This is a genomic window from Microbacterium sp. C23T (assembly GCF_053345975.1).
Window position 1 is genome coordinate 1 of sequence record NZ_JBKFBD010000011.1, and the last position, 115,343, is coordinate 115,343.

Genomic DNA, 115,343 nt, shown 5'->3' on the forward strand with positions numbered 1-115,343 from the left:
CCCCCCCGCCCCCCGCCCCCCCCCCCCCCCGCCCCCCCCCCCCCCCGGCGCGGGGCCCCGGCTCGACCACGTCCGGCGGCGCGGGCGCCCTCGGCGGCGAGACCTTCCTGCTCCCGTCCCTGTTGCGTGCCGCAACGGTGCGCGTGAACAGCCACATCCTGTCGGGCGGCGACGTGGTGCTCCACGCCGGGCGCGGCCCCCCGGCGTCCGACGGACCCGTCTCCCTCCGCGTCGACGTCGACGCCGCCATCACCCTCCTCGACCCCACCGCCTCCCTCGAGATCTCGCCCTCCGCGCAGACGCCGGCGATCACGCCGCCTGCCGGGGCCATCCTCGTCTCCGCCGCCGCAGGCGGCACCGTCACCCTCGGTCGCGCCACCCTCTCGTTCGCCGCAGGCGCACTGCCCGCCGACGCCTGGGTCACGATCACCGCGCGGGATGCTGCGGTCCCCGGCATCCTCACCCGCTCCGCCGTCTTCGACCTCCGGGCATACGACGCCCGGACCGGCACCCTGATCTCGACCTTCCTGATCGATCCGGTGCTGACCATCGCCGTCGCGAGCACGATCGGCCAGCCGCGCATCTGGTACGTCGCACCGGACGGCTCGGTCCAGGCGATCGCGACCACCGCGGATGCCGCAGCCGGCACTCTGACCGCCGCGCTCCCCCACTTCTCGGACTACGTCGCAGGCTCCCCGCTGGCCGGCATCGTCGGCATCATCGTGCAGCAGCTCGAGGCGTACGTCGCGAGCCACCCGTACGACCAGGACCTCGACGACATCGTGCTCGGCGACGCACTTTCGCTGACCGGCATCCACCTGTCCATCTCGCTGAGCGGGCTCACCTCGCCGTACACGGGGACCGCGAGCTTCACCGCGACGCTCCGGCTCGACCTCGCCGTCGGCGCTCTGCGCATCCAGGCGAGCGCCGCGGTCAGCGCGACGTACACGCTCGCGGCCGCGACGACGCTCGACGCCGGAAGCCTGCTGATCACCCTGGGCCCGGCCACACCGGACACGTCGTTCGGCATCTCGGTGTCGGCGGGCGGCACCGACATCGCGGCGCTGGCCGTGACGTCGGCCACGCTCAGCCAGGACGGCTCCGACCTTACGATCACGGCAACCGGGGTCTCCGCCGCCTTCGGCGACGCGGTCAAGATCACCGGCGGGACGCTGCGCCTGGTCTCCCGCGACGACACCGGCGACGTCGACTTCACGCTCACCGGCGGCACCGTGAGCTTCAGCGCCGGCGGCTCGGGTCTGACCGTGTCGAACGCGACGTTGAGCTACAGCGGCGCCGACGGCCTCGCGCTGGCTGGCGACGTCGAGCTCGACATCGCCGACACCACGCTCAGCGGCAGGGTGCGCATCACGCATGCGGCGGGCGTCACGACGCTCATCGTCAGTGAGCTCCGTGCGACGCTCGCCTCGGGCAGCGCGCAGACCCTCGACCTCGCCGACGGCGGCGGCACCCTCGTGCTCGCTCCCGCCGGCGTCAGCGGCGTGCTCACCGCGACGGTCGTCGCGACGGGCTTCGTGACCGCCACACTCGCGGGCCGCGTCGAGATCGACACGGCCGCCGGCACCACGGCGGTCGCGATCGCGGCCCGGAACCTCGGCATCGACCTCGGCGGCGGGCTCGCGCTGTCGGGCGCGGTCGTCGGGCTGTACGTCGAGTCATCGGCCACCGGAACCACGATGGCGCTCGACGCGAGCGGCACGGTGTCCCTCACCGGCTGGACGGACGTCGCGGTCAGCGGCCTCTTCCGCGCGCGGGTGAACGGGTTCACCGGCGCGGTCGACGAGGTCGTCGCGCTCGGCGACGGCACCGGTGAGGTCGCGATCGTGTTCGCCGTGGCCGAAGGCGACTCCTACAGCGGGACCGGCCTCACGATCACGGTGCTGGGCCAGGCGATGACGGGCGACCTGCAGTTCGCCACCACGGCCGATGGATTCACCGTGACTGTCGCGAATCTGTCGCTCGCCTTCGGCGCCGGCGCGGCCTCCGCCCGCTTCGAGAACGGCGCCGGCACCCTCACCCTCGACGGAGGCGAGGCCACCGCCACGCTGACCGGCGACCTGCGGATCGCGGTGCCCGGTCTCGCCCTCGACACGTCGCTCGACCTCGACCTCAGCACGGCCGCCGCGGATCGCCACGTGCGCGTGAGCGGAACGGGCGTCATCCTGACGCTGGCCGGACAGCAGATCACCTTCGACGAGTTCACGGTGGAGCGCGCTGTCGTCGGCGGCGCGACCCAGACGCGGATCACCGTCGCGGGCGGCGCCTTCGCGATCACGTCGGGCACGACCGACCTCCTCGCCCTCTCGGACATCACCGGATCCCTGACGATCGCGCCGACGGGCGTCGCCGGGCGGCTGAGCGCGGGCATCACGTCCGAGGTCACCGGCTTCTCGTTCGCATCGCTGGTGGGCGTCGCGGTGAACACCGGATCCGCCGCCGTCGGCGATCTGCCCGCCGGACCGTATCTGCGCATCGAGGCCACGGGCACGGTGGTCACGGTCGCGGGTCAGGAGCTCACCGCCGACCTCACGTTCGAACGCGGCGTCGACGCCGCCGGCACGGTGATCATGCGCGCCGGGGTGGCGAACGGCCGACTGGTGTTCTCCGCGGGCGGCACGCCCGTCGTCACGCTGACGAAGGGCGCAGGGGCGCTCGTGATCTCGGCTGCCGGCGTCGCCGCCTCGTTCACCGGAGTCGTCGCGGTCGCCCTGCCGGGCGTCTCGTTCACGGGCGCCCTGGCCGTGCGGCTGAACACGACCGGTGCGGACGTCGACACCACCGTCACCGTGGGCGCGACGGACGTCGCGCTGGTCCTCCCGGCCGGAGGCGCGAGCTACCTCCAGCTGGCGGGCACCGACGTCGTGCTCACCATCGCCGGGCAGCGCCTCACCGGCTCCGTCTCGGTGGAGCGCACCGGTGGCGTGACGACGATCGGCATCACCGACGGCAGCCTCGCCTTCGGCGACGGGATCCTGACGGTCACCGGTGTGACGGCGACGCTCGGCGTCGGCGCCGGCGGCGTCTGGGGCTCTTTCACCGGTACACCGGCCCTCGTCCTTCCCGGCGTGGGCATCAGCGCCGGCTCGCTCACCGTGGAGTTCAACACGGACACCGCGGCACACAGCGCGATCGCGCCCGGTGCGTTCCGAGTCGGAGCCTCCTCCCTCGTGGTCACCGTCGCGGGGGTGTCGATCACCGGCACCGTCTGGTTCGAGCGGACCGTCACGTCGGGGTCGGCCTCTTACCGGGTCGCGGTGACCGGCGGCACGGCGAGCCTCGGTTCGTTCGTCTCGGTCTCGGCCATCACGGGGGCGTTCGTGATCACCCCCGCCGGCGTCGCCGGCAGCATCTCGGCGACCGCGAACCTGAGCGTGCCCGAGTTCCTCTCCGTGACGGGAACGACGGTGAGCGTCGCGGTGAACACGACGCCGGGGCCGCTCGACGCGGGAAGCGGCGTCCTGCCGGCAGGACCGTATCTTCGCGTCGAGGTGTCGGGGCTCACCGCGGAGATCCTGGGGGCGGGCACGATCGAGGGCTCGTTCGCCTTCACCCGATCGACCGCGCCGGGTGGGGTGCCGGAGACGATCGTCGCGATGACGGGAGTCGCCGTGACGCTCGACGGCGACTCCGACCCTTCGCTCTTCGACGGGTCGGGTGCGCTGATCCTCCGCGCCGACGGTGTCGCGGGCTTCCTGTCGGGGTCGGCGTCGCTCGGCGGCGGCGGGGTGTCGGTGGACGGCACCGTGCTGCTGCAGATCAACACCACGGCGGTCGCCATCGACACGGTTCTGCGCGTCGGCGGCTCGGACCTGGTCTTCAAGCTCCCGGCGCCGGCGAGCGGCGACATCATCTTCAGCCTGACCGCGTCGGACCTCACCCTGACGATCGGCGATTTCGTCACCATCGAGGGCAACCTCACCTTCAGCGACACGGTCATCGGCGGCGTGCCGGTGCGCGTGGTCGCAGCATCCGGTCTCACGATCTTCCTCGGGCGAGGCCCGGCGTTCCTCGAATCCGGGGCGCTCAACCCTCTCGCAATGGGAGTGCTCCTCACCGACGCCACGATCGGCCTCGTCGAAATGGGCGGAGGCCACGCGTTCGTCGCGACGGGCACGGTCAGCATCATCGGCGTGCCCGGCGTCACCATCACGGGCACGACCAGCGTGCGCGTCAACGACACCGGCCTGGCGGTCACCCAGACCATCGAGATCCCCGGCAGCACCGCGCCGGGAGTGCTGGTCGATTTCGCCACGGATGCTGCGATCACCGAGTTCGTCGTCAGCGGAGCGACGCTCGCCTTCGGCGGGCAATCGCTGAGCGGCACGTTCTCGTTCGGCCGTGACGGCACCGATCTCACCCTCTCGGTCAGCGACGGGGCGATCGCCCTCGGGGATGCCGTCGCCGTCACCGGTATCCAGGGCGACCTCGTCGTGCGCTCCGGCGGCGTGGCGGGCACCCTGAGCGCCACGATCACGATCGCCGCGCTCGGCGTGAACGCCGTGCTCGCCGAGCTCGCGATCAACACGTCGGCGGCCGCCGTGACCGTGGGCGCCGCGGCGCTCCCCGCCGGTCCGTACCTGAGGGTCGCGCTCACCGGCCTCGACCTCGCCGTGCTCGGTCAGACGATCCGCGCCGACATCGCCGTCGAAAGGGTGACGGCCGGCGGCGTCGCCACCACGGTCGTCGGGCTCACGAACGTCGCGCTCTTCCTCGGCGACGACGGCGGTACCCCTGGTGACACCGGCACCGCTCTCGACGACGACCTGGGCGTGCGGCTGAGCGCGGGATCCGGCATCCTCGTGCTCACGGCGGCAGGCTTCGCCGGACGCATCGACGGCACGATCTCGGTGCGCCTCGGCGCCGACGCGAGCCTCGAGGGCGAGCTCTCCCTCGTGCTCAACACCACCGGAGCGCGCGTGCAGGCGGCGGTGGTCGTCGGAACCACGGCCCACGCGCTCGACGTCGCCGCCGGTCCGTACCTCCGCTTCGAGGGAGCAGGCCTCACGCTCGAGGTGCTCGGCCAGTCGCTCACCGCGAACATCGCGATCGAGCGGGTCACGCCGCTCGGCGTGGGGGGTGCGCCGGACACCACGAAGACCCTCTTGCGGGTCGCCGCCACGGACGTCGAGCTGCGGCTCGCCGGCGGCGCCCTCGTGCTGTCGCGCGGAGCCGCGCTGATCCTGCTGTCGTCCGCCGGCGCCTCCTCGACCTTCGCCGGCCGCATCACCGGCGACCTGGCCCTCGACGTCCCCGGCGTCGCCTTCTCGGCCGGACTGGCCGTCGAGTTCAACACCGGAACGGATGCCGTCGACCAGACGTTCCTCGTCCGCGGTCAGACCCTGACGCTCGCCCTCCCGGCGGGCGGCGCGACCGGTTACGTGCGGGTCGCCGGCACGGCGGTCGCGGTCACGATCGCCGGGCAGACGCTGACCACCGACATCGAGGTCGTCGACGACGGCGGCACACTGACCCTCACCCTTCGCAACACGCGGATCGTGCTCGGCGGAGCGGCCCCGCTGCTCACGGTGAGCCAGCCGGCATCCGGCACCGGCTCCACGGCGACGATCGTGCTGGCACCCGAGGGGGCATACGGCGCGATCACCGTCGCCGTCGCGTTCGGGGTCTCCGACATCGCGGTGACGGGCACCATCACCGTCGCCTTCAACACGACCGGCACGGCGCAGACCGTCGCCGGGTGGTCGGAAGCCCTCCCCGGCGGCCTGATTCGCGTCGGCGGCGAGAACCTCACCATCATCGTTCTCGGCCAGTCGCTCAGCGCCGACGTGACCTTCGAGCAGGTGGCCGGCGCGACCGGCACGGTGGTGCGGGTCGGCGTCGCGAACGTCGCCCTCGCCCTCGGCCCGCTCACGGTGAGCGACGGCTCGGGGCTCTTCGTCGTCACCCCGAACGGTGTGGCCGGCTCGCTCTCGCTCACGGTCGGCGTGTCGGGCTCGGCCTTCTCCCTCGATGGCTCCTTCGAGCTGCAGGTGAACACGACCTCGCTCGCGGTGAACGACACGCTCCAGGTCGGCGCCGGCACCGTGACCATCGACGTCCCCGCGGGGCCGTACCTGCGCATCGCCGGTACGGGGGTCGTCCTGACGGTGCTGGATCAGCGGATCCGCGCGGATGCCGCGTTCGAACGCGCGACCTCCTACGGCGCCGACGGCGTCGCGGGCGGCACCGACGACTCTGTGGTCACCCGCATCGCGCTCACGAACGTCTCGGTCTCGATCGGGGCGGGTTCCGCGGCGCTGTCGCTCACGGGTGGCGAGGCGCTCTTCGTGCTGCCGTCGACCGGCGGACTCGCGGGCCGCGTCACGGGCACGGCCGCGCTGACCGGTGTGCCCGGCGTCAGCATCGCCGCGACGCTGACGATCGAGATCAACACCACCTCCGGGGAGGTCGACGAGACCGTCCGGGTGGGTACGGGCACCGTGTCGGTGAACCTCCCCGCGGGCGGATCGGGCGGGTATCTGCGGGTCGTGGGCGACGACGTCGCGATCGTCATCGCGGGCCAGTCCCTCGCCGGGGACATCGAGGTCGTCACACAGGGCACCGCGCTCACGCTGACGGTGTCGAGCGGCGTCATCGTGTTCGGCACCCCGACATCGCCCCTCGTGCGCGTCACGGGCATCCAGGGGTCCTTCCGGATCACGGCCGCCGGCATGGCGGGCTCGCTGGCGGCCACGCTGGAAGTCACGGTGCCCGGGCTGGCGGTGAGCGGCGACGTCGCGGTGCAGGTCAACTCCGGCCTCGCCGCGGTGACGCTCGACCCGGGTGGACCCGCGGAGGTCGTCGTGCAGCCGGGCCTCAAGATCGAGGTGACCGGCGCGAGCATCACGGTCGCGGGCCAGTCGCTCGGCGCCGCCCGCGTGCTCATCAGCCGCACCCCGACCGGCGAGGTCGCCTTCGCGGTGACCGACCTCACGCTGCAGCTCGGGACGTTCGTGAACGTCACCGCGGCGCACCACTGGTCGGGGGCCCTGATCGTGACGCCCGGCGGTGTCGCTGCCGGCTTCTCCGGCAGCGTGACCGGGATCTTCTCGCTCCCCGCGGGTCTCACACTCGGCGGCGACATCGCGTTCGCGATCAACACGTCGACCGCGGCGGTGCGCCGCACCGACCTGGGCATCGACGTCCCCGCCGGCCCCTTCCTGCACTTCTCCGTCACCGGCGGCGTGCTGGGCGTCGCGGGCGGCCCGTCGTTCTCGGGGAACTTCCTCCTCAGCCGTACCGCGACCGGTATCACGACGATCGCGTTCAGCGACGTCTCGGTCGCCCTGACGCCCGAAGGCGGCGACGGGCTCGAGATCGTCGACGGTCGCGGCGCGTTCCTGTTGACCACCGGCGGCATCGTCGGCACGTTCTCCGGCGCCATTGCAGCCGCAGCGGGCGGGCTCGAAGCCGAGGCCACCGTCGCTGTCCGGTACAACGGCACCACGCAGCCGCTCAACCAGACGATCACGGTCGGTGGAGTGGACGTGCCGCTGGTCTTCGCGGCCGACGAGATCGCCGACGCCGGAGGCGCCTTCATCGCCCTGGCGGTGTCGGGCTCGATCAAGCTCGGCGACTTCGTCGAGATCATCGGCAGCGTCGACTTCAGCGGCGCCGAGCTCGCGGTGTCCGACCTCACGGTCTTCGTCGGGCAAGGTCCCGGATTCGTCGAGGACGACGCACGCAACCCCTTCGCCGTCGGCCTCTACCTGACCGGCGTCAACGGCTTCGTCAAGGGCACCACCGGCAGCCGCGTCGTCGCGATCTCGGGAACGGTCGAGCTCGTGGGCATCCCGGGCGTCACGCTCGCGGGCACGGCGTGGATCTCCTACAACGAGACCACCACCGAGCAGGTGCTCGGCACGGGAGACGATGCCGTCACCGTGGCGGAGGGCGCAGCCGGAGCACCGCATCTGCTCGTGGTCGGCGACCTCACCCTCGCGGTCGCCGGGCAGGAGCTCACCGGCACGTTCGCCTTCGAGACGCTCGCCGGGGGCGGGCTGCGCGTGCGTTTCGGGGCCGACGCCCGCGACGGCGGGTCGCCCCTCACCCTCAGTCTCGGAGACGGCGTCGCTATCGCCACCGTCGCCGCCGGGACGCTCGAACTCACACCGCAGGGCCTCGCGACGGTCCTGGTCGCGAATCTGACGCTCAACGCGGGCGACGAGGTCGAACTGACGGGCGACATCGGCCTGCAGCTCAACACCTCGACGGCGGCCCGCACCGTCGGCGGAGTGGTGCTGCCCGCGAGTTCGCTGCGGGTTCAGGTGGGCACCCTCGCCGCGCCGGCGGCCCTCACCATCGCCGGACAGACCCTGTCCGGAGTCTTCGTCTTCTCGCAGGTGCGCGGGCCGGTGCTGCCGAGCGCTCCCCCGGGCACTCCGGCACCCAGCACGACCGTGATCATCGCGTCGGCGCTGACGCTGTCGCTCGGCACCACGACTGCGGGCGTTCGGCTCACCGACGGCTCCGCCGTATTCCTCATGCGGGACTCGGGGCTCGCCGGACGCATCACCGGCACGGTCCGATTCCTGGTCCCCGGCGACGCCGTGCGGTTCAGCGGCACGTTCACCGTCGCGGTCAACTCCGGCCCTGCGGTGGACGAGAGCTTCCAGGTCGACGGAACCACCGTCGCGCTCGACCTGCTCGCAGGCCCCTTCCTCCGCGTCGAGGGCACCGATGTGGCGATCGTCGTCGCGGGGCAGCGGCTCTCCGGCGACTTCACGTTCACCCAGTCCGGAAGCGGCCCGTCGGCCACCACGGTGATCAGCATCGCGGATGCGAGCGCCGGCTTCGGCGACGGCACCACGGACTTCGTGTCGCTCACCGGAGGCGAGGGTGAGTTCGTCCTCAGCGCCACCGGCGTCGCCGGCACCGTGAGCGGAACCCTCGCGGTGACGCTGCCGGGGATCCTCGTGAGCGGCGACTTCGCGGTGGTGCTCGACACGACCGATCCGGCGGCGAGTTCGATCTCCGTGGCCGGCGAGAACATCACCATCGACATCGGCGGATTCCTGCTCACCGAGGGTGAGGTCGGCTTCTCGCAGCGCACCGTCGGCGGCGTCAGGATCGTCGACATCTCGATCGCCGCGGTCGCCGACTTCGGAGCGCCGATCGGAGAGCTCTCGCTGACGGGAGCGCTGCAGATCGGCGCGACCGGGCTCGCCGGCATCCTGACCATCGAAGGTGCGAGCATCTCTCTCGGCGGCGGCGTCACGGTCGCGGCGTCCGCGCTGCGGTTCGAGATCAACCGGTCGACCCAGGCGATCGTGCTCGCCGATCCCTCGCACACGCGACTGGAGGCCGGGCCGTACCTGCGGATCGCCGGCGAAGGCATCGCGGTCGTGATCGGCGACGTGACCCTCACCGCGAACCTGCTGTTCCAGCAGGCGACGTCGAGCGGCGGGTCGGCGCGCACCGTCATCGCCGTGGCCGGAGGCGAAGTGCGGCTGGGATCCGATGCGCCGATCCTCACCGGCGTCGAGGGGATCATCGTCCTGACGCCCGCCGGCATGGCGATGCGTCTGGGCGGGACGCTCGACCTCGGCGCACTGCTGCCGTCCGGGGTGACGATCGCCGGCTCGTTCGCGCTGGCGATGAATCAGTCGGCCACCCCGGTCACCGAGTCCGTGACCGTCGGCGGACGCACGGTCGCGCTCGATCTGCCCGGCAACCTCGCCGTCCGCGTGAGCGGCACGGGCGTCGTCCTCGCGATCGCCGGCCAGTCGCTCACCGGCGACTTCGCGTTCGAGCGCTCCGGGACCACGACCACGATCGTGCTCGCGAACGTCGGCCTGCGGATCGGCGACGGCGGGACGGACATCCTGACGCTTGCGGCTGGCGCGGGCACGCTCGAGCTCGGCGCGACAGGGATGTTCGGCTCCGTGTCGGGCACCGTCGCGCTCACCGTGCCCGGCGTGACCGCCTCCTCCGCGATGACCCTCTCGATCGACACGCGACCGGCAACCAAGGCCTTCGCCCTCTCGGTGAACGACCTCGCCCTCGATCTCGCCGGCCAGACGCTCACGGGCGACTTCACCTTCGAGCAGGCGGGCGTCGGCGCCTCCCGCGTCGTCAAGGTCACCGCATCCGACGTCCGGCTCTTCCTGGGCGACCCGAAGGGCGCCGGTGACGCCGATGACGTCGGGCTGCGCCTGACCGGCGGGACCGGCGCGTTCCTGCTGACCTCCGCCGGCATGGCGGTCGACGTCTCGGCGAACATCGCCCTCGTCGGCCTCGACGCCATCCCGTTCTCGCTCGGCACCGGACTCGCGATCCGGCTGCAGATCAACACCGCGCCCACCGCCGTCAAGACGACGCTCGGCGCACTGAGCCTCGACCTTCCGGCCGGCCGATTCGTACGCGTCGAGGTGACCGGCGGGGTCACGGTGTTCGGCCAGTCACTGTCGGGCACCTTCCTGTTCGAGCAGGTGCGCGGCGGCGGAGCCGACGGGCGCGCGGGCACGTCCGACGACGTGAACATCCTGCGCATCGCGGCGACGAATGTGGCGTTGTTCGTGGGCGACGACGGCGGAACCCCCGGCGACTCCCCTGCCGACGTCGCAGACGACATCGGCATGCGGCTCACGGGCGGCACGGCTCTCGTGCTCGTGACGAGCGCCGGCATCGGCGCGTCGATCTCCGCGACGGCGTCGATCCGCCTCGGCCCCGGCATCCAGGCCACCGCGAAGGTGGGCGTGCAGATCAGCGACATGCGCCGGACCGTCGGCACCAAGATCGTCCCCGTCGCGGTCGACGAGGAGTTCGTCGTGGGCGGTCAGACGCTCACGCTCGAGCTTCCGGCCGGTCCGTACTTCAGGGTCGGGGTGACCGCGCTCACGCTGACGATCGCCGGTCAGCAGCTCACGGCCGACATCTCGTTCGAGAAGTCCACGGCGATCGGTCCGGACGGCAGCGTGGGCACGCCCGACGACGTGACCACTCAGAAGATCCGCTTCGCCCACGTGTCGCTGCGCCTCGGGACGCCCGATCGCGACGTCGTCGTCGTGCGCGACGGCTCCGGCGCCTTCGACATCGTCGGCAAGAGCGGGACGGTCGCCGGCGGCATCGCGGGGCGCATCCAGGCGACGGTGGAGCTGTTCATCCCCGGCGTGTCGTTCTCCGGAGCGCTCGAGGTCCAGATCAACACGCTCCTCAACCCGTACCCGGTCGACGGCGCGACGATCGCCTCGGGGCTCAAGGTCGCGGGGCTCGACATCTCCCTCGAGGTGATGGGGCAGCGCCTCACGGGCGACTTCGCGTTCGCGAAGGAGACCCCGAGCGGCCGGATCACTCTGGCGCTTTCCGACGTGGTGCTGGAGCTCGGCGACGGCACCCGCACCTACGTGACAGCCACCATCTCGTCGGGGATCATCGAGGTGACTCGCAGCGGCATCGCCGGAGCGCTGATCGCCGGGTTCACGCTGAACTCCGCCGTGCTGCCCGGCGTCACCGTGGACGCCGACGTCATCGTCCAGGTCAACAACACGACCGTCGACGCGAACCCGTCGCTCGAAGTCGGCGGATCGACGGTCGCGTTCTCCATCCCCAAGAACACGCTCCGCGTACAGGTGGGCCTCGTCGGCGACCCGGCCGCGATCGGGATCCTCGGCCAGACGCTCAAGGGTGTCGCCGTCTTCGAGCAGACCAAGACCGCCGCCGGCGCCAAGATCGTGCGGATGGCCTTCACCGACGTCGAGCTCTTCCTCGGCGACCCGGGGGCCGACCTCGCGTCGACCGCCGACGACGTCGGGGTTCGGCTGACGAACGGGCGCGGCGCGTTCATCATCACGCCCACCGGCATGGCGGGCGAGATCGCCGGCAGTGTCACCACCCCGGGACTGCCCCTCACGATCACCGCCGACCTCACGCTGCAGCTGAACACGCTCGTCACGAACGGCCAGGGCGTCGTCGTGAACGAGGTGTTCCGGTTCGCCGGAGTCTCGGTGACGACGGTGGCCGACGGCAAGGCGGGCTCGGCCGAGGTCCAGCGCATCACCGTCTCGGCGCCGAGCGGCAACTTCACGCTCGCGATCGACGCCGACAAGGACGGCGTGCTCGAGGCGAGCGAGATCAGCGGTCCGATCGACGTCGGGGCCGCAGCATCCGTCGTCGATGCCGCGATCGAGGCGCTCCTCGACTCGGATGCCGCCACCGACCGCGTGACGGTCGCTCTCGCCGGCAGCCAGTACACCGTCACCTGGAACGCGAACGGCAACCAGGCCGCCCTGCAGGCCAATGTCCGCGTGCTGCGGCTCCCCAAGGGTCCGTTCCTGCGCGTCGCGGCCGAGAACATCGAGATCGGCATCCAGAACGGCACCGAGACCCTCACGATCACCGCGGACTTCGCCTTCGAGCGGATCGGCTCGGGCGTCAACCAGGTCAGCAAGATCGCGCTCGCGAACGTGACGCTCGACGCCGGCGAGGACACCGGCGGCGACAACCCCGGCATCGTGGAGGGCTCCGGCTTCTTCGTCGTCTTCTCCCCCGGCGCCACGACGTCGACCAGCCCGGTCAGGACGACGGCCACCGGAGGCATCGCGGGCATCATCACGGGCAAGGCCGAAGTCACGGTGCCGGGCTTCTCGGCGTCGGCCTCGCTGGGCTTCACCGTGAACACCACGGGCGCGGAGGTGACGCAGTCGATCGTCGTGGGCGGCGAGACCCTCACGCTCGACGTGCCCGCGGCGCCCGTCTTCCAGTTCATCGTGCAGGACCTCGACTTCAGCTTTGGGGACGTGCTCGAGATCCGCGCGGGTCAGTTCGCGATCAGCGGCGATGCGTTCTCGGGGTCTGGACTCGAGATCTTCATCGGATCGGGGCCGTCGAAGCTCGCGGGCGGCGGGCTCAATCCCGCCGCCGTCGGCGTGCTGATCCGCAACGCCTCCGTCGACTTCAAGCGCGACGTCACCGGATGGGCGCTGCGCGCGACCGGCGAGCTCGCGCTGCTCGGGCTCGACGGGCTCAACATCGTCGGCACGGTGCAGTTCCAGGTGAACACCTCCGACGCCACGACCTTCACCTTCTCGAGCGCCACCGGATCGGGTGCGAACGCCATCGCCGCCGGCTCCGTCGCGGCGGGCGCCTTCAGCTTCGCCGCGACCGGCATGGAGATCCGGGCGGGCGACACGGTGAGCCTGCGCGGTTCGCTCCGCATCAACCGTCAGATCGACGGAACGCTGGCGCTCGCACTGTCCAACGCCTCGATCTTCGTGGGCTTCAGCGCCACGAGCGTCGCGAGCATGAGCGGCTTGGCGAGCTTCACGATCTCGCCGGTCAACGGCTTCCAGCTGGTGAACTTCAAGCTCGCCGCGTTCTCCATGCTCTCGGCGATGCCGGTCGCGCAGACCGCCTGCGTCGCGGCGGATCCGCGGCCCATCTGCTCCCAGCCCGCCCCGGTGGTGACGGCGGATCTCGTCAACCCGGTCCGCGGCTCGGTGTTCAACGGATCGAGCATCACGACGCTGCGGGTGCGCTTCACGCCCTCGAGCGGCACGATCCTCGCGACCTCGGTGACCGACGTCGACCCCGAGTTCTCCATCAGCGTCGCCGGCGCGTCCGGCACCTGGACGCCCGGCACGGCGGTGGCGGTCGCCGGGATGCCGAATACCTGGGACTACGCGATCACCGGCCCCGCCCTGCCCGGCGCCGCGATCGTCACGATCACCTTCATCGACGGCAGCGTGACCGCGGGAAGCGCGTCGCTGGTCGGCGAACAGGAGCAGTTCTTCCGGCTGGCACCCGTCGCGCCGGGCGGAGTATCCGCCCCGGTCGCGTCGATCGCCACGCCGGCGATCAGCCTCGCCCAGCTGAACGCGCAGGGCTACATCGACATCACGTTCACGAACCTGCCGAAACCCGATGGGGCGGGCGGCACGCTCCCCGCCGACCCGATCGACAAGGGACCGATCGAGAACGCGACGGTCGCGCCGTTCACGATCAGCGGCCTCGTCGGGGACCTCGAGATGACGGGGTCGCGCCCCACGATCGTCGGAGCGCCGCTCCTGATCGCCGGCGCCGCCGCGAGCTCGACCAGCGTCACCTACCGGTACTTCCTCAAGGACAAGAACCCGAACAACACGCTGGGCCTGTTCACCGGCACCGGCACGATCTCGATCGTGCTCGACCGCGATGCGATCGTGCAGTCCGGCGGGCCGACGCAGGGGACGCAGAGCCTGTCGGTCACCGTGTCGCCAGCGGCGGCCGGAGAGATCACGACCGGCGGTCCCCTTGCACTCGGTCCGCTGACGCTGCAGGGCCCGACGATCGGCCTCGGCGGCTTCGGGTTCGCCGACGGAAAGGTGCTCGTCTCGGTGATCGTCGGCGTCCAGCGGGCTTCGCTCGCCTTCGGCGGCAACCCGACCACGGGGCAGCAGTCGGCGGCGCAGACGAACTCGGGTGTGACGGTCGACCTCATCGGCATCCAGGGCTCGTTCGAGCTCGCCGTCGACGTGTTCGGGCTCCTCGGCGGCAACGTCGACATCCGCCTCACCGGAAAGTGGGGGCTGCAGGTCGCCGCGCTCGACGCGCAGATCCCCGGGGTCGCCCGCCTCCAGGCGACAGGCATCAAGATCGCGTACGACCCGAAGGGGGCGATCGACCAGGAGATCGTCAAGATCAACACCGCCACGATCACGCTCCCGTCCTTCGGGATCACCGGGTCGCTGCGGCCCTACAACCCAGCCGCGTCCTCCAACATCACCGCCAACAACGACGTGGCACTCGGGGCGGGACTCATCCCCGGACTGACCGTCTACGGCAATGGCTTCCGGCTCGGCACGGCCGAGCTGGCCTACGGCATCGCCCCGGCGGCCGGCGGCACGCCGGATCCGGGCAACGCGCTGGCGCCGACGGCGGCGGACCGGAAGATCACACTCGGCGGGATCCTCGAGCTCGACGACATCCGTGTCGGCGTCTCCGGCCTCGAGGTCCGCTTCCCGCCGGCCGGCGCGCCGAGCTCCGAGACCGCCGGGTTCACGGGCCAGATCTACATCGCGACCGGCGGCGCCAAACTCTTCCCCGGTCGCGCCTACGGCGCCACCCTGACCGACCGTCTGACGGCAGACGACCGTCGGCCGGACGGCTCGCCCGACGACGAGGCGTTCCGCATCGCGCTCACCTTCAGCGGGGGCAAGGTCGACGCGTTCCAGCTCACCGTCGACACCCTCGAGATCCGCCTCGGCACGTACGTGACCCTCACGGCCCGCGACTTCCGCCTCGACACCGGTGCCGAGGGCGCCGAATACATGGTCCAGCTGCAGGCCGTCGGCGCGAAGGTCACGATCGGCTCGCTCGTGATCGCGGGCGAGGGCCGCAACTTCGCGATCACCGGCGACGGCTCCTTCAAGGCGCTCCCGGGCTTCGGAGTGTTCCTCTCGGTCGGCTCCGCCACCGGGGACAGCTTCAAGTGGCCGGCGTTCCTCCCGGTACGCATCGACGCGATCGGCATCCAATGGGACGACATCGAGAACCGCCCTGGCGACTTCGTCTTGATCCTGTCGGCCAGCGTGACCGGCATCCAGGGGCTGCAGGGCCTGCAGATCACGGGCGCCATCCAGGGCATCCGCATCCAGCCGTCGCTGCTGCTCGAAGGCAAGTTCCCGATCATCGGCATCGACTCGATCGGCGTCACCGTCAAGGGCAAGATGCTCGGCGGCGAGGTGTCCGCCGGGCTGGTCGGCGGCATCCTGAAACTCGATTCGAACTACTCGATCATCGGCGTCTTCGACACGACGACGGCGGTGCATCAGCGTGTGTTCTACCTCGGCCTCGAGGGGACGATCTCGATCGCCGGCCTCGCCGGGTTCGGCCTGCGACTGGGCCTTTCCGAGCTCGGTCCGCTGCAGGTCTACATCACGGCGAACATCCCGGGCGGCATCATGCTGGTGCCGCAGATCGGCCTGGTGCTCAACGACTTCGCCGCCGGCGTCGAGTTCTTCAAGACGCTGCCGTCGATCGAGGATCCGTTCGCCCTGCGCTCGTCGGCCTTCCAGCTGCCGACCGTGCTCTCGGCCGCCGAGTGGCTGCTGTCGCTGCAGAACCAGGTCGCCCTGCAGGCCCGGACGATCTCGACGAACCCGGGCCAGAGCGGCTTCGCCGCCGCGTTCACGTCGCCCATGGTGATCACCGGGTCCGCCCGCATCTATTCGATCTTCACGTCGCAAGCGGTGTTCAACGGTCAGGTGATCGTCAAGATTTCGACCGACGGCAAGATCCTGATCATCGGCAAGCTGAACTTCGCACAGGACAACATCTCCATCAGCGGCCGCCTGTACGCGGATCTGTCGAAGGTCGCCAACGGCGACGCCACGGTGCTCTTCCTCGCGGACTTCCCCGACCAGGTGCGACTGCTGACCATCTACGGGAAGCTCAGGATGGGCTTCCGCGACTCGTCCGGCAACGAGGTGGCCTTCGACGTGGTCGAGGGTGCGGACCCGATCGCCACCGGCACCCCGCCCGTGATCGACCTCGGAGGTCCGACGACCAACGGCGGCACGATCGACGTCGGCGTCGTCAACGGGGCAGCCGGTTCGACGAAGTACCTCGACATCTCCTACACGCCGGCGGCCGGTGCGAGCCTCGACCTCGCGAGCGTCCTGACCGACCAGGTGAAGTTCACCCTCACCCGCGGGTCCGACCCGCCGCGGGTGTTCACCTTCACACGCCCGGTGCCGATCCTGGCGGTGACCACCGCGGGTGGGATGACGCTCGCCGAGCTGCAGGTCGACAGCACGGGTGCCTTCTACATGGCCGACGGCGCACGCGTCGACGTCCTGACGCGCGCCTCGCTCGCCGAGACCCAGGGAGTCGAGGCCGACGCCATCACCGACTCCGAGCTGCTCACCGCGGCAGTGCGGATCAGCGGCACGACCCGTTTCCGCTACGCGATCGGCACGGACGACCTCGGCATGGGGCGCTGGGTGATCGACTTCGCGCAGGGCGCGGTCAAGAATGCCGACCTCACGACGGCCGCGGGCACGACGGCCGGCGCCCCGAGTGCCGCCACCCAGCTGTCCTTCACCGTGACCGGTGCGACCGCGGTCATCACGAACCCGACCCCGGGCGCCTCCGTCGACATCAACGTCGTGAACGGCCGGGCGTGGATCACGGTCACGTTCACCAAGCCGACGCTCTTCACCATCGACCAGGCGTCGATCACCGATCTCGCCGCCGAGTTCCAGCTGTCGGGCCCGGGCCTCGGCACGATCCAGCTCGACGGCACGCAGGCGCCGCAGCTCGTCGACACGACCGCGACCACCCTGACGTACCGCTACTGGCTCACCGGCCGCTTCGCGACCACCGGCGCGGTCAACCTCACGTTCCTGTCGGGCAGCTGGTCGTACCTGTTCACGCTCAGCGGTGCGCTCACCGTCACGGATGAACCCACCGAGACGGGCGCGGGCAGCGTCGGCATCCGCTTCCCGACCGGTGGACAGCTCGGGCTTCCCGTCGGCTTCACCGTCGACCCCGATTCCGTCATCAGCCGCCTCGCCGGCCTGACGCTCGGCGGCACCGGCTGGGCGCTGACGCGCGACGCCTCCGCGCCGATCACGGCGACGGGAACGCCCGGCGAGTTCCGCATCCCGGTCATCGTCACCACCGTCGGCAGCGGCGCGCTGACCGCCACGCTGGCCGCGAGCCCGCTCGGTTACCGGGGCACCGTCTCGGCGGGCGCCCAGCCGGGGCAGACCCTCACCGTCACGCCCACGGCGTACGTCGACGTCGACTTCGATGCCGCGGTGAACGGCCGGAACCTCGACATCGCCTCGATCCTCGACCTCGCGCCCGAGTTCGAGCTCTTCGGCGAGGGCCTGGGCACGATCGTGCTCGACGGCGCTCGAGCGCCGGCGCAGATCAACGGCGCGCCGGCCGGCAAGCTCCGCTTCCGCTTCTGGGTCACGGGACAGTACGAAGCAGGCCTCTCGGTGCAGCTGACCCGGCTCGCGGGCGGCTGGTCGTACCTCGCGGCGGTCGCCCCGACGGCTTCCTCCCTCACGGCACCCGCACCGGCACCGCAGCCGCCCCTCGCGTGGAGTGCGGAGATCACCGTGACGTTCCCGGATGCCGCGGGCGCGGGGCTTCCGTCCGGCTACGCGGTCGATGCAGCATCCGTGATCGGCCGTCTCAGCGCGCTCGTGTTCACCGCATCGGCCGCCGGGTGGACCGTGGTGCGCGACACGTCGCGCGCCATCCGTGCGGGCGCAGGCGCCTTCGAGTTCATCGTGCCGGTCGTGGTCGAGCGCGAGACGGCGGCCACCGCGACGTCCTCCGTCACGATCGCCGCGGTGCAGGTCGGGTACTCCGACACCACGACGCCGGTTCCGGATGCCGCGTACACGGCGCCCGCGCGCGACTACATTGACGTGCCGTTCGCGGTTCCGACGGGACTGCTCATCGACACCGCCACGCTGATCGCGGGCCTCCCCGAGATCACGCTGCAGGTGAACGGGGCGACCGTGACCCTCGGAGCGCGCACCCTGCTGTCCGTCGAGGACGGGGTCGTCTGGGTGCGCTACCAACTGGCCGTGGCGCTGGCGGCAGGCGACGACGTGGAGGTCACCTTCCTGGCCGGCGGCTGGTCGTACACGCTCCCTGACGGCACCACCGCCTACACGGGCGCGCAGCCGTCCGCGGGCACGCAGGCGGGGGTCCCCCAGGCGGTCACGGTCAACGCGGCGGACCGTCAGGTCACCTACCTCGACGTGACGTTCATCCCGCCCGTGTCGGTCGGCGGCATCACGTACGCGATCGTCCCGGGCTCGGTCGACGGCGACGAGTTCGTGCTCAGCGGCCCCGGGGCGAACGGCGTGCAGATCACGGGCGTGGTCCCCCTCGGCGGCAACACCTGGCGGTTCCTCCTGCGCGGCACCTTCCTCCCGGGCCGCGTGGACGTGGTGTTCGACCTCACGGCGTTCACCGTGAACCCGGACCGTGGGCCTCCAGCCGGCACGACCCTCACCCAGTCCTTCCAGGTCGTGGGCGCTACCGGCGACGTCGTGCAGACGGTGCCCGACAACCCGTCCACGCCGAACACGAACGAGGCGACGGTCCGCCAGATCGCCGGTGCCACCATCGGCCGAGACCTCGTCAACGGCCTCAAGTACTTCGAGATCCGCTTCCGCGGCGCCTCCGGCTCCGGCATCGACCACTCGACCATCAACGGCGATGAGCTCGAGTTCCGTGACGCCGCCGGCAACCTCATCACCCTCTCCGCGCCGGTCCGCGTGGGAACGAGCGACACCTACCGCTACTCCTTCACGGCGAACCTCGCCGTCGGCTCCTACACGATGACGTTCCGCGCCGGCAGCTTCGCCGACATCGGCGGGGTGCTCAACTCGGCCGAGACCGAGACCTTCACGGTCACCGCCCCGACCGCAGCGCTCATCGACCCGACCCCGGGGTCCGTGCTCGACGTCAGTGAGCTCGCGCAGCGCGGCTGGGTCGACATCACGTTCCACGCCCTGGGCGGCCTCCAGGTCGACCGGACGACCATCACCGACGCCGACTCCGAGATCGTCGTCAAGGTCGGCACGACCGAGCTGGACGTCATCGGGGCCGCGCTCCTCGTGACCGGCACGACGTACCGCTACTTCTTCTCGGGTCACGTCTCCGGTGACATCACCGTGTCGTTCGTCGACGGGTCGTGGAAGAACACGCAGGGCGTCATCTACTCGGCCGCGAGCCACCCGGCGGCAGCGTCCGCCGAGGCGGACCTCACCGACGCCGTGATCCGCCCGCGCACGTGGATCGGGGTGCGTCTCACCCCCGTCGCGGGCGCGGCCGTCGACACCACGAGCCTGGGCGCCGACGATCTGACGCTCACCGGCGGCGGGACGCAGGCGATGACGTATGCCGGGGTGCAGTTCGGCGACGGCATCGCCCGCTACTCGTACACGCTGGCGTCCGACCTGACCGCGGGCACCGTCACCGTGACCTTCGCGCCGGGGGCATGGCGCGACACGGCCGGAAACCTCGCCGACGGCGGCGCGCAGAGCTTCAGGCTGATCGTGCAGGGCACCTCGTTCTTCATCGAGCTGTCCGGCGGGATCATGCTGCAGGCGGGCGACTTCCTCGATGAACCGCTCCTGCACATCCACGCCGAGGTCGTCCTCGAGATCGACACGACGCGCAACCTGTTCATGTTGACGTTCGTCGGTCAGATCGAGGTCTACAAGCTCGGCACCCTCGGTGCGACCGCCGGGCGCTTCGTGCTGCTCGTCGGCGACGAGTCGACCAACCCGATGCACCCGATCCCGCAGTTCTGGGGCGTCGCGTCGGTCGAGATGAACTTCGAGTTCCTCGAGCAGTTCGGCATCCACCTCGACGGCTCCGCGCAGCTGCGCATCAACCTCACGAACGAGGTCAAGACCGAGGTCATCACACTCCCCGGCGTCGGTCCCGGCGGCTCCGACCTGACCGAGACGTTCGTCCTGCAGCCGTTCAGCTTCGGGTTCCAGATCCTCGGCCAGCTCATCGTCGCCCCCGGCGGAACGGAGCTCATGCGGGTGCAGGGCGGGGTGTACCTGAACATCTCGCTGGATCCCCCGACGCCGAAGATGGACATGTTCCTGACCGGGCACCTCTCGTTCGGCTACGGCTCGGCCAGGCTCGAGTACGGCTCCGTCACGGGTCTGCTGATGATCCGCACGGACGGCCCGCTGCCCGGCGTCGCCGGCAGCATCCGCGTCGCCACCGGAGTCGGCATCGGACTGCCTGACGTCGGCTCGCTCTTCTCGGCCACCGGTTCGGTGAACGTCATCTTCAACACGACGCTCGCCGATCAGACCTTCGTCGTGCCCAACGCCTTCCTGCCGCTGCTGCTGCCGGGGCAGGCGCCGGTGTTCTACATCCCTGCCGCTCCCCCGGGCATCGACGGCCAGCCCGATCCGTCGGCGACCGGGCCGAGCATCTACGTCGTGGCCGCGATCCAGGCCGAACTGACCATCGGCGGCGCGTTCACCCTCACCGGATTCATCGGCATCACGGCAGCGATCGACCCGACGGGCACCGCCTATCTCAAGGTCGACGGGATGGTCGGCACGACGATCCCCTACCTCGGATCCCTCACCGGCGCGCTGAACCTCGCTGTCTACGTCGGCGCGCAGACCGGCGTGGTGGGCCGCGTGCAGCTCACCCTCGGGGTCAACGCGATCCCCGGTCTGTCGCTCAACGGCCAGTTCCTCCTCGAGATCAACACCTTCTCGAACGCGCGTCAGATCCGCACCTTCGTGGTCGAGACCGAGACCGTCAACGGCAGCCCGGTCTTCGGCGGGTTCGCCCGCGACGCGCAGGACCGGCTCATCGTCGAGAACCAGACGATCAACGTGATCGCCGGCTTCCGCCTGGAGATGTACGGGTCGCTCAAGGTGCTGAACGTGCTCGAGATCACGGGGCACGTCGTGCTCACGATCAGCGCGTCCGAGCTCTCCCTCCTGGTCAACGGCCGCGCTGCGCTGGATCCGTTCGGGGAGCTCACGATCGTCGACTCCGGCTTCTCCATCACGAGCCAGGGGGTCGTCGCCCGGTTCGCGATCGCCCTCGACGTGGGCTTCGGCGAGGACATCGGCATCGGCTTCTCGGCGAGCGCGGTCATCCAGCTCAACACGACCGGGTCCGCGAAGATGATCGGCTCGACGAGCGTCGCGCCCGGATTCCTCCTCCGGCTCGACGGGGCGATCGACTTCCTCGGCTTCGCCAGGGGCTCCGGCTTCGCCGAGATCCGCATCGCGGCCGGCGCCTTCGAGATGTCGTTCGGCGTCGACTTCAACCTCGCCGGGCTCACGTTCCGGGCCACCGGCCGGGCGGGGGTGTACGACGACGGCTTCGTGATGGCCGTGGCCGTCAGCGCCTCGGCCGATGCGTTCATCTTCAGCCTGAGCGCGAGCGGCGAGCTGCGCATCAACACCGTCGGCGAGCGCCGCAACGGTGTCGATCCTGGATTCAAGCTCCAGCTCACCGGCTCGGTCACGCTCCTGCGGCTGTTCAGCTTCGACGCCGGCTTCACGATCGAGGTCGGCAAGACGAGTGCGACCGACACGACGTACTCCTCCGGCGACTGGTACCTCGATGCCTACGCGACGCTCAACTTCTTCATCGCCGACCTGTCCGGATCGATCTTCCTGAACTCGGACGGCAACTTCAGCCTCAAGCTGTCGGGGCGCATGCAGCTCGGGGGCTCGTTCATGGGCATCCGTGGCGAGTTCCACCTCGAGGTGTCGTTCCTGAAGCACGAAGACGACGGCATCGTCTGGTACACGCTGTTCATCGGCGGCGGCGCCAGCGTCGAGGTGTACTTCGATTTCAAGATCTTCGAGATCAGCCTCGGCGTCGGGCTCGACCTCTCCGTCTCCGCAGATTCCCGCGACGGCGTCGACAGCGACGGGGACGGCTTCGGCGAAGTGCCCTTGCGCTTCAAGATCACGGTGCGGTTCAAGATCCTGGGCACCTGGTATTCGCGCAGCGACACCTTCACCATCGGGACCGTGTCGTTCCCGGTCGTGCCCTACCTCGCCAGCAACGGCACCACGGGCAACCCGGACCCGTACCACGACCTGCGCGCGTGGCGTTCGACCGATCGCGACCTCTACGTCAACGTGGGCGGCAGTCCGCAGCGCACCGCGAGGAACGTCGCCACGTCGGTGACGAACGAGACCGTCTTCATCGAGCAGATCGGCAGCCTGAACAACGGGCTCGCGACCATCCGGATCACGGCGTTCGGGTACTCCCGCACGTACGCGAACGTGCAGCGCATCCACGCGAACTTCGGCGACGGCGTCGACAACCTCGTCATCGACCCCAGCGTGGAGATCCCGGTGACCATCGACGGCGGGTCCGGCGACGACACGATCCTGCTGCAGGGCTCGAGCTCCGGCAGCGTGCTCAGCGGCGGTTCCGAGAACGACACGATCACGGTCACCGGCACGGCGAGCGCGACCGTCAACGGCGGCACGGGCAACGACATCCTGCGTCACACCGGATCCGGCACGGTCACGCTCAACGGCGACGACGGCAACGACCAGCTGTTCGGCAGCAGCATCACCGACATCCTCAACGGCGGCGGCGACAACGACACGCTCTCGGGTCTGGCCCGCCGCTACGACGGCGGGTCCGGCGACGACTCCATCGCGGCGACCGTCGCGGTGTTCACCTCCGGCGACGCGCAGGTCGTGATCGGCGGGTCCGGCACCGACACGCTCACGCTCTCGCTGAGCGGCGGAGCGGACCTGCTGACGGTCGCCAACCCGGCCTCGAGCACGCTGAGCCTCGACCTCGGAGGCGTCGTCAAGACGACCTCGGCGATCGAGCGCCTCATCGTCGACGCCGGCGCGGGAGCCGACCAGATCACCCTCGACGACATCACCGGCAACTCGTCAGGGCTGACGCGGGTCGACGTCGCGCTCGGCACCGGCAGCACCGATCTCGTGACGGTGCGTGGCTCGAACACGGCGGGTGACACCTTCGCCGTCACGACCGACAGCGGCCAGACCAGGGTGACGCGCACCTCGGGCGCCGCGTACGCGGTCTGGATCTCGGGCGGCGTGCGCGGCCAGGGCGACGCGCTCGTCGTGGAGGGTCGCGGCGGCGCCGACTCGATCTCCGCCGCCGGAGTCATCGCGAACCAGCTCGCGCTGACCCTCCGGGGCGGCACCGAGAACGACACACTCGTCGGCTCCATGTTCGATGACGTGCTGGACTCCGGACTCGGCGACGACACCGTGACCGGTGGGCCGGGCCAGGATCAGTTCTTCGACGACGGCGGCACCGACACGCTCGTCGAATCCTTCACCACCGGCGACTTCGGTCTCTACGGCAACCTGTTCGTCGTGGGGCTGGCCGTCGGCACCGACTTCGGCGTGGGCTCGATCGCCGAGGACCTCAAGGGCATCTTCGAGACCGCGCGCCTGACGTCCACGGGGGCCGGGGCGACGACGATCCTCGTGGGCGACGCCGACGGCACCGTGACGGTCGCCGGGGTGACGCGCACGGCCACCCCGTGGACCGGGACCGCATACCTCGACGCCGGGCCGGGGGCCGACCTGGTGCGCGTCGAGCTCACCCGCTCGACCGGCCTGGCGGTGCACGTGGTCGACACGTCCGGGACCGACCGGCTCGAGGTCTGGGGTTCCACCGCTCCCGACGACCTCATCGTCGACGTGGTGGCCGCGCCGCCGGCGGGAACGCAGGCGAACCGCATCCGCCGCGTCGCGTTCGACGACGCCGGCGTGATGACGACGCTCGGAACGATCACGCACTCCGGCGTGGAGCTCGTCGAGATCCGCACGCTCGCCGGCGGCGACCGCGTGGCCGTGCAGGCCATCCAGGTCGAGCACCGCATCTTCACGGGTGAGCACACCGACCGCGTCGCGGTCGGCTCGCGTGCCGCCGGAGCCGGCACCACGAACACCACCTGGACGAACACCGGCGGAGACGTCAACGCGATCGCCGCGCTCCTGGTCGTCTCGGGCGGCTCCGGCCCGGGCGCGATCCTCGGTGCGGATCTCCTCGCCGTGGATGACAGCGGCGACACTGCGCCCAACACCGGCGAGCTGACCTCCGATCGCATCACCGGTCTCGGCATGACCGCCGGCATCACCTACTCGGGCTTCGAGGCGCTGACGATCGACCTCGGCTCCGGCGGCGACACGTTCACGATCCACTCCACCCACACCGGGACGACGGCCCTCACCACATGGAACGGCGCCGACACCGTCATCGTGCGCAGCGTCGCGGGATCCACCGCCGTCAGCACCGGGGAAGGCAGCGACACCGTACGCGTCAGCTCGACCCTCACCGGCATCGGAGGCGTCCTGACCGGCATCACCGCGCCCCTCACCATCTCGGGCGGCTCGGGCACCGACACGCTGTTCCTCGACGACGCCGCGACGGTGCTCGATCGCATCGGGGTCGTCACCACCACGTCGGTGGCCGGACTGGGGATGACCGGAGGGATGCCGCGGCCCAGCCTCGTGCAGGTGGTCACCGTCGCGGGTGCCGTCGACGGCCGTTTCGCCCTGACCGTCGCGGGCCTCGGCACGACCGGGCAGCTCGCCTTCGACGCGACCGCAGCGCAGGTGCAGGCGGCGATCGCCGCTCTGGTCGGCGCGGGCAACGTCGTCGTCACGAAGGCCGGCACCCGCTGGACCGTTGCCTGGACCGGAGCGCTCGCAGGCACCGCGGGATGGGCGCGTCTGCTCACGATCGCGGCGGTCGCCGGGCACGCCCTCGTGCCGGCGGGCGCCTCCGTCACCACGGGCACCCTCGCCATGACCGACGGCCGCGTCGACTATGCCGCGTTCGAGACGCTCGATCTCACGCTCGGTTCGGGCTCGGACGTGCTCAACGTCGACTCGACCCACGCGGCCGCGACGACGGTCCGGGCGGCGGACGGCGACGACCGGGTGTTCGTGGAGGGGCTCTCGGGTCCGACAACGGTCCTCGGCCAGAACGGGGCCGACTGGCTGGTGGTCAATGCTGCGCCCGGGCCCGTCGGCATGAACCCGATGGACGGACAGGCCCTCGACCTCGACGGCGGCGCGCACTCCGACTACTTCGTCATCGACCTGTTCGGCATCGGCAACAGCCGGATCAACACCCTCGACGTGGCCGACGGCGGCACCAACGTCCTCATCGTCAACGGCTCGTCGCTTGACGACACGTTCCTGTTCCGCCGGAACGCGACCCGCGCCCTCGTCGCGGCGCTCTCGCAGCCCGGTGCGACCTCCGGGCAGTTCGGCTCAGCCGAGAAGGTGACCTACGGCACCGAGATGACGGGCGGCGTCCTCGTCAACGGGCTGACGGGCGACGACACGTTCGCGTTCGACGACACCGCTTCGGTGCTCACGGTCAACGGCGGGTCCGGCAACGACAGCTTCCGCTTCGGCCAGCTCTACGCCGCGTACGTGCCCGACACCGACTTCCCGGCATCCGCCTTCTTCTCCTCCACGCGCGGCCAGCTCACGCGCGGTGTGTCGTTCACCGCGAACGTCTACGGCGGCACCGGCGACGACACCTTCGAGGTGTTCCGCAATGTCGCGACGCTCAATCTGTATGGCGACGCCGGTGATGACACGTTCGTGATCCGCTCGTTCGTGGGCGAGTCGGAACTGACGTCCCTCAACGCCGGCGAGGGGCGCAACTTCATCCAGTACGCGTCGAACGCGCCCGTCAACATCGACGGCGGCGCAGGCTACGACCTCGTGGTGATCATCGGCACCGAGTTCGGCGACACCTTCGTGATCACGTCGGGCGGCGTCTACGGCGCGGGTCGCGTCATCCGGTTCGTCAACGTCGAGCGGGTCTCGATCTACGGCATGGAGGGCGATGACGTCTTCCATGTGCTGTCGACCAACCCGGCCGTCGAGCTGTCGATCTTCGGCGGGCTGGGCTCCGACCGCATCGAGGTCGGCAGCGCCGCTCCGGCCGTGCAGGCGAACGACCTGCTGGGCCACACCGGCCTCATCCGCCATGAGGTCGAGAGCACGGTGGCCAACAGCGCCTGGGCGCTGCTGCCCGTGGACGGCATCTCCACCGAGATCATGGACAACGATGAGCCGACCGTCGTGGTGGCGCCCGTCGGCGGGTCGCTGGTCCTCGCCGAGGGGGCGGCGGCAGGCGTGGTGACCGTGCGTCTCACGCGCACTCCGAGCGTCGCGGTCTCGGTGACCCTCTCCGGCCCGGCCGTCGACCCGAGCTCGATGAGCCGTTCGCGGGCCATCGAGCTGTCGCTCGACGGCGTGTCGTGGAGCACGTCGGTCACCCTCACGATCGGCGACACTGCTCAGCGCACCGTGTTCGTGCGGGCGACGGGCGACCTGGCCGCCGAGGGTGAGAGGTTCGCTCCCATCGACGCGATCGTGGTGGGCGGCGAGTACAGCGGAGCGCTCGTCGCGACGACCTTCGTCCGCGTCATCGACGACGACGCACCCGAGGTTCCCGTCGTACTGCCCGACGGCGGCATCCGTGTCGTCGAGCCGGTCGATGCCGCGGGCACGGGGGGCACGACGGCCACGTACGAGGTCCGTCTCACCTCTGCGCCTCAGGGCTCGGTGACCGTGCGCGTCTCGGCACCCGTCGGCCTCCTGCTCTCGACGAACGGCACCACCTGGTTCTCGACGCTCGACCTCGTGTTCGTCGCCGCGGGCGCGCGCACCCTGTACGTGCGGGCGATCGACGACACGGCCGTGGAGGGCCAGCACGTGCAGGCCCTCACCGCCGCGATCCTGTCGAGCGACCGCCGCACCGGCACCGTGGCGGGAGCTGGCGGGCTGGCGAACGAGTTCGCCTTCTCGGGTCTCGTCGTGGCCGCCGGCTCGCTGAAGGGCCACTTCATCACGATCACGAGCGGTCCCGCCGCGGGCCAGGTGCGCCGCATCTGGAACAACACCGCGACCACCATCGAGATCGAAGGCGAATGGGATGCCGCTCCCGGCGCGGGAGTTGCGTTCACGATCGTCGGGTACGCGGCACCGCTCACCGACAGCGAGCTCGTCGGAACGGTCGTCGCGATCTCGGCCGATCGCCGCACCGTCACCCTCTCGGGCGTCACGCTGCCCACCGCCGCAGGCGGACTGAGCGGCTCGCTGCTGCGTCTCGTCGACGCCAACGGAACGGCGGCCTACCGCACGATCGCGGGCAACACCGCGACGACGATCACCGTTCTCGACCCGTGGGGCACGAGCCTGGTGGTGGGCGGACGGGTCTACGTGGCGGAGCTCGCGGGCACCGTCGTCGATCGCGTGAGCGTGCTCGTGCACGACGGCGACTCGGCGGGCGTGGTGGTCACGCCTACGGGCGGCGACCTCCGCCTCGTCGAGGGCGCGACGGCCGGGCAGTTCGGCGCGACCGCGTCATACACCGTACGACTCACGAGGGCCCCCGCGGCCGGCGAGACCGTGCGGGTGACGCTCAACGCGATCGCCTCGTTCACGCTCGACATCGGCGGCGCCGACTGCGGGCTGCCGACCGGCTGCCGCGAGCGCCAGCTCGAGATCTGGAACGGCAGCGCCTGGGTCTCCTCGCTCACCCTCGCCTTCACGGCCGCGAACTGGGCATCGGCCGTCATCGTCACGGTGCGCGCGCTCGACGATGCGCGGGTCGACGGCGACGATGTGCAGGAGTTCGCCGACGCCGCCCGCCGCGTGCACCTCATCCAGGGTCCGCTGTACGTGTCCGGCGGCGACGACCCGAACCCGCCGGTGTCGCTCGAACTCGACGACTACCTGCCGATCGTGCTGCCCGGCGAGAGCTCGGGCCACCCGACTCCGATCACCGCGAGCACCGGGGAAGCGATCGAGTCGGCGCAGGTGGACGTCCTGGTCGTCCACAACGAGGACAGCCCGGCGAGCGACACCGGCACTCTCACCCGCGACCGCATCACCGGCCTGGGCATGGCGGGCGACTACTCCCTCGCCGGCCGCCCCGTGCTCGGCGGCATCCGCTACGCCGATTTCGAGGACCTCACCATCCGCCTCGGATACGGTGACGACCGGTTCACCGTCGAGTCGACGCATGCCGGCACCACGACGATCGACGCCGGTCCCGGCGACGACCTCCTCACGATTCGCACGATCGACGGCCACACCCGCGTGATCGGAGGTCCGTCGAGTGCGGCCGCGCCGCTGTACGGCAACACCGACGACGACACGTTCGCGGTGGGCACAGCATCCGGTGTCCTGGATCTTCTGGCGGCTCTGCTGGTGCTCGACGGCGGCGTGGGGACGGACGTCGCGAACCTGAGTGACGCCGGCGACACGAACGCCAACCTCGGCTGGCTCACGCAGGACACCCTCACCGGGCTCGACATGGCGCCGCGCACCGCCGTCGACGCGCTCGGTCGTCGGCTCGACCGCCTCTACTCGGTCACGCCGCGCGGCGGCGCGTTCACCGTCATGCTGTCGCAGGTGCAGGCCGGCGTGGCCACCGGCATCGGCGCGATCACCTTCGCGGCCGGCACGTCGGCCGAAGCCATCCGCTCGGCTCTGCAGTCCCTCCTGTACCCGCACACGGTCGGCGCCGATCCGGGCGTCTCGATGAGCTGCGGCCAGCAGGATCGCACCCGCTGCGCCGGGAGCGTGTACGTGTGGCTCGTGGGCGGCACGTACCTCATCGGCTTCCGCGGCGAGGTCAACGAGGACCCGGCCGACCCGATCGCGATCGAGCTGGCGGCCCTCGGTGCAGCCGTGGCTGCGCCGGCGACGAATGCCTCGGCGCAGGCGGGCATCCGCTACGTCGGGCTCGAGACGCTCAACCTCGCACTCGGCTCGGGCAGCGACGTGCTCAACATCCGCGGCACGCTGCCGATCACCAACGTCTCGTTCGGCCTCGGCGATGACCGCGTGTACATCTCCTCGCGGGCCGACGTGGGCCTCGCCCAGAAGCCGCAGTTCCTCGCCGGCGACCTCGACCTCATCCAGGGCACGCTCAACCTCGACCTCGGCGCCGGCCGCCACACCCTGCTCCTCAGCGACGAGGGCGCGGGCACCGGTGACGCCAACGTGCTCATCACGGATGCCGCAGCCGCCGCGATCGCGCGGGACGCGGCGCTCGCCCCGAACGGCGAGATCTTCGTCACCGGGCTGGCGCCGGCCGGGATGTCGTGGCGCGCTGCGGCCGACGGCACGTTCGCCGACGGCATCCGCATCTGGTCGGGCGGCTTCGCCGACACGATCCTGATCGACGGCACCCACGTGCGCGCCGGCGTGCGGACGACGACGTGGCTGAACACCGGGCTCGGCAACGACACCGTCACCGTGAACCTGTCCGCGGCAGAGGACGACTTCTTCGTCCTGAACACGCAGGGCCCGAACGACAACGTGATCGGGCTCGGCACCGACCTCGACGACGGCGACGAGCCGGTGCGCGCCGACATCGTCGCCGGCATCACCGTCACCCGCGCGGGCGTCACGACGACGATCGACCCGACGCAGTATGTGGTGTCGTCCCGCCTCGACACCGCCGGACTGTTCGACTCCTTGCTGCCGGGTGACGTGGTGACCGTGCTGCTGCACCTGACGACGTGGGCGGTCCAGTCGACCGGCACCTACGCGCTCGGCGCCGCGGGCGACCTCGTCGGGTACCGCGTGTGGGTGAACGGCCGCCTGCTCACGGCATCCGAGCTCTCCGTGAGCGGCGGGATCCTGTCGTTCGCCACGACGCCGCAGCGCGACGGATCGGCGGCGCATGTGGTGGTCGAGGTCACCCGGACCGCGTCCGTCACCGCGGCGATGCCCGCGTCCGGCGCGATCCTTCCCGCCGGCACGACCGACGACGACGTCGTCAACGGACACACGTCGACGCTGCCGCTCGTCATCTTCGGCGGCATCGGCGCCGACACGCTCCACGGCGGAACGGGCGGCGACATCGTGTTCGGCGACCGCGGAGTGGTGCGGTGGGTCGACGCGGCCGGCAACGTGGTGGCGGAGTCCGGCCACGGCGGGGTCGGCGACGTCACCGACGGCGCCGTGCGCCCGCTCGGCTCGCTCGCCACGGTCGACCCGACGATCGGCGGTGCCGATGTCATCACGACCGGCCTCGGCGCCGACATCGTCCTCGGCGGCGCGGGCGGCGACACGATCACCACGAACCGCGGCGAGACTCCCACCGCCTCCGACGGCACCGGCATCGTCATCGGCGATCACGCGTCGATCGACTGGGCGATCGACGGCGCGCCCGCCGACATCGACCGCGTGTGGTCGATCGCCCCCACCCTCGGCGGCAACGACACGATCACCACCGGTCGAGGCGACGACCTCGTCATCGGCGGCACCGGCGGCGACACGATCGCGGTATCGGACGGGCGCAACATCGTCATCGGCGACAACGGACGCTTCACCGCCGACAGCGGACCTGCCACCTCCCTCTGGAGCGGTGTGCCGCTCCCGGCGGGCCGCATCGAGACCACCGACCCGGCGGTCGGCGGGGCCGACACCGTCACCTCGGGCTCCGGCATCGACCTGGTGCTCGGCGGCGCCGCCGGCGACGTCATCGCCGCCGGAGCGAGCGCCGACATCGTGCTCGGCGACCACGGCTTCCTGCAGTTGGCCGTCCGCGCGAGCGCGCTCCAGGTGATCACCCTCGGCATCACCGACAACGCGATCGGCGGGAACGACACGATCCGCGGCGAGGCGGGCGACGACATCCTCATCGGCGGCACCGGAGCCGATCGCATCGACGGCGGCACCGACCGCGACCTGATCTTCGGCGACAACGTGTCGCTCGACCGCTCGCTGACGTTCGGCAACCACACGAGCCCGCGCTTCCGGGTGCTGAGCAACGGCCAGATCTACAGCACGGATGCCTCCACCGCCGGCACCGCGAACGTGACGACGAGCTGGCAGAACGACCCGGCAGGTCCGACGGCCTGGAGCGACTTCCGCATCACCCTGCTCGATCACGACCTCGCCACCGCGGCGGACCGGTTCGGTGCGGACGACATCGCCGGCGGCGCGCACGACGACACCATCTTCGGACAGCTCGGCAACGACACCATCCAGGGCGACGGATCCATCGACGAGGCCGTGGGCGCCTCGCGCAATGCCTCCGGTGATCTCGTCCTCGACCCCTCGGTCGAGGCGGCGAGCGACGGCGACGACTACATCGAGGGCGGCGGCGGCTCCGACGTGATCTTCGGGAACCTGGGCCGCGATGACATCATCGGCGGCAGCTCCGATCTGTTCTCGCTCGCCACGCCCGACCGGCGGCCGGATGCGGGCGACCTGATCTTCGGCGGCGCGGGCACCGACGTCGGTCGCAACGACGACACGGCTCTGCACGGCCGCGACTCCGACAACATCGTGGGCGACAACGGCCGCATCCTCCGCCTCGTCGCGGCCGGCGCCGGCGGCGCGACCCAGTACCGCACCTTCACCTACGACAACTACACCGGCGTCGGTGAGATGCGTCTGCTTCCCCGTGCCGTCGTGATGCTCGACTACACGCCGGGCGGACCGGACTTCGCCGCCGGGGCGCTCGCGAACGACATCGGCGGCGCCGACGAGATCCACGGCGAGTCGGGCGACGACACCGTCTACGGCGGCCGCGACGGCGACGTCATCTTCGGCGATGCGGGCGACGACGACCTCATCGGCGGATGGGGACACGACTGGATCTCGGGCGGCACCGGCATCGACGGCATCCTCGGCGACGACGGGCGCATCTTCACGAGCCGCAACGGCACCACCGAGCCCCTCAACGGCGTGACCACCGCGAGCGTCCAGGTGGAGATCACCACACCCGGCCGTGTCCAGGTGGCGACCCTGTTCCCGACGGGACAGCTCACCAAGCGCGTGGACCTCACCCCCTTCGCGGCCAACGGCGACGTGTTCGACGTGGACTTCACGCCGCTGTACGCCAACGACGTCATCTTCGGCGGCTGGGACGCCGACTTCATCCACGGCGGCTCGGGCGACGACGCGATCTCCGGCGCGGAGGCGCTCACGCTCGGCTACGGCGTGGGCGGCAAGCGCAGCGACTTCGCCCGGCCGTTCAACGACGGCACGCTCCTCGCCTTCGACCCCGTCACGGGCGAGTTCGACCGGTACGACGAGTACTTCCCGATGCGGAAGGTCCTCATCAACGGCGGAGAGTGGTTCCTCAACTTCGTCCACACCGAGGGTCGCCTGGTCACCGGCTGCTCCGCGTCGAACAACCAGGGGACGTGCACCGCGACCAGCACGGTGGCCTCCGACGGCGACGACATGCTGTTCGGCGACAACGGCAACGACTGGATGGTCGGCGGCACCGGCCGCGACACGCTGTGGGGCGGCTGGGGCAACGACCTGCTCAACGTCGATGACGTCCTGACGACCGCCGCCGGCGAGAACACCCAGCCCGACACGCACAGCACCTACGAGGATCGCGCCGTCGGCGGCGCGGGCCTGGACGTGCTCATCGCCAACACGGGCGGCGACCGGCTGATCGACTGGGTCGGCGAGTTCAACAGCTACCTCGTGCCGTTCGCGCCCTTCGGCCTCGGAACCGTGAGCCGCCAGGTGCCGCCCGCCTTGTTCGAGTTCCTGTACGCGCTGTCCGCCGCGCAGGGCGCGGACTTCACGGTCGCGCAGCTCTCCGGCGCGACCTACGTCCCGCGCAACGGCGAGCCGTACGGCGAGATCGGCCTCGTCACGCAGAAGGACCCGCAGTGGCAGGACCAGACCGGCGGTCCGCGCGACCCGCAGCCCGGAAATGTGCCGGGGGGCAAGCGCGACGTGCTGCGGTCGGCCGGGTTCACCGATGGCGCCGAGGACTTCTTCGCCGACTCGGGTGTCTTCCAGGCACAGGGCGGTGCCCTCACCGTCACCGCGGCCTCGACCACCGGCGACGCTGTGGCGGTGTACTACATCGACCAGTACCTGCCGATCTACTTCGAGATCCACGCGCAGGTCTACCTCACCAAGCCGACGGGCGGGTGGAAGGCGAACGCCTACGTCATCTTCGATTACTTCTCCCCCACCGACTTCAAGTTCGCCGGCGTCGACCAGTCCACGAACAAGCTGGTCATGGGCCGTCGCACGTCGGCGGGATGGATCGTGGACGTCCAATCGGTCGTCACCGGCGGGGTCAAGTCGAACAAGTGGTACACGATGATGGTGGCGGTAAACGGCACCACGGTGAGCGTCGTGCTGGACGGCACCACGGCGTTCACGTACACGTTCGCCCCGCGGATCATCGACGGGGAGGCGGTCGGCCTCAACAAGGGCTTCGTCGGCGTCGGCTCCAACCAGGCGCGCGGGCAGTTCGACAGCATCTCGGTCCAGGTGCTGCCGCCCACCATCACCTACGACGTGACCGAGGACTTCACGACAGGCCCCGGAATCGTCGGCCAGGTGCCGAGCGGCGCGCTCACGCCCGGGACCGGAACCGTGAACGGCAGCGTGGCAGGCGGCAGGCCCGTGATCGGACTCGCCGGCATCGGCGGCACGGTGTCGCCCAACGCCTACCTCGAGATCACCCAGGCGGTCACCCTGACGGCGGGATCGCGCGCAGGACTCGTCTACGACTACTACAGCACCTCGGACTACAAGTTCATCGTGCTGGACCTCGCGGCGCAGGCGGTCGTCTTCGGACACGTCGCCGGCGGACGCGTCGTCGTCGATCAGACGGTCAGCCGGGCCCTCGTCGCCGGCACGAAGTACACCCTGTTCGTCACGATCAAGGGCGCCTCGGTGTCGCTGACGCTCAACGGGGTCTTCATCGCGTCGCGCGCGTACAACGCCGCCCTCGCCGACGGGCGCTTCGGCCTGCTCGTCACCGTGGGCTCTGCGCAGTTCGATTCGCTGCGAATACGCTCCGACGGCTATGCGCCCGGCGCTGCCGTCACCGCGGCCGCGGCGCCGGTCACCGCCACAGCCCCGATCCCGGAGTCATCGTCGCCGCCCGCGCAGCAGACGGTCGTCCCCACTCCGGCACCGGCACCGGAGCCCGCCCCCGCACCCGAGCCCACCCCCACCTCACCGGGCAAGGGCAAGAAGAAGTAGAGCTCGCGCTCGCCGCGCAAGACGGTCGTGGCAGCTGATCGTGTACCATGTTCACTATGTCCGGCACTCAGATTCTCGACACGCTGCTCGCGCTGTCCGGCGTTCTGGGCGCCGACCAGGAGCGCGAGCTCGATCGCCGGGGCCTCACGCCCGCGCGCACCCACATCCTCTGGCTCGTCTTCCACGAAGGCCCGCGCACCCAGGCGGAGCTGGCCACGGCGCTCGGCGTGACGCCCCGCAACATCACGACCCTCGTCGACGGGCTCGAGGCGACCGGTTTCGCACGCCGCGAGCCGCACCCCCACGACCGCCGGGCCGTGCTCGTCACCTTGACGCCGCGTGGCGAAGAGGCGATGCGCGCCATGGACGCCGAGCACACCGAGCTCGGGGCACAGCTCATCGACGGCCTCGATGACGCGACGGCCGAAGCGACGCTGCGGGGGCTGACGCATGTCCTCGACCGCCTGAACCGGCTGATCGCGGAGCACGAGGCACGGACCACCGAGGACGGCCCGTCGTGAGCGCCGTCGACACTCCGCGCGACAGCCCGGCTCGATCGGAGCGATCGTCCGCCACCCCGGCTCCGCCCGGATGGCGGACGAAGCTGGGAGCCTTCGCGCGGCGCGCATGGATCATGGAGCTCGGGGTCTATCAGAGCATCTTCCGGTTCGTGTTCCGCAGGCCCCGCGTTCCCGTGGGCGCCAGCGCGTTCCGCTACCACTCCCCCGTGCTGACGCTCCTCGTCGTCTTCATCGTGCTGTCGGCCGTCGAGATCCCGATCGTCGATCTCATCGTCCACCGCTGGGCCTGGGTGCGCATCCCGCTGCTCGTGCTCGGCATCTGGGGCGTGACGTGGATGCTCGGCCTCCTGTTCGGCTACCTCACCCGACCGCACGCGGTCGGTCCTGCCGGGATCCGCGTGCGACAGGGTGCCGAGCTCGATCTCGACCTGCCGTGGGAGGTCGTGCGGTCCGTCGAGCGCTCAGCGCATCGGGTCGACAAGGCGCCTGCCGTCGTGGACGAGCCGGAGGGCCGCACGTTCGCCGCGCGCATCGCCAACGAGACCAACGTGCTGATCCTTCTCGAGCACCCGCTCGACGTGCGACTTCCGCAGGGCCGCGACCGCGTCGAGGCGGTGCGGCTGTGGACGGACGATCTCGACGGATTCCTGTCGGCGGTGCGCACCCATATCCCCTGATCCCCGTCGACAATGGAGGGGTGGACGAGCCGGTCTTCGTGATCCCCCTGTGGGCCGACCTCATCGCCGTGGGCCTCGGCGGCATCCAGGGCGCGCTGTTCGCCTCAGGCTTCCGCGGTGAACGCCGGCTCGACATGCTCGGCGTCGCGATCATCGGGATCGTGATGGGCATGGGCGGCGGTCTCATCCGCGACCTGCTGCTCAACGTCACGCCCACCACGCTGCAGAGCAACTGGTACCTGCTCACCGCGGTCGGCGCGGCACTGTTCGGGATGCTGCTCGCCGGCCTCTTCCAGCGACTCAACGCCGTCATCGTCGGCCTCGACGCCCTGGTCATCGGCCTGTTCGGCGCGTTCGGCACCAGCAAGGCCCTCGTCCTCGGACTGCCGCTCGTGCCCGCCGTCTTCGTCGGCGTCTGCGCGGCGGTCGGCGGCGGCATCCTCCGCGACGTCATCATGGGCCTGCCGGTCGCGATCATGCACGTCGGCTCGCTCTACGCGGTCGCCGCGGGAGTGGGATGCCTCGTCCTCGCGACTGCGGAAGAACTCGGCGTGAGCGTGGTCATCGCCGCCGTGATCGGCATCGTCGTGACGACGGTGATCCGTCTGCTCGCGGTGATCTTCGACATCTCGCTTCCCGAGCAGCGCGCGCTCTACCGCCGCAAAGTGGCCGTGGAGACCTCGACGATCCCGATCGTCAAGCCCTGAGGCATCCGCGTTTCGACTCGCAAGCTCGCTCAACGACCGAGGGCGGCGAACACCGACGGGCGCGCGCGGGGATCACCCGCGCACACCCGTCGACGGTTCGCGCTCAGACGCCCGCGAGGGCCCCGGAGCGCTGCCGCGTACGGATGGCGCGGTTCACGCCCGACACGATCGCCTTGAGCGATGCGGTCGAGATGTCCGAGTCGATGCCGACGCCCCAGAGGCGCTCACCATCGACCTGGAGTTCGATGTAGGCGGCCGCCTGCGCGTCGCCGCCTGCGCTCAGGGCGTGCTCGACGTAGTCGTAGAGCGTCACGTCGAATCCCTGTGCGCGGATGATCTCGAGGAATGCGGCGACCGGGCCGTTGCCGCGACCGGATGCCTCGAACCGGTCGTCACCGTCGCGCAGCGTGATGTCGAGCGCGACGTCGCCCGACAGATCGCTGCGGGTGCTGGTCGCCAGGAGCTCGAAGCGTCCCCAGCGCTCGTCGGCGACCTCCGACGGCAGGTACTCGTCGGTGAAGATCTTCCAGATCTGGTCGCTCGTGACCTCGCCGCCCTCGGCGTCGGTCTTGGCCTGCACCACACCCGAGAAGTCGATCTGCAGCTTGCGGGGAAGATCCAGCGAGTGGTCGGTCTTCAGCAGATACGCGACGCCGCCCTTGCCCGACTGCGAGTTGACGCGGATGACCGCCTCGTACGAGCGGCCGAGGTCCTTCGGGTCGATGGGCAGGTACGGCACGGCCCACTCGATCTCGTCGACGGTGACGCCGGACGCCGCGGCGCGGGCGTCCATCGCCTCGAAGCCCTTCTTGATCGCGTCCTGGTGCGAGCCGCTGAAGGCCGTGAACACCAGGTCGCCGGCCCACGGGCTGCGCTCGTGCACGGGCAGCTGGTTGCAGTACTCGACCGTGCGCTTGACCTGGTCGATGTCGCTGAAGTCGATCTGCGGGTCGATGCCCTGCGTGAACAGGTTGATGCCGAGCGCCACCAGGTCGACGTTGCCCGTCCGCTCGCCGTTGCCGAACAGGCAGCCTTCGATGCGGTCGGCGCCGGCCATGTAGCCGAGCTCGGCGGCGGCGATCGCGGTGCCGCGGTCGTTGTGCGGGTGCAGCGACAGGATGACGTTCTCGCGGTGCGCGAGGCGCCGGCTCATCCACTCGATCGAGTCGGCGTAGATGTTCGGCGTCGCCATCTCGACGGTCGCGGGCAGGTTGATGATGACCTTGCGCTCGGGCGTCGGCTCGAAGATCTCGATGACCTGGTTGCACACGCTCAGCGCGAACTCGAGCTCGGTGCCGGTGTAGCTCTCGGGCGAGTACTCGTAGAAGACCTTGGTCTCGGGGATGCGCTTCTCGAACTCGCGGCACAGGCGTGCGCCCTCGAGGGCGATGTCGATGATGCCCTGCTCGTCGGTGCGGAACACCACCTCGCGCTGCAGGACGCTGGTCGAGTTGTACAGGTGCACGATCGCCTGCTTGGCACCGGCGATGGACTCGTAGGTGCGCTCGATCAGGTGCTCGCGCGCCTGCGTCAGGACCTGGATCGTGACGTCGTCCGGGATGAGGTCCTCTTCGATGAGCTGGCGCACGAAGTCGAAATCGGTCTGGCTCGCCGAGGGGAAGCCGACCTCGATCTCCTTGTAGCCCATCTGCACGAGCAGGTCGAACATGATCCGCTTGCGCTCGGGGCTCATCGGGTCGATGAGCGCCTGGTTGCCGTCGCGAAGATCGACGGCGCACCAGCGGGGTGCGGTCGTGATGCGCTGGTCGGGCCAGGTGCGGTCGGGCAGATTCACGGTGATCTGCTCGTGGAACGGCCGATACTTGTGGGTCGGCAGGCCCGAGGGCTTCTGGGTGTTCTCCATGATGTCGTCGCTTCTCTCGTCTGTTCCGAGCTGCAGCCCGATCGGGGCGGCTCGATGCCTGATGATGCGGGCCAACGAAAAGCTCCGCGACGAGGAAGGCCCTAGAACGAGGTCTCGTCGCGGCGGCTAAGAAGGAGAAGCCGGCCGAAGCGCATGGATTCAGGCTACACCCCGTTGCGAGCGGAGAGCGAACAGATGACGGACGGATGCCGCGGCATCCCGTTTCTGAGACGATCGGCGTCGATGCGACACCATCGAGACATGAGAGGTCTGAGTCGCTCCCTCGGCATCGCCGCCACTGCCGCCGTCGTCATGCTCGCCGTCGCCGCGTGCGCGAGCGCAGGTCCCGGCGGGACGCCCGCACCGGCATCGCTCGGGGCCGTGACCCCGATCCCTCCCGAGGGCGAGGTCGCCGCCACCGGCACCGTGCTCGACACCGGCGGGTCCTCGCAGCTCTGCGTGGGTGCGGTCGCGGAGTCGTATCCTCCGCAGTGCACCGGGATCCCGCTGGAGGGCTGGACGTGGCAGGGCGTCGACGGCGCGGAGTCGTCGGGTGACGTCACGTGGGGCGCCTACGCGGTGCGCGGCACCTACGACGGCGAGACGTTCACCTCGACGCAGCCGCCGATCCTGCTCGCCCTGTACGACCCGATCCGGCCGGAGGACCCGACGGGCGGGAAGCCCGGCGCAGGCGACGAGGCGACCCTCGCCGCCATCCAGGACGAGCTCCCCGGCAAGCTCGGCGACGGGTATCTCGCCTCTTATCCGCAGGACGGCTGGCTCTGGGTCGACGTGGTGTGGGACGACGGGAGCTGGCAGGAGGCGGCGGACGCGGAGTACGGTGCGGACACCGTCATCATCCGCTCGGCGATCACCGAGACCGGAGGGTGAGCCGGGCGGGAATCAGAAGCCGAGACGCCCCAGCTGCTTCGGGTCGCGCTGCCACTCCTTGGCGATCCGCACGTGCAGCTTGAGGAACACCTTGGTGCCCACGAGAGGCTCGATCTGCGCGCGGGCGCGGGCGCCGACGTCGCGCAGGCGCGAGCCCTTGTGCCCGATGATGATGCCCTTCTGGCTGTCGCGCTCCACGACGATGTCGGCGTAGATGTCCGTGAGGTCGGAGTCTTCGCGGGGCTCCACCTCCTGCACGACCACCGCGATCGAGTGCGGCAGTTCGTCGCGCACGCCGTCGAGCGCGGCTTCGCGGATGATCTCGGCGATGCGGTCCTCGGTGGACTCGTCGGTGACGACGCCCTCGGGATACAGCGCGGGCCCCTCGGGCATGAGGGAGAGCAGCTCGTCGCTCAGCACGTCGAGCTGGTCGCGGGTGAGAGCCGACAGCGGGATGACGGCCGCCCAGTCCTCGCGGAGGCTGTCGACCTCCATGAGCCGCTCGGTGATCTGGTCGCGGGAGGCGGCGTCCGTCTTGGTCACGATGGCGACCTTCTTCGCGCGGCCGTACCCGCTGAGCGACTCCGCGATGCGGCGGTCGCCCGGGCCCACCTTCTCGGTCGCGGGAACGCAGAAGCCGATGACGTCGACGTCGCCGAGCACCTGTTCGACGAGGTCGTTGAGGCGCTGACCGAGGAGTGTCCGGGGCTTGTGGAGTCCCGGGGTGTCGACGATGACGAGCTGTCCGGCGGGCCGGTTCAGGATGCCGCGGATCGCGCGGCGCGTCGTCTGGGGCTTGTCGCTCGTGATGGCGACCTTCTCTCCCACGAGGGCGTTCGTGAGGGTCGACTTGCCGACGTTGGGGCGCCCGACGAACGTGACGAAGCCGGAGCGGCCCTCAACGGATTCGGCGGTGGTGCCGGGCTCGGCGTCCGGGGTGGACTCGCTCGCGGTCATGACGTCTCTTCCTTCCGAGGCAGCCGGATCTCGCCGGTGCGGGGGCTCACGATGCGGATCTCGCCCGTGCGCGGTGAGCGGCCGATGTCGAGTGCGGGATCGCCGCGCTCGACGAACACCGTCGAGATGCCGCGCCCGCGTCCGCGCGACGCGCCCCCGGTGAGCACGAGGCCGGCGTACTCGGCGGTGGCGCCCGGCTGCGGCACGCGGCCCAGGGCCTTGCCCAGGAGTCCGCCGATGGAGTCGACGTCCTCGTCCTCGAGCTCGAGGCCGAACAGGTCGCCGACCTCGTCGAGCCCGAGGCGGGCGCTCACGCGGTAGTGACCGGGCTCCAGCTCGGTCACCTCCTCGGCGCGTGGGTCGTACTCGTCCGAGATGTCGCCGACGAGCTCCTCGATGAGGTCTTCGAGCGTGACGAGTCCGGACACGCCGCCGTACTCGTCGACGACGAGACACACGTGCACGGCGTCGCGCTTCATCTGCTGCAGCAGCGTCTCGGCCTTCATCGACTCGGGGACGAACACCGCCGGCCGCGCGATCCGGCTGATCGGTGCGTCCCGCCACCCGGCCTCGTCGCGGAACCCGAACTGCACCAGGTCCTTGAGGTACAGCACGCCGACGACGTCGTCCGCGTCGTCGTCGACGATCGGCATGCGCGAGACGCCCTTCTCGAGGAACAGCGTCATGGCTTCGCGCGTCGAGGTCGAGGCATCCACCGTCACCATGTCGGTGCGCGGCACCATCACGGCCCGCACGAACGTGTCGGTGAAGTCGAACACCGAGTGGATCAGCTCGCGGTCGTCCTGTTCGATGAGCTCGTTCTCGGCCGCTTCGTCGATGATGCTGAGCAGCTGCTCCTCCGACGCGAAGGACGAGCCGCGCGACGCGCCCGGCGTGATGCGCGTGCCGAGCGCGACGAGTCCGTGCGCGAGCGGCCCCAGGATGATGCGCACCCCGCGGACCACCGGAGCCGCCCCGCGCAGCAGTCCGCGGGCGTGCAGCCGGCCCACCGACCGCGGACTGGCGCCGACGACGACGTACGAGACGCCGGTCATGAGCAGGGCCGCCGCCAGCATCGCCCACCAGATGTTGTCGAAGAGGTCGACGAAGGCGACCGTGACGAGCACCGCGGCCGTCGTCTCGGCCAGCACGCGGATGAAGATCACGGCATTGGCGTGCGCATCGGGGTCGTCCCCGATCTTCCGCAGCGACGCCGCGTTGCGGCCGCCTGCTCCGAGCTCGGCGAGGTCCGCGCGGGATGTGACGCTGAGCGCCGCGTCGATCGCGACCATGAGGGCGCCGAACGCGAGCAGGAGCGCTGCAGCGACGAGAAGGAGGGCGGCGGTCATGCGCGAGGTCGTCGGCGTTCGGATGCCTGGAACGAGGTGATGAGCTCGCGCTGCAGTCCGAACATCTCCCGCTCCTCCTCGGGCTCGGCATGGTCGAAGCCGAGGAGGTGGAGCAGGCCATGCGTGGTCAGGAGGATGAGCTCGTCGAGCGTGGAGTGCTTCGCGGCCACCGCCTGGGTCTCGGCGACCTGCGGGCACAGCACGATGTCGCCCAGCAGGCCCGGAGGCGTCGGGGCGTCTTCGGTGCCGGGACGCAGCTCGTCCATCGGGAAGCTCAGCACGTCGGTCGGGCCCGGCTCGTCCATCCACTGGACGTGCAGCGCCTCCATCGCGCCCTCGTCGACGAGGAGGATCGCGACGTCGGCGTCGGGGCTGACGTGCAGTTCGGCGAGGTTGTGCTCCATGAGGCGCAGCAGGACCGTCTCATCGACGGCGATCCCCGATTCGTTGCCGATCTCGATGGTCATGGGCGTCCTCGCTTCGGAAGGTGGTCACGGGGTCCGCCGCCGCGGACGGTGCCGGCGCGGCGCTCGGCTCTGTTGGCGAACTCGGATGCCTCGTCCCGCTCGCGACGCGCGGCGATGCGGCGCTCGTCGTACTCGCTGTAGGCGTCGACGATGCGGCCCACCAGCGTGTGGCGCACGACGTCGTCGCTGGTCAGGTACGAGAAGTGGATGTCGTCGATGTCGCCGAGAACACGGGTCACCAGCCGCAGACCCGACGCGCCCTGCGGGAGGTCGATCTGCGTGATGTCGCCGGTCACCACCATGCGCGTGCCGAAGCCGAGGCGCGTGAGGAACATCTTCATCTGCTCGGGGGTGGTGTTCTGCGCCTCGTCGAGCACAACGAACGAGTCGTTGAGCGTGCGGCCGCGCATGTAGGCCAGCGGCGCGACCTCGATCGTGCCGGTCGCCATGAGCTTGGGCACCAGCTCCGGGTCCATCATCTCGTTGAGCGCGTCGTACAGCGGGCGCAGGTACGGGTCGATCTTGTCGGTGAGCGTACCGGGGAGGAAGCCGAGCCGCTCCCCCGCCTCGACGGCCGGCCGCGTCAGGATGATGCGGCTGACCTCCTTGCGCTGCAGCGCCTGGACGGCCTTCGCCATCGCGAGGTACGTCTTGCCGGTACCGGCGGGGCCGATGCCGAAGACGATGGTGTTCTCCTCGATCGCGTCGACATAGGCCTTCTGACCGAGGGTCTTCGGCCGGATGACCTTGCCCCGCGATGACAGGATCGCCTCACCGAGAACCTCCGAGGGGCGCGGCCCGCCTTCGCTGCGGAGGATGCGGTTCGACGACGCGACGTCGTCCTCGCCGAGCGACTGACCGGCTCGGGTCATCGCGACGAGCTCGTCGACCAGCGTCCGTGCCGCCGCGACGGCCGGCGCCTCGCCCGTGAGCGTGATCTCGTTGCCGCGCACATGCACGTCGACGCCCGGGTGCTCCTTCTCGACGACCCGCAGCAGCCGGTCCTGCGGACCGAGAAGCTGCACCATCGCGACGCCGTCGACCTCGACGTGGTCGCTCACCGTCTCATGACCCGGTTGATCAGGCACCGATACTCTTCTCTTCGAGGCCTCCCGCGAGCACATGGGCGTGCACGTGGAAGATGGTCTGGCCCGCGTTCGGGCCGGTGTTGAAGACCAGGCGGAAGTCCCCGTCCGAATGCTCGGCGGCGACCGTGTTCGCGAGTCCCACGAGCTCCGCCATGAGGTCCGGGTCGCCGGCGGCGAGCTCGACGACGTTGTGGTACTCCTCGGTCTTGGGGATCACCAGCAGGTGCACAGGCGCCTTCGGGGCGATGTCACGGATGGCGAATGCGTTCTCGGTCTCTGCGATGATCTCGGACGGGATCTCCCCGTCCAGGATGCGCGTGAAGATCGAAGGCTCACTCATGTCGCAAGTCTACCGACGGGGCCTTGCGACCGGCTCCGGGAGCGGTCGGTGAGCCTCCCCGGTCGGTGAGCCTCCCCGGTCGGTGAGCCTCCCCGGTCGGTGAGCCTCCCCGGTCGGTGAGCCTCCCCGGTCGGTGAGCCTCCCCGGTCGGTGAGCCTGTCGAACCGTCACCACCGCCCGAGCGCGGTGCTGACGACGGCCAGCGCCGCGGGACCCGCGGTCGAGGTGCGCAGCACCGTGTCGCCGAGGCGCACGAGTCGCGCGCCCGCGGCAGCGAGTGCGTCGAGCTCTTCGGGGGCGATGCCGCCTTCGGGTCCGACGACGAGCACGATGTCCCGCGCCTCACCCGGGTCCACCGCGAGTGCGCCGAGCCGCTCGGTCGCCGTCGGCTCGAGGATCAGGACGAGGGATGCTGCCGCCCGGCGCGCGACCGCCGCGGTCGTGGTCATCTCCGCCACCTCCGGCACCCACGCGCGGTGGGCCTGCTTCGCGGCCTCCCGCACGATGGTCGCCCAGCGGGCGCGGCCCTTCGAGGCCTTCGCCGCGTCCCAGCGGGACACGCTGCGGGCGGCCTGCCACGGCACGATCTCGTCGACGCCGAGCTCGGTCGCCGCCTGCACGGCGAGCTCGTCCCGGTCTCCCTTGGCCAGGGCCTGCACGAGTACGATGCGCGGGCTCGGGGGCGCAGCATCCGTCCGTCCGCCGATGCGCACGACCACCTCGCGGGGCGCCACCGACTCGACCGTGCCGGTGAGCCACGCACCGCGGCCGTCGCCGACCGTGACCTCTTCGCCGACGCGCACCCTGCGCACCGTCGAGGCGTGGTGAGCCTCCGCGCCGGTGAGCGTCACGGCGTCGCCGGGAGCGGCGCCGACGGGCTCGTCGAGGAGGAAGTGCAGTGCCACGGGTCAGCTGTTCCGGAAGCGGTCGCGGAGCTTCGCGAACAGGCCCTGGTGGAACTCGGCGAGCTTGGGGGCCGGTGCCTTGGTGCGCTTCGCGAAGTCCTCGATGAGGGCGCGCTCCTTGTGGTCGAGGCGCGTGGGAGTGACGACGTGCACGCCGACCTTGAGGTCGCCGCGCTGCGAGCCGCGCAGCGGCGTGATGCCGCGGCCCTTGATCGTGAGGATGTCTCCGGCCTGCACGCCCGCCCGCACCTCGAGGTCGACCGGGCCGTCGAGCGACTGGATGGTCGTCGTCGTGCCGAGGATCGCGTCGGGCATCGACACCTCGAGCGTCGCCAGCAGGTCGTCGCCGTCACGGCTGAACACCTCGTGCGGCTGCACCGTGACCTCGATGTACAGGTCGCCGTTGGGGCCGCCGGCCGGGCCGACCTCGCCCGAACCCGGAAGCTGCAGGCGGAGTCCGGTCTCGACGCCGGCCGGGATGTCGAGCGACACGGTGCGGCGGGCGCGCACGCGGCCCTGCCCCTGGCAGGTCGCGCACGGGTACGGGATCGTCGTGCCGTAGCCCTGGCAGACGTTGCACGGCTGCGTCGTGACGACGTTGCCGAGGAGGCTCCGCACCTGGCGCTGCACGTTGCCGGTGCCGTGGCAGATGTCGCACGTCACCGGGCTCGTCCCGGGCTGGCAGCACGAGCCCTGACAGGTCTCGCACACGACGGCCGTGTCGACCTCGATGTCGCGGTGCGTGCCGAACACGACATCGCCGAGCTCGAGGGTGACGCGGACCAGCGCGTCCTGGCCGCGCTCGCGGCGCGATCGTGGCCGCCCGCCGCGCGATCCGCCCGCCGCCCCGAAGAAGGTCTCGAAGATGTCGTTGAACCCGCCGAAGCCACCGGCCCCACCGCCGAACGGCGAGTCGCCGCCGCCCATGTCGTAGCGGGCGCGCTGATCGGGGTCGCTGAGGACGTCGTACGCGTGCGTCACGAGCTTGAAGCGCTCGGATGCCTCCTCGCCCGGGTTCACGTCCGGGTGCAGCTGTCGGGCCAGCCGCCGGTACGCCTTCTTGATCTCGTCGGTGGAGGCGTCGCGTGAGACGCCGAGGACCTCGTAGTGGTCAGCCACTTTCGCCTTCCTGCCGCGGCCGCGCCGCGGGATCGTGTGTGCGCGCGTGCGTCAGCGGGAGCTGTCGTCCTGCTCGAGCATGCGCGTGAGATAGCGCGCGACGGCGCGGACCGTCGCGAGGTTCGTGGGGTAATCCATGCGCGTCGGGCCGAGCACGCCGACGCGGGCGAGAGAGCCCGTCGCGTCGTAGTCGCTGGCGACGACGGATGCCTCGGCCAGGCCGAAAGCCTCGTTCTCGCGGCCGATGCTCGCGGCGAGGCCGTGCTCGTCGGCGACCATCTCGCCCATGAGCCGCAGCAGGGTCACCTGCTCCTCGATCGCCTCGAGGAGCGGATAGATGCTGCCGCGGAAGTCGGATTCCCGGCGTGCGAGGTTGGCGCTGCCGGCCATCACGAGCTTGTCCTGGCGGAACTCCTCGAGCTCCTCGGCGACGGCGCGGACGATCTCGTCCGTCGCGCGCTCGTGCGCCGGAGCCTGCGCATCCGGTCCCTCGAGGCGCTCGGCGATGCGCTGCAGTCCTTCGCGCACGGGCCGGCCGACCAGGAGGGTGCCGAGCCCCGCGCGGATGTGCGCGAGGTCGACGTCGTCGAAGTCCTCGCCGACGAACGTCAGGCGCTGCGACACGCGTCCCGTGTCGGTGACCACGATCACCAGCATCCGTCCGCCGCCGAGCTGGACCAGCTCGACGTGGGTGACGGTCGCGCGCGCGAACGACGGGTACTGCACGATCGCGACCTGGCCGGTCAGCTGCGTGAGGGCGCGCACGGTGCGCACGAGGACGTCGTCGAGGTCGCCGGAGCCGTCGAGGAACGAGGCGATGGCCGCCCGCTGGGCCGGCGAGAGCGGCCGGAGCTCTGCGAGATGGTCGACGAAGACGCGGTAGCCCTTGTCAGTGGGCACGCGGCCCGACGAGGTGTGCGGCGCGACGATGAGCTCTTCGTCTTCGAGCAGCGCCATGTCGTTGCGGATCGTCGCGGCGGACACGCCGAAGGCGTGCCGTTCGACGATCGCCTTGCTGCCGACCGGCTCGCGCGTGTCGACGTAGTCCTGGACGATCGCCCGCAGCACCTGCAGACCTCGTTCGCTGACCATCCCGCCTCCTCACGCCGCAGCTGGCACTCGCACGACTGGAGTGCCAATTCTATCCGATGCCCCTGCCCGGATCGTCGAGCGACGCCGGGATGGATCGTGATCGTCGTCCGACCCGCGATCGTGCCGGGGCTAATCGGTGAGCGCCCGCACCACCGCGTCGGCGAGCAGGCGACCGCGCCGCGTGAGCACGACCCTCCCGCGTAGCGCGGCGGGACCCTCGATGAGCCCGTCCGCGATCAGCGCGGCGACTGCGTGACGGCCTTCGCCGAGGAGCTCCTCGACGGGGAGGCCCTCGCGGATGCGGGTGCGCAGCAGCACGCTCTCGAGGTTCCTGGCCGCGGCATCCGGGATCTCGCGCCCCGCGGCCGGCGACTCCCCCGCGGCCAGTCGCTGCGCGTAGGCGGCGGGGTGCTTGACGTTCCAGAACCGCACGCCGGCGACGTGGCTGTGCGCGCCGGGACCGAAGCCCCACCAGTCCGCGCCGACCCAGTACGCGAGGTTGTGGCGGGAGCGGTGCGCGTCACCGCGCGCCCAGTTCGACACCTCGTACCACTCGAACCCCGCGTCCGCGAGCAGGTCGTCTGCGAGCTCGTACATGTCGGCCTGCAGGTCGTCGTCGGGTGCGACGACCTCGCCACGGCGGATCTGGCGAGCGAGCTTCGTGCCGTCCTCGATGATGAGCGCGTACGCCGAGATGTGGTCGGGCTCGAGGGAGACCGCCGCCTCAAGCGACGCGCGCCAGTCGTCGAGCGATTCACCCGGTGCGCCGTAGATGAGGTCGACGCTGACGTCGAGCCCGGCCCCGCGCGCAGCGGCCACCGCCGTGCGGACGTTGTCGGGATCGTGCGTGCGATCGAGGGCCGCGAGAACGTGCGGGACGGCCGACTGCATGCCGATGGAGAGGCGCGTGACCCCGGATGCCGCGAGCTCGGCCGCGACCGCGGGCGTGACCGTGTCGGGGTTGGCCTCGACAGTGATCTCGGCCCCGTCGGCGACACCGAACGTGTCGCGGACGCCGGCCAGCATGCGTGCGAGGTCGCCGGGCGGGAGCAGCGTCGGGGTGCCGCCGCCGAAGAACACCGTCGACGCGGGACGGTTCCCTCCGGCGCGCTCGAGCACGGGCGCCGCCAGCTCGATCTCACGAAGCAGCGTGTCGGCGTACTCGTCCTGGCGGGCGCCCCGCAGCTCGGACGACGTGTACGTGTTGAAGTCGCAGTACCCGCAGCGGACGCGGCAGAAGGGGACGTGCAGATACACGCTGAACTCTGCGGCCGGATCGATGCGCGTGCCGGCCGGCAGCGAGCCGTCCGAGGGAACGGGCTCGCCGAGGGGAAGAGCGGAGCCCATCAGCGCCTCACGCGGGAGTCGTGTACAGCGGCGAGATCGCGCGCAGGTACCGCGTGAACAGCTCGCGACGACGGCGCTTCGTGAGCCCCGGAAGCATCCGGTACAGCACGGCACGGGGCGCGTCGAAGGCTCGGACGGTGAACCAGACCTCGTCGTTGTCGTACCAGTCGAGCATGAACGACTCCTCGCCGCTCACGACGGAGTCGCTCACGGTCCCGAGCGCGAAGCCCACCCGCCGAGGCTCCTCGACGGCGAAGATGACGCGCAGCTCCGCGTCGGCGCGGAGCCCCTTGACGCGGCCGTCGACGCGGATCGTCGTGCCCGCGCCCACGAACGGGGTCCCGTCCGCGTCGAAGCGCTGCTCGGCCTCGGAGCGACTGGGCTTGACGGGGTTGCCCTCGGCGTCGAAGCTCACCCCCGAGTACATGGGACCGGAGGCGGGGCGCACGTCGGTGACGTCGAGCCCGGCACCGCGCTGGGCGGTCCACGACATCAGCGCCTCGCTCGCGGCGCGGAAGCGCGCTTCGCCGCTGCCGATCCGCCACGACTGCTCTGCAGGGATGCTGCGCTCCGGCGGATACTGCATCAGATCCGGCGCTTGGGTCGCCCCGACAGCGGCGTAGTCGACGGTGTCGTCACGGAAGGTTCCTCGACGCATGGATTCCAGCCTACTTCGCGAGTCGCATCACTTCTTGGCAGGACCCTCGACGTCGCCTGAGAGCGCGGCGATGAACGCCTCTTGGGGGACCTCGACGCGACCGACCATCTTCATGCGCTTCTTGCCCTCCTTCTGCTTCTCGAGGAGCTTGCGCTTGCGGGAGATGTCACCGCCGTAGCACTTGGCGAGGACGTCCTTGCGCATCGCGCGGATGTTCTCGCGAGCGATGATGCGGGCGCCGATGGCGGCCTGGATCGGCACCTCGAACTGCTGACGAGGGATGAGCTTGCGCAGGCGCTCGGTCATCATCGTGCCGTAGGCGTACGCCTTGTCGCGGTGCACGATCGAGCTGAACGCGTCGACCTTGTCGCCCTGCAGCAGGATGTCGACCTTCACGAGGTCGGCCGTCTGCGAACCGGCGGGCTCGTAGTCGAGGCTCGCGTAACCCTGCGTCTTGGATTTGAGGTGGTCGAAGAAGTCGAACACGATCTCGCCGAGGGGCATGTGGTAGCGGAGCTCCACGCGGTCCTCGCTGAGGTACTCCATGCCCAGGAGCGACCCGCGGCGGGACTGGCACAGCTCCATGACGGTGCCGACGTAGTCCTTGGGGAGCAGGATGCCGACCTTGACGACCGGCTCGGACACCTCGGCGACGCGCCCGTCCGGGTACTCGCTCGGGTTGGTGACGACGACGGTCTCGCCGGTGTCGGTCGTGACCTCGTACGTCACCGAGGGTGCGGTCGTGATGAGGTCGAGGTCGAACTCGCGCGAGAGGCGCTCGGTGATGATCTCGAGGTGCAGCAGGCCCAGGAAGCCGCAGCGGAAGCCGAAGCCGAGCGCCACCGACGTCTCCGGCTCGTACTGGAGGGACGCGTCCGACAGCTTGAGCTTGTCGAGCGCCTCACGCAGGTCGGCGTAGTCGCTCTGATCGATCGGGTAGATCCCCGAGAAGACCATGGGCTTCGGGTCGGTGTAGCCGGACAGCGGCTCGGTCGCGGGCTTGCGCTGGTTGGTGATCGTGTCGCCCACCTTGGACTGGCGGACGTCCTTCACACCGGTGATCAGGTAGCCGACCTCGCCGACGCCGAGCCCCTTGGTGGGGACCGGCTCGGGGCTCGAGACGCCGATCTCGAGGAGGTCGTGCGTCGCCTTGGTCGACATCATCTGGATGCGCTCGCGCGGCTCCAGCTTGCCGTCGACCATGCGGACGTAGGTCACCACACCGCGGTACGAGTCGTACACCGAATCGAAGATCATGGCGCGGGCGGGGGCATCCGGATTCCCCTTCGGCGCGGGGATCTGCTCGACGATGCGGTCGAGCAGTGTCTCGACGCCCATGCCGGTCTTACCGCTCACGCGCAGCACGTCATCGGGCGAGCCGCCGATGAGGCCGGCCAGCTCTGCGGCGTACTTCTCGGGGTCGGCGGCCGGCAGGTCGATCTTGTTGAGCACCGGGATGATGTGGAGGTCGTTCTCGAGCGCGAGGTAGAGGTTCGCGAGGGTCTGCGCCTCGATGCCCTGCGCGGCGTCGACGAGCAGGATCGCACCCTCGCAGGCGGCGAGTGAACGTGAGACCTCGTACGTGAAGTCCACGTGACCGGGGGTGTCGATCATGTTGAGCGCGAAGGTCTGGTCAGCCGTGGCCCACGGCATGCGCACGGCCTGCGACTTGATCGTGATGCCGCGCTCGCGCTCGATGTCCATGCGGTCGAGGTACTGCGCGCGCATATCGCGGTCGGAGACGACGCCGGTGATCTGCAGCATGCGGTCGGCCAACGTCGACTTGCCGTGGTCGATGTGGGCGATGATGCAGAAGTTGCGGATCAGCTCGGGCGGCGTGGCAGAGGGCTCGAGGGGCTTCAGGGCGCGCGGTGACATGTCCAGACGATTGTACGGGTGCGCGCCGCCCGGCGAACCCCGGCGACGGCGTGCGGGTCAGGCCGGGGCGGGGATGCGGCTCAGCCCCTCGAGCAGCTCGTCGCGGTCGCTGGCCACGCACACGCGGATCCAGCCCTCGCCCGAGGCACCGAACGCGCTTCCGGGAGCGACAGCGACACCCTGCTCGTCGAGGAACCGCTCGCACCAGGCGACGACGTCGCCGCCGGAGACGTGCGTGACGTCGATCCAGAGATAGAAGGCCCCTGTGGGGTCGAGGTAGCGGAGCCCCCGGGCGTCGAGGAGCGCCGTGGCAGCGGCGAGGTTGTCGCGGTAGTGCGCCGCGCTGTGGCCGACCGGCGCCTGGTCGCCGATGAGCGCCTCTGCGGCCGCCCGCTGCGACGGCTCGTCGACGCAGCTGACCACGGACTCCTGCACCCGCAGCATGGTCTGCCGCCATCCCGGAGGCGTGACCAGCCACCCGACCCGCGCTCCGGTCATCGCGTACGTCTTCGACATCGAGAACACCGACAGCACGCGGCCGCCGTCGTCCAGCGTCGCGGGGCTCACGTGCGGCTCACCCCACGTGAAGCGCTCGTACACCTCGTCGCTGATGAGCCACAGGTCGCGGCGGCGCGCCAGGCCGATCAGCGCCTCCAGCGTCGGGCGGTCGAAGGTCGACCCGAGCGGGTTGGAGGGGGTGTTCACGATGATCGCGCGCGTCCGCGGGGTGACCAGCGACTCGAGCTCGGCGAGATCGGGCTGGAACGCGCGCTCGGGACGCAGCGGATACGGCACCGGCGTGGCCTGCCTGAGATGGGCGTTCATCGTGAAGGTCGTGTACCCGGGATCGGGCACCAGCACCTCGTCGTCCTGCGACAGAGTGAGCGCCATCGCCAGATGCAGCGCCTGGGTGGCGCCGACCGTGACCCAGATCTGCTCGATGTCGACGTCGAGGGCGTTCTCACGAGCGAGCTTGTCGCGGATCGCTTCGCGAAGCGCCGCGATGCCGCCGTTGGGGGTGTATCGGATCGCACCCTCGCGCCACGCCTGGGACGCGGCATCCCTGACACGCTCGCCCGCGACCTCGCCCGGCTCCCCCACCGCGAGGATGATCGTGCCGGGGCGGCGCAGGGCGCGCTCGAGGATGTGACGCACACCGGAACCCGGCATGCGCGCGATGTGCGGGGCGATCTCGGGCATGCCGCCATGCTAAGCGGGCACGCACGGCTACCCTGGCGTCATGGTCGTCCAGGTCGTCCTCGTGCACGGCATCCGGACGTCCGCGACGATGTGGCGCGCGCAGGTGGAGTACCTGACCCAGCGGGGCAACCCGGTGACGGCGGTCGACCTCCCCGGGCACGGTTCCCGCATGGGTGAGGAGTTCACCCTCGAGTCCGCGTTCGCCACGATCGATTCCGCGGTGCGCGCCGCGGCGGAGCGCGGCCCGGTGCTGCTGTCGGGTCACTCGATGGGCGGCCTGCTGTGCATCGAGTACGTCGGGGCGGAGGATCCCCCGCCGGTCGCGGGCTTCATCGCGGCGTCGTGCACCGCGATCCCGCGCGGCGTGGGGCTCGCGACGTACCGCGTGCTGGCCCGCGGCTTCGATTCCCTTCCCGACCGAGGGATGTGGCTGACCGACCGGATGCTCGACCGCATCCTTCCCGACGAGACCCGCGCCGACTTCGGCGCCGGCGGCTACGCACTCGATGCGCAGGACATCGCGCTGCGCAGCCTCTCGGTGCTCGATCTGCTCGCGGCCCTCCATCGCATCGACGTGCCGCTGTGGTTCGTCAACGGACAGTGGGACCAACTCCGCCTGAACGAGAAGCTGTTCATGAGGGTCGCGCAGCACGCAGAGCTGATCGTCGTGCCGCGGACGACCCATCACGTGACGGTGATGCGCCCGCGCGTGTTCAACGCCCTGCTCGAAGTCGCCCTCCGCACGCTGGAGGCGTCACACGCCTGACGGCTGGCGCTCGCGGCTGCGGATTGCGTACGTCATGAAGCCGCCCGCGATCGACAGGATTCCTCCCACGAGGAACAGCAGCCAGAAGCCGCCCACGAGGGCGACGAGACCGGCGCCGAGGAGCGGGCCGATGAGCTGGCCGAGGCTCGCCGAGACGTTCACGAAGCCGAGGTCGCGGGCGTGGTCCTCGGGATACGGGAGCAGGTCCGTGCCGAGGGCGAGTCCCACGGACATGTACGCGCCGTAGCCGACGCCGAGGAGGGCCGCCGCGATCATCGCGGTGGTGAGCGACGGCGCCACCACCAGGATGATCGACGCGAGCCCCTGCACGACGGCCGACCACACGACGAACGGGATCCGCCGGCCGGTGCGGTCCGAGATCCACCCCGACGCGATCGAGGAGGCCACCACGAACAGGGTGTAGACGAGGATCAGGAGCAGCAGCTCGTCCTCGGCCGTCGCGGGGTCGCGGTGCAGGCCGTAGAGCAGGAAGAAGAGCAGCAGGCCGGTTCCGAGCGCGTTGCCGATGTTCACGGTGAGGCGCCCGGCGAGCAGCCACGCGAAGTCGCGATCGCGCAGCGCCGCGAGCCGTTCGCCGAGCGTGCGCACCTGGCGGGCGACGGCGACGTCCGAGCGCGCGGGCGGATCGGGCAGCAGGAGCGCCGCCGCGGTGCCCACCACCGCGAGGAAGCCGGCGAGGACGAGGTAGCCGACCACGACGCCGAGCTCGAGCAGCACGATGACGCCGACGCCCACCACGATGCCGAGGGCCTGAGACGACGATACGGCGGCGGATGCTGCGCCCCGCTGCGTCGTGAGCTGATCGGCGATGAGGGCGGTGAAGGCCGCGGAGGCGACGGCGACGCCGACCGAGACGCCGACCCAGGCGAGTCCCACGCCCCACGGACCCGATGCGAAGGCGATCGCGGTGAGCGACGCGGTGCCGAGCCACACTCCGCCGAGCGCCCAGGGGCGCCGGCGACCCATCCTGCCGCGGGTGCGATCGGACAGGCCGCCGGCGACCGGGGCGGCGATCACGCCGGCGATACCGCCCATCGCCAGCACGAGGCCGGAGGACACCACGCCCGACACCCACCCGTCGGCATCGTCGGGCGTGTTGAGCTGCAGCGGGATGAGCAGCTGCAGCGGCGTGAGCTGCACCGTCCAGAGCGCGAGCCACGCCAGCGTGAAGAGCGTGAACCAGCCGACGCCGACCTTGGCGCCCTGCCGGGCGCTCACGCGTGTGCCTCCGCGATGAGGGCGCGGTACCAGTCGAACGACGCCTTCGGCGTGCGTGCCGAGGTGTCGAAGTCGACGTGGACGAGACCGAACCGCTGGGACCAGCCGTCCGCCCACTCGAAGTTGTCCAGGAGCGACCACACCGTGTACTCCCGCACGTCGACGCCCGCAGCGGCGGCCGCGCCGACGGCGTCGATGTGTCCCGCGAGGTAGGAGATGCGGTCGGCGTCGGGGACTGGTCCGTCGACGTGGTCAGGTTCGGGGAAGGACGCCCCGTTCTCGCCGATCACGAGCGGCGGCAGGCGGTCGCCGTAGCGTTCGCGGAAATCGAGCAGGAGGCCGGTGAGGGCCGCGGGCACGATCGGCCACTCGGATCCGAAGCCTGTGACGGCCGCGCCGGGTGTGGGCACGATCTCGAACGGGACCGGGCTGCCCTCGGGAGCGGCGGCGATCGTCGTCGGGTTGTAGAAGTTGATCCCGTAGAAGTCCCCCGGCGCGGAGATCAGCTCCAGATCGCCGTCCTCGACGGGCATGGGCGGGATGCCGAACGCGTCGAGGTCGGGGTACGCGCCGGTCAGGACGGGGTCGGCGAAGACGCGGTTGTGGAGCAGGTCGTACACGGCCGCGGCTGCGAGGTCGGCATCCGTGTCTCCGGTCGGGAGCACCAGGGTGTGATTGTTGACGATCCCGACCTCCTCGGCACCCGCCGCGCGCAGCGTGCGGAGGGCGAGGCCGTGCGCGAGCAGCTGGTGGTGCACTGTCGGCAGCGCGCCGAACAGCAGCTGCTTGCCCGGCGCGAGCGTGCCGACGGCATAGCCCTGCAGCGACGTCGAGACCGGCTCATTGAGCGTGTACCAGTGGCGGATGCTGCCGCCCAGCGCCTCCGCGACGATCTCGGCGTACTCGCCGAAGCGCAGCGCCGTGTCGCGGTCGAGCCATCCGCCGCGCTCTTCCAGGACGCTCGGCAGATCCCAGTGGTACAGCGTCGCGAAGGGCGTCACCCCCGCCTCGAGCAGGTCGTCGGCGAGGCGTCGGTAGTAGTCGAGGCCCGCCTGCAGGACGGGACCGCCGGGCTCGGGCTGCACGCGCACCCACGAGATCGAGAAGCGGTAGCGGTCGACGCCGAGCCCGGCGAGCAGCGCCACGTCTTCGTGATGACGTCGGTAGCTGTCAGGACCGGGATCGGCGGTCGCGCCGTCGCGCACCGCGCCGGGCGTGCCGACGAAGTCGTCCCAGATCGACCGGCCCCGCCCGTCGGCGGCGCGCGAGCCCTCGACCTGGAACGCGGCGGTCGCCGCGGACCACCGGAAGCCCGGCGGGAACGGCGAGAGATCGACAGACGGATGCTGCGGCACGGCGGACTCCTTCGTCACGGAGCGCGCATCCCCAGCGGCGCGCGCACCCACGCGTAGATCATGCATCATCGAAGGGCTCTGCCGTGCACGCCTGTGGACGTCAATGAGTCACCGGTTCACCTGGTAGAATCCTTGTTTGGCTTGCGTGTGGGTTCGCCCTCACGACCGCCGCGAAGCGCCCCTCTCTCGCTGACCGGCACACAAATCCGATTCACCTTCGAACGAAAGACGTCGACACGTGGCGAACATCAAGTCGCAGATCAAGCGCAACAAGACCAACGAGAAGGCGCGCGAGCGCAACAAGGCCGTCAAGAGCGAGCTGAAGACGCACGTCCGTCGCACCCGCGAGGCGATCGCGGCCGGCGACAAGGCCGCGGCCGAGAAGGCGCTGGGCACGGCGACCAAGAAGCTCGACAAGGCCGTCAGCAAGGGCGTCATCCACCAGAACCAGGCGGCGAACCGCAAGTCGGCCATCGCCAAGCAGGTCGCCGCTCTCTGAGCCTCTGACACGCTCCGCGACCCCGAGTCGCGTGAAGGCCCGTCCCCCAAGGGGCGGGCCTTTCGCTTGCCTTCGCGGTCGCCGAGTCAGGCGCCGTACGGCGCCCGCGTGGCGATCACCGTGATCATGCGCTCGAGGGCGAACACCGCGTCGCGCGAGCCGCCCTTGACCTCGGCATCCGCCCGTGCCGTCGCCTGGATCGCGCGGCCGAGACTCTCTTCGTTCCAGCCGACCAGGTCGCGGCGCGCGCGATCGATCTGCCAGTCCTTCATGCCGAGCCGCGAAGCGAGGGCCTTCGCCGGCTCGCGGTTGCCCGCGACCCGCGCCATCGTGCGCAGCTTCATGGCGACGGCCGCGACGAGCGGCACCGGGTCGGCGCCCGAGGCCAGGGCGTGCCGGAGCGCGATGAGCGCCTCACCGTAGCGCCCCGCGATCGCCGTGTCGGCGACCGTGAAGGCCGACGTCTCGACGCGGCCCCCGTAGTAGCGCTCGACGATCTGGTCGGTGATGTCGCCGGGAACGTCCGCGATGAGCTGCTGGCACGCCGCAGCGAGCTCGGTGAGGTCGTCGGCGAACGCGGAGACGAGCGCGCGCAGCGCGGTCGGCGCGATGCGCTTCTTCGCGGCCTGGAACTCGCCCGCGGCGAAGTCGAAGCGGTCCGAGTCACGTTTGACGGCCGGGCACGCGATCTCGACGCCCGAGCCCTCACCCGCACGGATCGCGTCGAGCAGCTTCTTGCCGCGCACGCTCGCACCCGTGTGCCTGAGCACGACCGTCGCGCCGTCCTGCGGCGCGGCGAGGTAGGCGACGGCCTCGGCGAGGAACGTGTCGGAGCACTTCTCGACGCCGCTCACCCGGACCAGCCGCGGCTCGCCGAACAGCGACGGCGAGGTGACGCCGAGGAGTGTGCCGGCGGCATAGTCGTCGGCACGGATGTCGGACACCTCGAGCGTCGGGTCTTCGGCGCGCAGATAGTCGCGCACGCCGGCGATCGCCCGTTCGGCGCAGACCTCCTCAGGCCCGGAGACGAGCACGATCGGCGCCGGCTGCGGGGCCCGCCATGACAACTGGGGAATGGCGCTGCGCGCGGCCTTCGCGGGTGCTCGGCGTGCGGGGGAAGCCATTCCCCCAGCCTACCGACGCCCACCGACGCAGGCCGCCTTCCTTCACCCGCCGCGGTCGCGCCACAGGGACATCGCACCGGTCTCGGCGCTCCACAGCGCGATAGCGCCGTCGCGGTCGGTGCGCAGGATCCTCGCGTCGACGTCGGCGAGGATCTTCAGCGCCTCGTCGCGCGGATGCCCGTAGTCGTTGTCGGCGCCCACCGTGACGAGCGCGATCGACGGCCGTGCGGCGGCGTAGAGTCCTGCGTCCTGATCGGCGCTGCCGTGATGAGCGGTCTTGACGATCGTGTAGGGCGGATCCAGCGCCCCCGATGCCGTCAGCAGCCGCTGCGGCGAGGCAGAGAGGTCGCCGAGCAGGAGGGTCGACGGGATGCCGCCGCCTCGGACGTCGAGCACGACACTCGCATCGTTTCCGGACGGGAAGGCCCGGCTGCCAGCCTTCGGCCAGAGCACCCGCCACCGTGCACCCCCCAGCGACCCGCTGAGCCCGGCGGACGCCTCGGTCGCGCGGGCTCCCCGCGCCGTCAGCGAGGCGATCGCGGCCTGCCCCGTCGCGTCGCCCGGTCCGTGGAGCACTGTGCCGACGCGACCGCGCACCGCATCGAGCCCGCCGATGTGGTCGAGGTCGTAGTGGGTGAGGACGAGCAGGTCGATGCGGTCGATCCCGGCACGCGAGAGGCAGACGGCGAGCGGTTCGGGATCGGGCCCGGTGTCGATCAGCGCGACGGCGCCCTCCGAACGGAGCAGGACGGCATCTCCTTGGCCGACGTCGCAGGCGAGCACCGCCCAGGCGCCGGGCAGGGTCCATCGGCCGGCGATCGTGGTCAGCGCGCCGGCTCCGAGGCCGCCACCGGTCAGCACGGCGACGACCACGATCGCGGTCCCGCGTGTGGCCCGTCGAGCCCGCGAGCCGCCGCGGTCGAGCGCGATCGCGAGCCCGATCGACAGGCCCACCCCCGCGAGGGCCACCGCGCCGGGGATGCCCTCCAGCCAGGGCAGCGCGTCGGCGGGGAGCGCCGATGCGGTCGTCGCCGTCGCGGCGATCCATGACGCCGGCAGCCAGGCGAGTGCCGCGAGACCCCACTGCAGCCACGGCAGCGGGGCGCTGAGACACGCCGCGAGCCCGAGCACGGTCGCCGCCGGTGCTGCAGGGCCGGCGAGGAGGTTGGCGAGCACGCCGTAGACGGGCACCGTCGGCTCGATGAGGATCAGCAGCGGGCCGCACGCGAGCTGGGCGGCGAGCGGCACCGCGAGGGCGAGCGCCAGCGGCCGCGGGACTGCTCTGGCCAGGCCGGTGGCGAGCGGACGCGCCCAGAGCAGCAGAGACCCCGTCGCGACGACCGAGAGAGCGAATCCGAGCGAGGCGGCGAGCCACGGATCCAGCACGAGGAGCAGGGCGACGGCGACTGACAGCAGGGCCATACCCGCACCGGCGCGGCCGAGCAGCACGGCGAGCATCGCGATCGCGGCCATCGCAGCCGCGCGCACGACGCTCGGCTCCGGCGTGACCAGGAGCACGAAGCCGGCGAGGACCGCGATTCCGCAGGCGACGCGAAGCTCTCTCGAGGCACCGAGTGCGGCGGCGAGGGCGAACGCGATGCCGACGACGAGCGCGCAGTTGGCGCCCGACACGGCGGTGAGGTGCGACAGCGAGGACTCCTTCATCGCGGCGTCCAGGGACGGCGACACGATCGACGTGTCGCCCACCGCGAGTCCCGGTACGAGCCCCGCGCCCTCCCCGGGCAGACCGTGCACGGCCGCGACGAGCCCTCGGCGCAAGCCACCGGCGACGGCTGCGGCGCCGCTCGGCGGCTTCACCACCTCCACCCCGCGCGACGCCCACACCTCGAGCACCGCCCGCTCCCCCGGACGTCCGGGTTTCGCGGTGCCGTGGGCGTCGACGGTGGAGCCGACGTCGAGCTGCCAGAGGCGGTCGACGTCGTCCGGCGAGACCCGCACGGCGATCTCGACCCCTGCGCCGTAGATCTCATCGCCGATCGTCACGCGGGACGCCCGGGCATCGAAGGCGAGCGAGCCGTCGGCGCGTCGCTCGATCTTGCCGATGACGTCCGCGCGGATGGCGACGGCCCGGCCGCCCGTGAGGGCGAGATCCTCGACGGCGGTCCGGGCCGGCTGTGCGAGGGCGACGTGCGACGCGGCGGCCGCGGAAGCCGCCCCCGCGAGCACGACGATCACGAGCGCACGGCGCACGGCGGCCCGAGGCATCCGGAATCGCGCCCGTGCGCCGCCCTGGCGAGACGGATGGCCGTCGCGTGTGCTCAGGCTCAGGACAGCCGTCGTCAGGCCGAGGACGAGCGCCCAGAGGGTGAGAGCGATCCAGGGCGATGCCGCAGGAGCGAGGATCGCGGCGGCGGCGACGGCCCAGCATGCTGCCGCGACCGGGACCAGCCGCAGTCCGAGTCGGCGACGCACGTCACACCGTCACGAGGTCGCGCAGCGACTCGAGCATCTTGTCGCCGATGCCGGGGACGGCGAGCAGATCCTCGATGCTCGTGAATCCGCCGTTGTCGTCGCGCCACGCGATGATGCGCTCGGCGAGCGCCGGACCGATGCGTGGCAGCGTCTCGAGGAGAGTCGCGTCGGCCGTGTTGAGATCGACGCGCGTCTCGGCCGGCGGCGCGGGTCCGGGTGCTCCCGCGGTCGGCGGCGCCTCCCCTTCGCGGGGCACGGGCAGCTGTTCGCCGTCGTCGAGCGTGCGCGCCAGGTTGACCGCGTCGCGGTCCGCATCATCGGCGAACCCGCCGGCGGCCGCGATCGCATCGACGACGCGGGAGCCCGTCGGGAGCACGTACAGGCCAGGGGTGCGCACCGCACCCGAGACGTGCACGTAGAGCCTTGAGGCGGGTGTCGCCGCGGCCGCGGGCGTCTGGTCGATGACCACCTCGTCGACAGGTGCCATCGCGCCGCGAAGGATGCCGATCCCGACAGTGATCGCCAGCGCGGCGATCACGAGCGCGACGACGGCGCCGATCCCGAGACGGGGACGCGCGGTGAGGGGCGGGGGCGACGCGCCCTCGGAGCGGTCGCCGGCGGTCACGGCCCCACGCTAGGAGGCGGGAGGGGCCGGAGACGCAGCGGGTCCCGGGGATGTGCATACCCCCGGGACCCGGTCCTCCTGTGGAGGAGGCTCAGTGCGTGCTGAAGCTGACGACCTTCGGCGGACGGACGACCACCCGCGTGATCTCGCGTCCTGCGAGCGAGCGCACCACCTTCTCATCGGCGCGGGCGAGTCGCTCGAGCTCGGCGGCGTCGATGCGGGCGGGCACCCGGAGGGTGCCGCGCACCTTGCCGTCGACCTGCACGACCGCGGTGACGCTCTCCTCGACGAGGAGGGTGGGGTCGGCGGTGCGCCACGGCACGAGGCCGACGAACCGGTCGTACCCGAGGATCTCCCACATCTCCTCCGCCAGGTGCGGAGCGAACAGGTCGAGGATCATCGCCGTGGCCTCGGCGGCCTCGCGGACGGCGGGGTCGGCGGGTCCGGCGCCGGTGTCGATGACCTTGCGCGTCGTGTTGACCAGCTCCATCAGGCGCGCCACGACGACGTTGAACTTGGTCTGCTCGACGAGGCCCGGAGCGTCCGCGAGGAGGCGGTGGGTCACGCGACGCAGCGCGACGTCGCCCTCGGCCCACACCACGTCGGGATCGCTCGTGACGTCCGAGGCGACACGCCAGGCGCGGGCCAGGAACTTCTGGGCGCCCGTGGTCGACACGTCCTCCCAGTTGATGTCGTCCTCGACCGGGCCGGCGAACGCGATCGCCGTGCGCACCGCATCGGCGCCGGGGTCGACCATGCTCGACGCGAACTCGACGAGGTTGCCCTTGGACTTCGACATCTTCGAGCCGTCGAGGAGCACCATGCCCTGGTTGATGAGGCTCGAGAAGGGCTCCGTGAAGTCGATGAGGCCCATGTCGAAGAGGACCTTGGTGATGAACCGCGCGTAGAGCAGGTGCAGGATCGCGTGCTCGACGCCGCCGATGTACGAGTCGACGGGGGCCCAGCGGTCCGCCTCGCGCGACGGGAACGCCTCATTCGGATCGTTCGGCGCCAGGAAGCGGAGGAAGTACCACGAGCTGTCCACGAACGTGTCCATCGTGTCGGGGTCGCGGAGCGCCGGCTCGCCCGTCTCGGGGTCCGTGGCCTTCATCCACTCCGTCGCGCCGCCGAGCGGCGACGTGCCCTTGGGTGCGAGGTCGAGTCCGTGCGCGTCGGGCAGGCGCAGCGGCAGCTGGTCCTCGGGAACGGGCACGATGCGGCCGTCCTCGGTGTGGATCATCGGGATCGGCGTGCCCCAGAACCGCTGGCGCGAGATGAGCCAGTCGCGGAGGCGATACGACTTCGCGGCGCGCCCGGTACCGGCAGCCTCGAGCTGCTCGATGATGCGCGCGATGGCGTTGCGCTTGGAGAGTCCGTCCAGCGAACCCGAGTTGACGAGGCGTCCCTCGCCGGTCAGCGCGATGCCGGTCGTCGCGGGGTCGAGGTCGGACAGCGTCTCGAGAGGGCCCGGATCGATCGGCACACCCTCCTCGTCGAGCTCGATGACCGGGATCGCGCCCGTGATCGGCGCCGTGGTGTCGACGACGACCTTGACGGGCAGGTCGAACGCCCGCGCGAAGTCGAGGTCGCGCTGGTCGTGTGCGGGCACCGCCATGACGGCGCCGTGGCCGTAGTCGGCCAGCACGTAGTCCGCGGCCCAGATGGGCAGGCGCTCCCCGTTGACGGGGTTGACGGCGAAGCGGTCCAGGAACACGCCGGTCTTCGGACGATCGGTGCTCTGGCGCTCGATCTCGGTCTCGCGCTGCACGCTCTCGAGGTAGTCCTGGAACCGCATGCGCACGTCGGCCGACGAACCGGCGGCGAGCTCGGCCGCCAGGTCGCTGTCGGGGGCCACGACCATGAAGGTCGCGCCGTGCAGTGTGTCGGGTCGGGTCGAGAAGACGGTGACCTTCTCGGCGCGGCCCTCGATCTCGAAGTCGATGTCGGCGCCCACCGAGCGGCCGATCCAGTTCCGCTGCATGCGGATGACCTTCTGCGGCCAGAAGCCCTCGAGCTGGTTGAGGTCGTCGAGCAGGCGGTCGGCGTACTCGGTGATCTTGAAGTACCACTGCGTGAGCTTCTTCTTGATCACCTCGGCGCCGCAGCGCTCGCAGTGGCCGTCGACGACCTGCTCGTTGGCGAGCACGGTCTGGTCGTTGGGGCACCAGTTGACCGGGCTCTCCTTGCGGTACGCCAGGCCGCGCTCGTAGAGGCGCTGGAACAGCCACTGGTTCCAGTGGTAGTACTCGGGGTCGCTCGTGTGGAGGATGCGGCTCCAGTCGTACGAGGAGCCGTACTCGCGGAAGCTCTTCTTGTGCTGCTCGATGTTCGCGTAGGTCCACTCGCGCGGGTCGGCCCCGCGCTGGATCGCCGCGTTCTCGGCGGGGAGGCCGAACGAGTCCCACCCGATCGGGTTCAGGACGTTGTAGCCGCGGTGACGCCAGAATCGCGCGACGATGTCGACGTAGGCGTAGCTCTCGGCGTGGCCCATGTGGAGGTCGCCGGAGGGGTACGGGAACATGCCGAGCACGTACTTGCGGGGGCGCGTGTCGTCGGCGCCGCCGGCGCGGAACGGGTCGGCCTCGGCCCAGCGCGCCTGCCACTTCTGCTGGATCGAGTAGGCGTCGTAGCCCTCTGTGGGCGCAGAGGTGTCGGGGGTTTCGGTCTGACTCACGTGGAAAGTGCCAATCATGGAAGCCGGAAAGCGCGCGCAGCGCACGAAGCGCGTCTTCCAGGTTAGCGGAACGGGCGGTTCACCAGCCCGGCGGCAATGCGGCGCCCAGCGCGGCGAGGGGCCCGCGCGCCTTGATCCCGACCTCGGCGACCTCGGCCGCGGCATCCGATCGCCACGTGATGCCGCCGCCGGCACCCACGTACGCGCGCTCGGGCCTGACGACGATCGAGCGGATCACCATCGCGAGATCGAGCGCGCCGTCGTCGCCGATCCAGCCGAAGCAACCCGAGAACACACCGCGCGGGGCGCCCTCCAAGCCGTGCAGGATGGTCATCGCGGACAGCTTCGGCGCCCCCGTCATCGAGCCCGCCGGGAAGGTCGCCCCGAGCAGGTCGTCGAGGGTCGTGCCGGTCGCGAGCTCGCCTGACACGGTGCTCACGAGCTGGTGCACCGCGGGGTACGACTCGACCTCGAGGAGAGCGTCGACGCCCACGGTGCCCGCCATGCACACGCGCGAGAGGTCGTTGCGCATGAGGTCGACGATCATGACGTTCTCGGCGCGCTCCTTCTCGCTCGCGCGGAGTTCGGCCGCCAGCGCGGCGTCTTCCCCGGCGTCCGCGCCGCGCGGGCGGGTGCCCTTGATCGGGCGTGTGCGCACCACCGCTCTGCCGTCGGGTGCTCCCTCGACGTGGAGGAACTGCTCCGGGCTCGCGCTGAGCAGAGCGGTGTCGCCCGAGCGGATGAATCCCCCGTGGTGCGCGGGCGTGGCCGCCCGGAGGCGGGCATAGACCGCGACGGGATCGACGGATGCCTCGACCTCGAACCGCGTCGTCAGGCACAGCTGGTAGGCGTCGCCCTCACGGATCGCGTCGCGACAGCGTTCGATGAGGCCGGCGTACTCCTCGGGGCGGTGACGGGCGTGCGCGACCGCGTCGCGTCGGGCAGGTGAGGGCGGGCCCGGCGTGCCGGTCGCCGCGATGACCGAGGCGGCGAGCTCATCGACGTCCGTCGCGGAGCCGTACACGCGGACGCTCTGACGCGCGTGGTCGAATGCGACGAGGCGCTCCACCCGCAGCCACAGATCCTGCGGGACTCCGTCGGCCTCGCGGGACGCCGGCGCTCCCGCGCGCGCCGCAGCGTCGTCGTAGCCGGTCCAGCCCACCCATCCCCCGCGCAACGGGCTCTCGCCATCGGCAGCCGTGACGCCCGTGCAGGTCATCGCCTTCACCTGCGCCGGGTCGTCCGGAGACCCCGCGCCCATCCAGCTCCATCCCTCGCGGGCGTCGGGTCCGGCATCCAGCCAGAAGGAGTGCGGCTCGTCTGCGAAGACGGCGCTGAAGACGGATGCCGGATCCACCCAGTGCGCGACGTCCGCGGCGGCGAGGGGCTCCGTCATGTTCCCAGGTTAGAGGGGTGCGCAGAGCTCTAGGCTCATGGCGTGAACGAGTTCCTGACGTGGCTGCTCGACGCCGTCCAGAGCGTCGACCCGATCGTCAGGACGCTCCTCGCCGGAATCGCGATCATGCTCGAGACCAGCGTGCTGATCGGGCTCGTCGTTCCCGGCGACACGATCGTGATCGTCGCCGGCACCGCGGTCTCGTCGGTGCTCGAGGGCGTGATCCTCGGCATCGCGGTGGTCGTCGGCGCCCTCATCGGCGAGAGCATCGGGTTCTGGCTCGGACGCTACCTCGGCCCGCGCATCCAGCACTCGAAGCTCGGGCGCCGTATCGGCGAGGAGAACTGGGCGCGCTCGGAGAGATACCTGAGACGTCGCGGCGGCCCCGCGATCTTCATCTCACGGTTCCTGCCGGTGCTGCACTCGCTCGTGCCGCTCACCGTCGGGATGAGCGGCTACCCCTACCGGCGGTTCCTCGCGTGGACGGTCCCGGCGTGCGTGATCTGGACGACGCTGTACATCTCGGTCGCCGCCCTGGCAGCGGGCACGTACCGCGAGCTCGCGGATCAGATCCACTACGCCGGCTACATCTTCGTGGGCGTGATCGTGCTGTTCCTCGTGCTCGTCTACGTGAGCAAGAAGGTCATCGAGCGGGCCGAGCGCAAGCACCTCGAGCACGACGGGCCCGACGAGTCCCCCATGGCGGACATGAAAGACTGAAGGGGTGCCCCACACCGATCCCCAGAATGTGCGCGCCAAGGTCCTGTGGCTCGCGCGCCTGGAGTACCGGTTCCACGCGTGGCGCGAACGGCGTGCGCGCCGGCGCGGCCAGACACCCACCGTCACGCCCTTCCCGGGCTACGGGGGCACCGACTGGGTGCGGGTCCTCGGCCGCGTGATGATCGTCCCGCCCGTGAAGGAACGCACGTCCGGCGAGTACGCCGGCGTCCGCGGCTGGCGAAGCTTCGCCGCGGTCCCGATCGGGTACGCGCAGGTCACGGTGACGATCGCGGGCGTCGACCACGACGTGGTCGCCGACCGCGGCGGGGTCATCGACACGAGGCTCCCCGCGGACCTCGAGCCCGGCTGGCAGACCTTCACGATGTCGGTGGAGGGCGGCACGCCGGTCGAGACACGGGCGTACATCGTCGCGCCGGATGTCACGTTCGGCATCGTGTCGGACGTCGACGACACCGTCATGGTCACGGCCATCCCCCGCCCGCTGCTCGCGGCGTGGAACTCGTTCGTGGTGAACGAGCACGCGCGCCAGCCGGTCCCCGGCATGGCGGTGCTGATGGAGCGTGTCGTGCGCGAGAACCCCGGCGCCCCGCTCATCTACCTCTCCACCGGTGCATGGAACATCGCGCCCACCCTCATGCGGTTCCTGAGCCGCCACGTCTTCCCGCCGGGTTCGCTGCTGCTCACCGATTGGGGCCCGACCCACGATCGCTGGTTCCGCAGCGGCAAGGCCCACAAGCTCTCCAACCTCCGCCGCCTCGCCGAGGAGTTCCCCCAGGTGCGGTGGCTCCTCATCGGCGACGACGGCCAGCACGACGACGCGATCTACACGACTTTCACCGACGAGCACCCGTCGCGGGTCGTGGCCGTCGCCATCCGCCGCCTCTCCCCCGCAGAGGCGGTCCTCGCGGGCGGGCGCACCGCCGTGAACGACCACGCCGCCGCCGAGGTGCCCTGGGTGAGCGACAGCGACGGCGCCGGCCTGCTGGAGCGGCTCGAGGATGTCGGCGTGCTCGGTGCCGCCGGCGCACTCGAGGCCTGATCGGTCCCCCTCTGCTCCGACGTCGGCGGCCCCGCGTAGGCTGGCCGCATGTGCGGACGCTTCGTAGTGGCCAGCGCCGGCTCCGACCTCGTCGGGGTGCTGCGCGTCGACGTCGAGGGTGACGATCTCCCGGCTCCGTCGTTCAACGTGGCGCCGACCGCCAGCGCCGCGATCGTGCTCGACTCGGCGAAGACCGAGCCGCCGACCCGCCGGCTCGAGGCCGCCCGCTGGGGACTCATCCCGTCGTGGGCGAAAGACACCAAGATCGGTGCGCGGGCGTTCAACGCCCGGGCGGAGGAACTCGAAGACAAGCCCATGTTCCGCAGCGCGCTCGAGAAGCGCCACGCGGTGGTGCCGGTGTCGGGGTACTACGAGTGGAAGAACGTCGACGGCACGAAGATCCCGCACTACATCCATCCCGCCGACGGTGAGCCGCTGTTCCTCGCGGGCCTGTACGAGTGGTGGCGGGACAAGACCAAGGGCGACGACGACCCGGAGCGCTGGCTGCTGAGCTTCACGATCCTCACCCGCGATGCGATCGGCCACCTCGGCTCGATCCACGACCGCATGCCGCTGTTCCTCGACCCCGACCACGCCGATGCGTGGCTCGACCCGACAACCGACAACGTGCGCGATGTGCTCGACGCGGCGATCGACGCGGCTCCCGCCCTCGCCGACACCCTCGACGACCACGAGGTGTCGAAGGATGTCGGCAACGTCCGCAACAACTCTCCGGAACTCATCGAGCCCGTCGAGGCCTGATCCGCACCCGGGGCCCGTCGAGGCCTGATCCGCACCCAGGGCCTGCCGAGGCGCGCCCGCGTATCCTCAAACGGTGACGATCGCGCCTCCTGAAGCCCCGGTGCTCGCCGGCGGCATCTGGCGCGCACGCGAGGCGGCGCACGAGGAGCGTGCCCGAGCGCTCACGGCCGCGCACCGCGTCCGGGCCGCGCGCGGCGAGAAGCACCCCGTCGAGGACTTCCTCTTCACGTACTACTCGTACAAGCCCGCTGTCCTGCACCGTTGGCATCCCGGTGAGGGCATCGAGTTGGCGGATGCCGCCTCCGACGCCCGCGCCGGATGGCGCTGGTACCGGCCCGGCACTGTGCCCGGCGCTCTCGCCGTGGACGGTGACGGCTTCCGCGCCGAGCGGGGCGCGCTCGTGGCCAACGTGGGGCGGATCCTCCGGGCCACCGCCGGCCGCGCCCCCGGCTTCGGGTGCTTCGGCCTGCACGAGTGGGCCATGGTGTACCGGCAGCGAGAGCACCGGCATCCCGTTCCGCTCCGACTGGGACAGGACGCGACCGACGCGGTGGTCGAGGCGCACGACCTCCGCTGCACGCACTTCGACGCATTCCGTTTCTTCACGCCTGACGCCGTCCCGCGCAACCGTGACACACCCACGCGCGAGACCCAGTCCGCGCTCGAGCAGCCCGGCTGCCTTCACGCCGGTATGGATCTGTACAAGTGGGCGGTCAAGCTCGGACCGCTCGTGCCGGGCGAGGTGATGCTCGACGCATTCGAGCTCGCCAGGGACATCCGCGTGCTCGACATGCGGGCGTCGCCGTACGATCTCGCGGACTGGGGCTACGCGCCCGTACCGATCGAGACCGCGGAGGGCAAGGCGGCCTACGTACGGGAGCAGCGCGGCTTCGCAGAGCGCGGACAGGTCGTCCGCGCCAGGCTCATCGAGATCGCTGGCGGCTGAGTCACTCGGCGGGATCGGCGCAGGTCGTGCACGGGAGCTCGCCGTCCCCGGCCTCGGCGACCGCGAGACGCAGCTCCATCACACGGGTCGCCGCCTCCTCAAGGCGCTCGGCCGGCACCGCCCCCGACTCCACCGCCGCGACGATGCCGTCGACGATCTGCGGGGCCGTGTCGGGCGTCGAGGAGACGACCGTCAGCAGCATGTCGTTGCCGGCCGCGAGGGCGTTGACGGCATTCGCCACGGGGTCGGCGTACTCGGGCAGGCCTGAGCCCTCCAGCATGCCCAGGTCGTCGGTGATCGTCACGCCGTCGAAGCCGAGCTCGTCCCGGGCGATGCGGTGCCATTCGGGCGACAGGCTCGCGGGTGCCGGGTCGACCGAGGTGTAGGCGAGATGACCGAACATCAGGAGCTCGGCGCCGGCATCGACCCCCGCCTGGAACGGCAATGCGTCGGTGGCGCGCCACTGATCGAGCGGCATCGTGGTCGACGGGATCGAGGAGTGGGAGTCGCCGGGTGCCGCGCCGTGACCCGGGAAGTGCTTGAGCGTCGAGAAGACGTTTCCCTTCTCGCCGTTCACCGCGGCGGCCACGTGGGCGGCCGCCATGTCGGGGGTCGTGCCGAGGACGCGACGATGGATGAACGAGTTCGGGTCGGCCGTGACGTCCGCCACGATGCCGAAGTTGACGGGGATGCCCGCCTGGCGCACGAGCGCCGAGCGCCCCGCGTACGCGGCCTCCACCGTGGCGGGATCGGCCTGCTGCAGCTCGAGCGGTGACGCGAGATCGTCCCACGGCAGCCGCGACACGTCGCCGCCCTCCTGGTCGATGGCGATGAGCGGCGGCCGTGCCGGGTCGACGGTGAGCGATGCGGTGATCTCCTCGAGTGCCGCCTCGTCCTCGGGGATGTTCGCGCCCATGAGCAGGAAGCCCCCGGCGCCGGTGGATTCCATGTACGAGCGCAGGGCCGCGGCATCCGTCGTCGGAATGTGCCCCATCACGACGCTCGCCGCGCGCTCCCGAAGCGACATCGAGGAGACGGCCTGCTCAGCCGGCGAGAGGCCCGCCGCGTCGGGCGTCGGGGTCGTCGTGGCCGAGGGCGACGACGTCGGCGACGGCTTCGCGGTAGGGGTCGCCGCGCACGAGGCGCAGACGATCGCCGCGGCTGCGACGACCGCGGCGAGCAGGAGGGAACGTCGCGCCGCAGTCACTCGAACAGCCTAAGCGCGGTCGGCGATCAGTGGCGCGCGACGATGGCCGCGGCATCCGTCCCCGAAGGCAGCACACCGTACTGCGCGCCACGGTCCTCGCCCAGGCGGGCGGCGATGAACGTGTCGGCGTCCTGCCCCGGCGCGTGGCGCAGCATGAGGGACGCCTGGAACGCGAGCGCGAGGTCCTCGCTGAGCCGACGGGCCTGTGACGGTGCTTCGTCCGGATCGGCCGCGAGACGCTGCAGCAGGGCGAGGGTGCGTTCCACGTGCCGATCGAGGACCGCCGAGGAGCCTGCCGTGGTCGCGAGCTCGTCGGCGAAGGCCTCGCCGGACGCGCGGTCGCGCGTGAGCGCCCGCAGCACGTCGAGGGCGATGACGTTGCCCGAGCCCTCCCAGATCGCCATGACGGGCTGCTCGCGGTACCGGCGGGCGAGCGGGAAGGTCTCGGTGTAGCCGTTGCCGCCGAGGCACTCGAGCGCCTCGTAGGCATGGTGCGGGCCGCGCCTGCACACCCAGTACTTCGACACCGGCGTGGCGAGACGGCGGAGCGCGATATCGCGATCGGATGCCTCGGCCTCGAAGAGCTGCGCGAGGCGCAGGCCGGTGAGCATCGCGGCTTCGTACTCGAGGGCGAGGTCTGCGAGCACGCCGGTCATCGCGGGCTGGTCGACCAGGAGCGCGCCGAAGGCCTCACGCCCGCGCGCGTGCCAGACCGCCTCGGCGACCGACTGCCGCATGCCCGCGGCGGTGCCCAGGACGCAGTCGAGGCGCGTGCGCTGGACCATCTCGATGATCGCCCGGACTCCACGGCCCGGCTCGCCGATCAGGAACCCGATGGTGCCGTCGAACTCGACCTCCGCAGACGCGTTCGAGCGGTTGCCGAGCTTGTCTTTGAGCCGCTGGATGCGGAACGCGTTGCGCATGCCGTGCGGCGACAGGATGCGCGGCACGAACACGCACGTGAGACCTTCGTCCACACCGCGGGTGCGCGTGTGGGCGAGCACGAGGAAGCCGTCCGACATCGGGGCGGAGCAGAACCACTTGTGCCCCGTGAGCTGGTAGGCGTGTCCGCCCATCGACTCGCCCACGGTGGTGCCGGCGCGGACGTCGGAGCCGCCCTGCTTCTCGGTCATCGCCATCCCGATGAGGGCGCTCGCCTTGCCCCCGTCGACGATGAGCCTCGGGTCGTACTCGCGCGAGTACAGACGCGGGAGCCACTCGTCGGCGACCCACGGCGAGCCCTCGATCGAGGCGACCGCGGCGTGCGTCATCGACACCGGGCACGCGTGACCCGGCTCGACCTGCGCGAACAGCATGAACATCGCCGCGCGGGCGACGTGCGCCCCCGGCCGAGGTTCCGCCCATGCCGAGGTGTGGGCGCCACGCGCGACCGCCTCGGCGATCACGCGGTGGTAGGAAGGGTCGTATTCCACCTCATCGAGGCGGAAGCCCCACCGGTCGTGGGCGTGGGCGACCGGGGTGTGCACGTTCGCGAGATGCGCGTCGCGCTGGAACGGCCCCGAGCCGACGAGCGCGCCGGCCTCGCGGAGGCCGTCCTCCGCCCACTCGGCCCCGAGCGCGCGTACCGCCGTGCCGAGGGGCGCGTTCAGTCCGTACTCGTCGACGTCGACGCGCCAGGGCGGCTGGTTCTCGACGTAGTGCGTCGCCGCACCGATCACCCGCTGCCCTCGCGCGAACGAGGTCATGACGTCTCCGTCTCCCCCGCCCCGGCACCCGCCATCGCGAGCGTGTACTGCTCCCCCGGGCTGAGCGGCGCGCGCGTCACGATGTCGTGGACGAAGGCGAGCTTGTGCCGCACCGGCGTCACGATCGTGAACGGATACAGGTCGCCGAAGCCCATCGATCGGTTGATGCGGTTGAACGCCTGCGACAGCCACTCCCAATCGGTGAGCAGCCTCTGGATCGGCTCGTTCTCGTACGACTCGAGCGGGACGACATCCGTGTCGCGGAGGTTCGTCACCGACGCATCGAGATGGATGCCGATGACCGCGGCGGTCTGCAGCGTGCCGGTGATGTGGAGGTAGTGGGCGAACGTCTCGGCGAAGTCCTCCCACGGGTGCATCGTCGCGTACTCGGAGATGAAGGCCTCGTGCCAGTCGGAGGGGGCCCCGAACGAGTAGTGGCGCTTCAGGGCGTCGCGGTAGCTCGTGCGCTCGTCGCCGAAGAGCTCGCGACACCGCGCCCAGAGCTCGTCGTCGGCGAGGAGGACGTTCTGGTAGTAGTGGCCGACCTCGTGCCGCAGGTGGCCGAGGATGGTGCGGTACGGCTCGCCGAGCCGCACGCGCAGAGCCTCGCGGCGGTCGTCGAGGCTCTCGGCCAGGTCGATCGTGATGATGCCGTTGGCGTGCCCGATCGTGACCGGCTTGCCGTCGGAGAGGCTGGAGATCAGGTCGAACCCGAGCCCGCCCTTCTCGACGTCCCAGCCGACGATCGGCAGGCCCAGATCGGCGAGCTGCAGGAGGAGCCGGCGCTTCGCCTCCTCGGTCTTCGCGAGCTTCTCGAGCGCGACGGTGTCGTCCGCCGCGGGACGGCGGCGCGTGAGCCGGCAGGAGAAGCAGCGGCCGGCGGGCGCGTTCTCCCACACCAGCCAGTTGCACGCCCACTCCCGGTTCGAGCAGGTGTACCAGGTCTCGCCGTCGATGACGGCCTGACCGTGACGGAGACCGAAGAACTCGCGTGTCGGGATGTGGTAGCCGATCTCGGCTTCGCAGTTCGGACACTGCAGGGTGTCCAGGTAGACGAAGTGGCGACAATGCGGACAGCGGGGCTGCGAGGTCACGCTCTCACCGTAGCGTGCCGGGGTGCGCGCGGACGCACGTGTCACGGCGCCTCGACGAGCTCCACCCGCAGGAGCAGATCGTCGCCCGGTCGCGGCGAGCCGCGCCCATCGGTGTTGTTGGTGAGGAGCCACAGTGACCCGTCGGTCGGCGCGACCACATCGCGCAGGCGCCCGTACTCACCCACCAGCGCGGCGACAGGCTCGCCACGCATCACGCCGGCATCCGTGTCGATCTGCCAGAGCCGCTCGCCACGGAGCCCCGCCATGAAGACCGTGTCGCCGCGGGTGGCGATCCCGCTCGGACTCGCATCGCTCGTCGGCCACTGCGCCACGGGGTCGGTGAAGCCCTCCCGGCCGGAGATGCCCTCGACGATCGGCCAGCCGTAGTTCTCGCCCGGCTCGATGCGATTGAGCTCGTCCCAGGTGTTCTGACCGAACTCGCTGGCCCACATCGTGCCGTCCGCCGTCCACGCGATCCCCTGGACGTTGCGATGTCCCATGGACCAGACGCGCGTGTTCCACGGGTTCCCGGGGGCGGGGTCGCCGTCGACCGTGACGCGCAGGATCTTGCCGCCGAGGTCGTCGCGGTCCTGGGCGGCGTCGCGGCGCTGCGCATCCCCCGTCGTGACGTAGAGGTAGCCGTCCGGCCCGAACGCGAGGCGTCCGCCGTCGTGGGTGCTCGCCCGCGCGATGCCGTCGAGGATGACCTCCGGCTCGCCCAGCTCGAAGGATCCCGGTTCGCCGAGCAGCGGCATCCGTGCCACGCGGTTGTCGTCGCTCGCGCCGAAGTAGGCGAAGAGCGTGCGCGCGCCGCCGGCGTCGTGCAGGGCGAGCCCGTGAAGGCCGGATTCGCCGCCGGAGACCACACCGGGGATGACGCCGACCGTGCGGACCTCACCGTCCGCGGTGAGCTCGAGCACCGCGCCGTCGCCGCGTTCGGAGATGAGCGCGCCCCCGCCGTCGAGGGGCACGACCGACCACGGCGCCACCAGATCCGACGCGAGGGTTCCCGTGACCGACCCGGCACGCCACCACGTCTCCGCTGCCGGAGCCGTGCTCGGGCCGATCGAGGGCACCTGCGACGAAGGCGCCGGTGACGGCGCCGGCGCGGTGCACCCGGCTGACGCGGTCAGCGCCAGGACGAGGCATCCGACCGCCGCCCACCGGGCGTCGCGCCTCATCCGCCGGCCACAGCCGCCTCGAGGACCGCGAGGTCGATGCGCCGCATGCGGAGCATCGCCTGCACCGCGCGGTGGGCGATGTCGGGGTCGGGGTGGCGGATCAGCTCGACGAGCCGGTCCGGGATGATCTGCCACGACAGGCCCCACCGGTCCTTGAGCCAGCCGCACGGCTGCTCCTGGCCGCCCTGCGCGGTGAGGGCGTCCCAGTAGCGGTCGACCTCGGCCTGGTCGCGGCACGCGACGTACAGGGAGACGGCCTCGGTGAAGGGGAACTGCGGGCCGGCATCCATCCCGAAGTAGTCGCGGCCGCCGAGCCGGAAGTGCACGTGCATGACCTTGCCGCCCATGCCCGGCACCTCGTCCGGGTAGCGGTCGATCGTGACGAGCTCGGAGTCCGGGATCAGCGCGGTGTAGAACGTGACGGCCTCCTCGGCGGCATCGTCGAACCAGAGGAACGGGGTCACAGCGCTCATGCGTTCCACCCTTGTCGACGCGCCGCACCCGCGCAATGGGCGGATCACGGATGCTGTGCGCCGAGCCGCACCGTGACGCGCAGGCCTCCTTCCGGCAGGGCCATGAGCGCGAGCGTCCCGCCGTGGGCCTCCGCGATGCTCCGGACGATCGCGAGTCCCAGCCCGACCCCGGCGTGATCGCCGGTGCGGGCACGCTCGCTGCCGCGCTGGAACGGCTCGACCAGGGTGGCTGCTCGCGCCGGGCTGATCACCTCGCCGGTGTTCTCGACGACGAGCTCCACCACGTCGCCGCGTGCGGAGGTGATCACGTCGACCGTGCCGTGCTCGGGGAGGTTGTGGACGATGGCGTTGTGCAGCAGGTTCGACACGAGCTGGAGCAGGAGCGCGTAAGAGCCGCTGGTCCAGGCGGCGACACCGCTCGCGTGGACGGTCACGCCTCGGGCCTCGGCGAGCGGCAGCAGCGTCTCCACGGCCTCCTCGGCGACGAGTGACAGATCGACCGCGTCACGGGCGAATGAGCCCTGCTCCGCCCGGCTGAGCACCAGCAGCGCCTCGGTGAGGTCGATCGCGCGCGTGTTGACCGCGCGGAGCCGCCCGATGAGCGCGTCGACGTCCCGGTCGGGGTCGGTGCGGGCGACGTCGAGCAGGGTCTGCGTGATCGCCAGCGGCGTGCGCAGCTCGTGCGAGGCGTTCGCGGCGAACCGTCGCTGCTCGGCGACGTGCGCCTCGAGGCGCGACAGCATCGCATCGAAGCTGTCGGCCAGCTCGCGGAACTCGTCCTCGCGACCGGGGAGAGCGATCCGATGCGACAGCGAACCGCTCGCGGCGAGGCGCGTGGCCTCCGTGATCCGCGTCAGCGGCGCCAGCATCCGTCCGGCGAGGATCCAGCCGCCGAGCAGTCCGAACACGAGGAGGAAGACCAGCGCCCAGGAGGCCGCCGGCGTGAAGGCGCGGATGAGGTCGCCGCGATTCGGGACGAAGGGCCCCGGGCCGGTGATCTGCCCGTCCGGAACGTATCTCAGAAGGAAGACCCACACCACGGCGAGCAGCAGCCCGCCGGCCACCATCAGGAATCCGGCGTAGCTCAGGGTGAGCTTGAGCCGCACGCTCATTCCGGGCGCCCTAGTCATGCGGCGCGCTGTCGTCGACGTCGATCCGGTAGCCGACGCCGGGGACCGTGGCGATGACCCAGGGCTCCCCCAGTCGTTTGCGCAGGGCCGAGACCGTGATGCGCACCGCATTCGTGAAGGGGTCGGCGTTCTCGTCCCACGCGCGTTCGAGCAGCTCCTCGGCGCTCACGACGCCGCCTTCGGCGCTCATCAGCACCTCCAGCACGGCGAACTGCTTGCGCGTCACGGCGATGTAGCGGTCGTCGCGGTAGACCTCGCGCCGGAACGCATCCAGTCGGAGCCCCGCGAGCTCGCGGACCGGCGGCCGGCTGTGACCGCGGCGACGATCCAGCGCCCGCAGCCGCAGCACGAGCTCCTGCAGGTCGAACGGCTTCGTGAGGTAGTCGTCGGCGCCCAGCTCGAATCCGGTCGCCTTGTCGTCGATACGGTCCGCGGCCGTGAGCATCAGGATCGGGATGCCGCTGCCCGAGCGCACGATGTGCGCCGCCACCTCGTCGCCCGAGGGGCCGGGAATGTCGCGATCGAGCACGGCGATGTCGTAGCCGTTGATGCTCAGCAGCTCCAGCGCGGTGTCGCCGTCGCCCGCGATGTCGGCCGCGATCGCCTCGAGGCGCAGCCCGTCGCGGATCGCTTCCGCCATCAGGGGCTCATCCTCCACCACCAGCACGCGCATGCCCTCGATGGTACGAGCCGGCGCGTATCGTCCGCGTATCCGAAACCCCATACGCCCTCGCAACACGCGCGCGCGTCAACTGGGAGCATGATCCCCACAGCAACCGTCCCTGCAAGAACCCGGCGCGCGCGCCGCGCCGTGCTCGTGTCGCTGCTCGTCGCCGCGCTCGCGATCGCCGGTGTCGCGGTGTACCGGTCGGCGTGGGCCGCGGTGCCGACGGGCGGCATCGCCGAGGACACGTCGCTCGCCGACGCGCCGCCGGCTCCCGACGGCGCGGTCACCCAGGACGACGGGCTCCTTCCCTCCGGTGCGACGGCGTTCGATGAGGCGTACCCGGGCATCGCGCGTCTGTCGCACGGCCTGCGGGAGGCGCTGCAGCGCGCGTCGCACGACGCGGCCGCCGATGACATCGTCGTCCGTGTCAACAGCGGCTGGCGTTCCGCGGAGTACCAGGACCGGCTGCTGCAGGAGGCTGTGTCTCAGTACGGCTCGGCAGAGAAGGCCGCTCGCTGGGTGGCGTCGTCCGCCACCTCGGCTCATGTGGCGGGCGACGCGGTCGACGTCGGTTCGTACGACGCCGTGGACTGGCTGACCGCGCATGGCGCCGCCTACGGGCTCTGCCAGACCTACGGGAACGAGTCCTGGCACTTCGAGCTGCGGCCGGAAGCGAGCGAACGAGGCTGCCCGGCGCCCTACGCCGACCCGACCCACGACCCGCGCATGGGCGGGTGACAGCACGTGCCGGGACTTCCGGACAAAACGAAAGGCCGCCCTGATCGGGCGGCCTTTTCGGTGGACCTGAGGGGACTCGAACCCCTGACCCCCTGCATGCCATGCAGGTGCGCTACCAGCTGCGCCACAGGCCCAGACGCTGTTCCCGCTCTCGCGGGGCAACTCGTCTAGCTTACAACACTCCGAGGGGTGCTCCGTACCAGGATCACTCCTCGACGGTCGCCCGGGCCGGGAGGGTGATGGGCACGACGGGGCAGTCCTTCCACAGCCGCTCGAGGCCGTAGTAGACGCGCTCCTGCTCGTGGAACACGTGCACCACCAGGTCGCCGAAGTCGATGAGGATCCACCGCGACTCCTCGCGGCCCTCGCGACGCAGCCGCTTGTGACTGGCTTCGAGCAGCTTGTCCTCGATCTCGTCGGCGATCGCCGCGACGTTGCGCTCGCTGCGTCCGGTGACGAGCAGGAAGATGTCGACGAGCGGAAGGGGCTCGGACACATCGAGGGCGACGAGATCCTCGCCGCCCTTGGCGTCCGCCGCGGCCGCGGCGATCTGGACCATGTCGTGCGACTGCGCGCTCGCCACCATCAGAAGACTCCTGTCACGAAGGCGAGGATGAGAACGCCGACGAGGGCGAGGGCCAGCACGCCTGCGGTGATCGCGAGCGACATCATGAGCTTGCCGCCCTTCTCGGGCACCGGGGGCTTGATGACGTCGCCGGGCGCCTTCGCGGTGCTGACTGCGGCGCTCGCGGCGATCGGCGTCGGCGAGGAGTGCGACGGCAGCTCGCCGTCGACCAGCGTGGCGTCGATCTCCTTGCCGTCGGCGGTGCCCTTCGCGTGGCCGGTGGAGCCGAGGCCCTCGGGCAGGTTGAAGGTGCCGGTGACGATGACCTCGCCCGTGGCGGTGACGGGCGCCACGAGGGGTGCCACCTCCGGCGCCTGCGACACGATGAGCGCGTTGGGGATCGCGATCGCACCGGTCGTGCGGGTGAGCAGCTGGTCGAACGACGGCGGGAACTCGACGGCCGCGGGCTCGCCGGCGGCGGGCGCGGCGTCGAGCAGACTGGCGCCGAGGAGCGGGCTGACGGCCTTCGGCGCCGCAGGAACCGCTTCGGCCTCGGCCTCGTCGTCGGCGGAGGCGCCGAACACGCTGTCGAACGGGCGCTCCTCGACCTCGGGCGCCGGGGGCTGTTCCGCGAAGGCGGGAACCGGGACGGGGGCGACGGGCGCGGCCTGCTGCCGGCTCGGCGCGGGGGCGGGCGTGGGCTCCGCCTCGCGCGCGATGCCGAACAGCGCGTGCATGCCGCTGTCGGTCGACACCGGTGACTCGTCAGGGGCAGGGGTGAACAGCGACGGCGCGGGCTCGTCGAACGGCGCCACGGGCGGCGGGGCGACGGGGAACGCGAACGTCGGGGCGGTGCCGCCGGTGGCGGCCGCGTGGGCGGCGACGACCTCCGGCGTGATCACGGGCACCGAAGCGGTGCGGATGCGCTCCTGCTGGCGCGCCTGGCGGCGGGTGAGCGGAGACACGCCCAGGTCCACGGCGGAGTCGGGAACGGGCGCCGGCGCCACGGCGGCAGGCTCGGACGGGCGCGGGAACGGCGCGGCGGCGATGGGTGCGGGAGGCGGGGTCGACAGTGCGGCGTCGACGGGGGGCGCCACGACGGGCGCGGCCTCGGTCTCGATGGCCTCGTCGTCCGCTGGGGTCGCCGTGATCACGGGGGTGGACCCCGTGTTGCGCAGTTCGCGGATCTGCTTACGTGTGAGGGCTGGCGTCGCCGGGTGCTCGGGTGTACTCATTCCTTGCTCCGGTAGAGATGGTGCTTCGCAATGTATTGGACGACCCCGTCGGGGACGAGGTACCACACGGGGTGTCCTCGCTGAACTCGATCGCGGCAATCCGTCGATGAGATGGCGAGGGCGGGGATCTCGAGCTGGCTGACGTCGTCGCTGGGCAGGCCATCCGTGTTCAGTACGTGTCCAGGCCTGGACACCGCGACGAAGTGGGCGAGGTCCCACAACTCATCATGGTCCCTCCAACTGAGAATTTGCGCTATGGCGTCGGCACCGGTGATGAAGAACAGCTCCGCGTCCGGGCGCTGGGCCTTCAGATCGCGGAGCGTGTCGATGGTGTACGTGGGACCGTCGCGATCGATGTCGACGCGACTGACGGTGAACTGGGGGTTGGATGCCGTGGCGATGACGGTCATGAGATAGCGATGCTCGCTCGGCGAGACGTCGGCCTTCTGCCAGGGCTCGCCTGTCGGAACGAAGACGACCTCGTCGAGGTCGAACCACTGCGCCACTTCACTCGCGGCGACCAGGTGCCCATGATGGATGGGGTCGAAGGTGCCGCCCATGACCCCGATCCTCGGGGCTGTCGCCAAGGACATCCAGCAGCCTCAGTGGCCGTGCCCCGCTCGCTGGACGTCGTTCGCGTGCGCCTTGGCGTACGCCTCGGCCTTGTGCGCGTGGCGGTTCGCCACGTTGCGGTACGACAGCGTCACGATCGCCAGCGCGGCGAAGACCACGATCGCGGTGATGCCGTACCCGACGGTCTCGAGGGCGACGTTGCCGTGGTGCTCCGACTCTTCGGCGGCAAAGGCGATGATCGTGGCGAGTGTCATTCGGGCTCCGTTCGGGTTCGCCTCTGGGGCGCGGGACGGGACAAGTCTATTCCGTTATGCGCGGACCTGCCCGGCACCCCGCGCGAGCCACTTCGAGCTCGTGAGTTCGGCGAGGCCCATGGGGCCGCGCGCGTGCAGTTTCTGGGTCGAGATGCCGACCTCGGCGCCGAAGCCGAACTCGCCGCCGTCGGTGAACCGGGTCGAGGTGTTGGCCATCACCACGGCCGAGTCGACCTCGGCGAGGAAGCGCGCCTCGTTGGCGGCATCCTGCGTCACGATCGACTCCGTGTGGTGGGTCGAGTACCGGCGGATGTGCGCGAGCGCGTCGTCGAGGTCGTCCACGACGCGCATCGCCAGATCGAGGCTCAGGTACTCGGTCGCCCAGTCCTCGTCGGTCGCGGGTGTGACGCCCGCAGCCAGGCGCTCGACGGTCTCGTCGCCGTGGACGGTGACGCCGCTCTGCTGCAGGGCCTCGACGACGGGGCCGACCAGGCGATCGGCGGCGCCGCGATGCACGAGGACCGTCTCGACCGCGTTGCACACGCTCGGCCGCTGGGTCTTGGCGTTCACCACGATGTCGCGGGCCCAGTCGAGGGGGGCCGTCTCGTCGAGGACGATGTGCACGACGCCCGCGCCCGTCTCGATGACCGGGACCGACGACTCGGTCACGACCGTCTCGATCAGCTGCGCGCTGCCGCGCGGCACGAGGACGTCGACGACACCCCGGGCGTGCATCAGCTCGCGCGCTCCTTCGCGGCCGAACTCGTCCACCGTCTGGATGGCCTCGGGGTCGATCCCTCGGTCTGCCAGTGCGCCGCGCATCGCGCGCACCAGCGCCGCGTTCGTGTGCTCGGCCGCGGTGCCGCCTCGGAGCACGACTGCGTTGCCGGACCGCAGGGCGAGGGCCGCGATGTCGACGGTGACGTTGGGTCGCGCCTCGTAGATCGAGCCCACCACGCCGAACGGGACGGCGACCTTGGTGAGCGAGACGCCGTTCGCCAGGGTGCGCTCGTCGAGGACGCGGCCCACCGGGTCGGGCAGCGCGGCGATCTCGCGCACCGCCGCGGCGAGGGACGCGACGCGCGGCTCGTCGAGACGCAGCCGATCCTGCAGGGCCGTCGACAGCCCGGTCTCTGTTCCGCGGCGGAGGTCATCCGCGTTCGCTGCCACGATCTCCGGTGCCGCAGCCTCGATCGCATCGGCGATCGCGAGGAGCGCATCGCGCTTCGCTTCGTCTCCGAGGAGGCCGATGCTGCGCGCCGCGTCCTTGGCGAGCAGCATCCGTTCGCGTGCCGTCGTGGCGGTGGTGGTCATCCGCCCAGTGTATCGACCGCCGTGCGCACGGGACCGGTCGCGGCGGGCGCCGTCGGCTCGGGGTTGGGCTGGAACCACGTGCCGATCTCGTCGCCCGACAGCGCCTCGCCGACGAGGTCCGCGCTCGTGACGAGGACGCCGATCCCGGATGCTGCGGCCAGCCGCGCGGCGGACACCTTGGTCGCTGCTCCCCCTGTGCCCACACTGTTGACGACGACCGAGCCGAACTCGAACCCGTGCAGGTCGTCACCGTACGTGACGCGCGGTATCGGCCGCGCGCCGGGCTCGTCCGGCGGACGCGTGTAGAGGCACTCGATGTCGCTCAGCAGCACCAGGGCGTCGGCGCCGATCAGCTGGGCGACGAGCGCGGCAAGGCGGTCGTTGTCGCCGAAGCGGATCTCGTGCGTGGCGACGGTGTCGTTCTCGTTGACGATCGGGAGGATGCGCAGGCCCAGAAGCCGTTCCATGGCGCGCCGCGCATTGGAGCGGTGGGTCGCGTTCTCGAGGTCGCCCGCGGTGAGGAGCACCTGTCCGGCGACGATGCGGAAGGGCCGCAGCGACTCCTGGTAGCGGTAGATGAGCACATTCTGACCCACCGCAGCCGCGGCCTGCTGCGTGGCGAGGTCACTCGGACGCTCGTCGAGGAGCAGATACGGCATCCCTGTCGCGATGGCGCCCGATGAGACGAGCACGACCTCGGTGCCGCGCCCGTGGGCGGCTGCGAGGGCGTCGACGATCGGCTTGATCTTGTGGGCGTTGTCGCCGCTGATCGAAGAGGATCCGACCTTGACGACGACGCGTCGGGCGAGCGGGAGGTCGCTGCGCTCCCGCGCGCTCACTCGTCGTCCTCGTGGTCGCGGTAGCGCTCGGCGATCCGCTCGGCCTCGAGCTCGGCGCGCGCGTCGGCCTTGGCGTCCATCATGTCGTGGTACCGCTCGCGGCGCTCCGACGTGGTGCGACGGGTGTCGCGCAGCAGTCGCGGGTCGGTGCCGCGCGGGGCGGTCATCAGCTCCGCGTTCGACGAGATCGAGGGCTCCCAGTCGAAGACGATGCCGTCGCCCTCGCCGATCACGACGGTGGCCCCGGGGGTCGCGCCGGCGCGGAACAGCTCGACCTCGACGCCCAGCTTCTCGAGGCGGTCACCCAGGTAGCCGACGGCCTCCTCGTTCTGGAAGTCGGTCTGCTGCACCCACTTGAGCGGCTTGTCGCCCAGGATGCGGTAGATGTTGCCGTAAGTGCCGCCTTCGACGCGGACCGAGAAGTCCTTCTCCGAGCCCCTCGGCCGGATGACGATGCGCTCGGGCGCGGGAGCCGCCGCCTGCTCGGCGCGGTGCTTCGCGACGATGTCGCCGAGCGCGAAGGTGAGCTGACGCAGTCCTTCGTGGCTCACGGTCGAGATCTCGAACACGCGGAAGCCGCGCGCCTCCAGATCGGGGCGGACGAGGTCCGCGAGGTCCTTCGCCTCGGGGACGTCGACCTTGTTGAGCACCACCAGTTGCGGGCGATCGAGCAGCGGCAGCTGCCCGTCGGGCACGGGGTAGGCGGCGAGCTCGGCGAGGATGACGTCGAGGTCGGTGAGCGGGTCGCGGCCCGGCTCGAGCGTCGCGCAGTCGAGGACGTGGACGAGCGCCGTGCAGCGCTCGACGTGGCGGAGGAACTCCAGCCCCAGGCCCTTTCCCTCGCTGGCGCCCTCGATGAGCCCCGGCACGTCGGCGACGGTGAAGCGCTGCTCCCCCGCCTGAACGACCCCGAGGTTCGGGTGGAGCGTGGTGAACGGGTACTCGGCGATCTTGGGCCGTGCGGCGGAGACCGCGGCGATGAGGCTCGACTTGCCCGCCGACGGGAAGCCGACGAGCGCGACGTCGGCGACGGTCTTCAGCTCGAGGAGGACATCGCCCTCCCAGCCGGGCGTGCCGAGCAGTGCGAAGCCCGGCGCCTTGCGCTTGGGGTTGGCGAGGGCGGCGTTGCCGAGCCCGCCGAGACCGCCCGGGGCGGCGACGAAGCGCATGCCCGGCTCGATCATGTCGACGATCACGTCGCCGGAGGTGTCCTTGACGACGGTGCCGACGGGGACGGGCAGCTCGAGCGGCTCGCCAGCGGCACCCGATCGGTGGTCGCCCATGCCGAAGCCGCCGTTGCCGCTGGAGCGGTGCGGCGAGTGGTGGTACGACAGCAGCGTCGTGACCTGCGGGTCGGCCACGAGCACGACGTCGCCGCCGTGGCCGCCGTTGCCGCCGTCGGGGCCGGCCAGCGGCTTGAACTTCTCGCGCTTGACAGACACGCAGCCGTTGCCGCCCTTGCCGGCACGCAGGTGCAGTGTCACCCGGTCGACGAACGTGACCATACGGTCCCCCTCAGGTCTGGATGCTCCCCGGTGTGCCGGGAAGGGGATAAAGGGAAAGGGCGAGCCGAAGCCCGCCCCTTCCTGAAGTCTGTGAGACTCGCTGGATTACTCCGCGACCGCCACGATGTTGACGACCTTGCGGCCGCCCTTCTGACCGAACTCGACCGAGCCCGCAGCCAGTGCGAACAGCGTGTCGTCGCCACCGCGGCCGACGTTGGCGCCGGGGTGGAAGTGCGTGCCGCGCTGGCGGACGAGGATCTCGCCGGCGTTGACGGCCTGGCCACCGAAGCGCTTCACGCCGAGGCGCTGAGCGTTGGAGTCACGACCGTTACGGGTGGAGCTTGCGCCCTTTTTGTGTGCCATCTCTGCGTCTCCTGTGGCTTTACTTGATGCCGGTGACCTTAACGCGCGTGAGGTCCTGACGGTGCCCCTGGCGCTTCTTGTAACCGGTCTTGTTCTTGAACTTCTGGATCACGATCTTGGGGCCGCGCTCCTCGCCGAGCACCTCGGCGGTCACGGTGACCTTCGCGAGCTTGTCGGCGTCGGTCGTGACGGTGTCACCGTCGACGAAGAGCACCGCGGGGAGCTCGATCTTGTCGCCGATCTTCGCCGCCTGACGGTCGAGGACGACGATCGTGCCGACCTCGACCTTCTCCTGCCGGCCGCCGGCGCGCACAACTGCGTAAACCACTTCACACCTGTTTCTTCTGGGAGCGCGCGCACGCACTCGGGGACGTCAACGAAGACTTGGTGCGGATATCTCGACGCACCAAGGGTCTACTTTATCAGATGCCGGAACAGTCCGCGAAAGCGCGCCGGGCCGTGTCGCGGGATCGGGTGCGTAGGATCTGGACGTGGCGATCCTCATCGACGATCCTCTGTGGCCGGCGCACGGTCGGCTGTGGGCGCATCTGGTGACCGATACCGACCTCGCCGAGCTTCACGCCTTCGCCGCCGCGAACGGCATCCCTGCGCGCGGCTTCGACCTGGACCACTACGACGTGCCCGAAGAGGCGCACGCCCGTCTGGTCGCGGCCGGCGCGCAGCACGTGAGCGGTCACGAGCTGGTGCGGCGCCTCATCGCATCCGGTCTTCGTGTGCGGGGGCGCGACCGCCGCTGACTCACCGGGCCGCGGCCGCCGACAGCTCGAGGACGTCGGCCGCGCGGCCGGGGCCGTCGAAGGCACGGATCGCGTCGCCGAGCCGCTGCGCGCGCACGCGGGTGGGACCATCGGCCAGCGTCCGCCGGATGGCGCGACGGATCGTGGCGGGGTCCGTCCGCCGCGACATCGTCGCTCCCACGCCTGCGCGGGCCACCGCGCGGCCGATGCGCGGCTGGTCGGAGGTCGGCTCGAGGGGCAGCGTGAGCACCGGCACGCCATGGGCCAGCGCGGCGAGGGTGGTGCCGTGTCCGCCGTGACCCACCACGAGGGAGGCGTCCGGGAAGAGCTCGTCGTGCGGCATCCATTCGTGCACTTCGATGCCGCGGGGCACCCGCATCTCCCCCGCCGTGACAGCCGGGCCGAGGGTGGCGATCACCCGCACGTCGAGGCCGTCGACGGCGTCGAGCAGCCGCTGCCAGGTCGCGACGAGCTCGGCGAACCGGAAGGTGCTGAGGCTCAGCACGACCGTCGGTGCGGAGGGTTGTGCGGCGACGGCGCGCGTCATCGCTCCCGTGTACACGACCCCGCCCGGCGCGGCTGACAGCGCATCTTGGGCAGGGAACGGCAGCCCGAACCCGGGTACGGATGCCACGAGGATCGGTGCCGCGCGTCGGCGCGGCGCCTGCACCCGTATCCCCCGCGTCCACAGCACCGATCCCGCCACCCGCGCGCCCGAGGCCAGGAAGTCGTGCAGCGTGTGCTCGAGCACCACGATGCGCTGATCCATCCGATCGAGGACGTCCATCACGGCGAACAGCGTGCAGTCGACCACCACGACGTCGGCGGGGAACGCCGCGAGCAGCGCCACGGTGTCGTCGGCGAGGCCGGTGTCGGTGAACAGTCTGAAGAGGCCTGCGGGGCGTGGATCCAGCACGAAGCCCGGTGCGCTCGCGAACGCGGTGAAGGGCAGGCCTGCAGCGCGGTAGGCGCTCGCCTGGGAGTCGTGGCCGAGGACGCGGACGTCGTGCCCGCGCTCCACGAGCGCACGCGCGATGGTGATGGTGGGCATGCGGTTGCCGCCGCCGTCCCACGTCACGAACACGTAGCGCGCCATCGCGCCCCCGTTCCCCAGCTCCCGGGAATCAGCCTATCGAGGGGGTGCGTGGGCCGACAGAGGGGCGCCGTCCCGGCCGGGGCCGGGACGGCGCGAGACGCTCAGTCCTCCGACGGCGTGTGGGGCACCGGGGTGCCCGTGAGAGCCGCGGTCGTCACCCGACGACGCGCGCGGCCCTGCCCCGGCGCCTTGGGCTCGGGAAGGGCGTTGAGCACCGAGTCGAGGAGGAGGTCCTTCTCGGTGCGGTTCTCCTTCTTCGCACCGGAATCCTGACGCTTCTTGCGCGGCTTCTTCGGGCGCTCGGCCGGAGCCTGCTCGACGACGGGGGCCGCCTCGACGTGCGGCGCCTCTTCGCTGTGGTGGATCGTGGATGCCGCGATCTGCGCGAGCGCCGACTTCACGCCCTCCGTGATCACGTGCGTGCCGTTCGAGCCGCCGCCGGTCGCGGGAGCCTGTGCGCCGCCCCGCGGGCGACGGCCGGACGACGGCGCACCGCTCGCGGCGGGCACGCGGTGCTTGACGACCGGGTCGTGGTGCACGATCAGGCCGCGCCCCGCGCAGACCTCGCACGCCTCGCTGAACGTCTCCAGGAGACCCAGTCCGAGCTTCTTGCGCGTCATCTGCACGAGACCGAGCGAGGTGACTTCGGCGACCTGGTGCTTCGTCCGGTCGCGGCTCAGGCACTCGACGAGACGGCGCAGCACGAGATCACGGTTGGACTCGAGCACCATGTCGATGAAGTCGACGACGATGATCCCGCCGATGTCGCGCAGGCGCAGCTGGCGGACGATCTCCTCCGCGGCCTCGAGGTTGTTCTTCGTGACGGTCTCTTCGAGGTTCCCGCCCGAGCCGACGAACTTGCCGGTGTTGACGTCGACGACCGTCATCGCCTCGGTGCGGTCGATGACCAGCGAGCCGCCGGAGGGCAGCCACACCTTGCGGTCGAGAGCCTTCTCGATCTGCTCGGTGACGCGGAACACGTCGAACGGGTCGTGCTCGCCCTCATACCGCTCGACGCGCTCGAGCAGGTCGGGCGCCACGGACTCGAGGTACTTCGAGATGGTGTGGTGCGCGTCGTCGCCCTGGATGAGCATCTTCGAGAAGTCCTCGTTGAAGACGTCGCGGACGATCTTGACGAGGAGGTCGGGCTCCGAGTGCAGCAGCGCCGGCGCCTGGATCGTCTCGATCTGCTTCGAGATGTGCTCCCACTGATTGGTGAGGCGCTGCACATCGCGCGTCAGCTGGTCCTCGGTGGCGCCCTCGGCGGCGGTGCGCACGATGACGCCCGACGACTCGGGCAGCACCTCCTTGAGGATCTTCTTGAGGCGCGCGCGCTCGGTGTCGGGCAGCTTGCGCGAGATGCCGTTCATGTTGCCGCCCGGCACGTACACGAGGTAGCGACCGGGGAGCGAGATCTGGCTCGTGAGGCGGGCACCCTTGTGTCCGACCGGGTCCTTCGTGACCTGGACGAGCACGCGGTCGCCGGTCTTGAGCGCGAGCTCGATCCGGCGGGGCTGGTTGCCGGTCTCGACGGCGTCCCAGTCGACCTCGCCGGAGTACAGCACGGCGTTGCGGCCGCGGCCGATGTCGACGAACGCGGCCTCCATGCTCGGCAGCACGTTCTGGACGCGACCGAGGTACACGTTGCCGATGAGCGACGCGTCCTGGTTGCGGGCGACGTAGTGCTCGACGAGCACGTTGTCCTCGAGCACGGCGATCTGGATGCGGCCGTTGCGCGAGCGCACGATCATGTCGCGGTCGACGGCCTCACGACGGGCGAGGAACTCCGCCTCGGTCACGACCGCACGACGGCGACCTGCCTCGCGGCCGTCGCGGCGGCGCTGCTTCTTGGCCTCGAGACGCGTCGAGCCCTTGATGCGCTGCGGCTCGGTGATGAGCTCGACGGCGCGCTGACGCGGCTGCGACGGCTCGGAAGGCGTGGACGCCTCGTCCCGGCCCTCGCCGCGACGACGGCTGCGGCGACGCGAGGTGCTTGACGACGCTGCGGCCTCGGGCTCCGGCTCGGCCTGCTGACGGCCCGGACGTGCCGGAAGCGGCGCGATCTCGGGCGCGTAGAACATGAGCTGCGTCGACACGGCCGACACGAACACCTCGGGGAGAAGCCCCAGGGTCACCGCGGTCACGGCTTCCGGCTCGGCCGGTGCTTCCGGCTCGACGGGCGCTTCGGCCTCGGCGGGAGCTTCCGGCTCGGCGGCCGCCTCGGGGGCGGACGGAGCTTCGGCATCGCCGTCGGTCGGTGCCTCGGCCGCGGGCTCGCTCTCGGGCTCAGCCGCCGCCTCTGCGGCCGGCTCAGCCTCTGCGGCCGGCTCGGTCGCCTCGGCCGGGCTCTCCTCGGTCTGCGCGGGGACCTCGGCGGTCTCCTGCGGCTCCTCGACCGGCGAGTCCGCGTCCACCGCGGGTGTCGCCTCGTCGCCCGCTGTGGTCAGCGGCGCGTCCGGTTCGGTCTGAGGGGGGAATTCTGCATCGGTTCCATCAGCCATCACTGGCGTACTCCTAGCGGGGCGACACCGCGCGTCGCCCGGCGAAATCTCGTGCAGCGCCGCCCATGCCCCTCTGGACGGGGCGGTGCCGCGAACTCACTCGGTCTGCAGCGGTCGTCCGGCGCTAGGCGGATGCTCGCGCTGCCAAGGGCATTCGTCGCCCTGAAGTCTTCTGGTGATGATCGTCACGGCGCGGCCGTGAGTCATCGCCCCCCATTATCGCACTTACACCGCCAGAATGCCCATTCGCCCGGCGACTGCGCCTTCCCCACGCCGCGGATCGGCGATTTGCCACGGCGCCGGGGTGCGGCATCCGTGCAGAACTCGATGTCATAATCCGAGGCATGCCCGAGCAGCAGACCCACACCCGCCCGACCGGACTCGCCGTATGGCTCGTCATCGCGGGTGTGATCGGCTGGTGGGCGGCGTTCTCTCTGACGGTCGAGAAGCTGGAGAAGCTCGCGAACCCCGACGCGATCGCGTCGTGCGACCTGAGCGTGCTGGTGCAGTGCAGCGCGAACCTCGAGTCGTGGCAGGGCAGCGCGTTCGGTTTCCCGAATCCGATCCTCGGGCTCACCGGCTGGGTGGCCCCGATCGTGGTCGGCATGGCTCTTCTCGCGCGGGCCCGGTTCGCGCGGTGGTTCTGGTGGTGCTTCTGGGCCGGCATCGCCTTCGCGTTCGGGTTCGTGCTCTGGCTGATCAGCCAGAGCATCTACGCGCCCAATCTGCACACGCTGTGCCCGTGGTGCATGGTGACCTGGGCGGTCACGATCCCGACGTTCTACGCGGTGACGCTCCACATGCTCCGCGCCGGCCTCGTCCCGGCATCCGACCGGGTGCGCGACGTCGCCGACCGGCTGATGGTGTGGGTGCCGCTGGCGGCGATCGTGAGCTACGCGATCATCCTGCTGCTGGCGCAGCTCGAGATGAACGCCGTCGTCAACATCTGGCAGACGCTGTTCGGCTGACCCCGGAGGCGCGTCCAGGGTCAGCCGATCGGGCGATCAGCCGAACCAGATCTCGAGTTCGCGCGCGGCGGACTCGGGGCTGTCGGAGCCGTGCACGAGGTTCTGCTGCACCTTCAGGCCCCAGTCGCGGCCGTAGTCGCCGCGGACCGTGCCGGGCGCGGCCGTCGTCGGGTCGGTGGTGCCCGCGAGCGAGCGGAAGCCCTCGATCACGCGGTTGCCGGCGAGGCGGATCGCGACCGACGGGCCCGACATCATGAACTCGAGCAGCGGCTCGTAGAAGGGCTTGCCCTCGTGCTCGGCATAGTGGCGCTCGAGCGTCTCACGGTCGGGCTCGACGAGGCGGATGTCGACGAGGGCGTACCCCTTCGCCTCGATGCGGGCGAGGATCGCGCCGGTGAGGCCGCGGGCGACGCCGTCGGGCTTGACGAGGACGAGGGTCTCTTCGATGGGCATGCGGGACCTTTCGTTGCTGATCAGGCGTGGGGAGGAGTCAGTGCTCTTCAGGAGATCGGGCCGCGAGGCGCGCGTTGCGCCGGTCGAGAGCGGCCCCCTTGATCGTCGCATACCCGTACATGCCGCCGAAAATGAGCGCGACGATGGCGAGTGCCGGCACGAGGAAGGCGCCCAGCAGGACGAAGACCTGCAGCACCCAGCCGAGCACGATGCCCCACCGGTAGCGCACGACCCGCGTCGTGAGGATCATCAGCACGGCCAGTCCTGCCCCGGCGACGATGCCCCACCACGGCGCGATCGACGCGGGAAGCGCCTTCAGACCGTAGACGACCAGGCCGCCGAGGAACACGACGATCGACTCGAAGCCGAGCACGATCGTCGCGAGCGACTCCGCCGCACCGCGGGGGCGCCGGGGCTTCGGCCGCTTCTCGTCGGTCACGCGTTCCACCCGGACTTCCAGTCCTCGTCCGCCGCGAGGGCGAGGGCCTCCCCCGCGAGCACGACCGACCCCGCGATCACGACGGCACGCCGATCGGATGCTGAGGCCCACGCGCGCGCCGCCTCCGCGGCATCGGCGAGGTCGCGGTGAACGGAGACGCGCAGATCGTGCGCCTCAGCGAGGTCGGCGATGGCATCCGCGTCCTCGGCCCGCTCCGAGTCGGGGGCGGTGGCGAACACGTGGGCGGCGACCGGGGCGATCTCGGACACGATGCCGGCGGCATCCTTGTCGGAGAGCACGCCCAGCACCACACCCCATTCGTCGAAGTCGAACGCCTCGCGCAGCGCGGTGACGAGGGCGCGGGCGCCATGCGGATTGTGCGCCGCGTCGACCAGCACGGTCGGGGCCGCACCGACGAGCTGGAGCCGTCCGGGCGACGTCACTCCCCCGAGGCCTTCCGCCAGCACGTCGCCGGCGATCGGCTGCGACGCTCCTCCGACGAGCGACTCGACCGCCGCGATCGCGAGCGCCGCGTTGAAGCCCTGGTGGGCGCCGTACAGCGGCAGGTATTCGTCCTCGTAGGTGCCGGCGAGGCCGCGCACGGTGATCTGCTGCCCGCCGACCGCGAGGCGCTGCTGGGCGAGCGCGAACTCGGAGCCTTCGAAGGCGATCGTGGCGCCGTGGGCGGCCGCGGCTTCGCGCAGCACCGCCTCGGCGGCGGCATCCTGCCGGGCCGACACGACGGCTGCGCCGTCCTTGATGATCCCCGCCTTGACGCTCGCGATCTCGGCGATCGTGTCGCCGAGCCGGTCCGCGTGGTCGAGGTCGATGGGCGCGAACACCGCGACGTCGCCGTCGGCGGTGTTCGTGGAGTCCCACGACCCGCCCATGCCGACCTCGAGCACGAGCACGTCGATCGGCGCGTCGGCGAACGCGACGAACGCGAGCACCGTCAGCAGCTCGAAGAACGTGAGAGGCGCGTCGTCGGCGGCGGCGAGCTCCGCATCCACCAGGTCCACGAACGGTGCGATCTCGTCCCACGCGTCGGCGATCGCGGCATCGTCGATCGGCTCGCCGTCGACCATGATCCGCTCGGTGAACCGCTCGAGGTGGGGACTGGTGAACAGGCCCGTGCGCAGGCCGTGCGCGCGCACGAGGGTCTCGATCATCCGGCTGGTCGACGTCTTGCCGTTGGTTCCGGTGACGTGGACGACGCGGTACGTCTTCTGGGGATCGTCGAGCAGCTCGAGCACGCGCCGCGTGCGCTCGACGCGCGGCTGCACCCACCGCTCCCCCTGGCGCTCGAGGAGCGCCTCGTAGACGGCGTCGGCGCGCTTGCGGTCGCGATCGCTCATGCTGTGGCCTCCGTCCGGCCGACCGAGACGGTGAAGGCGCCGCGGTTGGCATAGGTTCCCGCGTCGACCACCGCCTCGAACTCGATGGGTGTCCCGGAATCACCGGATGCTGCGAGCTCGGCCGTCCGCGTGCGCACGCTGTGGGCGAGCGCGAGCGTCTCGCCTGCCACGTCGGCGATGTCGAAGGCTGCGGAGACCGCCTCGCCGTCGGCCTCGTCGTCGAACACGAGACCGAGGCGGATGCGGTCGCTCACGTCGAACCCGGCCGCCTTGCGGGTGTCCTGCACGGCGCGGATCACGTCGCGGGCCAGGCCCTCCGCCTCGAGCTCGGGCGTCGTCGTCGTGTCGAGCAGGACGAAGCCGTCGCCCGCGAGAAGGGCGATCGCCGTGCCGTCGGCGACGCCGCCGGCCTCGAGTGTGAGGTCGTACTCCCCCGGCTCCAGGGCGATGCCGTCGACGACCACGACACCGTCGCGCTCCTCCCACACGCCCGCCTTCGCGCCAGAGATCACGTGCTGGACCTGCTTGCCCAGGCGCGGGCCCGCGGCGCGCGCGTTCACGCTGAGTCGCTTGCTGATGCCGTAGCGCTCCGAGACGTCGTCGCCGAGCTCGATGAGCTCGACCGACTTCACGTTGAGCTCGTCGCGCAGGATGCCGTCGAACTGCGCGAGGGACGCAGCATCCGGAACCGCCACCGTCAGGGTGGGAAGCGGCAGGCGCACGCGACGGCCCTCCTTCTTGCGCAAGGCGTTGGCGACGCTGGATGCCTCGCGGACGGCGTCCATCGCGGTGCGGATGTCGTCCGCCGCGGGGAAGGCGTCGGCGTCGGGCCAGTCCTGCAGGTGGACGCTGCGTCCGCCGGTCAGGCCCTGCCAGATCTTCTCGGAGACCAGCGGGATGAGCGGGGCGGCGACGCGCGTGAGCGTCTCGAGCACGGTGTAGAGCGTGTCGAACGCCTCGCGACTGGTCGGGTCCTCGGAGACGCCCACCCAGAACCGGTCTCGCGAGCGGCGGATGTACCAGTTGGTCAGCGCCTCGGCGAAGTCGCGGACCTTTGCCGCGGCGAGCGTCGAATCGAGCACCTCGAGATCGGCGGCGACCTCGCGCACGAGGTCACCGGTGAGCGCCAGGATGTAGCGGTCGAGCACATCCGTCGAGTCGGTGCGCCACGAGGCCTGGTAGCCCTCGCCACCGGCGCCGCCCGCGGCGTTCGCATACGTCGCGAAGAAGTACCACGCGTTCCACAGCGGGAGCAGGAACTCCCGCACGCCCGCGCGGATGCCCTCCTCGGTCACGACGAGGTTGCCGCCGCGCAGCACCGAGCTCGACATCAGGAACCAGCGCATCGCGTCGGACCCGTCGCGGTCGAACACCTCGCTGACGTCGGGATAGTTGCGCAGCGACTTCGACATCTTGAGCCCGTCGCTGCCCAGGACGATGCCGTGGCACGACACACCGGTGAACGCCGGGCGGTCGAACAGCGCCGTCGAGAGCACGTGCATCACGTAGAACCAGCCGCGCGTCTGCCCGATGTACTCGACGATGAAGTCGGCCGGCGAGTGCTCGTCGAACCACTGCTGGTTCTCGAACGGGTAGTGCACCTGCGCGTACGGCATCGACCCCGAGTCGAACCAGACGTCGAACACGTCCTCGATCCGGCGCATCGTGCTCTTGCCGGTCGGGTCGTCCGGGTTCGGGCGCGTGAGGTCGTCGATGTACGGACGGTGCAGGTCGACCTCGCCGTCCGCGTTCGTCGGGAGACGCCCGAAGTCACGCTCGAGCTCCTCCAGCGACCCGTAGACGTCGACGCGCGGGTGCCCCGGGTCGTCGCTCTTCCACACCGGGATCGGCGAGCCCCAGTACCGGTTGCGGCTGATCGACCAGTCACGTGCGCCGTCGAGCCACTTGCCGAACTGGCCGTGCTTGACGTTCTCCGGCACCCACGTGATCTGCTCGTTGCCCGCGAGCATGCGGTCCTTGATGTCGGTGACGCGCACGAACCAGCTCGACACCGCCCGGTAGATGAGGGGGTTCCGGCAGCGCCAGCAATGCGGGTACGAGTGCTCGTAGCTCGCCTCGCGCAGCAGGCGCCCCTCCTGCTTGAGCAGGCGGATGAGCGGACGGTTCGCGTCCATCCACAGTTCGCCGGCGACATCCGTCACCTGCGGGAGGAAGCGTCCGCCGTCGTCCAGGCTCATGATGAGCGGGATGCCGGCGGCCTCGGTCACGCGCTGGTCGTCCTCACCGAAGGCCGGTGCCTGGTGGACGATGCCCGTGCCGTCGCCCGTCGTCACGTAGTCGTCGACGAGGAGGCGCCATGCGGTCTGCGTGCCCCAGATCGAGGCATCCGCGTAGTAATCGAAGAGGCGGTCGTACGTGACGTTCTCGAGGTCGGCGCCCAGCACCGTCTGCTCGACGGCCTCGCGTGCGGCCTCGACGGAGGCGTACCCGAGGTCCTTCGCGTAGCCCGCGAGCAGATCCTCGGCGAGGAGGTACCGGTGTGCGGTCGCGCCCTCGGGGTCGTCTCCCGCCGGGACGTCGGCCGCCCCGAGGGGACCGCCGGGAACGACGGCGTAACGGATGTCGGGCCCCACCGCGAGGGCGAGGTTCGTGGGCAGGGTCCACGGGGTCGTCGTCCACGCGAGGGCGCGCACGCCGGTCAGCCCGAGAGCTTCCGCCTTCACGCCCGTGAGGGGGAACGTGATCGTGACCGACGGGTCCTGGCGCATCTTGTAGACGTCGTCGTCCATGCGCAGCTCGTGGGCCGACAGCGGCGTCTCGTCGCGCCAGCAGTACGGCAGGACGCGGTGCCCCTCGTAGGCGAGGCCCTTGTCGTAGATCGTCTTGAACGCCCACAGCACGGATTCCATGTACGTGAGGTCGAGCGTCTTGTACCCGCGCTCGAAGTCGACCCAGCGCGCCTGGCGCGTGACGTAGTCCTCCCACTCGCGCGTGTAGGCGAGGACGGACTCGCGCGACTTGGCGTTGAACGTGGCGATGCCCATCGCCTCGATCTCGCTCTTCTCCGTGATGCCGAGCTGCTTCATCGCCTCGAGCTCGGCCGGGAGGCCGTGGGTGTCCCAGCCGAAGACGCGATCGACCTTCTTGCCGCGCATCGTCTGGAAGCGCGGGAAGACGTCCTTCGCGTAACCGGTCAGGAGGTGGCCGTAGTGCGGCAGCCCGTTCGCGAAGGGCGGGCCGTCGTAGAAGACCCATTCCTCGGCGCCGTCGCGCTGATCGATCGAAGCACGGAAGGTGCGGTCGGCCTCCCAGAACGCGAGCGTCTGCTGCTCGATCTCGGGGAAGCGAGGGCTCGGAACGACGGCGGCCGGCGCGGCGTCGGCCGCGGGCCCGAAGGCGGAGGGTCGGGGGTAGGTCATCTTCTCTCGCAGGTGCTCGCTCGTGTGCTTCCTGCGGGGACGACACTGCCTGGATCCCTGACCAGACGTACCGCGGTACCACCCTGCATTGACGCTCGGCCCTTCGACAGGCTCAGGGACCGAGACGCCCTCTCTCACTGCGGCTGTGACGGGCCTGACCCGCTCGGTTCTACTGGGGGCGCCACGTGCGTGGGGTCCTGTTCTTCCGAGAGCTCCCCGGTGATGGCCGGATCCGCGCTGGTCCGACGAGTCTACCGTGGCTGTGCAAGAGGGAATGCGGCGACCGTCGCCGGGGTTTCTGGACTCGTGCCAAGATTGACGCCCGTGACCGCAGCAGCACCCGAAACCGCGCTCGCCCTCGAGACCGCCCCGACGCGTCGCGTCGCGTGGGCCTCGATGGTGGGCACCTCCCTCGAGTCCTTCGACTTCTACCTGTTCGCCTACTTCTCGGCGTTCTTCGTCGGCCCGCTCTTCTTCGACCCGCTGGGCGAGTTCGGCGCGACCAGCGCGGCGTTCCTCACGATCGCCCTGGCGTTCGTCGTGCGCCCGATCGGCGCCGTGATCTTCGGGTACATGGGCGACCGCCTCGGCCGCCGGGCGACCCTGCTGTGGACCGTCGCCATCATGGGCGTCGCGACCGGCCTCATCGGCCTCCTCCCCACGTATGCGCAGGCGGGCTGGCTGGGCGCGATCCTGCTGATCCTCCTCCGCATCGTGCAGGGCCTGTCGCTCGGCGGCGAGTGGGGCGGCTCGATCCTCATCGCCACCGAGAACTCCGGCCCCGTCAAGCGCGCCTTCTACGCCGCGGTCCCCCAGCTCGGATCCCCCGTCGGCTCGATCCTGTCCGCGACCGTGTTCATCGTGCTGACGACCGTCCTCCCGGCGGATCAGATCGCGGAGTGGGGCTGGCGCATCCCGTTCCTCCTCGCGATCCCGCTGCTGCTGGTGTCGCTGTACCTGCGATGGTCGATCACCGAGACGCCGGTGTTCGAGCGCGTCGTCTCCGAGGGGCGCCGCGACCGCGTCCCCTTCCTCACGATGTTCGCGAAGCGCCCCGGCGGCATGGCCATCGCCATCGGTGCGGCCCTCCTCGGCATCGGGTCCTACTCGCTGATGAACACGTACACCGTCAACTACGGCGTGGAGCAGCTGGGCTTCAGCTTCCAGGACCTGCTCATCGCGACCACGATCGGCGGTCTGCTGCAGCTCGTCACCATCCCGCTGTTCGGCGCGTGGGCCAGCCGGGTCGGCTCGGCGAACGTCGTCGTGTGGGGCGCGCTGGGCACGCTCCTCATCACGTTCCCGATGTACTTCCTGCTCCAGTTCGCGACCTTCCCGATCCTCATCGCGACGATGCTCGTCGGCGGCATCCTCCCGACGATGGCCTGGGCCGCGCTCGGAGGTCTCATGAACGACCTCTTCCCTGACCGCTTCCGCTACTCGGCGCTGTCCTTCGCGTACGCCCTGGCGGCGACGATCAGCGGCTTCGTGCCCTACCTCACGTTCGAGCTCGGCGTGGCCACGGGCTTCGCGTGGTGGCACCCGGGCGTGATCCTCGCGATCATGTCGGTCATCACGCTGGTCTCGGCGTGGCTGGCCTCCCGGCGCACCGTCGAGCCCGAGCTCGCGAGCGACCCGGCGACCGCGACGGCCAACGCCTGAGCGAAGACGCCGGAAAGCGAGCGGATGCCGGAACCCCCGGCATCCGCTCGCTTCTCCCGGTGCATGGACACCCGGGTAGAATCGAGCGACATCCCACACTCAGGCACGCTCACACAGTGCCGCACATATCGCCTCGAGGAGACGCCATGACCGACGCCCGCCCCGCACAGGGTCAGATCCCGGACAAGCCCGCGCTGGAGCGCCTCGAGGAGAAGTGGGATGCCGCCTGGTCCGGGCAGGGCACGTACCTGTTCGACCGTGCTCGTGCCGCACAGGTCGGTCGCGCCGGGGTGTACTCGGTCGACACTCCCCCGCCGACGGCGTCCGGGAGCCTGCACATCGGGCACGTGTTCTCGTTCACGCACACCGACCTCAAGGTGCGCTACGAGCGCATGCGCGGGAAGACCGTGTTCTACCCGATGGGCTGGGACGACAACGGTCTGCCCACCGAGCGCCGCGTGCAGAACTACTACGGCGTGCGCTGCGACCCGTCGCTGCCCTACGACGCCGACTTCACGCCGCCGTTCGAGGGCGGCGACAACAAGTCGAGCCGCGCCGCCGACCAGGTGCCCGTCAGCCGCCGCAACTTCATCGAGCTGTGCGAGAAGCTCACGGTCGAGGACGAGAAGCAGTTCGAGGCGCTCTTCCGCCAGTTGGGCCTCAGTGTCGACTGGACGCAGACCTACCGCACCATCTCCGACGACACGATCCGCACGAGCCAGCGCGCGTTCCTGCGCAACCTCGAGCGCGGCGAGGCCTACCAGGACCTCGCGCCGACGATGTGGGACATCGACTTCCGCACCGCCGTAGCCCAGGCAGAGCTCGAGGACCGCGAACAGCAGGCGTCGTTCCACACCATCGACTTCCCGTTCGCGGACGGCTCGGGCGCGATCACGATCGAGACCACTCGTCCGGAGCTGCTGCCGGCGTGCGTCGCGATCGTCACGCACCCCGAGGGCCCCCACAAGCACCTCATCGGCACGAAGGTGCGGAGCCCGTTCTTCGGCGCCGACATCGAGATCCACGGCCACCACCTCGCCCAGCCCGACAAGGGCACGGGCGCGGCGATGGTCTGCACGTTCGGCGACGTGACCGACATCGTGTGGTGGCGCGAGCTGCGGACCACCGACGGCCGCCACCTGCCGAACATGACCACGATCGGCCTCGACGGACGCTTCCTGCCCCAGGCGCCCTCGATCGTCGCGAACGCCGAGGCGGGCGCGTGGTACGAGGCCGAGATGGCGGGCAAGACCGTCTTCTCCGCCCGCAAGGCCCTCGTCGAGAAGCTCCAGGAGACCGGCGACATCACCGCCGTCGGCAAGCCGTTCAGCCACGCGGTGAAGTTCTTCGAGAAGGGCGACCGTCCGCTGGAGATCGTCTCGACGCGCCAGTGGTACATCCGCAACGGCGCACGCGACGCCGAGCTGCGCGACAAGCTCATCGCACTCGGACAGCAGATGTCGTGGCATCCCGATTTCATGCGGGTCCGCTACGAGAACTGGACCAACGGTCTCACCGGCGACTGGCTCGTGTCGCGCCAGCGCTTCTTCGGCGTGCCGATCCCGCTGTGGTACGGGCTCGACGAGAACGGCGAGCGCGACTACGACCGCGTGCTCACCCCCGACCTGGCATCGCTTCCGGTCGATCCGTCGACCGACGTGCCCCCGGGCTACAGCGCCGACCAGCGCGGCGTCGCGGGTGGCTTCGACGGCGAGAACGACATCTTCGACACGTGGGCGACCTCGTCGCTCACGCCGCAGCTCGCAGGCGGCTGGGATCGCGATCCGGAGCTCTGGAACCTCGTGGCCCCGTTCGACATGCGCCCGCAGGGTCAGGACATCATCCGCACCTGGCTGTTCTCGACGATGCTGCGCAGCGCCCTCGAGGACGACCGTGCACCGTGGATGGATGCCGCGATCTCGGGCTTCATCGTCGACCCCGACCGCAAGAAGATGTCGAAGTCGAAGGGCAACGTCGTCACGCCCGCTGACATCCTGGCGCAGCACGGCTCGGACGCGGTGCGGTACTGGGCGGCCTCGAGCCGCCTCGGCACCGACGCGGCGTTCGACCCGCAGAACCCGACGCAGATCAAGATCGGCCGCCGCCTCGCGATCAAGGTTCTCAACGCCGCGAAGTTCGTGCTGTCGTTCCCGGTTCCCGAGGGTGCCGAGGTGACCCACGCCCTCGACGCCTCGATGCTCGCGACGCTCCACGGCGTCGTGCGCGACGCGACGAAGGCGCTCGAGAACTACGACCACGCCCGTGCGCTCGAGGTGACCGAGTCGTTCTTCTGGACGTTCTGCGACGACTACCTCGAGCTCGTCAAGGAGCGCGCGTACAACCAGACGGACGCCGGTCAGGCCTCCGCCGCGCTCGCGCTGCGCCTGGCGATGTCGGCGCTGCTGCGCCTGCTGGCCCCGGTGCTGGCGTTCGCGACCGAAGAGGCCTGGTCGTGGTTCAACGACGGCTCGGTGCATACCGCAGACTGGCCCGTCGCACCGGACGAGGAGTGGGGCGACCCCACGGTACTGACCGCCGTGAGCGCGGCGCTCATCGGCATCCGCCGCGCGAAGACCGAGGCGAAGGCCTCGCAGAAGACCGCGGTCGCCCGCGCCGTCCTCGCCGGCCCGGCCGCCGCGCTCGATGCGCTGCGGCTCGCGGAAGGCGACCTCAAGGCGGTCGGCCGGATCACCGAGATCGAGTACGTCGACGCCGAGGCCGTCTCCGTCACGGAGATCGAACTCGCTCCCCAGGAGGTGTGACATGCAGCTCGGAACACGCTGGACCTCGGGTGACGAACCGCCGAAGGCCGTCCCGGCCGCGCTGGGGCGCGGCATCCGTTCCGTGGATGAGACGATCCCCGCCGACCAGCTCGGTCAGCCGCGTCCGCGCTGGACGCTCACGTGGCTGGAGGGCAAGCCGATCGCGGAGCTCGACACGGGTGTGATCGTGTCGCTGGACGCCGACGGCGAAGCCGTCGTCCGGCACGATCCGGACGACGGCTTCGCGTAAGCCTCAGCGGCTCATTCCTCCGGCGCGTCGTGGTGCGACGCCGAGAGGAGCAGCCGGATGGCGAAGAGGGTCGCGACGAGTGTCACTCCCGCGGCGATGAGGAACGGCAGCCGCAGATCGATGCGGGCCACCCACCCGCCGAGGAGCGTCGCGAACGGGAAGATGCCCCACGTGAACGTGCGGGTGATCCCCAGCACACGACCGAAGATGTGACCCGGCACGATCGTCTGGCGCAGCGCGCCCCACGGCACGTTCCACACGGAGACGGCCGCGGCCATGAGGCCGTACGCGATGGTTCCCGTGATCGCCTCGGGCGCCGCCCACACCGCCGCGAGGCTGATGGCCGCGACGACGTTGGCGCCGAGCATCACCGGGCCGCGACCGAACTTCGCGACGAGCGACGAGGCCACCAGCGACCCCGCGAGTCCCCCGAGCCCGATTCCGGCGGTGACGACGCCGATCGCGGCCGCCGGCACGTGCTGCACGTCGAGGAAGTACAGGTACACCGGTGCCTGGGCGAACGCGAAGGCCGAACCGACGATCGAGGTGAAGATCACCATCGAGCGCAGGAACCGGTGATTCCAGAGGTACACGAAGGCGTCGCGAGCCGAGACGTTCGGACGGGCGGTGGCGGCAGCATCCGTCTCCGTCGCCTCTTCGGAGGCCGCCAGCGGGTCGCCGGCTGCGACCGCCGCCTCGGCCCGCACCGCCGTGGCGCGCGCTTCGTGCAGCGGACGAGCGGCCGACAGCGGGAGCATCACGGCGAGCACGATCGGGATGAGGTAGCCCGCGGCGCCCACCCAGAGCGGCAGCGCGAGCGAGATCGCGAACAGGACGCCGCCGATCGGCGACGAGATGAAGCTGTCGATCGTGATCTGCGCGGCCTGCATCCAGCCGTTCGCCCGATCCAGCGCCGGGCGCTTGACCACAGCCGGCATGATCGCGTTCGTCGCGTTGTCGAACAGCGTCTCGCCGAGACCGAAGACCAGCACGCCGGCGAACAGCCACCAGATGTCGAGAGCCCCCGAGACGGTGAGCAGGGCGAGCCCGACCGCAGCGAGTCCACGGATGCCGTTGGCGATCGCCATGATCCAGCGGCGATCGAACCGGTCGACGAGCATGCCGGCCGGCAGGCCGAAGACGAGCCACGGGAGGAACGCGAGCGCGGTGATCGCCGAGATCGCGAGCGGGTCGCGGGTCAGGGTGGTGGCGATGAGTGGAACCGCCACGCGTCCGAGCCCATCCGCGAGGTTGCTGAACGCGGCCGCGGTCCACAGCTTTCCGAAATCGCGGCCGAGCGGGACCCTGCGTGCCCGCCCGGCCGACGATCCGGTCCGCTCGGCCGTGTCGACGCTGTCGCTCATCGCGGCAGCAGCCCCATCGCGGCGCGTGCCTCGGCTTCGCGCCGAGCCCCGACCACGGCGGCCTGGGCGGTCAATGCGCGACGCTCTTCGGCGTCGTCTCGCTTCTCGACGCGTGCGACGACGTACGCGTCGAGAGCGGATGCTGCGCGCAGCAGCGCGCGGTCGAATCGGGTGGCGGATGCCCGGAACCCACGTGCCGCGAGTTCGTCTGCCGTGATGGCGGTCATGACTGTCCTCCTATTTGCGGGAGCGGGAAGAGGTCTGCCCGGATGGTGACGGGGCGGACGTTCTCGCCGGTCTGATTGCGGTAGTTGTCGACGGTCTCGTCGATGAGCGCCATGATCTTGAGCGCCAGGTCTTTGCTCTGCTCGGCGGTGAGGCGCGCGGTGGCGGTGGAGATCAGCGTGCCTTCCTGCCACATCTCGTCCTCGCCGCCGATGCCGCGGTTGACGAAGTCGAGCAGCTGGTCGTTGCGGTTGCGCAGGAACTCGTTCATCACGACCTGCGTCGCCGCACGGCCGGCGGGCGTCGCCATCGCATCCGGGTTGGCGAATGACACGCCTCCGACGGGACGCTCCCACCACCGCTCGCGGCCGGTGCCGCGATCTTCGGCCTCCCGGATCAGGTCCTGCTTGGCGAGAGCGCGGAGGTGGTAGCTCGTCGACCCGCTGGACTCCCCCAGCCGCTCCGCGAGCGAGCTCGCCGTCTGCGGGCCGTACTGGCTGAGGATGTCGTAGATCTTCACGCGCAACGGGTGCGCCAGAGCCCGGAGCGCCCCGGAGTCGAGGACGCGATCCTGGTTGTGGCGCTCCTCGGTGCGGGCGGCGGCATCCGTGGTCTCGGGTGTCTCGTTCTCTGCCATGTCCCCAGAGTAGCGATGCAAAGACGTCTTTGCAAGTACTTCTTTGCAATCAATAGTTTGCAAGCTGTTCTTTGCAAAAGACTCTCGGCATGGGCGGGCGGCGTGACTAGGCTGGACGCCATGCCGAACGAGAACCCGCTCCTGTCCCCCAGCACGCTGCCGTACGGTCTGCCCGAGTACGCGGCCATCCGCCCCGAGCACTACCTGCCGGCGTTCGAGCAGGCGTTCGCCGATCACACTCGCGAAGTGGCGGCGATCACGCGCGTGCGCTCTATGCCGACGTTCGAGAACACGCTGGTGCCGCTGGAAGAGAGCGGTCGTCTCCTGGGTGACGTCGCCCGCACGTTCTACACCGTGTCGTCGGCCGACGCGACGCCCGAGATCCAGGAGATCGAGGAACAGCTCGCGCCCCTCATGTCGGCGCACCAGGACTCGATCCAGCTCGACTCGGACCTGTTCTGGCGCATCAGGACGATCCACGAACAGCTCGACCAGCTCGATCTGACGCCCGAGCAGCGGTACCTCGTGGAGCGCCACCACACCGAGATGGTCCACGCCGGTGCGGGACTGGACGACGCGGCGAAGCAGCGCCTCACGGAGCTGAACCAGCGGCTGTCGACCCTCACCACGCAGTTCGAGAAGAACCTCCTCGCGGACACCAATGACCTCGCGATCGTGTTCGACGACGCGTCCGAGCTCGACGGGCTCTCCGAGGGCGAGCTGTCGGCGGCGGCTCAGGCCGCAGCGGATCGCGGGCTCGAGGGCAAGTGGGTCGTGACCCTGACCCTCTTCACGGGGCATCCCTACCTGTCGAGCCTGACCGACCGTGGATCCCGTGCGCGCCTGCTCGCGGCATCCCGCTCCCGGGGCTCGCGCGGCAACGAGCACGACAACCGCGCCACCCTGCTCGAGATCGTCAGGCTCCGCGCCGAGCGGGCGGCGCTGCTCGGCTACGACTCGCACGCGTCGTACATCACGTCGGACGAGACCGCCGGCTCCCCCGCAGCGGTCCACGACCTGCTGCGCCAGCTCGCCGCGCCCGCCGCCCGCAATGCCCGGCGCGAGCAGGCCAAGCTGCAGGCCATCATCGACGCCGAGCCGGAGCCGTTCGCGCTGGAGGCGCACGACTGGGCCTTCTACACCGAGAAGGTGCGCGCGGCCGAGTACGACCTCGACCGCGCCGCGCTGCGCCCCTGGTTCGAGGCGGAGCGGGTGCTACAGGACGGCGTGTTCCGGGCGGCCACCGATCTGTACGGCATCACGTTTGCCGAGCGCACGGACCTCGGGGGCTACCACCCCGACACCCGCGTGTTCGAGATCCACAACGCCGACGGATCGACGCTCGGGCTGTACATCCTCGACCTGTACACGCGCGACACCAAGCGCGGCGGCGCCTGGATGAACTCGATCGTGCTGCAGTCGCGGCTGCGCGGCACACAGCCGATCGTGGTCAACAACCTCAATGTGCCGAAGCCGGCCGAAGGGCGGCCGACTCTGCTCAGCCTCGACGAGGTGACCACGCTGTTCCACGAGTTCGGACACGCGCTGCACGGGCTGTTCGCGACCGTGACGTACCCGCACTTCGCCGGCACCAACGTCTACCGCGACTTCGTCGAGTTCCCCAGCCAGGTCAACGAGATGTGGATCTACTGGCCCGAGATCCTCGCTTCGTACGCCCGTCACATCGACACCGACGAGCCGCTGCCAGCCGAGATCGTCGAGAAGCTGCACGCGTCGGAGGCGTTCAACCAGGGCTTCGCGACGAGCGAGTACCTCGCGGCGGCATGGCTCGACCAGGCGTGGCACTCGCTGTCGGTCGAGGGCGCTGCCGCCGACATCGACGTCGCGGCCTTCGAGGCGGCCGCACTCGCGGACATCGGGCTCGACAACGCGGTCGTGCCGACCCGCTACTCGTCGACCTACTTCGCCCACGTCTTCTCGGGCGGTTACAGCGCCGGCTACTACTCGTACATCTGGAGCGAGGTGCTCGACGCCGACACGGTGGAGTGGTTCCGCGAGAACGGCGGCCTCCGTCGTGAGAACGGCGATCGCTTCCGCGGCCGGCTGCTGGGCGTGGGCGGGTCGAAGGACCCGCTCGAGGCCTACCGCGACTTCCGTGGCCGCGACGCCGAGATCCAGCCGCTGCTCGAGCGCCGCGGACTGACAGGCTAGCCGACGTTCACAGCAGGCCGAGCTCGCGGGCGAGGGCGCGCACCCGCTCGGCCATCACGGCGGGCACTTCGGCGATCGCGAAGTGCCCGCCCTCGTCGAGCCGCTCGAAGATGCGCAGGTCGCGGTAGAAGCGTCGCGCCAGCGATTCGGGGTAGTCGCCCTCGTGGCGCTGGATGTGGACGGATGCCGGAACCACGACCGGCGGCATCTCGTCAGGCTGGTCGGCGCCCTCGTAATACGGCCGGAACGAGGTGCCGATGCTCTGGGTCGTCCAGTAGATCATCGCCTCAGTGAGAATGCGGTCGCGGGAGATCCGTCGCTCGACCGCGCGCGGGTCGCCCTGTGGAGTGTCGCTCCACTCCACGAGCTTCTCGGTCAGCCAGGCGAGCAGCCCCGCCGGCGAGTCGTTGAGGGCGGCGGCAAGCGTGTCGGGCCTGGTCGCCTGCACGTGCCCGTAGGCGCCGTTGGCGCCGCCCCAGTGCTCGAGGCGTGTGAAGAAGGCGACCTCATCGGGGGCGGTGAGGAGTGGGCGCTCGGCCATCGAGGGGAAGTGCGAGTGGGTGACGACGACACCCGACACCGAATCCGGGTACGATCCCGCGATCAGGTCGTTGACGTTCGCCGACACGTCCTCGCCATAGGTCAGGTAGGCCTCGTAGCCGAGCACATCGGTCATGAGGGCATGCATCGTCGCGGCGAGCCGGGTCTCGGTCATCGGACCTTCGGCGTAGGCGGACGAGTACGCGAAGCCGGGGAAGCTCGGCACCACGACGTGGAAGTCGGGCAGCAGATCCGCGAAGTCGAGCTGCAGCGCGAACGTGTGCGGCCAGCCGTGCATCACCAGGAGCGCGGGCGCGTCGTCGCGGGCGGCGCGCAGATGCGCGAAATGGATCGTCGTGTCGCCGATGTCGGCGAGGAACTGCGCGTGCCCGTTCAGCCACGTCTCTCTCGCGCGCCAGTCCCAGTCGCGCCACGCCTCGACGAGGGCGGTCAGATAGTCGGCGTCCATGCCCGACGGCGGTCGCCGCGGCGATTCCGGAAGAGGCCGGAACCGGTCGAGGCGCTCCTGCAGATCGGCGAGTGCGGCATCGGGCACGTGGATCGAGAAGGGGCGGACGGTGGGCATGACCCGAAGCTACTCGGCCCCTCCGACACCGCCGGCCCGGATCGCGCTCATCAGCTCGCGGACGCGGACGAAGGTCGGCACCTCGGCGTTCGCCAGGCCGGTGACCGTTGTCGCCGTCGGAGCGTGGTGCCGGCTCACCGCCACCACGCCATGGTCGCCGCCGACGATGGCGAGATCCTCGCCATCGAGCCACACCCCGCGGCCGTAGCCGAGCCCGTCGCCCGCGTCCGCGGTGACCCGTTCGGTGAGCAGCGCCACGAGCGAGCGGTCGACGATGCGCCCCGCCAGGAGCGCCAGCCAGAACAGGTGAAGATCGCCCGCAGTGGAGTGCGCTCCCCCGTCACCGGATCCGACGACCGGCAGTTCGAACACGTTGGTGCGGCCGTCGTCCTTGTAGCCGGTCGCCGTGCCCGGTGGGAGCAGATCGGAGCGGGGGAAGCCCGTCGAGGTCATGCCGGCGGGCTCGAACACACGAGCCCGCACGAGGTCGGCGAACGGGACGCCCGAGGCGCGCTCGGCGATGATCGCGAGCACGACGTAGCCGCCGTTGCAGTAGGAGAACCGCTCGCCCGCGCGGAACTTCGTCGGGAAGCCCTCGAGCATCGGCAGATAGGCGGGCGTGGAGTCGAGGCTCTGCACCGGCACGCTGAGAGGCGCCAGGGCATCCACCTCCTCGTCGAGATAATCCCCGATGCCGGACGTGTGGCTCAGGAGATGGTCGACGGTGACGTCGTCGGCGATGAGCGGCAGGTCGTCCTGAAGGATCTCGCGCGCGGGAGTGTCTTGCCGCAGCAGGCCGTCGCCGATGAGCGAGAGCGTGGTGAGCGCGGTGAAGGTCTTCGTTCCGCTCGCGAGCCCGAACCGCGTCGCAGGGGTGTTCGGCGCACCGGCGGTACGGTCGGCAAGCCCGACAGCCCACTCGCCCAGCACATCGTCACCACGGCGCGCGCTGATGACGCCGCAGAAGCCCTCGAGGTCCGGTGCGACATCGCCCATGCGTGGGACTCCCGCGGTCGTGGGATCCGGTCAGGCGCTCTTGCGCTTCTCCCGAAGCACGAGGGTCGGCGGAGCGCCCTCGTCGACGGCGGCGCGGGTCACGATGACCTTGTCGACGTCGTCGGTCGACGGGATCTCGAACATGATCGGGCCGAGGACGTCCTCGAGGATCGCGCGAAGGCCGCGCGCGCCGGTCTTGCGCGCCACCGCGAGGTCGGCGATCGCCTCGAGCGCCTCGCGATCGAACTCGAGGGTGACACCGTCGAGTTCGAACATGCGGTGGTACTGCTTCACGAGCGCGTTCTTCGGCTCGGTGAGGATCTCCATGAGCGCCTCGCGGTCGAGAGGCGAGACCGAGGCGACGACGGGGAGCCGACCGATGAACTCGGGGATCAGGCCGAACTTGTGCAGGTCCTCCGGCTGCACATCGCCGAAGAGGTTGAGGTCTTCGTCCTTGCGGTGCAGCGAGGCGCCGAAGCCGACGCCGTGCTTCCCGACACGAGAGGAGATGATGTCTTCCAGTCCGGCGAACGCGCCGGCCACGATGAACAGGACATTCGTCGTGTCGATCTGGATGAACTCCTGGTGCGGATGCTTGCGACCGCCCTGTGGCGGGACCGAGGCCACGGTGCCCTCGAGGATCTTGAGCAGCGCCTGCTGCACGCCCTCACCCGAGACGTCACGGGTGATCGACGGGTTCTCGGCCTTGCGGGCGATCTTGTCGACCTCGTCGATGTAGATGATGCCGGTCTCGGCGCGCTTCGTGTCGAAGTCGGCGGCCTGCAGCAGCTTGAGGAGGATGTTCTCGACGTCTTCGCCGACGTAGCCCGCCTCGGTCAGCGCAGTGGCGTCGGCGACCGCGAACGGCACATTGAGGCGCTTCGCGAGCGTCTGCGCGAGATAGGTCTTGCCGCAGCCCGTGGGGCCGAGGAGCAGGATGTTGCTCTTGGCGATCTCGATCTCGTCGGCGCGCTGCTCGGCCGACTGGATCGTGCCGTGCGCGCGCACACGCTTGTAGTGGTTGTAGACGGCGACCGAGAGTGCGCGCTTGGCGTCGGTCTGCCCGACGACGTACTCCTCGAGGAACGCGAAGATCTCGCGGGGCTTCGGCAGGTCGAAGTCGGCGACGACGCCGGACGACGACTCGGCCATGCGCTCTTCGATGATCTCGTTGCACAACTCGACGCACTCGTCGCAGATGTAGACGCCGGGTCCGGCGATCAACTGCTGGACCTGCTTCTGGCTCTTACCGCAGAAGGAGCACTTGAACAGGTCGGCGCTCTCACCGATGCGTGCCATGCGCTCCTCCTCGTACGTCGGGGGCCGAGCCCCCCAGCTGTTCTCCGAGCCTAATAGCTGAGGCCGACATGCGGCGGCATTGCGACGCACGTTGTGGACGACCCGGGGTTCGCGGAGAGAGAACCATCTCGGCACACGCAAGCGCCCCGCCGCCCGGTCATCCGGGCGGCGGGGCGCTGAGCTCTGCGCTGATAGCGGCGGAGAGACTACTTCGTCAGGGCCTGCTGGCCGCGCTTGCGCGTGGTCAGCACCTGGTCGACGAGGCCATAGGTCACGGCCTCCTCCGCCGAGAGGATCTTGTCGCGATCGATGTCCTTGTTGACCTCTGCCTGCGTCTTGTTCGAGTGCTTCGCGAGCGTCTCCTCGAGCCAGGTGCGCATGCGCAGGATCTCGGCCGCCTGGATCTCGATGTCCGACGCCTGACCGTGGCCGGCCTCGCCGACGGCGGGCTGGTGGATCAGGATGCGGGCATTCGGCAGCGCCAGGCGCTTGCCGGGTGCGCCGGCCGCGAGGAGCACGGCCGCAGCGGACGCCGCCTGGCCCAGCACGACCGTCTGGATCTGCGGCGACACGTACTGCATGGTGTCGTAGATCGCGGTCATCGCCGTGAACGAGCCACCGGGCGAGTTGATGTACATGATGATGTCGCGGTCGGGGTCCTGCGACTCGAGCACGAGCAGCTGGGCCATGACGTCGTCGGCCGAGGCATCGTCGACCTGGACGCCCAGGAAGATGACGCGGTCCTCGAACAGCTTGTTGTACGGGTCCTGGCGCTTGTAGCCGTAGGCGGTGCGCTCCTCGAACTGCGGCAGGATGTAGCGGCTGCCGGGCATCTGGAGCGCCTGGGGCGCCGCCGCTCCGAAGGTGGGGGTCTGCATTCCGGGTTCTCTCTCTTTCGCCTTCGGTCTCAGCTGTCGGAGGCGGTGCCGCCGCCGCCGATGACGTCGGTCGCGGATTCGCGGATGTGGTCGACGAAGCCGTACTCCAGTGCTTCCTCGGCGCCGAACCAGCGGTCGCGGTCACCGTCGGCGTTGATCTGCTCGACCGACTTGCCCGTCTGCTTGGCGGTGATCTCGGCGAGGCGCTTCTTCATGTCGAGGATGAGCTGCGCCTGCGTCTGGATGTCGCTCGCGGTGCCGCCGAAGCCGCCGTGCGGCTGGTGCAGCAGGACGCGGGCGTTCGGCGTGATGTAGCGCTTGCCCTTCGTTCCCGCCGTGAGCAGGAGCTGGCCCATCGAGGCGGCCATGCCGATGCCGACCGTGACGATGTCGTTGGGCACGAACTGCATCGTGTCGTAGATCGCCATGCCGGCCGTGATCGAGCCACCGGGCGAGTTGATGTAGAGGTAGATGTCCTTCTCGGAGTCCTCGGCGGCGAGAAGCAGGATCTTCGCGCAGATCTCGTTGGCGTTGTCGTCACGCACCTCCGACCCCAGCCAGATGATGCGGTCCTTCAACAGCCGGTCGAAGACGCTGGTCGCGACAAGTGGTTCGGCCATGTGTACTCCTGTTTCCTTGGGTCGCCATCGAATCTACCGGCGCCTCGCGAACGACCCGCCCGTGTTCGCCCTGGGCAGAGCGCGCACGAGACAGAAGAGGACGGATGCCGCGGCATCCGTCCTCTTCCGTCAATCGGTCAGCCGATCGGAACGCGTATCACTCGGCGTCGGCGGCCTTCTTGGCCGGAGCCTTCTTGGCGGCCGGCTTCTTCGCGGGAGCCTTCTCAGCGGTCTCGGCGTCCTCCGCGGCCGTCTTCTTGGCGGCGGGCTTGCGCGCGGGAGCCTTCTTGGCGGGCTTCTCGGCGACCTCGGCCTCTTCGGCCTCGATCACGGCGTCGGCGTCGGCCGCGGCATCCGCGATCTCCTCCGCTTCCTCGACGACCTCTTCCTCGTCCTCGGTGGCGACGAAGCCGCTGAGGTCGACGGGCTGGCCGTTCGTGTCGACGACGTTGACCTTGCCGAGCGCGACGGCGAGAGCCTTGTTGCGGGCGACCTCGCCGATCATGGCGGGGAGCTGGTTGCCCTCCTGCAGAGCGTTCACGAAGTCCTGCGGTGCCATGCCGTACTGGGCGGCCGACTGCACGAGGTACTGCGTGAGCTCGTCCTGCGAGACCTGCACGTTGACCGTCTCGGCGATCTTGTCGAGCAGCATCTGCGTCTTGAACTGCTTCTCGCTCGCCTCGGCGACCTCGGCGCGGTGGACGTCGTCCTCGAGACGGCCCTCGCCCTCGAGGTGGTTGTGCACCTCGTCCTCGATGAGCTGCGGTGGAACGGGGATCTCGACCTGCTCGAGCAGCGTCTCGATCAGCTTGTCGCGCGCGGCGGAGCCCTGCGTGAAGGCGCCCTGCTGGCCGACGCGCTCCTTGAGGCTGTCGCGCAGCTCGGCGATCGTGTCGAACTCGCTCGCGATCTGGGCGAAGTCGTCGTCGGCCTCGGGCAGCTCGCGCTCCTTGACGGCCTTGACGGTCACCGAGACCTCGGCCTCGTCGCCGGCGTGGTCGCCGCCGACGAGCTTCGAGCGGAAGGTGGTGTCCTCACCGGCGGTGAGCGAGTCGATGGCCTCGTCGATGCCCTCGAGGAGCTCGCCCGAGCCGACCTCGTAGGAGACGCCCTCGGCGCGGTCGATCTCGTTGCCGTCGATCGTGGCGACGAGGTCCAGCTCGACGAAGTCGCCGGTGGCGGCGGGACGGTCGACGGTCACGAGCGTGCCGAAGCGGCCGCGCAGGCGGTCGAGCTCCTCGTCGATCGCGGCCTCGTCGACCTCGACGGCCTCGACCTCGACGGTCGTGCCCTCGAAGGACGGCAGGTCGAACTCGGGACGCACGTCGACCTCGACGGTGACCTCGAGGTCGCCCGAGAAGTCCTTCTCGTTCGGCCAGGTGGTGACGTCGGCCGACGGACGGCCGAGCACGCGCAGCTCGTGGGCTGCGGCGGCCTCGCGGTAGAAGGTGTCGAGACCCTCGCTGACGGCGTGCTCGAGAACCGCGACACGACCGATGCGCTGGTCGATGATGGGCGCGGGCACCTTGCCCTTGCGGAAGCCGGGGATCTGCACGTCCTGCGCGATGTGCTCGTAAGCGTGCTTGATCGACGGCTTGAGCTCGTCGGGGCTGACCGTGATGTGCAGCTTGACCCGGGTCGGGCTGAGCTTCTCGACGGTGCTGTTCACCATGCCTGTACTTCTCCTCTTTCCGGCCGCACGCGGCAGCGTGCGGTTGAAGGTCTGGGTTCGAAAATTCCGAGGGCCGTGATGTCGGGGCGACAGGATTTGAACCTGCGGCCTCCCGCTCCCAAAGCGGGCGCTCTACCAAGCTGAGCTACGCCCCGGGCGGGTTCGCACGCGTGCGTGCGCCTTTCGGCCCCGAGAAGTCTAGCCGACGCGCCCACGACGTTCCTGCGCGCCTACATCTGCTCGACCCAACCCGCGCGCCAGTCGGGCGCCGGGAACGGCTTCGTTCAATACGCGGTCTCTTTCGAGATGAGTCCGTCGTGCAGCTCGAAGACGAACACCGTCTGGTACGGATCGCCGTCGCCGTAGTCCAGATCAGCCTCCAGCACCCACAGGTCCCCGGCGCCGGTGAAGCGGCGCGGCGAGATCGCAGGAAGCTGCGGAAACGCGCCGTAGATGGCACGCCGGTTGCCCGCGCCCACGATGCGCTCCCCCGACTGCGGCCACTCGATGACGGCATCGTCGTGGAACACATCGTCCATGCCCGCGACGTCGCCCGCGTTGAGTGTGGCGACGAGCGCCTCGACGACCTGCTTGCCCGTGCGTTCCATGACCGGCCCTTCGCTCGGCCGCGCGTCTGGAGGGCGGGTCGGAACGGGAAGACCTTCGCGATGTAATACGATTGACCGGTGCCCGTCCGCGGGCGCACGGGGATGTAGCTCAATGGTAGAGCCTCAGTCTTCCAAACTGATGGTGCGGGTTCGATTCCCGTCATCCCCTCCGAATGCCCCTTCGAGGCCGGCCGAGAGCCGCCGCGGAGGGGCGATTTCATTCACATCGCGCGATCTGCTCCCGCGTGCCCTACTGTTCCCGGGTCGCCCTCTCGCGGCAGACTGGGCGTGGAACTGTTCCATGCCCTCCAGGAGCCGCGATGAGCAGCCGTAAGCCGATCCCCGAGCCGGGCGAGCGCAAGCTCCCGCGGCGTGCCGCGTCGGAACTCGCCGAGAAGTGGACCCGCATCGACGGCGTCGACGTCTTCTACCGCGAGTCGCCGAACCCGACCAAGGACGAGCGCGTCATGGCGCACGTGCACGGATTCGGGCTGTCGGGCCGCTATCTGCTGCCGACGGCCGAGCGGCTCGCCGACGAGTTCCACACCTACGTCCCCGACCTTCCCGGATTCGGGCGCAGCGGCAAGCGCAAGGACATGCTCGACATCCCCGATCTCGCGCGTGCCGCGGTCGACTTCTTCGACGATCGCGGGGTCGAGAAGGCGACGCTCGTCGGCAACTCGATGGGCTGCCCGGTCATCATCGAGTTCGCGCACCGCTATCCCGAGCGCATCGACCGTGCGGTGCTGGTGTCCCCCGCGGGCGGACTGTTCAACCAGCCGCTGCGGCGGGCGATCAAGCAGCTCTCGCAGGATGCTCCGCGCGAGCCGGTGAAGATGGCGCGGGTCGCCGTGCCCGACTACGTCCGCTTCGGCGTGCCGAGCACGATGAAGATGTTCCGCTCGCTCACGCAGTACCCCTCATTGCAGCGGCTGCTCGAGATGCGCATCCCCACGCTGGTCGTGCTGGGCGAGCGCGACCCGCTCCTCCCCCACGCTCACCGCGTCGACGAGATCGCGAGCCAGACCGACAGCCACGTGCTGGTCGTGATGCTCGAGGGCGCCGCCCACGCGATCAACTTCAGCCACCCGGGGCAGCTGGCCCACGTCATCCGTCATTTCATGGACGACCTGCCGATCGAGAACGACCCGGCGTGGCCCGGTCACGTGCGCCTGTACGAGGTGCACCGCGGCAAGCATCACCCGCCCGCACAGCCCCGCGACTGACGCGTCGCCGCCTCAGTCGAGGGGCGTCGCGTCGCGGTGCTCGTCGATGTGCGCGAGGTAGTGCTCGGCGTTGCGAAGCAGACCGGCGCGCTCCTCCGTGGTGAGCTCGCGGCGCACCTTCGCGGGCACACCGGCGACAAGGGATCCGTCCGGGATCTCGGACCCCTCGAGCACGACCGCCCCACCGGCCACGAGGCATCCCGATCCGATCTTCGCGCCGTTGAGCACCACCGCGCCCATGCCGATGAGCGAGCCGTCGCCGATCGTGCAGCCGTGGACGACGGCGTTGTGGCCGACCGACACGTTCTCGCCGATCACGACGGGCCTGCCGGCGTCCACGTGGACCGAGACGTTGTCCTGGAGATTGCTGTTCGCCCCCACCGTGATGGTGTCGCCGTCGGCGCGGAGCACCGCGTTGTACCAGACGCTCGCACCAGGGCCGAGCGTCACGCCCCCGACGACGCGGGCGCCGGCGGCGATGAACGACGTGGGGTCGAGCGAGGGCGTCCTGCCCGCTGCGACGAGGACTGATGCTCCGGGTGCGACCGTCATGGTCCGACCCTCCTCGCCAGTGCCTTCTCGATGGCGTCGGTGTACCAGGGCGCCAGCGTGTCGGCGAACGTGACCGTCAGGTGGTCCTGGTCGCGGTAGATGTTCGCCCCGCCGACGACGGGCGCGCACGTGTCGGAGCCGCAGAACACGTCGGTGAAGTCGAGCAGCGTGACGGAGTCGAGACCGGATGCTGCGCCCCGGAGCGGATCGTCGTCCACCAGCACGTCCGATCGCGCGCCGTCGCACTCGGACATGTCGTGCGTGCGCAGGCACTTGTTGGGGTCGGTCTCCCACACGGGGTTGTCGACGACCGTGATGACGGGGATGCCGCGCTCGGTGACGGTGCTCCACGCGTCGCGGTAGCCGGCGACGGCCGCGTCGTAGGAGGAGTCGTAGCCGGCCGCCGAGTACGGAGTGGTCGCGATCGCCGCGGTGAACACGGCGTCGAGGTCGGCGTCGTCGATCGCGTTCTGCACGCGGTCGCGCCACTCGGTGCAGGCTGCGCCGAACGCGCCCGGCGTAGCCAGCGGTGTGGCGTTCCAGGGGCACGCGCCCTTGAACCACGTGACGAGCTGCCAGCCGTTCTCGTTCGCCATGCGCTGGAACGTCGACAGCAGCTGGTACGCGTGGCTGTCGCCGATGAGCGCGACGCGCGGGGCGTCGGGGTCATCCGAGCCGAAGGTGCACGAGACGGGTCGCGAATCGGTGAGCTGCACGAAGCAGTCCGGATTCTCAGGTCGGTCGATCCCCGCGAAACCGGGAGCGGGGAGGATCGTGTCGCCGAAGTCCGCGCCCGCGCAGGAGGAATCCAGGACGGATGCCGCGCCGAAGCACTCGGGCGGATTCTGCTGCAGCTCCGCGATGTCGCGGGTGCCCTGGCTGTACAGGGGCGCGTTGACGAACCATGCGGACGCGGCCACCAGGCCGACCACGATCATGGTGCCGAGCGACGACCACAGGGTCACGCGAGCGGGGCGCGAGGTGAGCACCTTCCAGCCGCGGGCAGGATCCTCGACGAATCGCTTCGTGAGCCAGGCGAGCACGAAGCACAGCACCAGCAGCGCGACGCGATGGTAGATGGTGAGGCCCCAGAACGGCACGGAGGGCGCGATGACGATCAGCGGCCAGTGCCACAGGTAGAGCGAATACGAGATGTCGCCGACGAACTGCGCCGGGCGGATCGCGAGGATGCGGGTCGGGTACCACCAGCGCTCGGTGTTCGAGGCCGCGATGACGGCGGCAGCGCCCAGGGTCGGCAGCGCCGCCATGTAGCCGGGGAACGGCGTCTGCCCGTCGAACGTGAAGGCGACGTAGAGGAGGAGCAGGATGCCGCCCCAGCCGAGCACGAAGCTGCCGATCGCGTTGCGGACCCTCAGCATCGGGACGAGCGCGATCAGGGCGCCCACGCCGAACTGCCACATGCGGCCGAACGTGACGAAGTACGCGGGCGCGGGGTTCGTGATCGTGAAGACGACGCAGAACACGAACGACACGGCGGTCACGATGCCGAGCGTCGTGATGATGGCGCGGCGCCGGGCGCCGCGGAAGAACTTCACGCCGATCCACGCGGCCAGCAGCATGATCAGCGGCCACATCACGTAGAACTGCTCTTCGAGCGACAGCGACCAGTAGTGCTGCACCGTGGTGGGCGAACCCGAGTGGTTGAGATAGTCGGCCGAGTTGAGCGCCAGGTACCAGTTCTCGACGTAGAACGTCGACGCGAGGATCTCGCGTACTTCGTTCGGCAGCGCCGACGTGGGCATGAGATACGGCGACATCACGACGACGGCGCAGAACAGCAGGACGAGAAGGGAAGCCGGGAGCAGACGCCGTGCGCGTCGCGCCCAGAACTGGCCCAGCTTCACCGAGCCGGTGGCGGTCAGCTCGCGCATCAGATGCGCGGTGATGAGGAAGCCCGAGATCACGAAGAAGATGTCGACGCCGATGTAGCCGCCCGTGAGCCGGCCGGGCCAGAAGTGGTACAGCACGACGCACAGCACGGCGATCGCACGCAGGCCCTGCACGTGCGGGATGAAGCGGGAGGGCTCGGCGTGTTCGGGCGAGCGGTCGCGGGGCTCACGGGTCACGGTCTTGGCGGGAACGCTCAGATGCTGCGGTCCGAGGTCGTGATCGGCGGAAGGCACGAATCGACGTTAGCCGCTGTCGCGCCGTCGGCCCGCACCGACGGCGCGGATTCCCCGGTTTAGCCCAGCCTTCTCTTGCTTGCGGAATGACTCCTCGTGAGTAGCGTTGCAGTCACCAGAGGCCGAAAGATGGAGACGAGCGACATGACGAACACCCAGACCACCCCCGCAACCGCAGCGAACCCCGACGTCGCCGCCGCGACGGCGCAGTTCCTCACCCCCGTCGTCCTGGGCCTGCAGGCCCTGGCCGTGAACGGAAAGCAGGCGCACTGGAACGTGCGCGGCGCGAACTTCATCGCGATCCACGAACTGCTCGACTCCGTGGTCGCCCACGCTCAGGCCGGAGCCGACCAGGCCGCCGAGCGCATCGTGGCCCTCGGGCTCCCGATCGACGCCCGCGTCGGCACGGTCGCCCAGAAGACCTCGTCCGCGGTCCCCGCCGGCTTCACGCAGTGGGATGCGCTCATCCGCAACGTGATCTCCGACATGGACACGGTCATCGCCGACACGCAGGCCGCGATCGACGGACTCGACGAGTTCGACCTCACGAGCCAGGACATCGCGATCGGCATCAAGGAGTCGCTCGAGAAGGACCGCTGGTTCCTCTTCGCGCACCTCGCCGAGTGACCGCCATCTGATGACGAGGGCCCCCGGGACTCCCGGGGGCCCTCGTCGTGTCAGGGATGCTGCAGGAAGGCGAGCACCGCAAGGACCCGGCGATGCTCGGTGCCCGACTCCTCGAGCCCGAGCTTCGCGAAGATCGCGCTGATGTTCTTCTCCACCGCTCCCACGCCGATGAACAGCCGCTCCGCAATGCTCGCGTTGCTGCGCCCCTCCGCCATGAGCGTCAGCACATCGCGCTCGCGCGGCGTCAGCGTGGAGAGCGGATCCGGCCGCGCCGAGAGCAGCCCCTGCACGACGAGTGGATCGAGCACGGTCCCCCGCTCGCGGACGCGGCGGACCGCGTCGGTGAACTCGTCGAGCGAGGTGACGCGGTCCTTCAGGAGGTAGCCGACGCCGCCCTCGCCGCCGGCGAGGAGCTCCTTCGCGTAGACGCCCTCGACATACTGACTGAGCACGAGGATGCCGACCGCCGGCAGTTCGGCCCGCACCGCCAGCGCCGCGCGGATGCCTTCGTCCCGGAACCCTGGAGGCAGGCGGACGTCGAGGATCGCGACGTCCGCACGCGCTTCGCGCACGCGGGCCACGACGTCATCGGCGTCGCCCCAGGCGCCGGCGGTGACGTAGCCCGCCTCGTCGAAGAGCCGGATGAGGCCCTCGCGCAGGAGGACCGAATCCTCGAACAGGACGACGCGGAGCGGGGCGGAGCCGGGCGACGAGACCATTCCCTCAGGATAGGGATCGATCATGGCAGGGCCGTGAGCGGGATGTGCGCGCCGACCGAGGTCGGTCCGCCGACTGGGCTGGTCACGACCAGTACGCCGCGGAGCCCTGCGACGCGCTCGCGCAGGCCCTCGAGCCCATGACCCGCCGTGATGGCGGCGCCGCCGCGGCCGTTGTCCACCACCCACACATCGAGGTGCGTGGGTGCCCCGGTAGGCGTCCGTCGCAGCGACGCGCGCAGTGTGACCCCGGTGGCGCCGGAGTGCTTGACCGCGTTCGTCATCAGCTCCGCGACGATGAAGTAGACGGTGCGGGCCACCTCCTGGCTGACCGCGCGGTCGACCGCGGGGTCGATCTCGACCTGCACCCAGAGCGGCGAGGCTGTCGCGACGGCGTCCAGCGCGGCGGCGAGTCCGCGGTCCTGCAGGAGCGGCGGGGCGACCCCGCTCGACAGCGCGCGCAGCTCGTCCAGCGCCGCCTTCGCGTGACCCCGTGCGTCGCGCGCGAGGTCGGCGGCGGCATCCGTGTCTCCCGACTCGGCGCGGCGCTCCAGCGCGGCGAGGTCCATCTGCAGCCGTACCAGGCGCTGCTGCGGACCGTCGTGGATGTCGCGCTCGAGGCGACGAAGGGCGACGTCCTCGGCGTGCACCGCGGCACCGCGAGCCGCCGCCTCGGCACGGACCTCGGCAGCGAGCTCGTCCGACCCCCAGCGGCCGAGCATGCCCTTCGCGACCGCGTGGTGGCCGCGCGCGAGGCCGCCGAGCACCCACGGCATCGTGAAGGTGAAGACGATGCCGGCGACGAGGTAGAGCGCGACTTCGACGGCCCAGCTCGACCAGCCGCCGAAGAGCCACGGCATGAAG

76 protein-coding genes and 3 tRNA genes (1 of these 79 running past the window's edge) are annotated in these 115,343 nt (G+C 70.5%); 21 read left to right on the forward strand and 58 right to left on the reverse strand.

The window, feature by feature from the left end; all coding sequences use genetic code 11:
- Window positions 1-143 precede the first annotated feature (143 nt).
- From ACLBXX_RS07845 to ACLBXX_RS07860, 4 genes are read left to right on the forward strand one after another with little or no spacing between them, the layout of a single operon-like run.
- Window positions 144-34,490, forward strand: a complete 34,347-nt coding sequence (locus ACLBXX_RS07845; RefSeq protein WP_447657580.1) for a hypothetical protein — start codon at window positions 144-146, stop codon at window positions 34,488-34,490.
- A 56-nt stretch (window positions 34,491-34,546) separates the two neighbouring features.
- The gene (locus ACLBXX_RS07850) at window positions 34,547-35,011 is read left to right on the forward strand and encodes a MarR family winged helix-turn-helix transcriptional regulator (protein WP_447657581.1); all 465 of its coding nucleotides are present in this window, start codon (window positions 34,547-34,549) and stop codon (window positions 35,009-35,011) included.
- Window positions 35,008-35,688, forward strand: a complete 681-nt coding sequence (locus tag ACLBXX_RS07855) for a hypothetical protein (protein ID WP_447657582.1) — start codon at window positions 35,008-35,010, stop codon at window positions 35,686-35,688. Before ACLBXX_RS07850 ends, ACLBXX_RS07855 begins: the two co-directional genes overlap by 4 nt.
- 20 nt (window positions 35,689-35,708) lie before the next feature.
- Window positions 35,709-36,395: a trimeric intracellular cation channel family protein gene (locus ACLBXX_RS07860; RefSeq protein ID WP_387137401.1), complete on the forward strand. Its 687-nt coding sequence runs from the start codon at window positions 35,709-35,711 to the stop codon at window positions 36,393-36,395.
- A 103-nt stretch (window positions 36,396-36,498) separates the two neighbouring features.
- Here the strand turns inward: ACLBXX_RS07860 and leuA are convergent, their stop codons facing one another.
- Window positions 36,499-38,259, reverse strand: a complete 1,761-nt coding sequence (leuA, locus tag ACLBXX_RS07865) for a 2-isopropylmalate synthase (RefSeq protein ID WP_310290982.1) — start codon at window positions 38,257-38,259, stop codon at window positions 36,499-36,501.
- A 261-nt stretch (window positions 38,260-38,520) separates the two neighbouring features.
- On the opposite strand from leuA, the gene ACLBXX_RS07870 reads away from it, so the two are divergent.
- Window positions 38,521-39,150, forward strand: coding sequence for a hypothetical protein (locus tag ACLBXX_RS07870; RefSeq protein ID WP_447657583.1), 630 nt, complete (start codon window positions 38,521-38,523; stop codon window positions 39,148-39,150).
- A gap of 12 nt (window positions 39,151-39,162) precedes the next feature.
- Here ACLBXX_RS07870 and era read toward each other — a convergent pair whose 3' ends face one another.
- The 12 genes from era to ACLBXX_RS07930 form a co-directional block, all read right to left on the reverse strand.
- A complete protein-coding gene (gene era / locus ACLBXX_RS07875) occupies window positions 39,163-40,107 on the reverse strand; it encodes a GTPase Era (RefSeq protein WP_447657584.1) in 945 nt (314 codons plus the stop codon).
- Window positions 40,104-41,456: a hemolysin family protein gene (locus ACLBXX_RS07880; protein WP_387137391.1), complete on the reverse strand. Its 1,353-nt coding sequence runs from the start codon at window positions 41,454-41,456 to the stop codon at window positions 40,104-40,106. The genes era and ACLBXX_RS07880 overlap by 4 nt, the downstream gene beginning before the upstream one ends.
- Entirely contained in the window at window positions 41,453-41,923 is a 471-nt protein-coding gene (gene ybeY / locus ACLBXX_RS07885; protein WP_310246792.1) for an rRNA maturation RNase YbeY, read from the reverse strand. The genes ACLBXX_RS07880 and ybeY overlap by 4 nt, the downstream gene beginning before the upstream one ends.
- Window positions 41,920-42,951, reverse strand: a complete 1,032-nt coding sequence (locus ACLBXX_RS07890) for a PhoH family protein (RefSeq protein ID WP_447657635.1) — start codon at window positions 42,949-42,951, stop codon at window positions 41,920-41,922. The genes ybeY and ACLBXX_RS07890 overlap by 4 nt, the downstream gene beginning before the upstream one ends.
- 52 nt (window positions 42,952-43,003) lie before the next feature.
- Complete coding sequence (locus tag ACLBXX_RS07895) at window positions 43,004-43,351, reverse strand: HIT domain-containing protein (protein ID WP_387137385.1); 348 nt, start codon at window positions 43,349-43,351, stop codon at window positions 43,004-43,006.
- A gap of 167 nt (window positions 43,352-43,518) precedes the next feature.
- Window positions 43,519-44,256 (reverse strand): 16S rRNA (uracil(1498)-N(3))-methyltransferase, encoded by a 738-nt coding sequence (locus tag ACLBXX_RS07900; protein WP_447657585.1) that lies wholly within the window; start codon window positions 44,254-44,256, stop codon window positions 43,519-43,521.
- A gap of 3 nt (window positions 44,257-44,259) precedes the next feature.
- Entirely contained in the window at window positions 44,260-45,375 is a 1,116-nt protein-coding gene (dnaJ, locus tag ACLBXX_RS07905) for a molecular chaperone DnaJ (RefSeq protein ID WP_447657586.1), read from the reverse strand.
- Between the two features lie 51 nt (window positions 45,376-45,426).
- Window positions 45,427-46,467, reverse strand: coding sequence for a heat-inducible transcriptional repressor HrcA (gene hrcA, locus ACLBXX_RS07910; protein ID WP_310291000.1), 1,041 nt, complete (start codon window positions 46,465-46,467; stop codon window positions 45,427-45,429).
- A 129-nt stretch (window positions 46,468-46,596) separates the two neighbouring features.
- The gene (hemW, locus tag ACLBXX_RS07915; protein ID WP_447657587.1) at window positions 46,597-47,814 is read right to left on the reverse strand and encodes a radical SAM family heme chaperone HemW; all 1,218 of its coding nucleotides are present in this window, start codon (window positions 47,812-47,814) and stop codon (window positions 46,597-46,599) included.
- Window positions 47,815-47,821: 7 nt separating this feature from the next.
- A complete protein-coding gene (locus ACLBXX_RS07920) occupies window positions 47,822-48,472 on the reverse strand; it encodes a DUF1990 family protein (RefSeq protein WP_310291004.1) in 651 nt (216 codons plus the stop codon).
- A 27-nt stretch (window positions 48,473-48,499) separates the two neighbouring features.
- Window positions 48,500-50,350, reverse strand: a complete 1,851-nt coding sequence (gene lepA / locus ACLBXX_RS07925; protein ID WP_447657588.1) for a translation elongation factor 4 — start codon at window positions 50,348-50,350, stop codon at window positions 48,500-48,502.
- A gap of 57 nt (window positions 50,351-50,407) precedes the next feature.
- Window positions 50,408-51,550 carry a pyridoxal phosphate-dependent aminotransferase gene (locus ACLBXX_RS07930; protein WP_447657589.1) on the reverse strand — a complete coding sequence of 381 codons (1,143 nt, stop codon included), beginning with the start codon at window positions 51,548-51,550 and terminating at the stop codon, window positions 50,408-50,410.
- Window positions 51,551-51,590: 40 nt separating this feature from the next.
- Between ACLBXX_RS07930 and ACLBXX_RS07935 the strand changes: the two genes are divergently transcribed.
- Complete coding sequence (locus ACLBXX_RS07935; RefSeq protein WP_447657590.1) at window positions 51,591-52,316, forward strand: alpha/beta fold hydrolase; 726 nt, start codon at window positions 51,591-51,593, stop codon at window positions 52,314-52,316.
- Here the strand turns inward: ACLBXX_RS07935 and ACLBXX_RS07940 are convergent.
- Both ACLBXX_RS07940 and ACLBXX_RS07945 read right to left on the reverse strand, forming a co-directional pair.
- Window positions 52,305-53,555 carry an MFS transporter gene (locus ACLBXX_RS07940; protein WP_447657591.1) on the reverse strand — a complete coding sequence of 417 codons (1,251 nt, stop codon included), beginning with the start codon at window positions 53,553-53,555 and terminating at the stop codon, window positions 52,305-52,307. The two genes, ACLBXX_RS07935 and ACLBXX_RS07940, sit on opposite strands and share 12 nt — an antisense overlap.
- Window positions 53,552-54,928, reverse strand: a complete 1,377-nt coding sequence (locus ACLBXX_RS07945; protein ID WP_447657592.1) for a GH1 family beta-glucosidase — start codon at window positions 54,926-54,928, stop codon at window positions 53,552-53,554. Before ACLBXX_RS07945 ends, ACLBXX_RS07940 begins: the two co-directional genes overlap by 4 nt.
- A gap of 220 nt (window positions 54,929-55,148) precedes the next feature.
- Here ACLBXX_RS07945 and rpsT point away from each other — a divergent pair, with 220 nt between their 5' ends.
- On the forward strand, window positions 55,149-55,409 hold the full coding sequence (gene rpsT / locus ACLBXX_RS07950; RefSeq protein ID WP_310291020.1) for a 30S ribosomal protein S20: 261 nt from the start codon (window positions 55,149-55,151) through the stop codon (window positions 55,407-55,409).
- An 86-nt stretch (window positions 55,410-55,495) separates the two neighbouring features.
- On the opposite strand, the gene holA is transcribed toward rpsT, so the two are convergent.
- The 5 genes from holA to ACLBXX_RS07975 form a co-directional block, all read right to left on the reverse strand.
- Window positions 55,496-56,533 carry a DNA polymerase III subunit delta gene (holA, locus tag ACLBXX_RS07955; protein WP_447657593.1) on the reverse strand — a complete coding sequence of 346 codons (1,038 nt, stop codon included), beginning with the start codon at window positions 56,531-56,533 and terminating at the stop codon, window positions 55,496-55,498.
- Between the two features lie 42 nt (window positions 56,534-56,575).
- On the reverse strand, window positions 56,576-58,966 hold the full coding sequence (locus ACLBXX_RS07960; RefSeq protein WP_447657594.1) for a ComEC/Rec2 family competence protein: 2,391 nt from the start codon (window positions 58,964-58,966) through the stop codon (window positions 56,576-56,578).
- Window position 58,967: 1 nt separating this feature from the next.
- A complete protein-coding gene (locus tag ACLBXX_RS07965) occupies window positions 58,968-59,525 on the reverse strand; it encodes a helix-hairpin-helix domain-containing protein (protein WP_447657636.1) in 558 nt (185 codons plus the stop codon).
- 157 nt (window positions 59,526-59,682) lie between these two features.
- Complete coding sequence (gene leuS / locus ACLBXX_RS07970) at window positions 59,683-62,283, reverse strand: leucine--tRNA ligase (RefSeq protein WP_447657595.1); 2,601 nt, start codon at window positions 62,281-62,283, stop codon at window positions 59,683-59,685.
- Between the two features lie 61 nt (window positions 62,284-62,344).
- The gene (locus ACLBXX_RS07975; protein ID WP_447657596.1) at window positions 62,345-63,661 is read right to left on the reverse strand and encodes an anthranilate synthase component I family protein; all 1,317 of its coding nucleotides are present in this window, start codon (window positions 63,659-63,661) and stop codon (window positions 62,345-62,347) included.
- Window positions 63,662-63,703: 42 nt separating this feature from the next.
- Here ACLBXX_RS07975 and ACLBXX_RS07980 point away from each other — a divergent pair, with 42 nt between their 5' ends.
- The 4 genes from ACLBXX_RS07980 (at window position 63,704) to ACLBXX_RS07995 (ending at window position 67,149) form a co-directional block, all read left to right on the forward strand.
- The gene (locus tag ACLBXX_RS07980; RefSeq protein ID WP_447657597.1) at window positions 63,704-64,381 is read left to right on the forward strand and encodes a DedA family protein; all 678 of its coding nucleotides are present in this window, start codon (window positions 63,704-63,706) and stop codon (window positions 64,379-64,381) included.
- A gap of 4 nt (window positions 64,382-64,385) precedes the next feature.
- On the forward strand, window positions 64,386-65,441 hold the full coding sequence (locus ACLBXX_RS07985; RefSeq protein WP_387137344.1) for an App1 family protein: 1,056 nt from the start codon (window positions 64,386-64,388) through the stop codon (window positions 65,439-65,441).
- 48 nt (window positions 65,442-65,489) lie between these two features.
- Window positions 65,490-66,203 carry an SOS response-associated peptidase gene (locus ACLBXX_RS07990; RefSeq protein WP_447657598.1) on the forward strand — a complete coding sequence of 238 codons (714 nt, stop codon included), beginning with the start codon at window positions 65,490-65,492 and terminating at the stop codon, window positions 66,201-66,203.
- A gap of 73 nt (window positions 66,204-66,276) precedes the next feature.
- A complete protein-coding gene (locus ACLBXX_RS07995) occupies window positions 66,277-67,149 on the forward strand; it encodes a 3-methyladenine DNA glycosylase (protein WP_447657599.1) in 873 nt (290 codons plus the stop codon).
- 1 nt (window position 67,150) lies between these two features.
- Here the strand turns inward: ACLBXX_RS07995 and ACLBXX_RS08000 are convergent, their stop codons facing one another.
- Genes ACLBXX_RS08000 through ACLBXX_RS08030 form a run of 7 tightly spaced genes read right to left on the reverse strand, consistent with a single transcriptional unit; the run spans window position 67,151 to window position 74,613 of the window.
- Entirely contained in the window at window positions 67,151-68,356 is a 1,206-nt protein-coding gene (locus ACLBXX_RS08000) for a glycoside hydrolase family 3 N-terminal domain-containing protein (RefSeq protein WP_447657600.1), read from the reverse strand.
- A 26-nt stretch (window positions 68,357-68,382) separates the two neighbouring features.
- Window positions 68,383-70,062 carry an acyl-CoA dehydrogenase family protein gene (locus tag ACLBXX_RS08005; RefSeq protein ID WP_447657601.1) on the reverse strand — a complete coding sequence of 560 codons (1,680 nt, stop codon included), beginning with the start codon at window positions 70,060-70,062 and terminating at the stop codon, window positions 68,383-68,385.
- On the reverse strand, window positions 70,059-71,156 hold the full coding sequence (locus ACLBXX_RS08010; RefSeq protein ID WP_310291043.1) for a zinc-binding metallopeptidase family protein: 1,098 nt from the start codon (window positions 71,154-71,156) through the stop codon (window positions 70,059-70,061). Before ACLBXX_RS08010 ends, ACLBXX_RS08005 begins: the two co-directional genes overlap by 4 nt.
- Window positions 71,157-71,197: 41 nt before the next feature.
- Window positions 71,198-72,337: a PQQ-dependent sugar dehydrogenase gene (locus ACLBXX_RS08015; protein ID WP_447657602.1), complete on the reverse strand. Its 1,140-nt coding sequence runs from the start codon at window positions 72,335-72,337 to the stop codon at window positions 71,198-71,200.
- Complete coding sequence (locus ACLBXX_RS08020; protein ID WP_387137326.1) at window positions 72,334-72,810, reverse strand: VOC family protein; 477 nt, start codon at window positions 72,808-72,810, stop codon at window positions 72,334-72,336. The genes ACLBXX_RS08015 and ACLBXX_RS08020 overlap by 4 nt, the downstream gene beginning before the upstream one ends.
- 44 nt (window positions 72,811-72,854) lie before the next feature.
- Window positions 72,855-73,922 carry a sensor histidine kinase gene (locus tag ACLBXX_RS08025; protein ID WP_447657603.1) on the reverse strand — a complete coding sequence of 356 codons (1,068 nt, stop codon included), beginning with the start codon at window positions 73,920-73,922 and terminating at the stop codon, window positions 72,855-72,857.
- A 10-nt stretch (window positions 73,923-73,932) separates the two neighbouring features.
- Entirely contained in the window at window positions 73,933-74,613 is a 681-nt protein-coding gene (locus ACLBXX_RS08030; RefSeq protein ID WP_447657604.1) for a response regulator transcription factor, read from the reverse strand.
- 87 nt (window positions 74,614-74,700) lie between these two features.
- Here ACLBXX_RS08030 and ACLBXX_RS08035 point away from each other — a divergent pair, with 87 nt between their 5' ends.
- Window positions 74,701-75,345 carry a M15 family metallopeptidase gene (locus ACLBXX_RS08035; RefSeq protein WP_447657605.1) on the forward strand — a complete coding sequence of 215 codons (645 nt, stop codon included), beginning with the start codon at window positions 74,701-74,703 and terminating at the stop codon, window positions 75,343-75,345.
- A 61-nt stretch (window positions 75,346-75,406) separates the two neighbouring features.
- Here ACLBXX_RS08035 and ACLBXX_RS08040 read toward each other — a convergent pair.
- The 10 genes from ACLBXX_RS08040 to rplU form a co-directional block, all read right to left on the reverse strand.
- A tRNA-Ala gene (locus tag ACLBXX_RS08040) sits at window positions 75,407-75,479 on the reverse strand.
- Between the two features lie 71 nt (window positions 75,480-75,550).
- Window positions 75,551-75,931, reverse strand: a complete 381-nt coding sequence (gene rsfS / locus ACLBXX_RS08045; RefSeq protein ID WP_447657606.1) for a ribosome silencing factor — start codon at window positions 75,929-75,931, stop codon at window positions 75,551-75,553.
- Entirely contained in the window at window positions 75,931-77,145 is a 1,215-nt protein-coding gene (locus ACLBXX_RS08050) for a hypothetical protein (protein WP_447657607.1), read from the reverse strand. The genes rsfS and ACLBXX_RS08050 overlap by 1 nt, the downstream gene beginning before the upstream one ends.
- Window positions 77,142-77,738 (reverse strand): nicotinate-nucleotide adenylyltransferase, encoded by a 597-nt coding sequence (gene nadD / locus ACLBXX_RS08055; protein WP_310291056.1) that lies wholly within the window; start codon window positions 77,736-77,738, stop codon window positions 77,142-77,144. Before nadD ends, ACLBXX_RS08050 begins: the two co-directional genes overlap by 4 nt.
- Window positions 77,739-77,747: 9 nt before the next feature.
- The gene (locus tag ACLBXX_RS08060) at window positions 77,748-77,972 is read right to left on the reverse strand and encodes a hypothetical protein (RefSeq protein WP_056367436.1); all 225 of its coding nucleotides are present in this window, start codon (window positions 77,970-77,972) and stop codon (window positions 77,748-77,750) included.
- A 54-nt stretch (window positions 77,973-78,026) separates the two neighbouring features.
- Window positions 78,027-79,286 carry a glutamate-5-semialdehyde dehydrogenase gene (locus tag ACLBXX_RS08065; RefSeq protein WP_447657608.1) on the reverse strand — a complete coding sequence of 420 codons (1,260 nt, stop codon included), beginning with the start codon at window positions 79,284-79,286 and terminating at the stop codon, window positions 78,027-78,029.
- A complete protein-coding gene (gene proB / locus ACLBXX_RS08070; protein ID WP_447657609.1) occupies window positions 79,283-80,125 on the reverse strand; it encodes a glutamate 5-kinase in 843 nt (280 codons plus the stop codon). Before proB ends, ACLBXX_RS08065 begins: the two co-directional genes overlap by 4 nt.
- Complete coding sequence (gene obgE, locus ACLBXX_RS08075; protein ID WP_447657610.1) at window positions 80,122-81,630, reverse strand: GTPase ObgE; 1,509 nt, start codon at window positions 81,628-81,630, stop codon at window positions 80,122-80,124. The genes proB and obgE overlap by 4 nt, the downstream gene beginning before the upstream one ends.
- A 105-nt stretch (window positions 81,631-81,735) precedes the next feature.
- Window positions 81,736-81,993 carry a 50S ribosomal protein L27 gene (gene rpmA, locus ACLBXX_RS08080; protein ID WP_045302739.1) on the reverse strand — a complete coding sequence of 86 codons (258 nt, stop codon included), beginning with the start codon at window positions 81,991-81,993 and terminating at the stop codon, window positions 81,736-81,738.
- A 19-nt stretch (window positions 81,994-82,012) separates the two neighbouring features.
- Window positions 82,013-82,321 (reverse strand): 50S ribosomal protein L21, encoded by a 309-nt coding sequence (gene rplU / locus ACLBXX_RS08085; protein ID WP_026059456.1) that lies wholly within the window; start codon window positions 82,319-82,321, stop codon window positions 82,013-82,015.
- Window positions 82,322-82,484: 163 nt separating this feature from the next.
- On the opposite strand from rplU, the gene ACLBXX_RS08090 reads away from it, so the two are divergent.
- A complete protein-coding gene (locus ACLBXX_RS08090; RefSeq protein ID WP_045302741.1) occupies window positions 82,485-82,751 on the forward strand; it encodes a DUF4031 domain-containing protein in 267 nt (88 codons plus the stop codon).
- A 1-nt stretch (window position 82,752) separates the two neighbouring features.
- Here ACLBXX_RS08090 and ACLBXX_RS08095 read toward each other — a convergent pair whose 3' ends face one another.
- Both ACLBXX_RS08095 and ACLBXX_RS08100 read right to left on the reverse strand, forming a co-directional pair.
- On the reverse strand, window positions 82,753-83,847 hold the full coding sequence (locus tag ACLBXX_RS08095; protein ID WP_447657611.1) for a glycosyltransferase: 1,095 nt from the start codon (window positions 83,845-83,847) through the stop codon (window positions 82,753-82,755).
- Between the two features lie 101 nt (window positions 83,848-83,948).
- A complete protein-coding gene (locus ACLBXX_RS08100; protein WP_447657612.1) occupies window positions 83,949-86,348 on the reverse strand; it encodes an Rne/Rng family ribonuclease in 2,400 nt (799 codons plus the stop codon).
- Between the two features lie 344 nt (window positions 86,349-86,692).
- On the opposite strand from ACLBXX_RS08100, the gene ACLBXX_RS08105 reads away from it, so the two are divergent.
- Window positions 86,693-87,316 (forward strand): vitamin K epoxide reductase family protein, encoded by a 624-nt coding sequence (locus tag ACLBXX_RS08105; protein ID WP_447657613.1) that lies wholly within the window; start codon window positions 86,693-86,695, stop codon window positions 87,314-87,316.
- 36 nt (window positions 87,317-87,352) lie between these two features.
- On the opposite strand, the gene ndk is transcribed toward ACLBXX_RS08105, so the two are convergent.
- From ndk to ileS, 4 genes are read right to left on the reverse strand one after another with little or no spacing between them, the layout of a single operon-like run.
- Window positions 87,353-87,769 (reverse strand): nucleoside-diphosphate kinase, encoded by a 417-nt coding sequence (gene ndk, locus ACLBXX_RS08110; protein WP_116193233.1) that lies wholly within the window; start codon window positions 87,767-87,769, stop codon window positions 87,353-87,355.
- Between the two features lie 37 nt (window positions 87,770-87,806).
- Window positions 87,807-88,217: a DUF4233 domain-containing protein gene (locus ACLBXX_RS08115; protein WP_447657614.1), complete on the reverse strand. Its 411-nt coding sequence runs from the start codon at window positions 88,215-88,217 to the stop codon at window positions 87,807-87,809.
- Window positions 88,205-89,563, reverse strand: a complete 1,359-nt coding sequence (locus ACLBXX_RS08120) for a bifunctional folylpolyglutamate synthase/dihydrofolate synthase (protein ID WP_447657615.1) — start codon at window positions 89,561-89,563, stop codon at window positions 88,205-88,207. The genes ACLBXX_RS08115 and ACLBXX_RS08120 overlap by 13 nt, the downstream gene beginning before the upstream one ends.
- Entirely contained in the window at window positions 89,560-92,943 is a 3,384-nt protein-coding gene (ileS, locus tag ACLBXX_RS08125; RefSeq protein ID WP_447657616.1) for an isoleucine--tRNA ligase, read from the reverse strand. The genes ACLBXX_RS08120 and ileS overlap by 4 nt, the downstream gene beginning before the upstream one ends.
- Window positions 92,944-93,267: 324 nt before the next feature.
- On the opposite strand from ileS, the gene ACLBXX_RS08130 reads away from it, so the two are divergent.
- The 3 genes from ACLBXX_RS08130 to ACLBXX_RS08140 all read left to right on the forward strand — a co-directional run bounded on the left by ACLBXX_RS08130 (window position 93,268) and on the right by ACLBXX_RS08140 (window position 97,617).
- Entirely contained in the window at window positions 93,268-94,605 is a 1,338-nt protein-coding gene (locus ACLBXX_RS08130; RefSeq protein WP_447657617.1) for an MFS transporter, read from the forward strand.
- 146 nt (window positions 94,606-94,751) lie between these two features.
- A complete protein-coding gene (valS, locus tag ACLBXX_RS08135; protein WP_447657618.1) occupies window positions 94,752-97,367 on the forward strand; it encodes a valine--tRNA ligase in 2,616 nt (871 codons plus the stop codon).
- Window position 97,368: 1 nt separating this feature from the next.
- On the forward strand, window positions 97,369-97,617 hold the full coding sequence (locus ACLBXX_RS08140) for a hypothetical protein (protein WP_447657619.1): 249 nt from the start codon (window positions 97,369-97,371) through the stop codon (window positions 97,615-97,617).
- An 11-nt stretch (window positions 97,618-97,628) separates the two neighbouring features.
- On the opposite strand, the gene ACLBXX_RS08145 is transcribed toward ACLBXX_RS08140, so the two are convergent.
- Genes ACLBXX_RS08145 through ACLBXX_RS08155 form a run of 3 tightly spaced genes read right to left on the reverse strand, consistent with a single transcriptional unit; the run spans window position 97,629 to window position 99,843 of the window.
- Window positions 97,629-98,981 carry an MFS transporter gene (locus tag ACLBXX_RS08145; RefSeq protein ID WP_387137082.1) on the reverse strand — a complete coding sequence of 451 codons (1,353 nt, stop codon included), beginning with the start codon at window positions 98,979-98,981 and terminating at the stop codon, window positions 97,629-97,631.
- Complete coding sequence (locus tag ACLBXX_RS08150) at window positions 98,978-99,208, reverse strand: hypothetical protein (RefSeq protein WP_310291077.1); 231 nt, start codon at window positions 99,206-99,208, stop codon at window positions 98,978-98,980. The genes ACLBXX_RS08145 and ACLBXX_RS08150 overlap by 4 nt, the downstream gene beginning before the upstream one ends.
- Entirely contained in the window at window positions 99,205-99,843 is a 639-nt protein-coding gene (locus tag ACLBXX_RS08155) for an ArsR/SmtB family transcription factor (RefSeq protein WP_387137079.1), read from the reverse strand. Before ACLBXX_RS08155 ends, ACLBXX_RS08150 begins: the two co-directional genes overlap by 4 nt.
- A 120-nt stretch (window positions 99,844-99,963) precedes the next feature.
- On the opposite strand from ACLBXX_RS08155, the gene ACLBXX_RS08160 reads away from it, so the two are divergent.
- Window positions 99,964-102,015: a M3 family metallopeptidase gene (locus tag ACLBXX_RS08160; protein ID WP_447657620.1), complete on the forward strand. Its 2,052-nt coding sequence runs from the start codon at window positions 99,964-99,966 to the stop codon at window positions 102,013-102,015.
- Between the two features lie 7 nt (window positions 102,016-102,022).
- Here ACLBXX_RS08160 and ACLBXX_RS08165 read toward each other — a convergent pair whose 3' ends face one another.
- The 8 genes from ACLBXX_RS08165 to ACLBXX_RS08200 form a co-directional block, all read right to left on the reverse strand.
- Window positions 102,023-103,141 (reverse strand): epoxide hydrolase family protein, encoded by a 1,119-nt coding sequence (locus ACLBXX_RS08165; RefSeq protein ID WP_447657621.1) that lies wholly within the window; start codon window positions 103,139-103,141, stop codon window positions 102,023-102,025.
- Window positions 103,142-103,150: 9 nt separating this feature from the next.
- On the reverse strand, window positions 103,151-104,137 hold the full coding sequence (locus ACLBXX_RS08170) for a serine hydrolase domain-containing protein (protein WP_447657622.1): 987 nt from the start codon (window positions 104,135-104,137) through the stop codon (window positions 103,151-103,153).
- A gap of 30 nt (window positions 104,138-104,167) precedes the next feature.
- Complete coding sequence (gene clpX / locus ACLBXX_RS08175; RefSeq protein WP_116193219.1) at window positions 104,168-105,436, reverse strand: ATP-dependent Clp protease ATP-binding subunit ClpX; 1,269 nt, start codon at window positions 105,434-105,436, stop codon at window positions 104,168-104,170.
- 206 nt (window positions 105,437-105,642) lie between these two features.
- Window positions 105,643-106,314, reverse strand: coding sequence for an ATP-dependent Clp protease proteolytic subunit (locus ACLBXX_RS08180; protein ID WP_310291089.1), 672 nt, complete (start codon window positions 106,312-106,314; stop codon window positions 105,643-105,645).
- 29 nt (window positions 106,315-106,343) lie between these two features.
- Entirely contained in the window at window positions 106,344-106,934 is a 591-nt protein-coding gene (locus ACLBXX_RS08185; RefSeq protein ID WP_341999149.1) for an ATP-dependent Clp protease proteolytic subunit, read from the reverse strand.
- 157 nt (window positions 106,935-107,091) lie between these two features.
- Window positions 107,092-108,603, reverse strand: coding sequence for a trigger factor (gene tig / locus ACLBXX_RS08190; protein WP_447657637.1), 1,512 nt, complete (start codon window positions 108,601-108,603; stop codon window positions 107,092-107,094).
- Window positions 108,604-108,687: 84 nt separating this feature from the next.
- A tRNA-Pro gene (locus tag ACLBXX_RS08195) sits at window positions 108,688-108,761 on the reverse strand.
- Between the two features lie 129 nt (window positions 108,762-108,890).
- Window positions 108,891-109,214, reverse strand: coding sequence for a nuclear transport factor 2 family protein (locus ACLBXX_RS08200; RefSeq protein WP_447657623.1), 324 nt, complete (start codon window positions 109,212-109,214; stop codon window positions 108,891-108,893).
- Between the two features lie 98 nt (window positions 109,215-109,312).
- Between ACLBXX_RS08200 and ACLBXX_RS08205 the strand changes: the two genes are divergently transcribed.
- Both ACLBXX_RS08205 and ACLBXX_RS08210 read left to right on the forward strand, forming a co-directional pair.
- A tRNA-Gly gene (locus tag ACLBXX_RS08205) sits at window positions 109,313-109,383 on the forward strand.
- 151 nt (window positions 109,384-109,534) lie between these two features.
- Entirely contained in the window at window positions 109,535-110,440 is a 906-nt protein-coding gene (locus ACLBXX_RS08210; RefSeq protein ID WP_447657624.1) for an alpha/beta fold hydrolase, read from the forward strand.
- Window positions 110,441-110,452: 12 nt separating this feature from the next.
- Here ACLBXX_RS08210 and ACLBXX_RS08215 read toward each other — a convergent pair whose 3' ends face one another.
- Both ACLBXX_RS08215 and ACLBXX_RS08220 read right to left on the reverse strand, forming a co-directional pair.
- On the reverse strand, window positions 110,453-110,992 hold the full coding sequence (locus ACLBXX_RS08215) for a gamma carbonic anhydrase family protein (protein WP_447657625.1): 540 nt from the start codon (window positions 110,990-110,992) through the stop codon (window positions 110,453-110,455).
- Window positions 110,989-113,136 (reverse strand): acyltransferase family protein, encoded by a 2,148-nt coding sequence (locus tag ACLBXX_RS08220; RefSeq protein WP_447657626.1) that lies wholly within the window; start codon window positions 113,134-113,136, stop codon window positions 110,989-110,991. The genes ACLBXX_RS08215 and ACLBXX_RS08220 overlap by 4 nt, the downstream gene beginning before the upstream one ends.
- A gap of 144 nt (window positions 113,137-113,280) precedes the next feature.
- Here ACLBXX_RS08220 and ACLBXX_RS08225 point away from each other — a divergent pair, with 144 nt between their 5' ends.
- Window positions 113,281-113,763: a Dps family protein gene (locus ACLBXX_RS08225; RefSeq protein ID WP_387137053.1), complete on the forward strand. Its 483-nt coding sequence runs from the start codon at window positions 113,281-113,283 to the stop codon at window positions 113,761-113,763.
- Between the two features lie 50 nt (window positions 113,764-113,813).
- Here ACLBXX_RS08225 and ACLBXX_RS08230 read toward each other — a convergent pair whose 3' ends face one another.
- On the reverse strand, window positions 113,814-114,482 hold the full coding sequence (locus ACLBXX_RS08230) for a response regulator transcription factor (RefSeq protein WP_447657627.1): 669 nt from the start codon (window positions 114,480-114,482) through the stop codon (window positions 113,814-113,816).
- 20 nt (window positions 114,483-114,502) lie between these two features.
- On the reverse strand, window positions 114,503-115,343 hold the 3' portion of the coding sequence (locus ACLBXX_RS08235; protein WP_447657628.1) for a sensor histidine kinase. Its footprint extends 569 nt past the window's final position; 841 of the gene's 1,410 nt are visible here — the last part of the coding sequence; its start codon lies beyond the right edge, outside the window; it ends in the stop codon at window positions 114,503-114,505.

What these genes read in the sequence shown, in the direction of transcription:
- ACLBXX_RS07850 (WP_447657581.1), top strand. Translation starts at nt 34,547, where the DNA reads ATGTCCGGCACTCAGATTCTCGACACGCTGCTCGCGCTGTCCGGCGTT.
- leuA (WP_310290982.1), bottom strand. Translation starts at nt 38,259, where the DNA reads ATGGAGAACACCCAGAAGCCCTCGGGCCTGCCGACCCACAAGTATCGG.
- ACLBXX_RS07870 (WP_447657583.1), top strand. Translation starts at nt 38,521, where the DNA reads ATGAGAGGTCTGAGTCGCTCCCTCGGCATCGCCGCCACTGCCGCCGTC.
- era (WP_447657584.1), bottom strand. Translation starts at nt 40,107, where the DNA reads ATGACCGCGAGCGAGTCCACCCCGGACGCCGAGCCCGGCACCACCGCC.
- ACLBXX_RS07880 (WP_387137391.1), bottom strand. Translation starts at nt 41,456, where the DNA reads ATGACCGCCGCCCTCCTTCTCGTCGCTGCAGCGCTCCTGCTCGCGTTC.
- ybeY (WP_310246792.1), bottom strand. Translation starts at nt 41,923, where the DNA reads ATGACCATCGAGATCGGCAACGAATCGGGGATCGCCGTCGATGAGACG.
- ACLBXX_RS07890 (WP_447657635.1), bottom strand. Translation starts at nt 42,951, where the DNA reads ATGGTGCAGCTTCTCGGTCCGCAGGACCGGCTGCTGCGGGTCGTCGAG.
- ACLBXX_RS07895 (WP_387137385.1), bottom strand. Translation starts at nt 43,351, where the DNA reads ATGAGTGAGCCTTCGATCTTCACGCGCATCCTGGACGGGGAGATCCCG.
- hrcA (WP_310291000.1), bottom strand. Translation starts at nt 46,467, where the DNA reads ATGGTCAGCGAACGAGGTCTGCAGGTGCTGCGGGCGATCGTCCAGGAC.
- hemW (WP_447657587.1), bottom strand. Translation starts at nt 47,814, where the DNA reads ATGGGCTCCGCTCTTCCCCTCGGCGAGCCCGTTCCCTCGGACGGCTCG.
- ACLBXX_RS07920 (WP_310291004.1), bottom strand. Translation starts at nt 48,472, where the DNA reads ATGCGTCGAGGAACCTTCCGTGACGACACCGTCGACTACGCCGCTGTC.
- lepA (WP_447657588.1), bottom strand. Translation starts at nt 50,350, where the DNA reads ATGTCACCGCGCGCCCTGAAGCCCCTCGAGCCCTCTGCCACGCCGCCC.
- ACLBXX_RS07930 (WP_447657589.1), bottom strand. Translation starts at nt 51,550, where the DNA reads ATGCCCGAGATCGCCCCGCACATCGCGCGCATGCCGGGTTCCGGTGTG.
- ACLBXX_RS07935 (WP_447657590.1), top strand. Translation starts at nt 51,591, where the DNA reads ATGGTCGTCCAGGTCGTCCTCGTGCACGGCATCCGGACGTCCGCGACG.
- holA (WP_447657593.1), bottom strand. Translation starts at nt 56,533, where the DNA reads ATGGCTTCCCCCGCACGCCGAGCACCCGCGAAGGCCGCGCGCAGCGCC.
- leuS (WP_447657595.1), bottom strand. Translation starts at nt 62,283, where the DNA reads ATGATTGGCACTTTCCACGTGAGTCAGACCGAAACCCCCGACACCTCT.
- ACLBXX_RS07975 (WP_447657596.1), bottom strand. Translation starts at nt 63,661, where the DNA reads ATGACGGAGCCCCTCGCCGCCGCGGACGTCGCGCACTGGGTGGATCCG.
- ACLBXX_RS07990 (WP_447657598.1), top strand. Translation starts at nt 65,490, where the DNA reads ATGTGCGGACGCTTCGTAGTGGCCAGCGCCGGCTCCGACCTCGTCGGG.
- ACLBXX_RS08005 (WP_447657601.1), bottom strand. Translation starts at nt 70,062, where the DNA reads ATGACCTCGTTCGCGCGAGGGCAGCGGGTGATCGGTGCGGCGACGCAC.
- ACLBXX_RS08015 (WP_447657602.1), bottom strand. Translation starts at nt 72,337, where the DNA reads ATGAGGCGCGACGCCCGGTGGGCGGCGGTCGGATGCCTCGTCCTGGCG.
- ACLBXX_RS08020 (WP_387137326.1), bottom strand. Translation starts at nt 72,810, where the DNA reads ATGAGCGCTGTGACCCCGTTCCTCTGGTTCGACGATGCCGCCGAGGAG.
- ACLBXX_RS08025 (WP_447657603.1), bottom strand. Translation starts at nt 73,922, where the DNA reads ATGAGCGTGCGGCTCAAGCTCACCCTGAGCTACGCCGGATTCCTGATG.
- ACLBXX_RS08030 (WP_447657604.1), bottom strand. Translation starts at nt 74,613, where the DNA reads ATGCGCGTGCTGGTGGTGGAGGATGAGCCCCTGATGGCGGAAGCGATC.
- ACLBXX_RS08035 (WP_447657605.1), top strand. Translation starts at nt 74,701, where the DNA reads ATGATCCCCACAGCAACCGTCCCTGCAAGAACCCGGCGCGCGCGCCGC.
- rsfS (WP_447657606.1), bottom strand. Translation starts at nt 75,931, where the DNA reads ATGGTGGCGAGCGCGCAGTCGCACGACATGGTCCAGATCGCCGCGGCC.
- ACLBXX_RS08050 (WP_447657607.1), bottom strand. Translation starts at nt 77,145, where the DNA reads ATGAGTACACCCGAGCACCCGGCGACGCCAGCCCTCACACGTAAGCAG.
- nadD (WP_310291056.1), bottom strand. Translation starts at nt 77,738, where the DNA reads ATGTCCTTGGCGACAGCCCCGAGGATCGGGGTCATGGGCGGCACCTTC.
- ACLBXX_RS08060 (WP_056367436.1), bottom strand. Translation starts at nt 77,972, where the DNA reads ATGACACTCGCCACGATCATCGCCTTTGCCGCCGAAGAGTCGGAGCAC.
- ACLBXX_RS08065 (WP_447657608.1), bottom strand. Translation starts at nt 79,286, where the DNA reads ATGACCACCACCGCCACGACGGCACGCGAACGGATGCTGCTCGCCAAG.
- obgE (WP_447657610.1), bottom strand. Translation starts at nt 81,630, where the DNA reads ATGGTCACGTTCGTCGACCGGGTGACACTGCACCTGCGTGCCGGCAAG.
- rpmA (WP_045302739.1), bottom strand. Translation starts at nt 81,993, where the DNA reads ATGGCACACAAAAAGGGCGCAAGCTCCACCCGTAACGGTCGTGACTCC.
- ACLBXX_RS08095 (WP_447657611.1), bottom strand. Translation starts at nt 83,847, where the DNA reads ATGGCGCGCTACGTGTTCGTGACGTGGGACGGCGGCGGCAACCGCATG.
- ACLBXX_RS08100 (WP_447657612.1), bottom strand. Translation starts at nt 86,348, where the DNA reads ATGGCTGATGGAACCGATGCAGAATTCCCCCCTCAGACCGAACCGGAC.
- ACLBXX_RS08105 (WP_447657613.1), top strand. Translation starts at nt 86,693, where the DNA reads ATGCCCGAGCAGCAGACCCACACCCGCCCGACCGGACTCGCCGTATGG.
- ndk (WP_116193233.1), bottom strand. Translation starts at nt 87,769, where the DNA reads ATGCCCATCGAAGAGACCCTCGTCCTCGTCAAGCCCGACGGCGTCGCC.
- ACLBXX_RS08120 (WP_447657615.1), bottom strand. Translation starts at nt 89,563, where the DNA reads ATGAGCGATCGCGACCGCAAGCGCGCCGACGCCGTCTACGAGGCGCTC.
- ileS (WP_447657616.1), bottom strand. Translation starts at nt 92,943, where the DNA reads ATGACCTACCCCCGACCCTCCGCCTTCGGGCCCGCGGCCGACGCCGCG.
- valS (WP_447657618.1), top strand. Translation starts at nt 94,752, where the DNA reads ATGACCGACGCCCGCCCCGCACAGGGTCAGATCCCGGACAAGCCCGCG.
- ACLBXX_RS08140 (WP_447657619.1), top strand. Translation starts at nt 97,369, where the DNA reads ATGCAGCTCGGAACACGCTGGACCTCGGGTGACGAACCGCCGAAGGCC.
- ACLBXX_RS08145 (WP_387137082.1), bottom strand. Translation starts at nt 98,981, where the DNA reads ATGAGCGACAGCGTCGACACGGCCGAGCGGACCGGATCGTCGGCCGGG.
- ACLBXX_RS08150 (WP_310291077.1), bottom strand. Translation starts at nt 99,208, where the DNA reads ATGACCGCCATCACGGCAGACGAACTCGCGGCACGTGGGTTCCGGGCA.
- ACLBXX_RS08155 (WP_387137079.1), bottom strand. Translation starts at nt 99,843, where the DNA reads ATGGCAGAGAACGAGACACCCGAGACCACGGATGCCGCCGCCCGCACC.
- ACLBXX_RS08160 (WP_447657620.1), top strand. Translation starts at nt 99,964, where the DNA reads ATGCCGAACGAGAACCCGCTCCTGTCCCCCAGCACGCTGCCGTACGGT.
- ACLBXX_RS08165 (WP_447657621.1), bottom strand. Translation starts at nt 103,141, where the DNA reads ATGCCCACCGTCCGCCCCTTCTCGATCCACGTGCCCGATGCCGCACTC.
- ACLBXX_RS08170 (WP_447657622.1), bottom strand. Translation starts at nt 104,137, where the DNA reads ATGGGCGATGTCGCACCGGACCTCGAGGGCTTCTGCGGCGTCATCAGC.
- clpX (WP_116193219.1), bottom strand. Translation starts at nt 105,436, where the DNA reads ATGGCACGCATCGGTGAGAGCGCCGACCTGTTCAAGTGCTCCTTCTGC.
- ACLBXX_RS08180 (WP_310291089.1), bottom strand. Translation starts at nt 106,314, where the DNA reads ATGCAGACCCCCACCTTCGGAGCGGCGGCGCCCCAGGCGCTCCAGATG.
- ACLBXX_RS08185 (WP_341999149.1), bottom strand. Translation starts at nt 106,934, where the DNA reads ATGGCCGAACCACTTGTCGCGACCAGCGTCTTCGACCGGCTGTTGAAG.
- ACLBXX_RS08200 (WP_447657623.1), bottom strand. Translation starts at nt 109,214, where the DNA reads ATGGAACGCACGGGCAAGCAGGTCGTCGAGGCGCTCGTCGCCACACTC.
- ACLBXX_RS08210 (WP_447657624.1), top strand. Translation starts at nt 109,535, where the DNA reads ATGAGCAGCCGTAAGCCGATCCCCGAGCCGGGCGAGCGCAAGCTCCCG.
- ACLBXX_RS08215 (WP_447657625.1), bottom strand. Translation starts at nt 110,992, where the DNA reads ATGACGGTCGCACCCGGAGCATCAGTCCTCGTCGCAGCGGGCAGGACG.
- ACLBXX_RS08225 (WP_387137053.1), top strand. Translation starts at nt 113,281, where the DNA reads ATGACGAACACCCAGACCACCCCCGCAACCGCAGCGAACCCCGACGTC.
- ACLBXX_RS08230 (WP_447657627.1), bottom strand. Translation starts at nt 114,482, where the DNA reads ATGGTCTCGTCGCCCGGCTCCGCCCCGCTCCGCGTCGTCCTGTTCGAG.